Origin of the sequence: Grimontia sp. NTOU-MAR1, assembly GCF_035758505.1 — a bacterium.
Classification (GTDB): domain Bacteria; phylum Pseudomonadota; class Gammaproteobacteria; order Enterobacterales; family Vibrionaceae; genus Enterovibrio; species Enterovibrio marinus.
Genome location: NZ_CP142109.1, coordinates 57,672 through 173,014 on the forward strand (window position 1 = coordinate 57,672; position 115,343 = coordinate 173,014).

113 protein-coding genes and 2 pseudogenes (2 of these 115 cut by a window edge) are annotated in these 115,343 nt (G+C 46.8%); 64 read left to right on the forward strand and 51 right to left on the reverse strand.

Features of this window, described 5'->3' with window-relative positions:
- The 7 genes in view from VP504_RS18195 to VP504_RS18225 are tightly spaced (at most 9 nt apart) and all read left to right on the forward strand, a layout consistent with a single transcriptional unit that may run on beyond the window.
- Nucleotides 1-791 carry the 3' portion of a carbohydrate ABC transporter permease gene (locus VP504_RS18195; protein ID WP_325894845.1) on the forward strand. Its footprint begins 10 nt before the window's first position, so the window shows 791 of its 801 coding nt (coding positions 11-801); its start codon lies beyond the left edge, outside the window; the stop codon is at nt 789-791.
- 9 nt (nt 792-800) lie between these two features.
- On the forward strand, nt 801-1,634 hold the full coding sequence (locus VP504_RS18200) for a carbohydrate ABC transporter permease (RefSeq protein WP_325894846.1): 834 nt from the start codon (nt 801-803) through the stop codon (nt 1,632-1,634).
- Entirely contained in the window at nt 1,631-2,737 is a 1,107-nt protein-coding gene (locus VP504_RS18205) for an ABC transporter ATP-binding protein (protein ID WP_325894847.1), read from the forward strand. The genes VP504_RS18200 and VP504_RS18205 overlap by 4 nt, the downstream gene beginning before the upstream one ends.
- Nucleotides 2,730-4,130, forward strand: a complete 1,401-nt coding sequence (locus tag VP504_RS18210; protein ID WP_325894848.1) for a mannitol dehydrogenase family protein — start codon at nt 2,730-2,732, stop codon at nt 4,128-4,130. Before VP504_RS18205 ends, VP504_RS18210 begins: the two co-directional genes overlap by 8 nt.
- Nucleotides 4,127-4,936 (forward strand): L-iditol 2-dehydrogenase, encoded by an 810-nt coding sequence (locus tag VP504_RS18215; RefSeq protein WP_325894849.1) that lies wholly within the window; start codon nt 4,127-4,129, stop codon nt 4,934-4,936. The genes VP504_RS18210 and VP504_RS18215 overlap by 4 nt, the downstream gene beginning before the upstream one ends.
- Nucleotides 4,937-4,940: 4 nt before the next feature.
- Complete coding sequence (gene xylB, locus VP504_RS18220; RefSeq protein WP_325894850.1) at nt 4,941-6,419, forward strand: xylulokinase; 1,479 nt, start codon at nt 4,941-4,943, stop codon at nt 6,417-6,419.
- An 8-nt stretch (nt 6,420-6,427) separates the two neighbouring features.
- A complete protein-coding gene (locus VP504_RS18225; protein ID WP_325894851.1) occupies nt 6,428-7,306 on the forward strand; it encodes an AraC family transcriptional regulator in 879 nt (292 codons plus the stop codon).
- A gap of 22 nt (nt 7,307-7,328) precedes the next feature.
- Here the strand turns inward: VP504_RS18225 and VP504_RS18230 are convergent, their stop codons facing one another.
- Nucleotides 7,329-7,733 carry a hypothetical protein gene (locus VP504_RS18230; RefSeq protein WP_325894852.1) on the reverse strand — a complete coding sequence of 135 codons (405 nt, stop codon included), beginning with the start codon at nt 7,731-7,733 and terminating at the stop codon, nt 7,329-7,331.
- Nucleotides 7,734-8,205: 472 nt separating this feature from the next.
- Between VP504_RS18230 and VP504_RS18235 the strand changes: the two genes are divergently transcribed.
- Nucleotides 8,206-8,865 carry a hypothetical protein gene (locus VP504_RS18235; protein WP_325894853.1) on the forward strand — a complete coding sequence of 220 codons (660 nt, stop codon included), beginning with the start codon at nt 8,206-8,208 and terminating at the stop codon, nt 8,863-8,865.
- A 372-nt stretch (nt 8,866-9,237) separates the two neighbouring features.
- Here VP504_RS18235 and VP504_RS18240 read toward each other — a convergent pair.
- The 3 genes and pseudogenes from VP504_RS18240 to VP504_RS18250 all read right to left on the reverse strand — a co-directional run bounded on the left by VP504_RS18240 (nt 9,238) and on the right by VP504_RS18250 (nt 12,964).
- Nucleotides 9,238-10,183: pseudogene (locus VP504_RS18240) on the reverse strand (alpha-amylase family glycosyl hydrolase).
- Nucleotides 10,184-10,421: 238 nt separating this feature from the next.
- Nucleotides 10,422-11,012 carry a hypothetical protein gene (locus VP504_RS18245; RefSeq protein ID WP_062714505.1) on the reverse strand — a complete coding sequence of 197 codons (591 nt, stop codon included), beginning with the start codon at nt 11,010-11,012 and terminating at the stop codon, nt 10,422-10,424.
- Between the two features lie 500 nt (nt 11,013-11,512).
- Entirely contained in the window at nt 11,513-12,964 is a 1,452-nt protein-coding gene (locus VP504_RS18250; protein ID WP_325894854.1) for an NCS1 family nucleobase:cation symporter-1, read from the reverse strand.
- 219 nt (nt 12,965-13,183) lie between these two features.
- Between VP504_RS18250 and VP504_RS18255 the strand changes: the two genes are divergently transcribed.
- Nucleotides 13,184-13,780, forward strand: a complete 597-nt coding sequence (locus VP504_RS18255) for a recombinase family protein (protein ID WP_325894855.1) — start codon at nt 13,184-13,186, stop codon at nt 13,778-13,780.
- Nucleotides 13,781-13,977: 197 nt separating this feature from the next.
- Here the strand turns inward: VP504_RS18255 and VP504_RS18260 are convergent, their stop codons facing one another.
- From VP504_RS18260 to VP504_RS18280, 5 genes are all read right to left on the reverse strand, one after another.
- A complete protein-coding gene (locus VP504_RS18260; RefSeq protein ID WP_325894856.1) occupies nt 13,978-14,736 on the reverse strand; it encodes an SDR family oxidoreductase in 759 nt (252 codons plus the stop codon).
- A 136-nt stretch (nt 14,737-14,872) separates the two neighbouring features.
- Nucleotides 14,873-15,364 carry a GNAT family N-acetyltransferase gene (locus VP504_RS18265; RefSeq protein ID WP_325894857.1) on the reverse strand — a complete coding sequence of 164 codons (492 nt, stop codon included), beginning with the start codon at nt 15,362-15,364 and terminating at the stop codon, nt 14,873-14,875.
- Between the two features lie 136 nt (nt 15,365-15,500).
- Nucleotides 15,501-15,980, reverse strand: a complete 480-nt coding sequence (locus tag VP504_RS18270; RefSeq protein ID WP_325894858.1) for a cupin domain-containing protein — start codon at nt 15,978-15,980, stop codon at nt 15,501-15,503.
- Between the two features lie 161 nt (nt 15,981-16,141).
- Complete coding sequence (locus VP504_RS18275) at nt 16,142-16,483, reverse strand: DUF1428 domain-containing protein (protein ID WP_325894859.1); 342 nt, start codon at nt 16,481-16,483, stop codon at nt 16,142-16,144.
- A gap of 628 nt (nt 16,484-17,111) precedes the next feature.
- The gene (locus VP504_RS18280) at nt 17,112-17,594 is read right to left on the reverse strand and encodes a MarR family winged helix-turn-helix transcriptional regulator (protein WP_325895444.1); all 483 of its coding nucleotides are present in this window, start codon (nt 17,592-17,594) and stop codon (nt 17,112-17,114) included.
- Nucleotides 17,595-17,716: 122 nt separating this feature from the next.
- On the opposite strand from VP504_RS18280, the gene VP504_RS18285 reads away from it, so the two are divergent.
- From VP504_RS18285 to VP504_RS18325, 9 genes and pseudogenes are all read left to right on the forward strand, one after another.
- Nucleotides 17,717-18,580 (forward strand): DMT family transporter, encoded by an 864-nt coding sequence (locus tag VP504_RS18285; protein WP_325894860.1) that lies wholly within the window; start codon nt 17,717-17,719, stop codon nt 18,578-18,580.
- A gap of 324 nt (nt 18,581-18,904) precedes the next feature.
- Nucleotides 18,905-19,378, forward strand: a complete 474-nt coding sequence (locus tag VP504_RS18290; protein WP_325894861.1) for a GNAT family N-acetyltransferase — start codon at nt 18,905-18,907, stop codon at nt 19,376-19,378.
- 28 nt (nt 19,379-19,406) lie between these two features.
- Nucleotides 19,407-19,895 (forward strand): GNAT family N-acetyltransferase, encoded by a 489-nt coding sequence (locus VP504_RS18295; protein WP_325894862.1) that lies wholly within the window; start codon nt 19,407-19,409, stop codon nt 19,893-19,895.
- 101 nt (nt 19,896-19,996) lie between these two features.
- Nucleotides 19,997-20,845 (forward strand): hypothetical protein, encoded by an 849-nt coding sequence (locus VP504_RS18300; RefSeq protein ID WP_325894863.1) that lies wholly within the window; start codon nt 19,997-19,999, stop codon nt 20,843-20,845.
- 455 nt (nt 20,846-21,300) lie between these two features.
- A complete protein-coding gene (locus tag VP504_RS18305; RefSeq protein ID WP_325894864.1) occupies nt 21,301-21,792 on the forward strand; it encodes an ATP-dependent zinc protease family protein in 492 nt (163 codons plus the stop codon).
- A 4-nt stretch (nt 21,793-21,796) separates the two neighbouring features.
- Nucleotides 21,797-22,705 carry a 30S ribosomal protein S6--L-glutamate ligase gene (gene rimK, locus VP504_RS18310; protein ID WP_325894865.1) on the forward strand — a complete coding sequence of 303 codons (909 nt, stop codon included), beginning with the start codon at nt 21,797-21,799 and terminating at the stop codon, nt 22,703-22,705.
- A gap of 28 nt (nt 22,706-22,733) precedes the next feature.
- Nucleotides 22,734-23,756, forward strand: coding sequence for a succinylglutamate desuccinylase/aspartoacylase family protein (locus tag VP504_RS18315; protein ID WP_442788939.1), 1,023 nt, complete (start codon nt 22,734-22,736; stop codon nt 23,754-23,756).
- A gap of 239 nt (nt 23,757-23,995) precedes the next feature.
- Nucleotides 23,996-24,163 (forward strand): annotated as a pseudogene (locus VP504_RS18320) (lipase); the annotation flags it as partial.
- 18 nt (nt 24,164-24,181) lie between these two features.
- On the forward strand, nt 24,182-25,066 hold the full coding sequence (locus VP504_RS18325) for a lipase secretion chaperone (RefSeq protein ID WP_325894867.1): 885 nt from the start codon (nt 24,182-24,184) through the stop codon (nt 25,064-25,066).
- Nucleotides 25,067-25,084: 18 nt separating this feature from the next.
- Here the strand turns inward: VP504_RS18325 and VP504_RS18330 are convergent, their stop codons facing one another.
- Both VP504_RS18330 and VP504_RS18335 read right to left on the reverse strand, forming a co-directional pair.
- The gene (locus tag VP504_RS18330; protein ID WP_325894868.1) at nt 25,085-25,756 is read right to left on the reverse strand and encodes an HAD family hydrolase; all 672 of its coding nucleotides are present in this window, start codon (nt 25,754-25,756) and stop codon (nt 25,085-25,087) included.
- Nucleotides 25,757-25,848: 92 nt separating this feature from the next.
- On the reverse strand, nt 25,849-26,493 hold the full coding sequence (locus VP504_RS18335; protein WP_325894869.1) for a hypothetical protein: 645 nt from the start codon (nt 26,491-26,493) through the stop codon (nt 25,849-25,851).
- Nucleotides 26,494-26,633: 140 nt separating this feature from the next.
- On the opposite strand from VP504_RS18335, the gene msrB reads away from it, so the two are divergent.
- Together msrB and VP504_RS18345 are read left to right on the forward strand one after the other, a co-directional pair.
- Entirely contained in the window at nt 26,634-27,080 is a 447-nt protein-coding gene (msrB, locus tag VP504_RS18340) for a peptide-methionine (R)-S-oxide reductase MsrB (protein ID WP_062713882.1), read from the forward strand.
- A 254-nt stretch (nt 27,081-27,334) separates the two neighbouring features.
- Entirely contained in the window at nt 27,335-28,714 is a 1,380-nt protein-coding gene (locus VP504_RS18345) for a GGDEF domain-containing protein (RefSeq protein WP_325894870.1), read from the forward strand.
- Between the two features lie 11 nt (nt 28,715-28,725).
- Here the strand turns inward: VP504_RS18345 and VP504_RS18350 are convergent, their stop codons facing one another.
- A complete protein-coding gene (locus tag VP504_RS18350; protein WP_325894871.1) occupies nt 28,726-30,117 on the reverse strand; it encodes a class II fumarate hydratase in 1,392 nt (463 codons plus the stop codon).
- 160 nt (nt 30,118-30,277) lie between these two features.
- Between VP504_RS18350 and VP504_RS18355 the strand changes: the two genes are divergently transcribed.
- Nucleotides 30,278-30,550 (forward strand): hypothetical protein, encoded by a 273-nt coding sequence (locus VP504_RS18355; protein ID WP_062713853.1) that lies wholly within the window; start codon nt 30,278-30,280, stop codon nt 30,548-30,550.
- A 78-nt stretch (nt 30,551-30,628) separates the two neighbouring features.
- Here VP504_RS18355 and VP504_RS18360 read toward each other — a convergent pair whose 3' ends face one another.
- The gene (locus VP504_RS18360; protein WP_325894872.1) at nt 30,629-31,093 is read right to left on the reverse strand and encodes a DUF3429 domain-containing protein; all 465 of its coding nucleotides are present in this window, start codon (nt 31,091-31,093) and stop codon (nt 30,629-30,631) included.
- Between the two features lie 58 nt (nt 31,094-31,151).
- A complete protein-coding gene (locus tag VP504_RS18365) occupies nt 31,152-31,415 on the reverse strand; it encodes a DUF5062 family protein (RefSeq protein ID WP_062713884.1) in 264 nt (87 codons plus the stop codon).
- Between the two features lie 149 nt (nt 31,416-31,564).
- On the opposite strand from VP504_RS18365, the gene VP504_RS18370 reads away from it, so the two are divergent.
- On the forward strand, nt 31,565-32,092 hold the full coding sequence (locus tag VP504_RS18370) for an ASCH domain-containing protein (RefSeq protein ID WP_325894873.1): 528 nt from the start codon (nt 31,565-31,567) through the stop codon (nt 32,090-32,092).
- On the opposite strand, the gene VP504_RS18375 is transcribed toward VP504_RS18370, so the two are convergent.
- A complete protein-coding gene (locus VP504_RS18375; protein ID WP_325894874.1) occupies nt 32,055-33,272 on the reverse strand; it encodes a diguanylate cyclase in 1,218 nt (405 codons plus the stop codon). The genes VP504_RS18370 and VP504_RS18375 overlap by 38 nt on opposite strands.
- 484 nt (nt 33,273-33,756) lie before the next feature.
- Here VP504_RS18375 and VP504_RS18380 point away from each other — a divergent pair, with 484 nt between their 5' ends.
- The 3 genes from VP504_RS18380 to VP504_RS18390 all read left to right on the forward strand — a co-directional run bounded on the left by VP504_RS18380 (nt 33,757) and on the right by VP504_RS18390 (nt 35,576).
- A complete protein-coding gene (locus tag VP504_RS18380) occupies nt 33,757-33,921 on the forward strand; it encodes a hypothetical protein (protein WP_325894875.1) in 165 nt (54 codons plus the stop codon).
- 216 nt (nt 33,922-34,137) lie between these two features.
- Nucleotides 34,138-34,731 carry a LysE family translocator gene (locus tag VP504_RS18385; RefSeq protein ID WP_325894876.1) on the forward strand — a complete coding sequence of 198 codons (594 nt, stop codon included), beginning with the start codon at nt 34,138-34,140 and terminating at the stop codon, nt 34,729-34,731.
- A gap of 14 nt (nt 34,732-34,745) precedes the next feature.
- Entirely contained in the window at nt 34,746-35,576 is an 831-nt protein-coding gene (locus VP504_RS18390) for an AraC family transcriptional regulator (protein ID WP_325894877.1), read from the forward strand.
- A gap of 125 nt (nt 35,577-35,701) precedes the next feature.
- On the opposite strand, the gene VP504_RS18395 is transcribed toward VP504_RS18390, so the two are convergent.
- Nucleotides 35,702-36,250 carry a YbhB/YbcL family Raf kinase inhibitor-like protein gene (locus VP504_RS18395; RefSeq protein WP_325894878.1) on the reverse strand — a complete coding sequence of 183 codons (549 nt, stop codon included), beginning with the start codon at nt 36,248-36,250 and terminating at the stop codon, nt 35,702-35,704.
- A gap of 129 nt (nt 36,251-36,379) precedes the next feature.
- Here VP504_RS18395 and yqfB point away from each other — a divergent pair, with 129 nt between their 5' ends.
- A complete protein-coding gene (yqfB, locus tag VP504_RS18400; protein ID WP_325894879.1) occupies nt 36,380-36,700 on the forward strand; it encodes a N(4)-acetylcytidine aminohydrolase in 321 nt (106 codons plus the stop codon).
- A 413-nt stretch (nt 36,701-37,113) separates the two neighbouring features.
- On the opposite strand, the gene VP504_RS18405 is transcribed toward yqfB, so the two are convergent.
- Both VP504_RS18405 and VP504_RS18410 read right to left on the reverse strand, forming a co-directional pair.
- Nucleotides 37,114-38,352 carry a cysteine desulfurase-like protein gene (locus VP504_RS18405; RefSeq protein WP_325894880.1) on the reverse strand — a complete coding sequence of 413 codons (1,239 nt, stop codon included), beginning with the start codon at nt 38,350-38,352 and terminating at the stop codon, nt 37,114-37,116.
- Nucleotides 38,330-38,965, reverse strand: coding sequence for a 2OG-Fe dioxygenase family protein (locus tag VP504_RS18410; protein WP_325894881.1), 636 nt, complete (start codon nt 38,963-38,965; stop codon nt 38,330-38,332). The genes VP504_RS18405 and VP504_RS18410 overlap by 23 nt, the downstream gene beginning before the upstream one ends.
- Nucleotides 38,966-39,288: 323 nt before the next feature.
- Between VP504_RS18410 and VP504_RS18415 the strand changes: the two genes are divergently transcribed.
- On the forward strand, nt 39,289-40,443 hold the full coding sequence (locus VP504_RS18415) for a GNAT family N-acetyltransferase (protein ID WP_325894882.1): 1,155 nt from the start codon (nt 39,289-39,291) through the stop codon (nt 40,441-40,443).
- 45 nt (nt 40,444-40,488) lie between these two features.
- On the forward strand, nt 40,489-41,064 hold the full coding sequence (locus tag VP504_RS18420; RefSeq protein WP_325894883.1) for a DUF6151 family protein: 576 nt from the start codon (nt 40,489-40,491) through the stop codon (nt 41,062-41,064).
- Nucleotides 41,065-41,074: 10 nt separating this feature from the next.
- On the opposite strand, the gene VP504_RS18425 is transcribed toward VP504_RS18420, so the two are convergent.
- The 3 genes from VP504_RS18425 to VP504_RS18435 all read right to left on the reverse strand — a co-directional run bounded on the left by VP504_RS18425 (nt 41,075) and on the right by VP504_RS18435 (nt 44,169).
- Nucleotides 41,075-42,742 carry a GGDEF domain-containing protein gene (locus VP504_RS18425; RefSeq protein WP_325894884.1) on the reverse strand — a complete coding sequence of 556 codons (1,668 nt, stop codon included), beginning with the start codon at nt 42,740-42,742 and terminating at the stop codon, nt 41,075-41,077.
- 308 nt (nt 42,743-43,050) lie between these two features.
- A complete protein-coding gene (locus VP504_RS18430; protein ID WP_325894885.1) occupies nt 43,051-43,419 on the reverse strand; it encodes an NADH:ubiquinone oxidoreductase in 369 nt (122 codons plus the stop codon).
- 402 nt (nt 43,420-43,821) lie between these two features.
- Nucleotides 43,822-44,169, reverse strand: a complete 348-nt coding sequence (locus VP504_RS18435) for a hypothetical protein (protein WP_325894886.1) — start codon at nt 44,167-44,169, stop codon at nt 43,822-43,824.
- Between the two features lie 295 nt (nt 44,170-44,464).
- Here VP504_RS18435 and VP504_RS18440 point away from each other — a divergent pair, with 295 nt between their 5' ends.
- From VP504_RS18440 to VP504_RS18455, 4 genes are all read left to right on the forward strand, one after another.
- On the forward strand, nt 44,465-44,629 hold the full coding sequence (locus VP504_RS18440) for a hypothetical protein (protein ID WP_325894887.1): 165 nt from the start codon (nt 44,465-44,467) through the stop codon (nt 44,627-44,629).
- 569 nt (nt 44,630-45,198) lie between these two features.
- Nucleotides 45,199-47,046: a diguanylate cyclase domain-containing protein gene (locus tag VP504_RS18445; RefSeq protein ID WP_325894888.1), complete on the forward strand. Its 1,848-nt coding sequence runs from the start codon at nt 45,199-45,201 to the stop codon at nt 47,044-47,046.
- Nucleotides 47,047-47,222: 176 nt separating this feature from the next.
- Complete coding sequence (locus VP504_RS18450; protein ID WP_325894889.1) at nt 47,223-48,437, forward strand: glycosyltransferase; 1,215 nt, start codon at nt 47,223-47,225, stop codon at nt 48,435-48,437.
- 104 nt (nt 48,438-48,541) lie between these two features.
- Nucleotides 48,542-48,919, forward strand: a complete 378-nt coding sequence (locus tag VP504_RS18455; protein WP_325894890.1) for a response regulator — start codon at nt 48,542-48,544, stop codon at nt 48,917-48,919.
- Between the two features lie 25 nt (nt 48,920-48,944).
- Here the strand turns inward: VP504_RS18455 and VP504_RS18460 are convergent, their stop codons facing one another.
- The 4 genes from VP504_RS18460 to VP504_RS18475 form a co-directional block, all read right to left on the reverse strand.
- Complete coding sequence (locus VP504_RS18460; protein WP_325894891.1) at nt 48,945-49,652, reverse strand: UTRA domain-containing protein; 708 nt, start codon at nt 49,650-49,652, stop codon at nt 48,945-48,947.
- 356 nt (nt 49,653-50,008) lie between these two features.
- The gene (locus tag VP504_RS18465; protein WP_325894892.1) at nt 50,009-50,323 is read right to left on the reverse strand and encodes a hypothetical protein; all 315 of its coding nucleotides are present in this window, start codon (nt 50,321-50,323) and stop codon (nt 50,009-50,011) included.
- Between the two features lie 239 nt (nt 50,324-50,562).
- Nucleotides 50,563-51,915, reverse strand: a complete 1,353-nt coding sequence (locus tag VP504_RS18470; protein WP_325894893.1) for a sigma 54-interacting transcriptional regulator — start codon at nt 51,913-51,915, stop codon at nt 50,563-50,565.
- Nucleotides 51,916-52,488: 573 nt separating this feature from the next.
- A complete protein-coding gene (locus VP504_RS18475) occupies nt 52,489-52,947 on the reverse strand; it encodes an NADAR family protein (RefSeq protein WP_325894894.1) in 459 nt (152 codons plus the stop codon).
- 205 nt (nt 52,948-53,152) lie between these two features.
- Here VP504_RS18475 and VP504_RS18480 point away from each other — a divergent pair, with 205 nt between their 5' ends.
- On the forward strand, nt 53,153-53,671 hold the full coding sequence (locus tag VP504_RS18480; RefSeq protein ID WP_325894895.1) for a M23 family metallopeptidase: 519 nt from the start codon (nt 53,153-53,155) through the stop codon (nt 53,669-53,671).
- Here the strand turns inward: VP504_RS18480 and pdxR are convergent.
- A complete protein-coding gene (gene pdxR / locus VP504_RS18485; protein ID WP_325894896.1) occupies nt 53,661-55,130 on the reverse strand; it encodes a MocR-like pyridoxine biosynthesis transcription factor PdxR in 1,470 nt (489 codons plus the stop codon). The two genes, VP504_RS18480 and pdxR, sit on opposite strands and share 11 nt — an antisense overlap.
- A 106-nt stretch (nt 55,131-55,236) precedes the next feature.
- Between pdxR and VP504_RS18490 the strand changes: the two genes are divergently transcribed.
- Nucleotides 55,237-55,893 carry a pyridoxamine 5'-phosphate oxidase family protein gene (locus VP504_RS18490; protein WP_325894897.1) on the forward strand — a complete coding sequence of 219 codons (657 nt, stop codon included), beginning with the start codon at nt 55,237-55,239 and terminating at the stop codon, nt 55,891-55,893.
- A gap of 144 nt (nt 55,894-56,037) precedes the next feature.
- Nucleotides 56,038-56,928 carry an aspartoacylase gene (locus VP504_RS18495; RefSeq protein WP_325894898.1) on the forward strand — a complete coding sequence of 297 codons (891 nt, stop codon included), beginning with the start codon at nt 56,038-56,040 and terminating at the stop codon, nt 56,926-56,928.
- Between the two features lie 71 nt (nt 56,929-56,999).
- Here VP504_RS18495 and VP504_RS18500 read toward each other — a convergent pair whose 3' ends face one another.
- Nucleotides 57,000-59,177, reverse strand: a complete 2,178-nt coding sequence (locus VP504_RS18500) for a hypothetical protein (RefSeq protein ID WP_325894899.1) — start codon at nt 59,175-59,177, stop codon at nt 57,000-57,002.
- Nucleotides 59,178-59,758: 581 nt separating this feature from the next.
- Between VP504_RS18500 and VP504_RS18505 the strand changes: the two genes are divergently transcribed.
- Complete coding sequence (locus tag VP504_RS18505; RefSeq protein ID WP_325894900.1) at nt 59,759-59,929, forward strand: XapX domain-containing protein; 171 nt, start codon at nt 59,759-59,761, stop codon at nt 59,927-59,929.
- 90 nt (nt 59,930-60,019) lie between these two features.
- Nucleotides 60,020-61,483, forward strand: a complete 1,464-nt coding sequence (locus VP504_RS18510; protein WP_325894901.1) for a lactate dehydrogenase — start codon at nt 60,020-60,022, stop codon at nt 61,481-61,483.
- A 192-nt stretch (nt 61,484-61,675) separates the two neighbouring features.
- Here VP504_RS18510 and maoP read toward each other — a convergent pair whose 3' ends face one another.
- Nucleotides 61,676-62,005: a DUF413 domain-containing protein gene (gene maoP, locus VP504_RS18515; protein WP_325894902.1), complete on the reverse strand. Its 330-nt coding sequence runs from the start codon at nt 62,003-62,005 to the stop codon at nt 61,676-61,678.
- 651 nt (nt 62,006-62,656) lie between these two features.
- Between maoP and VP504_RS18520 the strand changes: the two genes are divergently transcribed.
- Complete coding sequence (locus tag VP504_RS18520; protein ID WP_325894903.1) at nt 62,657-62,818, forward strand: hypothetical protein; 162 nt, start codon at nt 62,657-62,659, stop codon at nt 62,816-62,818.
- Between the two features lie 45 nt (nt 62,819-62,863).
- On the opposite strand, the gene VP504_RS18525 is transcribed toward VP504_RS18520, so the two are convergent.
- On the reverse strand, nt 62,864-63,772 hold the full coding sequence (locus tag VP504_RS18525; RefSeq protein WP_325894904.1) for a permease: 909 nt from the start codon (nt 63,770-63,772) through the stop codon (nt 62,864-62,866).
- A 107-nt stretch (nt 63,773-63,879) separates the two neighbouring features.
- Between VP504_RS18525 and VP504_RS18530 the strand changes: the two genes are divergently transcribed.
- On the forward strand, nt 63,880-64,194 hold the full coding sequence (locus tag VP504_RS18530) for an ArsR/SmtB family transcription factor (protein WP_325894905.1): 315 nt from the start codon (nt 63,880-63,882) through the stop codon (nt 64,192-64,194).
- A 32-nt stretch (nt 64,195-64,226) separates the two neighbouring features.
- Here the strand turns inward: VP504_RS18530 and nagZ are convergent, their stop codons facing one another.
- Nucleotides 64,227-65,231 (reverse strand): beta-N-acetylhexosaminidase, encoded by a 1,005-nt coding sequence (gene nagZ / locus VP504_RS18535; RefSeq protein WP_325894906.1) that lies wholly within the window; start codon nt 65,229-65,231, stop codon nt 64,227-64,229.
- Between the two features lie 121 nt (nt 65,232-65,352).
- On the opposite strand from nagZ, the gene VP504_RS18540 reads away from it, so the two are divergent.
- A complete protein-coding gene (locus tag VP504_RS18540; protein WP_325895445.1) occupies nt 65,353-66,480 on the forward strand; it encodes an anhydro-N-acetylmuramic acid kinase in 1,128 nt (375 codons plus the stop codon).
- On the opposite strand, the gene VP504_RS18545 is transcribed toward VP504_RS18540, so the two are convergent.
- A complete protein-coding gene (locus VP504_RS18545) occupies nt 66,477-69,047 on the reverse strand; it encodes an EAL domain-containing protein (protein ID WP_325894907.1) in 2,571 nt (856 codons plus the stop codon). The genes VP504_RS18540 and VP504_RS18545 overlap by 4 nt on opposite strands.
- A gap of 326 nt (nt 69,048-69,373) precedes the next feature.
- On the opposite strand from VP504_RS18545, the gene VP504_RS18550 reads away from it, so the two are divergent.
- The 3 genes from VP504_RS18550 (at nt 69,374) to tkt (ending at nt 73,679) form a co-directional block, all read left to right on the forward strand.
- A complete protein-coding gene (locus tag VP504_RS18550; protein ID WP_325894908.1) occupies nt 69,374-70,369 on the forward strand; it encodes a sugar-binding transcriptional regulator in 996 nt (331 codons plus the stop codon).
- Nucleotides 70,370-70,624: 255 nt separating this feature from the next.
- Complete coding sequence (gene tal / locus VP504_RS18555; protein WP_325894909.1) at nt 70,625-71,575, forward strand: transaldolase; 951 nt, start codon at nt 70,625-70,627, stop codon at nt 71,573-71,575.
- Between the two features lie 109 nt (nt 71,576-71,684).
- Nucleotides 71,685-73,679, forward strand: coding sequence for a transketolase (gene tkt / locus VP504_RS18560; protein ID WP_325894910.1), 1,995 nt, complete (start codon nt 71,685-71,687; stop codon nt 73,677-73,679).
- Nucleotides 73,680-73,727: 48 nt separating this feature from the next.
- Here tkt and VP504_RS18565 read toward each other — a convergent pair whose 3' ends face one another.
- Nucleotides 73,728-75,050: an IS4 family transposase gene (locus tag VP504_RS18565; protein ID WP_325894911.1), complete on the reverse strand. Its 1,323-nt coding sequence runs from the start codon at nt 75,048-75,050 to the stop codon at nt 73,728-73,730.
- 292 nt (nt 75,051-75,342) lie between these two features.
- Between VP504_RS18565 and VP504_RS18570 the strand changes: the two genes are divergently transcribed.
- From VP504_RS18570 to VP504_RS18580, 3 genes are read left to right on the forward strand one after another with little or no spacing between them, the layout of a single operon-like run.
- Entirely contained in the window at nt 75,343-76,041 is a 699-nt protein-coding gene (locus tag VP504_RS18570) for a cupin domain-containing protein (protein WP_325894912.1), read from the forward strand.
- Between the two features lie 60 nt (nt 76,042-76,101).
- Complete coding sequence (locus VP504_RS18575; RefSeq protein ID WP_325894913.1) at nt 76,102-76,743, forward strand: glutathione S-transferase family protein; 642 nt, start codon at nt 76,102-76,104, stop codon at nt 76,741-76,743.
- A gap of 12 nt (nt 76,744-76,755) precedes the next feature.
- Entirely contained in the window at nt 76,756-77,535 is a 780-nt protein-coding gene (locus tag VP504_RS18580) for an MBL fold metallo-hydrolase (RefSeq protein ID WP_325894914.1), read from the forward strand.
- A gap of 37 nt (nt 77,536-77,572) precedes the next feature.
- Here VP504_RS18580 and VP504_RS18585 read toward each other — a convergent pair whose 3' ends face one another.
- Nucleotides 77,573-78,538: a LysR substrate-binding domain-containing protein gene (locus VP504_RS18585; RefSeq protein WP_325894915.1), complete on the reverse strand. Its 966-nt coding sequence runs from the start codon at nt 78,536-78,538 to the stop codon at nt 77,573-77,575.
- Nucleotides 78,539-80,647: 2,109 nt separating this feature from the next.
- Here VP504_RS18585 and VP504_RS18590 point away from each other — a divergent pair.
- The 4 genes from VP504_RS18590 (at nt 80,648) to VP504_RS18605 (ending at nt 85,803) form a co-directional block, all read left to right on the forward strand.
- The gene (locus tag VP504_RS18590) at nt 80,648-81,817 is read left to right on the forward strand and encodes a hypothetical protein (RefSeq protein ID WP_325894916.1); all 1,170 of its coding nucleotides are present in this window, start codon (nt 80,648-80,650) and stop codon (nt 81,815-81,817) included.
- 54 nt (nt 81,818-81,871) lie between these two features.
- Nucleotides 81,872-83,752 (forward strand): hypothetical protein, encoded by a 1,881-nt coding sequence (locus VP504_RS18595; RefSeq protein WP_325894917.1) that lies wholly within the window; start codon nt 81,872-81,874, stop codon nt 83,750-83,752.
- Nucleotides 83,753-84,006: 254 nt separating this feature from the next.
- Nucleotides 84,007-84,681 carry an SDR family NAD(P)-dependent oxidoreductase gene (locus VP504_RS18600; RefSeq protein ID WP_325894918.1) on the forward strand — a complete coding sequence of 225 codons (675 nt, stop codon included), beginning with the start codon at nt 84,007-84,009 and terminating at the stop codon, nt 84,679-84,681.
- Nucleotides 84,682-84,696: 15 nt separating this feature from the next.
- Nucleotides 84,697-85,803 (forward strand): flavin monoamine oxidase family protein, encoded by a 1,107-nt coding sequence (locus tag VP504_RS18605; protein WP_325894919.1) that lies wholly within the window; start codon nt 84,697-84,699, stop codon nt 85,801-85,803.
- Nucleotides 85,804-85,813: 10 nt separating this feature from the next.
- On the opposite strand, the gene VP504_RS18610 is transcribed toward VP504_RS18605, so the two are convergent.
- Nucleotides 85,814-86,197: a DUF805 domain-containing protein gene (locus VP504_RS18610; protein ID WP_062707695.1), complete on the reverse strand. Its 384-nt coding sequence runs from the start codon at nt 86,195-86,197 to the stop codon at nt 85,814-85,816.
- A gap of 465 nt (nt 86,198-86,662) precedes the next feature.
- Here VP504_RS18610 and VP504_RS18615 point away from each other — a divergent pair, with 465 nt between their 5' ends.
- The 4 genes from VP504_RS18615 to vctC are packed head-to-tail and all read left to right on the forward strand — an operon-like array spanning nt 86,663 to nt 90,239.
- Complete coding sequence (locus VP504_RS18615) at nt 86,663-87,574, forward strand: siderophore ABC transporter substrate-binding protein (protein ID WP_062707692.1); 912 nt, start codon at nt 86,663-86,665, stop codon at nt 87,572-87,574.
- Between the two features lie 29 nt (nt 87,575-87,603).
- Nucleotides 87,604-88,539 (forward strand): ABC transporter permease, encoded by a 936-nt coding sequence (locus VP504_RS18620; RefSeq protein ID WP_325894920.1) that lies wholly within the window; start codon nt 87,604-87,606, stop codon nt 88,537-88,539.
- Nucleotides 88,532-89,482 (forward strand): iron chelate uptake ABC transporter family permease subunit, encoded by a 951-nt coding sequence (locus tag VP504_RS18625; RefSeq protein WP_325894921.1) that lies wholly within the window; start codon nt 88,532-88,534, stop codon nt 89,480-89,482. The genes VP504_RS18620 and VP504_RS18625 overlap by 8 nt, the downstream gene beginning before the upstream one ends.
- A gap of 1 nt (nt 89,483) precedes the next feature.
- Nucleotides 89,484-90,239 (forward strand): iron chelate ABC transporter ATP-binding protein VctC, encoded by a 756-nt coding sequence (gene vctC / locus VP504_RS18630; RefSeq protein ID WP_325894922.1) that lies wholly within the window; start codon nt 89,484-89,486, stop codon nt 90,237-90,239.
- Between the two features lie 189 nt (nt 90,240-90,428).
- On the opposite strand, the gene VP504_RS18635 is transcribed toward vctC, so the two are convergent.
- Nucleotides 90,429-90,968, reverse strand: coding sequence for an NAD(P)-binding domain-containing protein (locus tag VP504_RS18635; protein WP_325894923.1), 540 nt, complete (start codon nt 90,966-90,968; stop codon nt 90,429-90,431).
- 177 nt (nt 90,969-91,145) lie between these two features.
- Nucleotides 91,146-91,559, reverse strand: coding sequence for a DUF805 domain-containing protein (locus tag VP504_RS18640; protein ID WP_325894924.1), 414 nt, complete (start codon nt 91,557-91,559; stop codon nt 91,146-91,148).
- Between the two features lie 240 nt (nt 91,560-91,799).
- Between VP504_RS18640 and VP504_RS18645 the strand changes: the two genes are divergently transcribed.
- From VP504_RS18645 to VP504_RS18665, 5 genes are all read left to right on the forward strand, one after another.
- Nucleotides 91,800-92,732 carry a DMT family transporter gene (locus tag VP504_RS18645; RefSeq protein ID WP_325894925.1) on the forward strand — a complete coding sequence of 311 codons (933 nt, stop codon included), beginning with the start codon at nt 91,800-91,802 and terminating at the stop codon, nt 92,730-92,732.
- A gap of 105 nt (nt 92,733-92,837) precedes the next feature.
- Nucleotides 92,838-93,251 carry an alternative ribosome rescue aminoacyl-tRNA hydrolase ArfB gene (gene arfB, locus VP504_RS18650; RefSeq protein WP_325894926.1) on the forward strand — a complete coding sequence of 138 codons (414 nt, stop codon included), beginning with the start codon at nt 92,838-92,840 and terminating at the stop codon, nt 93,249-93,251.
- A gap of 125 nt (nt 93,252-93,376) precedes the next feature.
- Nucleotides 93,377-93,811 carry an acyl-CoA thioesterase gene (locus tag VP504_RS18655; RefSeq protein ID WP_325894927.1) on the forward strand — a complete coding sequence of 145 codons (435 nt, stop codon included), beginning with the start codon at nt 93,377-93,379 and terminating at the stop codon, nt 93,809-93,811.
- Nucleotides 93,808-94,437: an ABC transporter ATP-binding protein gene (locus VP504_RS18660; protein ID WP_325894928.1), complete on the forward strand. Its 630-nt coding sequence runs from the start codon at nt 93,808-93,810 to the stop codon at nt 94,435-94,437. The genes VP504_RS18655 and VP504_RS18660 overlap by 4 nt, the downstream gene beginning before the upstream one ends.
- Nucleotides 94,434-95,201, forward strand: coding sequence for an ABC transporter permease (locus VP504_RS18665; RefSeq protein WP_325894929.1), 768 nt, complete (start codon nt 94,434-94,436; stop codon nt 95,199-95,201). Before VP504_RS18660 ends, VP504_RS18665 begins: the two co-directional genes overlap by 4 nt.
- Nucleotides 95,202-95,255: 54 nt before the next feature.
- Here the strand turns inward: VP504_RS18665 and VP504_RS18670 are convergent, their stop codons facing one another.
- The 5 genes from VP504_RS18670 to VP504_RS18690 form a co-directional block, all read right to left on the reverse strand.
- Nucleotides 95,256-96,404: a Na/Pi symporter gene (locus VP504_RS18670; protein WP_062707662.1), complete on the reverse strand. Its 1,149-nt coding sequence runs from the start codon at nt 96,402-96,404 to the stop codon at nt 95,256-95,258.
- Nucleotides 96,405-96,716: 312 nt separating this feature from the next.
- Entirely contained in the window at nt 96,717-97,265 is a 549-nt protein-coding gene (locus VP504_RS18675) for a glutathione peroxidase (RefSeq protein ID WP_325894930.1), read from the reverse strand.
- Between the two features lie 504 nt (nt 97,266-97,769).
- Nucleotides 97,770-98,501 carry an amino acid ABC transporter ATP-binding protein gene (locus VP504_RS18680; RefSeq protein WP_325894931.1) on the reverse strand — a complete coding sequence of 244 codons (732 nt, stop codon included), beginning with the start codon at nt 98,499-98,501 and terminating at the stop codon, nt 97,770-97,772.
- Nucleotides 98,498-99,172: an amino acid ABC transporter permease gene (locus VP504_RS18685; protein ID WP_046303657.1), complete on the reverse strand. Its 675-nt coding sequence runs from the start codon at nt 99,170-99,172 to the stop codon at nt 98,498-98,500. The genes VP504_RS18680 and VP504_RS18685 overlap by 4 nt, the downstream gene beginning before the upstream one ends.
- Nucleotides 99,172-99,930 carry an amino acid ABC transporter substrate-binding protein gene (locus VP504_RS18690; protein ID WP_325894932.1) on the reverse strand — a complete coding sequence of 253 codons (759 nt, stop codon included), beginning with the start codon at nt 99,928-99,930 and terminating at the stop codon, nt 99,172-99,174. Before VP504_RS18690 ends, VP504_RS18685 begins: the two co-directional genes overlap by 1 nt.
- Nucleotides 99,931-100,241: 311 nt before the next feature.
- Between VP504_RS18690 and VP504_RS18695 the strand changes: the two genes are divergently transcribed.
- The 3 genes from VP504_RS18695 to VP504_RS18705 are packed head-to-tail and all read left to right on the forward strand — an operon-like array spanning nt 100,242 to nt 103,040.
- Nucleotides 100,242-101,900 (forward strand): vWA domain-containing protein, encoded by a 1,659-nt coding sequence (locus tag VP504_RS18695; protein ID WP_325894933.1) that lies wholly within the window; start codon nt 100,242-100,244, stop codon nt 101,898-101,900.
- A gap of 22 nt (nt 101,901-101,922) precedes the next feature.
- Nucleotides 101,923-102,468 (forward strand): sigma-70 family RNA polymerase sigma factor, encoded by a 546-nt coding sequence (locus tag VP504_RS18700; protein WP_325894934.1) that lies wholly within the window; start codon nt 101,923-101,925, stop codon nt 102,466-102,468.
- On the forward strand, nt 102,465-103,040 hold the full coding sequence (locus tag VP504_RS18705) for a hypothetical protein (protein WP_325894935.1): 576 nt from the start codon (nt 102,465-102,467) through the stop codon (nt 103,038-103,040). The genes VP504_RS18700 and VP504_RS18705 overlap by 4 nt, the downstream gene beginning before the upstream one ends.
- A gap of 257 nt (nt 103,041-103,297) precedes the next feature.
- Here VP504_RS18705 and VP504_RS18710 read toward each other — a convergent pair whose 3' ends face one another.
- The 7 genes from VP504_RS18710 to VP504_RS18740 all read right to left on the reverse strand — a co-directional run bounded on the left by VP504_RS18710 (nt 103,298) and on the right by VP504_RS18740 (nt 110,385).
- Nucleotides 103,298-105,685, reverse strand: coding sequence for an FG-GAP repeat protein (locus VP504_RS18710; RefSeq protein WP_325894936.1), 2,388 nt, complete (start codon nt 105,683-105,685; stop codon nt 103,298-103,300).
- Between the two features lie 425 nt (nt 105,686-106,110).
- The gene (gene rodA, locus VP504_RS18715; RefSeq protein WP_325894937.1) at nt 106,111-107,223 is read right to left on the reverse strand and encodes a rod shape-determining protein RodA; all 1,113 of its coding nucleotides are present in this window, start codon (nt 107,221-107,223) and stop codon (nt 106,111-106,113) included.
- Nucleotides 107,224-107,299: 76 nt separating this feature from the next.
- The gene (locus VP504_RS18720) at nt 107,300-107,977 is read right to left on the reverse strand and encodes a DedA family protein (protein ID WP_325894938.1); all 678 of its coding nucleotides are present in this window, start codon (nt 107,975-107,977) and stop codon (nt 107,300-107,302) included.
- Between the two features lie 29 nt (nt 107,978-108,006).
- Nucleotides 108,007-108,402: a hypothetical protein gene (locus tag VP504_RS18725; protein WP_325894939.1), complete on the reverse strand. Its 396-nt coding sequence runs from the start codon at nt 108,400-108,402 to the stop codon at nt 108,007-108,009.
- A gap of 130 nt (nt 108,403-108,532) precedes the next feature.
- Nucleotides 108,533-109,543: a 23S rRNA (adenine(1618)-N(6))-methyltransferase RlmF gene (gene rlmF / locus VP504_RS18730; protein WP_325894940.1), complete on the reverse strand. Its 1,011-nt coding sequence runs from the start codon at nt 109,541-109,543 to the stop codon at nt 108,533-108,535.
- Nucleotides 109,544-109,624: 81 nt separating this feature from the next.
- The gene (locus VP504_RS18735; RefSeq protein ID WP_325894941.1) at nt 109,625-110,014 is read right to left on the reverse strand and encodes a cupin domain-containing protein; all 390 of its coding nucleotides are present in this window, start codon (nt 110,012-110,014) and stop codon (nt 109,625-109,627) included.
- A 23-nt stretch (nt 110,015-110,037) separates the two neighbouring features.
- The gene (locus tag VP504_RS18740; RefSeq protein WP_325894942.1) at nt 110,038-110,385 is read right to left on the reverse strand and encodes a YkvA family protein; all 348 of its coding nucleotides are present in this window, start codon (nt 110,383-110,385) and stop codon (nt 110,038-110,040) included.
- 174 nt (nt 110,386-110,559) lie between these two features.
- Here VP504_RS18740 and VP504_RS18745 point away from each other — a divergent pair, with 174 nt between their 5' ends.
- Nucleotides 110,560-111,585 carry an ion channel gene (locus VP504_RS18745; protein ID WP_325894943.1) on the forward strand — a complete coding sequence of 342 codons (1,026 nt, stop codon included), beginning with the start codon at nt 110,560-110,562 and terminating at the stop codon, nt 111,583-111,585.
- A gap of 84 nt (nt 111,586-111,669) precedes the next feature.
- On the opposite strand, the gene VP504_RS18750 is transcribed toward VP504_RS18745, so the two are convergent.
- The 3 genes from VP504_RS18750 to VP504_RS18760 all read right to left on the reverse strand — a co-directional run bounded on the left by VP504_RS18750 (nt 111,670) and on the right by VP504_RS18760 (nt 114,595).
- Nucleotides 111,670-112,635, reverse strand: coding sequence for a hypothetical protein (locus VP504_RS18750; RefSeq protein WP_325894944.1), 966 nt, complete (start codon nt 112,633-112,635; stop codon nt 111,670-111,672).
- A 282-nt stretch (nt 112,636-112,917) separates the two neighbouring features.
- On the reverse strand, nt 112,918-113,946 hold the full coding sequence (locus tag VP504_RS18755) for a hypothetical protein (protein WP_325894945.1): 1,029 nt from the start codon (nt 113,944-113,946) through the stop codon (nt 112,918-112,920).
- A gap of 181 nt (nt 113,947-114,127) precedes the next feature.
- Complete coding sequence (locus tag VP504_RS18760) at nt 114,128-114,595, reverse strand: Sbal_3080 family lipoprotein (RefSeq protein ID WP_325894946.1); 468 nt, start codon at nt 114,593-114,595, stop codon at nt 114,128-114,130.
- Nucleotides 114,596-114,746: 151 nt separating this feature from the next.
- Between VP504_RS18760 and VP504_RS18765 the strand changes: the two genes are divergently transcribed.
- Nucleotides 114,747-115,343: the 5' portion of a site-2 protease family protein gene (locus tag VP504_RS18765; protein ID WP_325894947.1), read on the forward strand. Its footprint extends 486 nt past the window's final position; only the first 597 of its 1,083 coding nucleotides appear in the window; its start codon is at nt 114,747-114,749; its stop codon lies off the right edge, out of view.

The window sequence follows — 115,343 nt, forward strand, 5'->3', positions numbered from 1 at the left end:
CTCTGTCCATGACGATCTATTTCTCAACCATCAGATATAACTTACTTTACCCGGGAGACAACGAATACATTGGTTCGTTGAACTTCGAATTTTTTTACACGGACGAAGCTTTCTGGCCTGCGATCATCAACACCCTGACGCTGGTCGGCATGGTGCTGGTTGTCACCGTCGTTGGCGCACTCATTATCGCCATCGCGTTAGACAAACCCTTCTTCGGTCGCGGCGTGGCACGCGTACTCTTGATTTCCCCCTTCTTCATCATGCCAACCGTGAACGCACTCATCTGGAAAAACATGATGATGCACCCGGTGTACGGCGTGCTGGCGGCACTCTGGGAAAGTGTGGGCTTACAGCCAGTTGACTGGCTTGAACAATTTCCGCTCGGCTCAATCATTGCCATGATCAGTTGGCAGTGGATGCCCTTTGCGCTGTTGATCTTTATTACTTCACTTCAATCCATGGACCACGAGCAGAAAGAAGCGGCGCTGCTGGATGGTGCAACCGGCTGGCAGGTATTCCGCTACCTCACGCTGCCCCATCTCGCGCGTCCAATCGCCGTGGTCATGATGATTGAAACCATCTTTATGCTTTCCGTCTTCGCCGAGATTTTCGTCACCACTGGCGGTGGTCCAGGTTATGAATCCACCAACCTCGCTTTCCTGATTTTCGGGCAGGCATTGATGCAATTCGACGTAGGCGTCGCGTCTGCTGGCGGTCTTATCGCCGTGATACTCGCCAATATCGTCGCATTCTTCCTGATCCGCGCGATCGGCAAGAACCTGGTGACCTAAGGGGGCGTTATGGCTAAACATGTTTCATTAATCGATCAAACAGGCTGGCTGCGTCCCATCATTTGCTGGGCATTGGCGCTGCTGGTCTTCTTCCCAATCCTGATGATGCTGATCACCGCGTTCAAAACGGAGCAGCAAGCGATTGAAGTACCACCCTCATTTATCTTCGAACCGACAATAGAGAACTTTGGTTTGGTTCAGGAGCGTAGTGACTACCTGAAATTCGCCATCAACTCCGTTATTACGGCGTTTGGCTCGACCATCCTGGCGTTGGTCATTGCCATTCCAGCGGCCTATTCGATGGCTTTCTACCCCAAAAAACACACCAAGGATATGTTGCTCTGGATGCTATCCACTAAGATGCTTCCAGCCGTTGGTGTACTTGTGCCTATCTACATCCTTTGCCAGAAGATGGGACTACTCGATACCACCTTGGCGCTGACCATTATCTACACATTGATAAACCTACCGATTGTGGTCTGGATGCTCTTCTCTTATTTCAAAGACATTCCGAGAGACATCCTTGAAGCGGTGCGACTGGATGGTGCTGACACACTGGGCGAGATTCGCTACGTGCTGTTGCCGCTTTCATTGGGTGGTATTGCCTCAACCGCGCTGCTTTCTATCGTGTTGAGCTGGAACGAAGCTTTCTGGTCAATCAACCTGACCTCGGCAAACGCAGGCACGCTCGCCACTATGATTTCTACTTACTCCAGTCCGGAGGGACTGTTCTGGGCGAAGCTTTCTGCCGCCTCTACTTTGGCCTGTGCGCCTATTGTCATTCTCGGTTGGTTCTGTCAGAAACAACTGGTTCAGGGATTAACCTTTGGGGCTGTAAAATGAGCTACTTACAAGTCAATCATCTATATAAAAAATACGGCGACACGCTGGCGCTCAAAGACATTGATTTTGAAATTCAGAAAGGCGAATTCGTCGTCTTCGTTGGGCCATCAGGCTGCGGTAAATCCACACTGTTACGCACCATCGCCGGGTTGGAAAACTCTTCTGATGGCGACATTCAACTAGACGGTCAATCGATCATCGAAACCCATCCATCCAAACGTGATGTGGCGATGGTGTTCCAGAGTTACGCGCTCTATCCGCACATGTCAGTGAAAGACAACATGTCCTTCGCGCTGAAACTGGCAAAGCGTCCGGAAACAGAAATTCAGGAGAAAGTGACCAAGGTTTCCAAAGCGCTGAAGCTTGATGCCCTTCTGGACAGAAAACCCAAAGCGCTATCTGGTGGTCAGCGCCAACGTGTGGCGATTGGTCGCGCCATCGTTCGAAACCCAAAAGTGTTTCTGTTCGATGAACCCCTTTCCAATCTGGATGCCGCGCTGCGTGTAGAAATGCGTATTGAGCTTTCACGTCTCCATCAGGAGCTTGGTGCAACCATGATTTATGTTACCCATGATCAAATCGAGGCCATGACCCTCGCTGACAAAGTGGTGATCATGAGTCAGGGTGAAGTGGCACAAATCGGCACGCCGTTGGAGCTCTACCACCAGCCAGCCAACCAGTTTGTCGCCACCTTTATCGGCACACCAAAAATGAACGTGCTGCATGTGGATACGGCGATCAATGGCCACGATTCACTGAACGTTAAATTCAACAGTGATGCCCACATTCAGCTCGATCCTTCACTGTTTGAGGAATCAGCCGTGGACGCCAAGTCCATCGGTTTCCGCCCTGAATCCCTCACCTTCTGTTCATCGGAAGAAGGCGATATGAAAGGCGATGTGGAAGTGATCGAGCAATTAGGCTCTGAAACCCTGACTTACATTCGCACCATGAGCGGCGAAACAGTGGTGGTACGTGCCGACCCGAAATACACACCAAAGCTGCGCGAAGTCATCGGCGTCAAGCTCGATCCATCCCGAGTATATCTGTTCGATGCCAACGAAAATGCCGTGAACATTTATGGAGAAGTCAGCCATGTCTGAGCATAACCGCCTAGTCCACTTTGGGATCGGTGCGTTTCATCGCGGACATCAGGCTTACTACCTGCACTTACTTAACCAACAGCTCCCAGAAGAGGAACGTTGGTACTACACCGATGTGAATCTGCGGGAAGAAACCCGTGCCATTCCAGAGGCGTTAAGTAAGCAAAATGGGCGATTTCACTTCAAACGCATCGCGCCGGATGGCAATGCTGATTTCATTGAAATTACCAGTATTGATAGGGTTGAGGATGCGTCCTCCGACCCTTCAATCATCAATACTATTTTTAACGATGATGCCGTCAAAGCCATCACGATTACGGTGACAGAAGGTGGCTATTACCTGACTGAATCCAATGACCTCAATCTCACCCACCCTGAGATAATCCATGACATTCAAGTGGTGAAGTCGGGCAATGGCAAACCGAAAACCCTGTTTGGCTATTTAACACTGGCGCTAATGGTTCGCCAGAAAATGGCCAATGGCGCGATTACCGTTGCCACTTGCGACAACCTTCGCGATAACGGAAACCGGCTTGAACATGCCTTCGCTCAGTTTGTTGAAGCCGCAGGGTTAGATGATTTAACACAATGGATTGGTGACAGCGTCACTTTTCCTTGTTCAATGGTGGACAGAATTACTCCTGTTCCACCTAAAGACTTGGCCGAGGAAATTGACCGGGTTGTCGGTAAAAAGGACCTTTGCCCTATCATGGGGGAAGACTTTGAGCAGTGGGTGATTGAATCTAAATTCGCCGCTGAATTTCCGCCACTGGAAAAAGTCGGCATCACCTTCACAGATAAAGTACATGCGTTCGAAGAAGCTAAGATCCGTATCCTAAACGGCGGACACTTCGGGCTTTCTTATGTCGGTGCCTTGCGCGGCTACAAAACCTACGACGAAAATGTACGTGACGACGAACTGAATGAACTGCTCAAGCAGTACCATCAACGCGAAGTCATCCCAACTATTTATGAACATCCTTTTGATTTGGAAAATTATCGCCAAGTCATTGTATTGCGGTTCAGTAATACGTATATCGCCGATTCGATTGAACGTATCGCGATGGACAGTATCAGTAAGTTTCCGCAGTTTATTTTGCCCACCATCAAATTAAATCTTGAGCGCGGATATGTTCCAACCGCGGCGATGACATTGGTCAGCTATTGGTACTGTTTTCTCGCTCTGTATCTCAACGGCCGATTCCAATTCAACTATAAAGATCCTTATCTCCACGTCGCCGAGAAGTGGATGCAGGAGTCCGATCCGGTCAAGGCCTTCCTTGCCGATCCCGACATCTGGCAAGGGCTGAACAAACGTTTCCCACTTTTTGGAGAACAGCTCGAAGCACAAATCAAACAAACGCTTGAAGGCTATCAGGAACGTTACCCATGACACTATCACTACAACAAAATGACGCACCATTACTTGAGGGAAAAGTGGCACTGCTAACCGGTGCCAACGGCGGCATCGGACTGGCAGTGGCATACGCCTACCTCGCCAGTGGTGCCAAGTGTGTGATTGCAGATATTCCTTCGGACCCATCGCCGGGCGTGGCGGCTCTGCAAAGCCAGTTTGGTGAAAACGTGGCATACCATCACTGCAATATCACCGACACAGAAGCTCGGCATCATTTGGTGACCTCAACGATTTCGCAGTTTGGTTCCATTGACGTTTTGTTCAACAACGCCGCGATATTCGATATGGGGCCACTGCTTGAAGCCTCAGAAGAACAGTTCGACAGACTGTTCAATGTGAATGTCAAAGGCATGTTTTTTCTAATGCAAGATGTCGCCAAAAACATGATAGACGCAGATAATGGTGGCAAAATTATCAACATGGCCTCACAAGCGGGCCGTCGAGGTGAAGCCCTTGTCGCTCACTACTGTGCGACGAAAGCGGCAGTGATAAGCTACACCCAATCCGCGGCGCTGGCGCTGGCGGAACACGGTATTACCGTCAACGGTATTTCTCCCGGCGTGGTGGATACACCCATGTGGGATCATGTCGACGCCCTGTTTGCCAAATACGAAAACCGAAAACCCGGCGAGAAGAAAAAACAGGTGGGCGAAGAAGTGCCATTAGGGCGTATGGGCGTGCCGAACGACATCGCAGGCACCGCGCTGTTCCTGGCCTCTTCCCTTTCTGATTATATCACCGCCCAGACATACAATGTCGATGGCGGCAACGTGATGAGCTAAGCCTATGGCGACGTATCTTGGTATTGATGTTGGCACCTCTGCCGTCAAAGTCATTCTGATGGGTGAAAGCGGCGAAGTGCTGGATTCACAATCAGAGTCCTATGGCTTTGATGCCCCCCACCCGCTCTGGCGCGAACAGAATCCAGAAATCTGGTGGCAAGGCACACAAACCGCCATAACCAAAATCCGCACCCGTCAATCTTATGCTTGGAGTGCTGTCGCGGCGATTGGGCTTTCCGGCCAAATGCACGGTGCAGTGTGTCTTGATGAACAGAACAAACCTGTCCGACCTGCGATTTTGTGGAATGACGGACGCGCATTCAAAGAGTGTGAACGCCTTAACCAGCAGCTTCCACACTTAGGCGAAAGTGCCGGTGTGCCCGCCATGCCGGGATTTACCGCACCGAAGCTGCTCTGGTTAAAACAGTTCGAGCCAGATGTTTTTAGCCAGATCCACACAGCTATTTTGCCGAAAGACTATGTGCGCCTGAAACTGACGGGCGAGCTTTGCACCGACGTCAGCGATGCTGCTGGCACACTGTGGCTCAACGAACAGCTCAGAAATTGGGATGAAAGCGTCCTCGCCGCCAGTGGTATCACTTTAGCCCAAATGCCAAAACTGATTGAAGGCAACGAAATCAGCGGCACACTCACGACTGAAACCGCATTGGCGTTTGGGCTCTCTGTCGACACACCTGTTTGTGGCGGTGGCGGGGATGCAGCAGCGGGAGGCGTCGGTATTGGTGCCATTAACGAAGGTGATGCGTTTGTCTCTCTGGGCACCTCAGGCCAGCTCTTCGTGGCGAAAGAGCGCTATACGGCCAACCCGAAAAAGCTGGTACATGCCTTTGCTCACGCGATTCCAGACCGCTGGTATCAAATGGCTTGTTTGCTGAATGGGGCAAGCCCTTTGGCCTGGTTTGCATCTATTTGTGGTCAGTCGGTCTCAGACCTATTGGAAGAAGCCGAGCAACACAGTACCGAAAGCAGTGCCGAAATGTTCCTGCCTTATCTCAGTGGCGAGCGCACGCCACACAACAATCCTTTTGCGACAGGTAGCTTTCAGGGCATGACTTCCACCACTGAACGCCACCATATGACGCAAGCTATTCTCGAAGGCATCGCTTACAGCTTGCGCGACTGCTTAAACGCCCTATCAGAAAAGGGGTTGCCGTTTCATGAGTTGGGCGCGATAGGTGGCGGCGCGCGCAGCCGATATTGGCTTCAAATGATTGCCGATGTGTTGGAAGTACCAATCAATCAATATATCGGCAGCGAGAGCGGGCCTGCATTAGGTGCCGCCCGCTTGGCAAAGCTCTCCATTAAAGATGGCACGCCGGAAAGTACCTGTATTCAACCCACAGTCTCACAGGTATTTGAGCCGCGAAGAGAAAAAAGCCAGTATCATTTAGAAAAGTATCAACGGTTCGCCGAGTATTATTGTCAGCTATATGGTGCGAAAAATCGACACTCAGAGGATTGAATACGCTTATGTCAGTAGCCAAAGATCCCGTTTGGGAGTTTATCCAGATAGAAGATGAGTCCGTCTGCTATCTAGAACATGGCGTGCCACATCACCGCATCCACTGGCATGTTCATGAGCAGTACGAACTGCATTTTATTGTAAAGACCAACGGTAAAGTGATGATTGGGAATCATCTAGGCCCCTTTTCGCCTGGGCACCTGACATTGGTGGGCCCGTGGCTTCCGCACAATTGGGAGAGCCAGCTAGAACCGGGGGAAACTCACACGCTGAGGGATATGGTGATTCAGTTTAAGCCCGAGCTCTTTCGTACCGCTGCTCACGCCTTTCCTGAACTGGTTCAATTTGCACCTATGCTGGAACAAGCAAAAATGGGGGTGGAGTTTTTAGGTGTACCTTTTGAAGTAGCAGAAAGCGCGTTTAAAAAGGTAAGGGAAAACTCCGGCGTCACCAGGCTTATTCATTTCCTCTCCTTTATTGATTACCTGAGTAAGAAGAACACCCGGTTGCTTTCAAACATGCCAGCCTCTGAGGTCAAAGACGCCGGCACGGTTCAAAACAGAATCAGTGAAGTCATCGACTATGTCATGAATAACTACCAACAACCCATCCGGTTGAAAACCGTGGCAGACAAGCTGGGAATGACAGAGTCCTACTTCTCACGCTTTTTTCATCAATCATCAGGACACCGCTTCACCGACTTCGTAAACCGTGTACGTATTCAGCGCGCGTGTGTGTTACTGAGCGATTCTGAAGATACGATTGCCGATATCAGCCAAATGGTGGGCTTCCACAATCTGGCGAATTTCAGCCGTCAGTTCAGGCGTATTAAAGGGTTGAGCCCACTGGCTTACCGTAAGAAACACTCTTCGCCGAGTGTCATGTAGAAGCCCCTCTCCACGTTTAAACTTAAGGGTCGAAGCTCTGGACCTGTCCAGACTTTGGCACCTGCGCTTTTTCCAGCAAGTCCCTATCTAGAAACTCTGTGAGTGCGAAGCTCGCCTCGCAGTAGCTTTGGCTTTTCTCAAAAACACCGCGGGCATAATCAATGCTCTCTTCCGCCAAACGGCGCTGTTCCGGGGAGTTTTCACTATCGCTGAATGCGATTTGCTGGGCGAGCAATTGGGCACGCAGGTTGTTGCGACAAATAGGTTCACTGACGTTCGCTTGTTGGTAGTCAAAGGTGCTTCGTTCACTGTGGACGTCAGCAACATCAACTGGCTCTTCAGAATAGGCTGTTGGTACAAGTGGTAAGAGCAAAAAAGCGGCAATTGTGCGGGAGAAAAAACGCATAAACAGCAACATCTTTTCCATTAGTCCATTAACGTATGGCGAGATTATTCCATAGATGGGGGTGATTGTTGAGGTAAGGCTCCATTTTTTGAACCGGGTTAGTGTAACGAAATGCTGTCGACATTCCTCTCAATAAGCAACCTTCTGAATTCTCGTAACAATATCTCACCAATCACGCTATAACTGCGAGTTTAGTTGTGCGTTTTATTATGCACTTTATGGTACATTTCGCCGGATAAATCAGACAGAGATGGCGTGTTGTTTGGGTGAAACCTCTGTTGGAAGCAGATAGTGAGATTTGAGTGGTTTTGGTACAGGACGCTCGGTTTTGGCCGGAGACAAGAAGCTTAAGATCTTAAAACGATGATTTATATGAAATTTATGGCGGATATATCTGAAAATTTTTGAACTAATCGGGTGTCATGGTTTTGGACTAAATGGGATTTATGGCCACTAATAAGTTGTTATGGCGCTTTAGTAATTTGGAGTTTAAATGAAAGAATTATTCAAACTATTTGACCCGAATGTTGCTGTAGCAAGTGAGATTTCAGTGGCAATTAGTGATGCCTTTAAACAAGGTCAGTTTTATAGGACGAGAGTCTTCTTCCAAACCGTAGAAACCAGATATGAAGTCATGACTCCTACTGAAAAAGAGAAGTTCAAAGTACATATCAGCAGTGAATGTGGTCAAAAAATAATTTCGGATTTTGCTATAGCGGTATCTTCAACTCCTAGCATTATCGTTAATGCTTCACTTGCTCTCTTGTATTCGCAGGATCCTGAGTTCAGTTTTTCTCAAAGCGAATTGGAGCGTTTTGTTGCCGCCGTTAGTGGTCTTACAGATCGTAAAGTTGATTTCTTATTACAAGTTCAACTCCTCAGTCCATCCCCAAAGAAGTCTTTGTATCCAGTCTACGTTGTTGATCAAGACAACTTTGATGCATTAAAAAGCTTTATAGATGTAGATGAACTCTTCATCTACATATCAGATTTCCAGTCTAGGGGACTAGTCTTGACGGACGTAGATCAGCAAAAGAATTTTGGTTTCGCTAGCAAGTTTGAGGGAGTAAAGTGGTCCACAAATTTCTGCCTGAGTGATACACAAATGCGTTATATAGCTTTGTTAAGAAAAGCTAAGGAACTTGCAGCCTAATCGCCATAACAATAAATTTAAGGAGGTTCGCAACGCTTGACACTGTTGGTTTGAATCAGCTTTAGTGTTTACGGCACAATGCTTTAGGCTGGTGGCAGTGTTGCTCACTACTTATTTTGGCGTTAGGCAAATAAGGTTCAGTGGAGAGTATTTTAATGAACATCGATGCTTTGAAATCGGAAAAAAAACACAATGAGGACACCTTAATAAAGACTCTGTCCCCTATCGGCTTATGCCTCTCTCCTGATAAGTCCGGAAATCAGCCCTAATTTTCAGTGTTTTTGCCACTTTCAGGAGGATTAGTTCAATTTGCGGATAACAAAAACATCAGGCATTGGCCTGATGTTCAAGGTGCGGGTAGAAACAGGTAATTCAACTATCGGGCAAACGTGTTCCCGATGCTCTTTGACGGTGAAGAAGTGGCAGAGCCGTTTTGACTGATGCCTCACTACCCACCATATTTCCAACTTCAATATATGATGCTGTTTTTAGCCAAAGCTTAGGCTCAATCCCAAGCCGATCCAGTAATGGCGGTAGGGTGGAATCGATTTGTCCCCGCTTATCATCACGAACTTGTCGGCCAGTCCAGTCGACTAACTCCAGATAATCCAATAGACGAAAAGGAATGCCTTCTGGCTGATCTTTGCGGGGATATCCTGCGAAAACATGCAGACCTTTGGGGGTAATTTGGTCATGTCTTAACGCTTCAATTCGAGCTTTAACCGACGTGTACTCAGAGGTTTCTGGAGCATCAGCAATTGCTGCTCGTATGGGGTTGAGGTCTACATACGCCATTGCTGCCGCAAGAGCCTTTTCATCAAGCAGTGCCTGGCTTTTAAAGCGACCTTCCCAGAAGTGTCCTGTGCATTGATCTTCTCGATTCGCTTCCGCCGCAATGTGTTGATTCAATAGCCGCATAAACCAACTGATGCTCGTCAACCGCTCTCGCCAAATTTCAATGATTTCCATGCAACGTTCTTTTTCGGCTTCTGATAAAACCTCACCACGCATAAAACGTTGAATCAAAAGAGGACCTTGATGGAACGTCAGCCAGCGTTCGATAACCTCAACCGGTGATAATGCTTTCGCGCAACCAATGTTAATATGCAAAACAACATGATAGTGATTGCTCAACATCGATGCAGAATACATTAGCTAGCTTCATCAGACGTTGTTCTATCCAACCCCGCCTGTGCTCAAAACACTTTCCCTGTTCATCGTTATAACCGCAAAGAACGGAGCGCCGGACACAACGTGAAACGCAGTGATAATAGGGAGTAGCATCGACGTTAATCAGTGAAGCACGCGCTTTGGTCATCGTGGGTCAGAAAAATATGGCTGAAGAATAGGTTTAACCTACCTCAGCAAATGTATCATTGCATATTGATTGGTTGGGAACGGGGAGGTAAGCACGGATGTATGAAACTGATAAATCGGTCTTTTTCTTAAAGTGTCTGTCCCCCTTTCCCTTTCCCCATTTTTCCATTTTTCCATTTTTCCATTTTTCCATTTTCACAGGACTGCCGTACTGGCAGCCCTTTTTCCTAGAGGTATATTCAAGCGCATCGGGTTCTGGACATATACTTACGCATTACTTTTCCGGATACCATCAATGAAGCAACAAGAAACAGGAGATAGAATAGGATTATTGACGTGGCAGGTGTAGAGAAATTCAAAGATTTACTTACTCCTATCACCAGAGGGAAAAGCCAGGACACGAAGGATACTGTGCCAACGATCAGGAATTTCTTGGATTGCTCACAGTCAAAAAGTTCTGCAAACTCCTTTCCTTTCATCTCATGAATTCCCTTCATAACCTGAGAATGAATAAGAAATCCATTAATAGTAAGCACCATAACGATGAAAGCCTTTCCAATAACCTTCTCGTTGCCCAGAAACTCTGGTGTATAGAAATAATAAAAAGCCACGAAAGATAGACCGGAGATCCAAAGCAGCGATACGCCAAGTACAACGAATTTCGACATACCTTCGATGAGCTTCAGGTTTTCCTCATTCATCAAGGACTTTCTATTTAAAATAATATAGCCATCAATAAACCAGGCACCTCCTAGTCCGAATATCAACCCAATGATATGCATAAGCGTGATTGTGGATTTAATATTTGACGCACTAAACAACTCTTCCATTTACTTACACTCCAAATATGATGTCCATTTTTCATCTTTTACTATATGTTCATATGCACTCAGATTTTCTAAACTCATAATCTTTCCCCTTTAGGAAATACTTCATTATTACCAACATGCTATAACCACATAAAAGACATATGCTTTATATGTAATAATTCGCGAAGGAAAAAATGGTGCATGCTTTACGATTCGTCAAGGAAACGAATCAAATTAAAATTATTACTGTTTCAAATACGAGAATGATGAGTGTTGATTTGCATATCGATAGCGGGAGAATCAATTTTCTGAGTAGCTACAAAGAGATATACCCAAACAAATTGAAGAGGTAGCATTCAGCAAGCTTTACTGGCGTTGTGATCGCGGCGTTCCTTTGTAGGTGTAGACATCTCCATCGAAAAGGGAAAAAGGGGCAACATAACCAAAGAGAACATATGTGCCCCCTTTGGTTACGTTGAAGGTGTTCAACTCAATCAAGACTGATTGGTTTGTCCGGTTAACTATTGGACGACCTGCTCTTCAGGGGCTTTTTTAGAAATCAAATAATACAATACAGCCCCAAGCGCAGCTCCAATAACCCAGGAAAAACCTTCCAAGCTTGCAAACGTCGGAATCCATACTGTCATCACTGAAAAGATAGCTGGCAACACAAATGCAATTAGCGCCTTACGATTCCAGCCATTATCATAGAAATACTCAGTACCTTCTTCCGCTGTAAAAAGATGCTCAACATCCAACTTACGGTTTCTTATCATGTAATAGTCAGCAATCATAATGCCGTAAAATGGTGCTAGGATAGCGCCTAGCGTATTTACAAAATTGAAAATACCAATTTGGCTGATTGTCGAAACCCAAAGACCGCCAATGACGAGTGCAAATAGTGAGGTGATGATTCCTCCAACTCGAAAATTGATTTTACTAGGCATAAGGTTGGCGAGATCGTAAGCAGGAGGAATAAAGTTAGCAACTAAGTTGATGCCGACTGTTGCCGCAAAGAATAGTAACGCAGAGATGATGGTCAGCGGCAAGGAATCAACTTTCTCAATGATTTCAGTTGGGCTGGTCAGTGCCTCTCCCCATATAGCAACAGTCCCCGCGGTCACAATCAATGCGATGAGAGAGAAAAAAGCAATATTGAGCGGCAATCCGATAAAGTTGCCTTTTTTCATTTCCTTTTGTGACTTAACAAAGCGCGAAAAGTCGCCATAGTTTATTACAACAGCGGCAAAATACGCCACCATCGTGCCAATTACTGCCATAAAAGCTGAAAAGCTACTGCCCTCGTAATTACCAATACCTGAGAAAATTGTATCCATTTCAGACATCAAGTTAGGGCCTGATTTCACCCAGATAACCACAGCAAGCACAATCATAATGGCGTAGACAAAAGGGCCTGCAAAATTAAGGAATTTGGTTATCCAATCAATACCATTCCAAAATAGCCAAATTTGGAAGAACCAAACAATGAGAAACGAGCACCAATCGATTGTGCTCAAGCCTAAGAATACAGAATCGCCGTTACCACCAACTAAGGAACCAATGAGAAGCGCAACGGCAGTGGATGCAAAATAGGTCTGAGCGCCATACCAGAAAATCGCCACTATAGCTCTTATTAGTGCCGGGAGGTTTGCCCCCCTGACCCCCATACTTGCTCTCGCCATAACAGGAAAGGGAATACCATATTTCACGCTTGGCTCACCAATTAGGTTGCACAACCAGTTTACGAATAGCCCTGCAATCAGAATAGCAGCAAACACCGTCCAACCATTCAAACCATAAGATAGAAACAACGAGGCCGCGAGGGTATAGCCAAAGAGGCTTTGCACATCATTAGCCCAAACGTTAAAAATCTCAAAAGCCCCCCAGCTCCTTTTTTCGATTGGGATCGGAGCAAGATCCTCGTTGTACAATGAGGGGTCTCTATTTTTTACCAATAAATTGTCGTCCTTCATTATTTTGTCCATCCTTCAGTATTAACTTCACCGCTTCTGCTAGTGCCGATACTCTCAAATGAGTGCAATCCTACAGAGTTGAAACCCGTGCAAAACTGCGTTCATAAATTGTATACAATCAACTTTAATAAATGTCCACATGTGATATCTTATGATTGGTCGGGTTTTTAACGTGAAGTAACATGATTGACTCGCAATCCACTGTTGAGAAGACAACGGGTGATTAACCAGTATGAGGAGAAAAATTTGAAGATTGGATACGCGAGAGTTTCATCGAAGTGGTATCAGACAGAGCTGCAGCTTGCGAAGCTGGAAAGGCAGGGCTGCGATAAAATCTGGAGAACAAATTGTGATGATAAAACCAAGTTTAAACAAGATGTTGATGACTTTATCGAGCAACTGAATAAAGGTGATACGGTCGTGGCAACCTCTCTGATTGCAATTGCGGAGTCCAAGGCTGATATTCTGAATTTGCTAAGTAGGCTCGAATCTAAAGGTGCCTATTTTCGATCATTGAAAGAGCCTTGGTGTGATACCACACCAGAGTGCAAAACGCCGTTGTTGGAAGTAATTAGAGGGGTAATAAATTTCGATCTAGAAATCTCACTTATGAAGCAGAATGATACGGTGTCACCAAAAGACCGTTCGATAACATTGGCCGTTGGCCGTCCCTCAAAACTGAGCGAAAACAAGAAATATGAAGCCATTTGTTTATTAAAAGAAGGGAAAAGCGCAGCCGCTATTGGGCGTCTCCTAGGGGTTAGCCGGAGTACTATATCTCGGCTAAAAAGAGATTTCATCCCACAAAAATCATGAATGCTTAAACAGCAATTAAGCACTTAAATGTTAGTAAGTTGACAGTAAGCAACAAAAGACACTCACTGCAAATAAAAACGTGACTTAAGAATAGGTTTAACCCATCTCAGTAAATGAATCGTTGCATATTAGATGGCTAGGTATATGGATGTATGAAATTGATGATTTGGATATTTCTAACAAAAGACAATTCAACATCAAACCACTCCACCCGTGGCGTCCAAAATACTGCCCGTTGTGTAAGATGCATCCTCTGAAAGTAAAAAGCATATTGCTCTCGCGACTTCTTCAGGTTCCCCGCCACGTTGCATAGGGATGCGCGGCGAAAGTCTCGCGACGCGGTCTGGCTCTCCGCCATCGGCATGAATATCGGTGTGAATAAAACCCGGTCTGATGCCGTTTACGCGAATACCTTCCGCGGCAACTTCTTTGGCAAGTCCAATGGTTAAGGTATCTACCGCACCTTTGCTGGCGGCGTAATCGACATATTCGCCTGGTGAGCCAGAACGCGATGCACCAGAAGAAACATTCACAATCGCTCCGCCCTTTCCGCCGCGTTCGGTGCTCATGCGTTTTACCGCTTCGCGGGCGCAAAGAAAACTGCCGGTGACGTTGGCCATCAATACCTTATTAATGCGCTCTGCAGTTAAATCCACCAGCTTGATTTGGGTGAAAAGGATACCTGCGTTATTGACCAATCTAGTTAGTGGCAGCACCTTGGTATCAATCGCGGCAAAGAGTATGGCAACGCCCTCTTCCGTCGAAATGTCTGCTTTTACTGCAAAGGCGCTGCCGCCGTTTTCTTCAATCTCTTTGACCACCTCGTCTGCGGCATCAGCGTGGGATTGATAATTCACACACACGGTATAACCCTGCTCAGCCAGCAATTTTGCAGTTGCGGCTCCAATGCCGCGGCTTGCGCCTGTCACCAGCGCGATTTCCTGTTTGTTCGTCACGGTGTATTTCTTCTCTGTGGTGGGCCTACCATATCTTAGACAGGCGGTTAGAGTGTTTCTGCGTAGCTTGGGTCAGTCAATGTTCGCAACGCACAAACCTTCGAAGATCGTGACTCTTCTAACGAGTCATCGCTATTCATTGTTCGTGCTGTATACCGATTGTTTTTCTCATGTTTTGACTTACCACGTGATAACCAGCATGTTCGTACAAGGCTTGTGCAGCCGAATTGAAACCAAAGACGTGAAGATCTACACACTTTGCTCCCAGTTCCAGAGCGGTTTCTTCAAGGCAGTACAGTGCTGATTTTGCATACCCTTTTCGCCTAAAACGTTCATTGATACCAATGCTATATACAAAGGCTGACTTCGAATGGTTTTCGCCTCTTAATTCAATCCAAAGATGTCCAACGCACTCCCCGTTTTCGTTTTCGAATATGTCGAACAAGTGATGATTTTCAGTTTCCAGGCCATCTGGCAACAGAAGGGAATGCGCTTCTTTAGACTTTTCCATTGCCTCTGATTCGCTCCAACGACCGGACTTGATGTTTGCCAATGCATAGTCAGAAATAGCGGAACTTAGATACTCGGTAAATGACCCTTCACTCATGGCTTTAAGTGATACTTGCATATCAGCATGACCTCCTTTTGAACACTGGATTAGGCGTTAAAGTTCATCAACAACGTCCTTAATCTACATTTACATCAACTTCTAACCGTCGTACAACATTTCGTTGCTTCATCTACCCCTGTTTCTTCATCACGGCTTACTTCTTCCCTGCATTTGGAAAATCTATGTTGTCGATATCTACGACCTGCCAAGGACGGTTCTTGTTTCTGAAGATGCCTTTATTCTGCTTGGGGTAATCCGCTTCATCATGGTCGAGACGCTGACCAACCATAATGCAGCGAAGGGTTTCGTTACCTGTGTTAGTCATAATGTGTGGCAGTCCGCCAGCAGGATAGCCAATGAAATCTCCCTCGCCCACTTCGAAGTCTTCATCATCAATAGTGACAGCTGCCGTGCCGGAAAGAATGTAGACACACTCATCTTCAAAGTAATGGACATGATATTCGGTCGATTCGAACCCTAGCTCAATCTCGACTGCATGAAAACCCAGTCCAGTCAGGCCAACTGCATCGCCAAGTGCTTTTCCGGTTCGCACCGCTTTTGGGTTCAGGAAATGGGTTTTGGTTACCCCTTCCATAGATTCGATATCGTGTTTTTTAACGATGTATAGGCTCATTGCTTCTCCCCTTTTTTCTCCAACAAGGCACAGCGTTTAAGGAGAGAATCAATGTGAGAAAATAGTGATGAAATAGAAATGAGATCACTGTCTCGCAAAGAACAAAAAGAAAACCGCTGACTTCACAGCGGTTTCTCTAATTTAAGCCTAATTTTGTTCGTTTAGTGAAAGCGGGGAAACAGTGTGTCATCCAATTCCAACCTCTCACCTTGTAGAGAGACCGGATTCATTACATCATCGATGCGCGGGTCAGACAGCATCCGCTCCATTCCTGCATCTCTAGCCTCTCTCGAAGGCCAGATAATCCAAGAGAAAAGGACAACAGATGGACTATCTTCAACATCGGATACGGCAAGTTTCCGCGAAGATTCCTGTTCATTACAGTGAACCACATTGATTGCCCCATAGGTGCGCATCAAGGGTACGGCGTCCTGAACCAGACGCTTGTAGGCTTCTTTGTTTGCGACAGGTAAGGCCGTCACCAATCCATCAACATATAGCATGATCTACAACCTCCGCCGATTCAGTTCCACTCCAATAGCACCCCTGAAAACGGCTTTATGATCAAGCCACTGACTTCCTATTTAGTTTTATCTTATTGAATTTATTTGACTATACCCAAATAACCTGAAGATGCAGGATTCAGCGAGTTTGACTGGCGTTGTGATCGGGCGTTCCTTTGTAGGTGTAGTCACCTCCATCAAAAAGGAACAACAAAGAGCACGACGTCAGTCAACTCGCCCGAAGGGAGGCCCTCAATACGCCCACTGCATCGTTAAATTCCGCGGAAATAGAACGAAACTATTCCTCGTGAAATTTGCCTCGAATTGAACGCATTGATGACCCCTGAATGCGAGCATCTTCAGGTTGTTTGGGTATAAAGGTAAGCACATCACCAATCGTTTTATGCATTTACCTTTTTCGTCTTTGCTTTAGAAATAATAACCTTCTGAACTTGCCAGTCATCGACTCATAAGTGAGACATGCAAAAAGTTTCTTATTTGTATTTGATATTGGAAGGAAAAATTATTTTCTTTGGAGACGTAGATTTTAGGCTTTGAAACTTTAAAGTTAGGTAACCGCAAGAGGTGTAAAGTACTCACTTGATTGCCTCAGCTTCAGTCTAAATAGCTATTCGTTGGCTGCCAGCCATTTTCTCAGCAGACCCGCTAATTGTACCTGTTCTTCTTCGGACAGCACGGTAAGGATCTGGCGTTCATTCTCAACATGCTGCTCGATGGCTTTGTCGATCAGAGATTTACCTTCTTCCGTCAAGGTGACTAAACAACTTCTTCTGTCGGTTTCGCTTGCTTGTCTAATCACCAAACCCTGTTTTACTAAGCCATCTACCCGTGTGCTCATCGCGCCGGAAGAGAGCATCAAGGTTTGATAAAGATCTGTCGGTGTAACAGGTTTCCCCGCGCGGCGCAGGGAAGCCAGAATGTCGAACTCGATATTACTGAGTCCGTTTTGCTTAAATACTTCATCCAACTTCGGGGTAATGATTTGTTTCGCCCTCCCGAGGCGACCAATCACCCCCATCGGCGAGCAGTCTAATTCCGGTCTTTGTACCGCCCACTGGGCGATAATGGTATCGACATGATCGTCTTTCATTGCGTCTTTCACTTCAGCAGTCCATTTCTCTTTTTCAAAAGATACTTGATCAAAAGAGGTAAAGTGAATAATTTGTCTTTTATAAAAGATACTTTTTGAAAAAACTTTGACTGGAGACACACGTGGCAAACTACCTGTTAGCTGCACTTGTTCCCATTTTGTGGGGAAGCACATACTCAGCCGTCAGCCTTTTCTTGCATGACCTCTCCCCTTTCTGGGTGGCAGTATGGCGTGCTTTGCCTGCAGGTTTATTGCTTCTTTTGTTGAAACCGGGCCGCCCGCCGCTCGCTTGGTCAAAAATGACTTTGCTCAGCGTATTCAATATCGCCGCTTTCTTCCCACTGCTGTTTATCGCCGCTTACCGCCTCCCCGGCTCTGTCGCAGGAACCTTGGGGGCAACACTGCCGCTTCAACTGATGTTGATGCAATGGCTAGTGGAAGGAAAACGCCCTCAGCTAAAGATGCTTGTTCTCGCAATGCTAGGTTTTGCAGGTATTGTGATGATCCTAAACCCGAGTGCTGAAATCGACCCAATTGGCGCAGCGGCAGCACTGACAGCAACGGCATTGGTCGCCAGAGCATCTCTGTGGCTGAAAGACTGGCCTGTTACAGATATTTTCCGCCTGACTGCCTGGCAATTAACGTTAGGCGGTTTGTTATTGATACCTTTGGCATTCATTGTGGAAGGAGCTCCAAAGCCCATTACCACCCACGAACTGCCAGGTCTGGTTTGGGTTAGCCTGCTTAACAGTTCGTTCGCTTACTGGGCTTTCTCGCGTTCTATTAAGAAAATTGGCGCAGACAGTATGGCAATGATCAGCATGCTTAATCCCGTGGCTGCCGTCACACTGGGGATCTTTTTAGTGGGTGAGGTATTGGGGTCATACCAATGGCTTGGTATTGCCATGGTCATGATGAGCCTGATGCTGATGATTTACAGCAAACAAAGGGCGCAACGAACACTAACGTTAAAGCCCTCCCTGTAATCAAGTTATCAAAGCCCCTAGAGAAAAGGGGCTTTGTTGTTTTCACTTATTTTTAAGACAAAACTCCGGCAGACATGCAGAAAAAGTTGAAGCAAATCTAATATTTACTCTCAAGGAGATGCATATCTCCTGGTTAATTCTTTGGATGAAAACACCAAAAAAAATATATAATTTAAAATAATCAATACAATTCACATACCGATTCAGACTTAAATACCAAATACCTCCTTAAAAATCACACCTTTTCGCTATTTAGCACAACTTGAACAGCACCTAAAGCCAATGCTAAATGTTCTTTCACTCGAAGGAATGGAGGAAGACATCATGGAAATTCGTATCGACGATCTGAGCGGCTCGGAAATCAATGGACTCCTCCAGGAACACCTCAATAACATGCACGAAATCAGCCCACCGGAAAGCGTTCACGCGCTCGACCTCAGCGCGCTGAAATCACCAGATGTCACGCTGTGGAGCGTGTGGATTGAAGACGAACTTGCTGGTTGTGGTGCGCTGAAGAAAATCGGCCCGTCGCACGGTGAAATCAAATCCATGCGCACATCACAAAATCACCTGAGAAAAGGTGTCGCTGCGAACTTGCTCGCACATATTCTCCAAGAATCACGTAGGCGTCAGTATACGCGTCTAAGTTTAGAGACAGGTACTGAACCAGAATTTCAGCCAGCGCATCGTCTTTACGAGCGTTTCGGCTTCGAAGCTTGCTCGCCTTTCGGAGAGTATATTGAAGATCCAAACAGCGTCTTCTATACCCGAACACTGCAACAGTTCAGTCCTGCCTAACGTTAAGGACAACGTAGATTCAGGGTTTATGGACAAAAGAATAGAACTTATTGATTACCACCCACGCTACACAGAACAAACTATTTCTATGTGGCGTTCCAGCAAAGAGAGAGCCTTGGGAATTCCCGAGGCTCATGATCTTGAAGCACACCGCTATTATCTCAACCGCATCCTTACTGCGAGTAACCGTGTTTATCTCGCCTTAGAAAAACGCTCCGAGCGCGTACTGGGCATGATTGCCTTTGACCAGAATTTCATTACCCAGCTTTATGTTGATTGTGATTACCAGAATCAGGGGATTGGCAGTGTCCTTGTGGACTTAGCAAAAGAGACCACCAGCCAGAACCTTCAACTGTATACCTTTGAAATGAATGCCCCGGCCCGTCGGTTCTGGAAGAAGCACGGTTTTGAAGAAAAGCAGGTTGGTCAACATAACAATGAAGAAGGCTTGGTCGATGTGCTTTGTGAATGGCAGCGCGAGGACGAGTATCCGGAACTCAGGTACGCCTTTAGCTAATCTGTCGCGATCTGCTTGCCAGTTGACGATATCCACCTACTGAAAAACATCAAACTCATCTAACCTGAGTGGACAATACATCAATTAGGTGAGTTTTCTTTATGGATATGTCTCTCCTCTTGGGTACGCTCGACGAAACCCAACGGAGCGAAAGATTGTTTCAGGGAGAGTTACTACTTTTCCAGAAACAAGAAGCTATCTCCCCCCTACTTAGTCAAGCCCGCGATATCATTAACCATCATTTTGCCGTCTCTGACCCTGAGTTGGCATATCTCACCCTAACTCCTGAGCAATACCTCGAACGCGCTAACGCTGCGCAGGAAGCGTTTAAACAGAGTCAGGCTGTTAAAGACAGCATTAGCGCTTTATTGCAAGCTTGTGGCGTCAACTTGGATGATAACTACATTGACCAGCGAGTGCTTCGTATTGTGCCTTGTCTTGAATCGTTCGATAAAGGTAACAACGCCAGTCTCCGTCACCACCGAGACACATGGGGCGCAAACATCTATTGTCAGCAAAACTGGTGGTTGCCGGTTTTCCAACTCGAGACAGCAAGGGGAATCGCTTTTTATCCAGAGTACTGGGATAAGCCCGTTGCCAATACCACAGACACCTGGTCATTTTCTGCCTTCTTACAGGCAAGAAAAGCCAACCCTACAAACATAAAAGTCCCTTATCCCAGCTCCCCTCAAGCTACCGAAATGGTGGACGAAAGTATGCGATTCTGTCCTGTGATTCAGCCCGGAGAGATACTTTGTTTCTCATCGGCGCATCTCCACGCCAGCCGAATTAACCGGACGAACAAAATCCGCTTCAGTGTCGAATGGAGAACAATCAACAAAAAAGACATTCTTGCACACCGTAGTGCTCCAAACGTCGACAACGCAGGAGTAGTACCAATGTATCAATGGTTTAAGCGAATAAGTAATGGAGAGACGTTGCGAGTTTAACGCACTTCTAATTTGAGAAACGGAGGGTGTGATGCAACATAGGCTCCTACGCGCAGATCTTACTCTCAGGACACAAAACTCCAACAAAGCGGGCAATAAACCAATAAGGCAACCACATGATATTTCATGAAATTGACGCACATCATTCATCAATATCTTTTATCGTCACGAACGACAAATTGACTTGTCGCTTGCTTCGCAAAGCTGTAACTTTCGCGCTCTTTGACGCGGTGCTTAGCAAGTGGATGATTAAAGTGCGCCGCTGGAGTCCAGTACGTTGAACAGTCTCCCTATCCGGGCCTTCAACGATGACGATAGTCTTGATTATTCAATCAGTTCTTACAAATGTGAGCGGCACGTTCCCGCAGAGCAACTATCGTTTACTTGAGTTAGTGTCAACGACTGATGCGCTCACTCCATTCGTACGAAAATCACTACCTGGGGCATTGACAGCAATGACTGACAAAAACACCGCTCGACCAGCAGTCGAGGGCGATAACCAAGCTATTTCTAATGACCGATTGCTTGTTGGCTGGCGTGAATGGGTTGCCTTACCAGATCTAGGTATCTCTGCGATTAAAGCGAAAGTAGACACTGGTGCACGTACTTCGTGCCTGCACACTTTCGGTATCGAAGAATATGAAAAAGACAACGAGAAGTGGGTGAAGTTTATGATCCACCCAATTCAAGACGACAGCGCGACCGAGAAAGAGTGTCACGCAAAAGTTAAAGACATGCGTTCTGTACGTGACTCTGGTGGTCACGAAACGCTGCGATACGTAATTGAAACTACCCTGCTTGTTGGCAATCTGTCATACCCGATTGAGATGACACTGACTGCTCGTGACAACATGGTGTTTAGAATGCTGCTGGGTCGCACGGCGATGGAAAACCGACTGATTGTCGACCCGGTTAAATCTTTCCTCGTTCAGGCGCCACAAGGTTAAAAATATGAAAATTGGAATTCTATCTAGAAACGAAAACCTCTATTCCACTCGCCGCCTGATCGAGGCGTGTGAGCAACGCGGCCACGAATACAAAATTATTGATGCGCTGCGTTGTTACATGAACATCAACTCGACCCAGCCTTCTATTCACCTTAAGGGTGAAGATCTGATTGGCTTCGATGCGGTTATTCCTCGTATCGGTGCGTCGGTGACTTTCTACGGCTGCGCGGTTCTGCGTCAGTTCGAGATGATGGGTGTTTACACGTTGAACGATTCCGTGGCGATTTCACGCTCACGTGACAAACTTCGTTCACTGCAACTGCTGTCTCGTAAAAATATTGGTATGCCAATCACAGGTTTCGCGAGCAAACCGGGCGATATTAAAGACCTTCTGGGCATGGTTGGTGGCACCCCTGTGGTGATCAAACTGCTGGAAGGTACTCAGGGTATCGGTGTAGTACTGGCAGAAACCCGTAAAGCGGCAGAGAGTGTTATCGAAGCCTTTATGGGCCTGAAAGCCAACATCATGGTTCAGGAATACATCAAAGAAGCGGGCGGCGCAGATATTCGCTGTTTCGTTATCGGCGACAAAGTGATCGCAGCGATGAAACGTCAGGCTTTGCCAGGCGAGTTCCGCTCGAACCTTCACCGTGGTGGCAGCGCGTCACTGGTACGTATTACTCCTGATGAACGTAAGACGGCGGTTGCTGCTGCGAAGGCAATGGGTCTTCATGTAGCAGGCGTTGATTTGCTGCGCTCTGAGCGCGGACCATTGGTGATGGAGGTGAACTCTTCACCGGGTCTTGAAGGGATCGAGACTGCTACAGGTAAAGACGTGGCAGGCCTGATCATTGAACATATAGAGAAAATAGTCTCTTCTCCGAGGACAAGGACACGTGCCAAAAGCAAATAACAAAAATAATGCATTCGAAATCGGCGGGATGACCATCCCGCCTGGTCAACGCGCAAGTGTTGAGTTTGAAGTTGCTAAGCTTTACACACACTCTCCACTGTCTGTGACAGCGGAAGTTATTCATGGTAAGAAGCCCGGCCCTGTTTTGATGATAAACGCGGCCATCCATGGTGATGAGCTAAATGGCGTTGAAGTCGTCCGCCAAATCCTGGATCGTTTGAACCCTGCCACCCTGAAGGGCACGGTGATCGCGATCCCTGTGGTTAACGTGTTCGGCTTCATTCATAAATCACGTTACCTTCCAGACCGTCGTGACCTGAACCGCTGCTTCCCTGGCTCTGAGCGAGGCTCGATTGCAGGTCGTATGGCGTATCAGATTTTCGAACAAATCGTTCGTCGCTGTACCCATATTCTTGATCTGCACACAGCAGCTATCTACCGCACTAACTTACCTCAGATCCGTGCGAATCTGTCGAACGAAGAAACCTACGACATGGCGCTGGCTTTCGGTACCCCAGTGGTTATCGATGCTGCCCTTCGCGAAGGCTCTCTGCGTTCTGAAGCTGAAAAGATTGGGATTCCAGTACTGACTTATGAAGCGGGTGAAGCGCTGCGGTTTGAGCCATATGCGATCACTGCGGGCGTGAAAGGCGTTAAGCGTGTCATGCAGCACCTTGGCATGATCCGCAGGAGCAGCAAACGTAAAACCCAGGTTGAGCCGGTCATTGCCCGAGCAACCCGTTGGGTTCGTGCAGAAGCTGACGGCATCCTGCGTTCTCACGTTCAACTTGGTCAACGTGTTAGCAAAGGCCAGTCTCTGGCTTCAATCAGTGCTCCAACCGGTAGCGAAGAGATCCAAATCTACGCGCCAGCCGGCGGTATTATCATCGGCCAACAAACGCTGCCGCTGGTGAACGAAGGAGATGCGATCTATCACATCGCTTACTTCGAAGAGCCGGACAAACTGGTTGAGCAGCAAGTTGAAAACTACCTTGATGAGGTGGTGGACGACTCAAGTAACGAAATCAAATGGGGGATTGGCGTGCAATAAGCCCGTTAACTCCCTGTAAGAAAGGAGCGCTAGTCGCTCCTTTCTTATAATTTTATCAAAAAGTTAGAATCAGATTTTTATTACTAAATCAGTACCCCTACCCATTACTGATGAAACGAATGCCATTCATTACACCCCCCAAATGAGAAACTAAACACATTATTAGCATGTTGCCTCTGTTACCAGCGTAGGTGGCGTAAACAAAGGGTCGGAATTTGCTGATGTCGTTCGCGGTGCATTTAGTCGGCCGCTGCGCGACTCACCTTGGCATAGTCATTCGCAGCAACTACCGCATGAACCATTTAGACGAGGTGAATCAGTTGTTTGGCCTTCACAGTTAGTTTGAAACTGATCCCGTTACTGTCTATCGCCAACATGCCAACCGCTTAAAGCGGCAAGGGTTGTAATAGATAAGGGGAGTCATTGTGAGTATCCGGTTCACGACTTATAACATCGCTATCGTTATCATTGTGGGTTTGCTGTTTTTGGCTATGTTCTATTTTTATCCGGGCAACAGTGAAGAAACCGCTAATCGCCAAGCCCCCTCTCATGAAGGGACGGAAGTTGATCTATCGTCTGACCGCGACACGTTTGAGTACTTTCTTTCCACACTGGGCGAGCACGATTTCGCCCAAGTCACCCAAGACTATGAAAACTTCGCTAACACCCTGAGCTTCGGCGAAAAGCAAAAAGTCCTGTTTGAGCAATATCAGGCTTATCGTCAATCTCTGACTCATGTATCACTACCACACGGCATGGCTGGGCTAGACTATCTCAACTTTATCAACGAAAAAATGCAAAAACTGCAATCAGAACACTTCTCCGATTCAGAGCGAAAACGCTTTTTCTATGTGGAAAACCTTGCCCGTGAAATGACCATTAAACGCATGCAGTTGGAAGCATTGGGTTTTGACAGAAATGCAATGAATACCCAATGGCAGGCAGAATTGGATCTGTTGCCACCTGACATGAAAGAGAGTTATCAAAACGCGGCGTTACTGGGTGAAATCAATACACTTTCATCTCTGGAAGAAAGTGATAAATACCAACGGCTTAATGAGTTGGTTGGAGAGGAAGCGACATCACGTCTGCAAGCATTTGAACAGGAAGAAGCCAAATTCGATAACCAGTTTCAAAAGTACCTGGCCGAAAGGCAAAACCTGATACAAGAAAGCCACCTGTCAGATACCGAACGTCAGGAAGCGTTAGGTGCGTTGAGAGAGTCTTACTTTACCAACGCAGAACGCCGCCGCGCCGAAGCTCTCGAGCGCATCCACGACGACGAATCACCGGGTGCCAATGCGATTTAATGGGCTTGCCTCAAGTCATTATCTGGCCTGCGAACCCCACTTCAATACAGGCCACTGATACTCACCGGCTTTTTTGAATAGCTGACTACAAGGATTTACCACGTAAACTTCATCGGCAAACAGGCACATAGGTAAGTCATTGATCGAGTCAGAATAGAAACTGACATGGTCAAAGTCATTGTCAAGGGTCGCAATCCATTGAGTCAATCGGTGAACCTTGCCTTCCCTGAAGGAAGGAATGCCCTCGGTGATTGGCCGGTAACGCCCTTCCTCGACTAACAAATCCAAGCCCATTGACACTTCAACACCCATCTCCTTTGCAATGGGACGAACCAGAAAAGCCAACGATGCAGAAATAATGATGATGGTTGTCCCTTCAGCGCGAAGCTCCTCAAACCTCTCCTTGGCTTCGGGGAAAATATATTCGAGCATTCTTTCCTGTACAAAGCGTTTTGCAAGCGCGTCCACATCGGCTTTAGAAGATAGCAGGAGGGGGGAAAGGCTGTACTTTAGATAATCATCCAATGCCAAAGTACCGACACAATAGGCATCCATATACTCTTGGTCTTTTTGCAGAAAATCAGGATCAGACACCATGCCCAAGTCGATAAGGTATTGGTGCCATCGAGACATTGAATCGCCTTCTACCAAGGTTTCATCCAAATCGAACACCGCAAGATGTGAAGCCATAGTTATCTCCCTGAAATTCTGACTGATATCACCTGAACTACTATACCCAAACAACCTAAAACAGGGGAAGTAAGTACTAAGGTCTGTTGACCCTAATGAAAGTAAAACTCCGGCGCCAATAGGGAAACTCGGGGCCGAATTGTGGTACCAAACCTTCGTTGGAAGGCTTTTTGGGCTGCTTCGTATTCATCCACCACTTCCAGGGCGACAATCTGGTCAAACTCATCGATATAAAGTCTCAGATTGCCAATGTAGATGGCTTTGTCATCCGCACGTATCAGAAACTTCATTATTTCCGGTAGCAGCAAAGGAATGTAAACAAGCTCGTCATCTTCTTCAAAGGCACGCTCTAAACCTAACAAGCGCATAGTTTGACGCGGCACAGCAAAATAGAAGGCATCATCCCAGTCTGCCAGCAGACCTAAACGCTCGCCTGTTTCTCCCGCTTCCGCAGAAAGCCACAAAAGAGCTCGCTCATCGGCGAAAGGCTCAAAAGTATCAGTCTCTTGCTTAAGATCCTGCCCAATCACGGTGGGGATAATAGATATTTTCCCCAACACCATGACCTCATCATCTTTGATCTGAGAAAAATCTATCCACGTATCTGACCTAGTGTTATCGGACGCGCAACCAGAGAGCAGAAATAGCGGCAACACCAGCCATGCCATGCCTCGAAGCCGCATGGTACAAGCCAGCATCGGTGATAGCAGCGTTAAAGTGCGTTGTTCTAAAGCCATGGTTCAACATTAGTACACACACCAAAACGCCGCCTAATCGGTGAGATGAAATTAATTTCTTGAACTTGCGGTCAATGACTCCATCAACACGGACTTTCTCTATGTTGGTGACTGTATTAACCAAGATTAAGGTAAAGAGTATGCTTAACTGGGATTCTTTGATTACCACAGCCAAAAATGGCAACCCTGTTCCACCCCGCCGGGTTGAAAAATCGGAGGTAGAGTGGCAGGCCGAGCTAAGCCAAGAGCAGTTTTACGTGACCCGTAAACACGGCACCGAACGCCCTTTCAGCTCGGAAATGTGTGGGCTGTTTGAACCTGGCGTTTATGCTTGCGTCTGCTGCGGCGAACGCTTGTTCAATGCAAACGAAAAGTTCGACTCCGGCACTGGCTGGCCTTCCTTTACCGCACCACTGGAAGAAAACGTTGTCGCTTACAACATGGATATTTCCCATGGAATGACACGTGTCGAAGTAACCTGTAATGTGTGCGATGCACACCTTGGACATGTGTTCCCCGATGGTCCGTTACCTACCCGTCTCCGCTACTGTATAAACGCCATGGCACTAGCTAAAGAAAAGATGTAACAGAGTAGCAACAGTCGATTCAGGGCGCCCCTCCTGGACGCCCTTTTGACATGTCAACCATACTGGGAGTCTATGTATAACTTCCACGACAATAGAAGTTCCAAGTCAAAAAAATCCTCACGAATCAAAGTGTTTTTCTGTAAATCACACAACAACAGTCCAATAATTCCTATACTTAGTCGAATTTATTGCACTGCCCATTCAATTGGCGAATGCGGTATTGCGGGCCAACTCGACACCGGAGTAGTCACTTCATGGCACGAGGTTCCACGGCGTGGTCAGCAGTCGTAACACTGATTTTCTTTCTGGCATCTTTTGCTGGGACGACGCCGTTTAATCTTCACAACGCCAATATCGCTCAGGTCAGCATTGCCTCTGGTGTCGGAATGATAGGTTGCCTTTACGGGGGCATTCGCACCCTCTTTTCTCTCATCTTTGCTTCCACAATGGCCTTCGGGTTAGCAATTTACAACTGGGACCCAACCGCATCGCTTGTTCCTGCTCTTATCACCGGCGCAGTCATGCCTCTTGCTTGCTACCTCTCTGCACAGGTTTGGAAAAACCTTTTTAGTCACAGTGGGGTAAGGTTCGAAACCCTCAAACACTATGTGTTACAGATCTGTATACTGCCTGGCTTCCTTTTATCCTTGGTGACGGCTTCAGACTCACTTTATGGCGGCTATACCGGAGAGGGTGGGTACTTTTACGACCTCTATGAACTCACGTCCACGTATGCCTTGGGCATTCTGCTGGTCGCACCTTTTTATCAACTATGGAGACTGGAAGAGGATCCCTTTCGTCAATTCTCCCGCAACGCCATTTTGAGCATTATCCTCTACCTTACGCTAACTATTCTCGCCTTTGTTGGCGGTGCACCGGGGTTGATTTTCGTCGCGCCTGTTATCCCTGTCATCCTTGCATTCAAAGGCGAGGAGCTTGCCTCTCTTGCCGCCTTATTTGGTATGGGTATCATTGTAACCATGATTGCTCCATACAATTTAGGCCCCTTTAATTTACCCAACAAAGTGGAGGGCCACGCATCTCTCCTCACCTATGTTTTGATGAGTGTGATTACCCCGCTCGCCATTGGGCTCCATGTCCGACGCTTGAATGTGGTTTCACGCTCGAGGGACAAATGGCAATCTAAAGCGCGAACAGACCAGCTGACAGGATTGCCAAACCGCTATGCCTTTTTCCCGGAGCTCACCAAGCAATTTGAGCATGCATCCAAGGGAGGCAAGAAACTGGTGGTGGCCATGATTGATGTTGACCATTTCAAGATGGTCAACGATACCTACGGCCATGCAGCTGGTGATGTAGTATTGATGGATATCGCCTTGATGATGCAGGAAGAAATGAGGGATTCAGATTTATTGGCTCGGGTTGGTGGCGAGGAGTTTGCCATTCTGTTTCCCGGCGCGAATGAAGCACAAGCCTTAAAAGCACTAGAACGCCTACGGATACGCTGCGAATCCCACATATCGCGATATCAGGAGGTTGAGCTCAGCGTTACCATCAGTATCGGCGCTGCTGTGTTTAAGGCATCCGAGACAAAAGACGCCTTACTCGGCCGGGCAGACAGCCTACTCTATCAAGCTAAAGAAGACGGCAGAAACCGCACCATCATTTCCTAATAAATACTTCCTTAGCGGTCAGCAATACCCCCACACGTTAACAGGGCTGGATTCATCAATGCTTCCAGCTTTGCCCGCGATAAATCGGTTTCTTCCTCAGCAACATCTATGATGGGGCGATTTTCCACATACGCTTTCTTCGCAATCTCCGCCGCTTTGGCATAACCAATCACGGGGTTTAATGCGGTGACCAGAATCGGGTTTTTCGCCAGTGCTGCTTCGACGACCTTTTCTCGCACTTTAAAGCTGGAAATCGCATTTACCGCCAGCATAGTCAAGCCGTTTGAAAGCAAATTAATGCTCTCCAACAATTTGTCGGCCACCAACGGCAACATGACATTGAGCTCAAAATTACCAGACTGTCCAGCAAGGCCAAGCGTGGCATCATTACCCATCACCTGTGCAGCTACCATGGCGGTTGACTCTGGGACTACCGGGTTCACTTTCCCCGGCATAATTGACGAGCCAGGTTGCAACCCTTCAAGCTCAATCTCCCCTAACCCTGCCAAGGGACCTGAGTTCATCCAGCGTAAGTCATTACTCACTTTCATCAGTGCAACAGCGAGATTCCGAAGCTGACCGGAAAGCGCGACCACAGCATCCAGACTGCCCATCGCATTGAAAGGATGAGGGTTGGCTTCAAAGCTCACACCTGTGAGTGCTGACACTTCTGTGGCAAACAAAGCGGCAAATTGTGGATGGGCGTTTACCCCTGTCCCTACGGCTGTCCCACCCTGCGCCAATTTCTTCATCCCTTTCAGGCTAAAAACAATGCCTTCGTAGCAACTTTCGAATTGACGATGCCAAGCCTCCAGTTCTTGTCCAAATGTCACGGGCATCGCATCCATTAAGTGTGTCCGCCCGGTTTTCACAATGTGACCAATCTCCTCTTCTTTGGTATTGATAGCCTCTAACAACACTGTGATGGCAGGCAGTAACCGGCTTTCTATTTCTACAACAGAGCTGATCTGAATCGCGGAGGGAATGGAATCGTTGCTACTCTGGCTCATATTGACATGATCGTGCGCCCCAACGGCAACGCCGCACTTTATAGCCGCCAACGTCGCAATTACCTCATTCATATTCATGTTGGAGCTGGTGCCAGAGCCTGTCTGATAAATATCGACTGGGAAGTGATGGAGATGATCGCCTGCGATCACTTCGTCACAGCTTTCGGTAATGGCTTGAGCGATCTGCGGATCGAGTAAACCCAGACTACTGTTAACGCTTGCCGCACAGTACTTCACCATCGCCAACGCGCGGATGAATGGCACAGGCATAGTGCGTCCACTCACGGAGAAATTGTTTACGGCACGTTGAGTCTGAGCCTGATAAAGTGCGTGTTGCGGCACTTCCACCACACCCATACTATCCCGCTCTGTGCGGGTATCATTTTTCTTCATTGCGGTATCCCTGCAGGCAGCCTCTCCCACTTCCAGTATGACTGCTAAATGGAAATCTACTGTCTCACTGATTCTTACTGACGAGGGAAACTCCTGTGAAAGACACATTATTTCGCTTAACATACGCCGTAATTTCGACTCCGATGCAAGGCGTATAACCATGAATGATGACGATATACTGACCAGTGAAAACCTGATTGAGATCGTTGAAAACCAGTTAACAGACAACAACCCAAAAAAAGTGAAGGAAACGCTGATGCGCCTTCGCATGACGGGTTCGACTCAGGAAGAGGCGCTGGAGTACATTGCCTGTGCACTGATGGTTGAGATTTATGATGTCGCAAAAGGTGAAGGCGAGTTTAATCTCAAGCGCTACGAGGAACATCTGGATATGTTGCCAGAAATGCCTTGGCAGGATGATCTGGAAGACTAATTTCTTTTCGCAGAGCACATCGCACGAAAAAAGCGCCCTCTGGCGCTTTTATCTTTTGGGGCGTTACAAAAATAATTGTTATACCTGCTCCATGGGCGCCGAAATCGCAATGAAGTCATTCAGCCAGTACAACAAGAATAGGTGGCAGACTATAACCACTGCGGTTAACATCGCACGCATCATGGTATACCAGAAGGGATAAATACCCTTGAACATCAGCACCACTTCAAGAATGAACAATACCGCAAAGGAAACAATCAACAGGTAGAAGGAATATGGCATTGGCATGAGCAATGCTGCGACCGCTACCAGAGAAAATACAATTCCTACTGTTAAACCATTATTAGGTTTGTCTGACCTTGCCCCACTGATCGTCATGCCCCACACCGCACCCGAGAGAAACGCCAGAATCATCGCACTGTAGCTGTTGAAGGCATACACCAAACCTTGCTGCCAGGCGTCTGGCCAGAGTGGAAGTAGAATACCGAAAGCGATAAACGGGATCAGTCCCAATGCACCGTATATCAACGCTGTTTTCTTCATAATTGGCTCACTATTTCTATCTCATGCTTCCCGCTCCACATCATGAGGGGTAAACCGATCAGTCTTGAAGCAAAGGATGGTTGTCAGGAAGCTGTTTATGAATCCAGAGCACTAGCTTGTGCTTCATGTTAGGACCATCCTCTTTGTCTGTTGCCAGAGGGGTCAAGACTTTGTCTTCTACTAACAACCTGTAGATACACTCTATTTTCACTTTATTGGATGTCCCTTCATCGAAGGTCGCAAAACCACGTTTTGCTGCATATTGCTCACCAATCTGAAGCGCCTTTTTTAGCAATTGTGCCTCATGCTTTATTTTTTTCATGGTGTTACCCCAGTTGTTGTTTTCGCCAGCATAGCAGAGCAGAAAGAAACTCGATGTGACCATATCCAAGAGAAAGCCAATAAAGTCATGACTATTCAAAGCACTGATGTCAAAATATAGGCCCCTCCGATAAGCATAATAGACATACCATGGATGCACGATCTCAAGACTATCTCAACACATTTCTAGCCACTCTTTCCCCAGAAAAACGGGCCAGCTACACCAGCTTTACTGCGGACTATTTCTGCGCTGACGAATATAACGCCAATGTCTGTGCGCAACTGATTAAAAAAGGCGAAAAAAGAGCAAGTTGCAGTATGGAGCTTTGGTACAGTCAAGAAGGAGAAGAGCATCCTCAGGTTGGACATTTGCATGTGGTCACCGACTGGCATGGCGACCCTCACTGCATTATCGAAATCACCGATGTATCACATTGCCCGTTTAACAAAGTGACTCCTGAGTTCGCGGCATCAGAAGGTGAAGGGGACAAAAGCTATGAATGGTGGCGCAAAGCCCACTGGAACTTTTTCAGCAAAGAATGCGAAGAACTGGGCGTAGAAATGAAAGAGGATATGCTTTTGGTACTTGAGAGGTTTGAGGTGGTTTATGACGCTGAGCAAAACTGTCCGGTACAACCCACTATTGGTAAACCGTCTGGTTGCGGCCATTCCCTTTAGCTTCATACAAGCGATCGTCTGCGATTTTGATTTGCTGATCCAGATTACCTTCAATATTTGATACACCGATACTAATGGTCACTTGTATGGTCTGTTCTTGGTGCGGAATTGGCGTTCTTTCCACGCGCTGGCGCATCTTTTCAAGGCAAGTAACAAAGTCTTCATAACTTCCATCAGCTTTGATACAAAACTCTTCTCCTCCAAAGCGTGCAACAACATCATTCGGGAAGTAGATTTTAAGGATGTTCGCCACCATCACAATGGTCGCATCGCCCACATCATGCCCGTAGTTGTCATTTACCTTTTTAAAGAAGTCGATATCCAACATAGCAATGTTCCGCTTTCTCTCGGCACCGCCACAGGCATCGCCGAACAAAAAGCGACGGTTCCACAGGCCGGTAAGCGCATCCTGGTTCGCCATACGAAACAATTCAGTGCTGGCCTCTTTCATCTCCAGAATTTGGTGAACCCGGCAATAGAACTCTTCCTGATTAAAGGGCTTATTCAGAAAATCATTAGCACCGGCTTTCAAGAAACGGGCAGATATCGTATTGGCATCACTGCCGGAGATACCAAGAATCGCTAGTTGGTTCTTATCTATCTTCTGGCGCAATTCATGAATCATGGTAATACCGTCTTTCACCGGCATATCGTGATCTGTCAGCACAAGCGTGATGTCAGGATTTTTTTCAATTATCTCTATGGCTTCCTGACCGTTTTCTGCCTGTAATGTTCGGATATATTGATGTTCTAGCAGTTGTACAACGTGGCGACGAACTGTCTTAGAGTCGTCCACCACCAAGCATTTATGGTATTGGTTGTTGGTTAGGCGTTTAATAAGCGGTAGAAGATAAGAAACTGATACCATGCTGTCTTTCAGGATATAATCAAGTACCCCTTTAGCTAACATTTTCTCGCGTATATCTTCTTGGAACATCGCCGTCAGAACGATCACTTTTTCTTTTTGACGCAACAATAAATCGATGATTTCACCGTCCTGCGCATCCGGCAGACAGAAGTCTAATACTGCACACAGCAACTCCGGCTTTGAAGATAAAATGTGCTCAGCCTCTTCATAGCTAGCCGCCAGAAGTACTTCATAGTCCGCTTGCGTTAAAATTTGGTTCAAGTAATTTCGGAAAGCGCGGCTGTCTTCCACCACCAAGATTTTCTTGCTCAAGGGTTAACCCTTAATTTCCTCATGTTAACTTATTTATACAATAGCTAACTATTTATACATTGTTATCAAATTTTGTTACTACGTTGATATAGATCTCTTATCTAAACCTCTCTTCATCATCGTTAAAAATATAATCAATTAATTGCACTTCGTTTTATTTTATATCACATAAATAGATGATAAGGTTACATAAAACAATAATTTAACACCAATTCTAGATTGGATTAGTGATTTAGGTGACAGATTCAGCTCTCCAAACCTACAATTTGAAGAGCACTTTAATACCGTAAAAAAATCTGATTTAGCAGTATTAAATACGAGACTTTTTGTATTGATTTCTTACATCGAAAAGCGGAGGAACATCCAATATTTATGTTTATATGAATGGACAATTCATTTATTCAAAAGTGATAATAACTGGCTAATAACAAAATCGTTGAAAGCCCCTGATAAGTATACCCATTTAAAGTTAGAGGATGTTGGTATGACACTCGGTCTTACCATGATTATATTTCTGGCGTGTATCGTGTTACTGGCGATAGGTGTAGTTTTTTCCCGTAAGCCTATCAAGAGTAGCTGTTGCAATTCTTCTGAGCTTGATAAAGACAAATCTTTCTGTGCCGCCACTTCATCTGAGACCAAAGACTAAAATCAGCAAAAAGGTGAATAACCTGACAACCCTTGTTCCGTTAGAAGCACGCTAATAAACCTATCGCGCTCAGCAGTAATTTTGATATCTCCACTTTCAGGAACTTCACTGACAAGTATTCGCAGACCATTCACACTTAATGCTATTACCGCAATATCGTTCAATAACTTACTCTGATGCTTTGCTAACTTATTCTTTATTGGAAAGGAGAAAGTAATGAACAGTCTAATTCTGGCAATGACCACCTTTGCCTTTGTAGGCGCAGTAACGCCCGGCCCGGTTAACATTCTCGCCACCAGCACCGCTATAACCCAAGGACTTAAAGAAGCCATTAAGCAAGTTATAGCCGCTTCATTAGCGTATGCCTTAGTGGTGATTCTATGTGGTGGTGTGATGCAAAGTTTGCTCGCGTTAATACCTTCGTTGGAAACCACCATGCAGATCCTAGGCAGCGCATTTCTTTTGTATCTTGCCTACAAAATTTTCACTGCACCTATTTCTTCCATCGAGAGAAACGGCCAGACACAATCAGGTTGGTGGACGGGTTCCATCGCCCAGCTCCTCAATCCAAAAGCGTGGTTATATGCCCTGTCCGGCGTTAGCATTTATGTGGTGGGTCGTGAGAACGAAGTGTATTGGCTGAGCATGTTTACCTTCGTTTCGTTGCTGGCATGCTTGATTAGCATCGGCCTCTGGGCGGTACTTGGACATATTTTATCCAATAACCTTGAAAACCCTGATCACCAACGCAAGTTTAATAGAGTGATGGCGATTGTCTTAGCATTGTCTGTCGCTGCTATATGGACTTAGTTAGGGAACGAGCAATGAAAAGAGACTCCACCACGCAGTTCAAACAAAGCACGCTGTTGCCTTGGGTGGAAATGCGCGTCGCCAATCAAAGCCGTGCATGTTATGAAGCCCACTCCCACGATGAGTTTTCATTCGGCATTATTGAGCAAGGCCATTCTGATTATAAAAACCGGCATCGCGTGAACGATGTTCGCGTCGGCGATATCGTCACCATTAATCCCGCTGATGTACATTCCTGCAATCCAAAGGGCAACACCTGGTCTTACAGCATGTTGTTTGTCGATACTTTAAAAATGGGCGAAATCCAACGGGACATCCTTCAACATACACACCGTGGTTACAGTCAGGACTACACACCTTTCAAGAACGATTTGGAGCACAATCCGCTCATTCAAACCCGTTTTCTGGCTTTGTTAAAAGCATTGATAGATGACAACAGTCCACTAAAGGCGCAGGTGGCGTTTTACGACTTTATTGAATCCAGTTTTTGGCAGCACGAGTTGAGCACAGAGAAAACTCAACGTGAGGGGGATGTCCTGCGAGTCAGGGAAAAAATGCTGGATGAGCTCACCGAGATCCATCAGCTCGACAACTTGGCAGAAGAAGCTGGAATGAGCCGCTATCAATTAATTCGTGCATTCAGACAGCGTTTTGGCCTACCACCTCACGCTTACATGATGGATGAGAAAATCAAACGTGCGAAAATACTGCTTCGTGAAGGCAAAGAAATTTCAGCAGTGGCTTTCGAACTCGGCTTTTCCGATCAGGCGCATTTTCAGCGCCACTTCAAAAAGAAACTGGCAGTGACGCCGAAATACTACCAGTCCCATTTTATCAGCAACTGATCAGTCGAATCCGTAAGCATGCATCGCAAACCGTTTTTCAACTGAGCTCTGGCGAATGTGCACATCGTCATCTTCTAACTTGTTGTTAACCCTGACAGGTGTTGCACCCAAACCTTGGGGAGATTTCAATCTCTGACATTCGTTGGCGCGATCAATTGTGCTTCTCCTATGCGGTGTTGAAGAATGTTATATCCTGCCAGCGCAGGGGAGCCATCTGCAGAAACACCCAGAGTTTCTACATCCAATGCATAGACCGTAATTTGGTAATTATGCTTTGACGCGTTTGGCGGAGGGCATGCACCGCCGAAGCCAACAAAACCAAAATCATTTCGCTGCATTTGAGCCCCTTTAGGCATTTGCCCACCGCCTTTTTCCCCAGCATTCAATTTTAAGTACTGCACATCATTGGGGATGTTTATCATGACCCAATGCCACCAACCACTACCTGTCGGTGCGTCTGGATCATACATAGTGACAGCATAGCTTTTGGTACCTTCTGGTGGGTCCATCCATTTAAGCTCAGGTGAATGGTTGTTACCTTTGCACCCCCAGCCATCGAAGATTTGCCCTTTTTTAAGGGTTTCTCCTTCCGTGACTTGAGGGCTGGTTAACGTCATAGCTGACCCATTCACTGCAGTGATCAGCGAGAAAAGCGCAATAATCTTGGGATCCATTGTCTTGTCCTTTCTAGCATGATGGAATCAAAGTATTGCTGGATATGGCGTCTGCCAATGTTTTCTTTGTGAGAAGCGAAAACACGAATATACTCCGCGTTCAGTTGTCCCCAAAACACAGGTATCACCGTGAAACAGGCTCAAACAAAAATCACTTTCTTTGAGTGGCTGACGCCTTTAGTCGCATCAGGCAAGAAAACCATCACCATTCGCGATGAATCAGAAAGTCACTATGTTCCAGGCACGCGTGTTGATGTTCATACGTTGGAGAAGGACGAGTATGTTTGCCAGATCGATATTGTGTCAGTGGAAAAGATTAGCTTCGACGATATCAATGAAATGCATGCCGCACAGGAATTTATTCCACTGGAAGAACTAAAACCGCTAATCCGCGAAATCTACCCTAACGATGAAGATTTCTTTGTTATCACTTACACGCTAGTCGCATAGGCCCCAGGGACTGTTGACCCTTGGTAGTTGAATTTTGTTCAAGCCATAAGCGTTGTAGGCGCGGCGAGGTGTATTTGCCTTGTCATTCTAGGCAAATACCCCTCAACAAAGCATAAAACGCTTAGGGTTCATTTTGGGGTGTATACCCAAACAACCTGAAGATGCAGGATTCAGCGAGATTGACTGGCGTTGTGATCGCGGCGTTCCTTTGCAGGTGTCGTCATCTCCATCAAAAATGAACCACAAAGAGCACGGCGTCTGTCAACTCGCCCGAAGGGAGGCCTTCAATGTGCCCACTTCTTCGTTAAATCCCACGGAAATAGAACGACTATTCCTCGTGAAATTTGCCTCGAATTGAACGCATTGATGACCTCTGAATGCGAGTATCTTCAGGTCGTTTGGGTATATATCTGTTACAGGAAGGCATTTAATGCATCAAAGAATCGGTCGATTTCCTCGAAGGTGTTGTAGTGCATCAAGCCAACGCGCAGAATACCGCCTTTCTCTGTGACACCAAAAGCATCAGTCAGTTTGTCTGCGTATAGATGACCGCTCCAGACATAAATCTGCTGCTGACCCAAGGCTTCTGCAATCACCGTAGGATCGCGGCTTCCAAAACGCAAGGCAAAGGTGGCGGTACGACCTTCTATACCATCCACACCATAAAGCTCTGCTGCCCTCACTTCTTTGAGTTTTTCCAGAAAGTAACCAGAGAGCGACGCCTCATAGTGGTGAAGGTTTACATAACCACTTGCCAACCTTTCACGAAGGCTCTCACCTTCTCCCAACGATGCGAGATATTCCACAGCAGCTACAAAAGCGCTTAACGCTTCAAAATTCAACGTTCCCGTTTCAAAGCAACTGGGTGCGAAGCTAGGAGCGGGCTCTACTTTGTATGGCGTGACTGCCGAAAGTAGGTCGAATTTTCCATAAAGGAACCCAAGGTGAGGGCCATAAAACTTGTATGCTGAACCTACCAGGAAATCAACATCCAGTGCTCTTACGTCCACCAATTGGTGAGGCAACAAATGCACTGCGTCTATAAACACTTTTGCACCGACGGCGTGGCTTTTTGCAATGACCGCTTCAAGATCAGTGATTGTTCCAGTGATATTGCTTGCAGCAGTCACAGCCACCAGCCTGGTTTTCTTGCTAAGCAGGGTGTCCAGTACATCCAAATCCAAGGTGCCAGAAGAATCTTTGATTGGCAGGTAGTGAACAGTGACACCACGATCTTTGGCTGCCATGATCCAGCTTGATCGGTTGGCTCCATGATCCGCGACAGACACGATCACTTCATCGCCTTCCTCCCATTGCTGGCTCAATGCGCGGCTAAAACTGAACGTCACTGACGTCATGTTCGCCCCGAAGAAGACTTCATTTGGTGCTGACCCCAGCAAAGCCGCGGCGCTTTCCCTGGCTTGTGTGACCAAATCCACCGTTTCCTGACTAACCGGGAATTTTCCGCCCAGATTTGAGTTGCCGCCTTTCAGGTATGCACTGAACGCATCGATGACTGAATCGGGCATCTGAGTACCGCCGGGGCCATCCAGGTAAACTGGGGTGATCCCTTTGACTTCTCGCTGCAACGCTGGAAATTGCGCCCTTAGCTCGATGACATTGCCACGGTTAAGCGGTGAATACGAAGACATCGCGTACTCCCTCCTCGCCTTGATTGCTCGATAGCGTTTCAGATATGTGGTGATAGTAGCGCTGGTCATCGAGAATGATGAATTGGTTTGCTTCCAATACCGTATTCAGATGTGGATGCTGATCCACAGGTGATGAGAAAATCTGGGTGAAACCGCCCGCGATATTTCGGCGTTGCACACAGAAAATTCCGACGAAACGGAAACCGTCCTGATGGATCCCTTCCGGAGCTGGTGCACTGGTGTCATTGGCTGAACAGGTCACACGGATCTGGTGTACATCGATATTTGCGCCTGTATGCTCAAGTCCTGTCGCACTGGCAAAAGATTTCAACAAGTGCTGGAACTCGGGCTGGTCAATCATGTCATCAGACATGGGTTCAAAATGACGCTCAATATCACCCACCACACGGTTAACTTCAGAAGATTGCATAAATGATGTGTGGGGTAGCCGAATAATATTGCCTTTTTCTGAAAGCGAAAATCGGGCGTAGCTTCGGAAACGGATATCGCTATCGACATAAGGGTCTTTGCGTAGCTTACCGAAGTAAGGGAGCAAGGTCGAAGCGACATTTTCGGGTGTTTGGAAGGCTTCAATCAGAAACTTGTTTTGCATATCTCATTCCTTGTGGATTGGTCTGACAAAACCCAATCTGTTACTAGATTGTTAAAAGAATCTTATGCCAATTTTTTCATTTTCATCAATAGCAAAAACCAAATAAAGTTTGATATTTCAGTATTAAATCTCGCCACTTTTAGAATTTAGAATATCTGATTGCATTTAATGAACAGCGTAGAATTAATCTCCGTGATCTAGATCGTCCATAGTGAATAAAGACTGTGTCTGTGTGTGTCATAATCACCTAATGTGTGTGGGTTGATCTTTCATTGGTGTCAGTCACTATTGATCCCCAAACAAAAAGGGAAGTAAGAGAATCCATGACATTGGAATGCCGGGTTGTAGCCCACATTGAAGAGTTTGGTGAAAAAGCCTGGGATGCGCTGCTCGCTGACGATTACCCTTTTCTTCGCTATGCCTTTCTGAATACGTTTGAAACCAGTAAAACCATTAGTGGAAAAAGCGGCTGGTACGCCCAATATATTGGTGTTTTCCGCGGCGATGAACTGATTGGTGCGGCACCTTGTTACCTCAAAACTCACCCTTATGGTGAATATGTCTTCGACTGGTCGTGGGCCGAAGCTTATGAAGATGCCGGCTTGGAATACTACCCTAAGGTTATCTGTGCCGTGCCGTTTACTCCGGCATCAGGCCCACGCCTTTTAGTTTCACAGGGTGAAGATGACGTGGAAATTCGTCGATACCTAATGGGAGCTATGCATTCACTCGCCGAAAAACTCGAATGTTCGGGTATTCACATTCTTTTCCCGCCAAAAACCTTGATTGAAGAACGCCACGCGGGCAGCTTTCTCGAACGGCGCGCTGTCCAATTCCACTGGTTCAACCGCGACTACAGAACGTTTGATGACTTTCTGAATGTCCTCACTTCCCGAAAACGCAAGAACATCCGCAAAGAGCGAAAAAGTATTGTCGATCAAGGCGTCTCAGTGGAAGTTGTTGAGGGACATGAGGTAACAGCAGAACAGCTAAGTAGATTCTATCAATTCTACGAACGTACTTATCTCAAGCGCTCAGGCCACACAGGCTACCTGAACCAGGACTTCTTTGAGCAATTGATGATGGCAATACCCGACGCATTAATATTGGTGTTTGCTTTGGTCGATGGCGAACGTGTTGGTGGCTCATTGTATTTTCGCTCTCAAGACACACTTTATGGGCGTTATTGGGGATGTCTATCGGAGTTTGAAAACCTTCACTTTGAGCTTTGCTATTACCAAGGCATCGAATATTGCATTGCCAATCAGATAGCCCGTTTCGATGCAGGCGCACAGGGAGAACACAAGCTGTTGCGTGGGTTTGAGCCTGCCATTACCTATTCTCTTCATCACTTGCGCCATCAGGGCTTTCATCAAGCAATCGGAGATTATCTGCAACGAGAACACGGATTGATTCAGGGTTACTACGAAGATGCGCTGGCCCATCTGCCTTTCAAACAAATCTCAGACTCACAGTGAGCTAGATGATGCTTAAATAAAAGAGTAACGACATGAGGGATTCTTATGACCCAACTGACTTTGCGCTGTGAATGTGGTGCCCTTGAAGGCAGGTTAAAGCACGTATCACCTCAATCTGGTAATCACATGGTCTGCTACTGCGATGACTGCCAAGGCTTTGCAAAGCATGTCGGCAATGAAGAGAAATGGCTAGATAAATGGGGCGGGACCGATATATTTCAGCTCGCTCCAGCCGATATCGAGATCCATAAAGGCGCTGACCAACTCCGTTGCGTGCGAATGAAATCTGGTGGTATCTACCGATTCTATACAGCATGTTGCCGCTCACCTATCGCTAATACCATTAGCCGGAAATATCCTTTTGTCGGTATTCCTACTGCTGTCATTCATGGCATTGATAAAGAGCAGGCATTAGGACCGGTGAAGTGCTACGTCATGGGAACTTTCGCAAAAGGTACACCGCCAACTAAACCACATCCGAAATTCTCAATGAAATCTTTGTTCGCTGTGATGAGGTTTATGTTGAAAAACAAGATTAGGGGTACCAACGTACCTACGCCGTTTTTCAGAGAAGACGGGAAATCTGTCGTTGCCCCCGATGAATCCGTGAACAGGGATTAAAACCAGACTTCTATTTGATGCGTTTCGGACGTTGTAGCTCAGCAAAATGTTCCACACGGTTTCGCCCACGTTCTTTAGCGACATATAACGCCTGATCCGCCTCATCGAAAAGGTTTTGGGTTGTCATTGCAGCCGAGTTTGGCCCTAGTGTGGCGATACCAATACTCATGGTAAATTTGCTACTCCAAGGGAATTGAATATCTTCAAAGCGGCGACGAATTCGATCAGCAATTTCTGACGCATCAAGCTGACCGAGTTCCGGACAAACAACGAGAAACTCATCGCCTCCCCAACGTCCTACATGGTCGTGTTTTCTTAATTGAATACGGAGATGTTCGGAAGCTGCAGCCAATCCCCTATCACCTGCACTGTGCCCCTCAGAATCATTGAGTCCTTTAACGTTATCCAAATCCACCAGCAGGATTGAAAGCACACGACCATAGCGTTTCGCTCGTTTTAACTCGTCATCCAATTTCGCTTCAATGTTCCGGTGGTTAAATACTCCAGTCAAAGCATCATAAGTAGAATCTATTTCCATTCTTTTAAACGTGGTCATGTCTCTAGCAATGGCAATGATGCCTTTATGGCGACCGAATACGAAAGCGGAGATAGCTACGTTTAACGGCACTTGCTGACCTGACTTTGTCATCCCTCTTATTTCCGCGTTCCCCTCTCCCAATACGCCAGTGCTTTTATCACTAATGAGCCTCTCCCTGATCTTTCTATGGTTTTCAAGGATTGATGAGTCTACTAGCTCCTCGATTTTCATCTTTCTCAACTCTTCTTCACTGTAACCAAAAATCTTCGTCGCCATTTTGTTGGCTCTGAGGATTTTTCCTTTCGCGTTTGAGTAGATAAAAGCATCTGGTGACGAATCAAAAATGGTGTCTATCTCTTTCGCACGCATCAGAACCTTTCGGCTAATCAATGAAATAGTAAAGGCAAACACCAGGATAACAATCAAGGGGTAGCTGCTGCTCAGTAGGGCCCAGAACTCATTAGTCTGATTATTCGCAGCGGTTGTGTCGTATTGATTCTGTAGATTCGGGATAAGGTCAGCACGCAATCTTACTAGGGCTTCACGCGCTGGAGTATCATCAACTGCCAAAAAATTATCAGCAACCTCGACCGTGAGGTCTGCACGGTTTAGGTAGAGCTCGTTGAGTTTATGAAAGTATGCGTTCAGCGTTTTCTGAACAACCAGTAAGTCAACCCGATCTCGTTCGGGCAAATCAGACATCATCAAACGGCGTAGCGCATCCACCGTCTTCCAATAGCTTTCTGTGGCATCGTGATAATACGTTTCGTCGCGACGTAAAACATAATTCTTGAAGTGGTGGATAAACCCAACGTAACCGAAAGATCGTTCCAGAGCAGCCAGATCAAGCGCAACCTGCATCGTTTGAACAGAAGCCTGATTCCATGATTCGTTCATCTGGCGGACATATTCTGCCTGACGAACGTTGTGGAATACTAAAATCGCGCCGACAGAGAGCGTCAACGCGGCCAAAACAATGTTTAACTTCCGGAAAGTCATGAGGCAAGGTGCCCGAAATGAAAACCACCTGTCTTCTAGCTTAGACAATGTAGCGGTATATACCCAAACGCCCTGAAGATGAAGGATTCTGCGAGATTGACTGGCGTTGTGATCGCGGCGTTTCTTTGCTGGTGTACTCATTTCTATCAAAAAGGAACAACAAAGAGCACGACGTCAGCCCGAAGGGAGGCTCTCAATGTGCCCACTGCTTCGTTAAATTCCACGGAAATAGAGCGACTTTTCCTCGCGAAATTTGCCTCGAATTGAACGCCTTGATGACCTCTGAATGCGAGCATCTTCAGGATGTTTGGGTATACAGATCATTGCATCACTGAATTGTGAATCTGGCGTGCTGTTTAACCTACATCTGTATCAAAAGTACTTCTACGGTTCTAGTCCACAAAAAGAAAAAGGCAGTCTAAGCTGCCTTTTTAACAATTTTCCGTAAATCAGACGGTTTGCAGTTTCGCTTTAACCGCTTCTATCCGGCTGTTCCAAAATTCTCTGTACTTGAAGTAGCCGTACGTCGCCACAAGCGAAAAGAAAAGGTATGACATTGCAAAAACGAATGGTGAAGTAATGAGTTCACGCTCTAAACTCCACACAACACCAAACACTGTGATACCAAGCTTAACCGCAAATCCTGAGATAAGTAGCAGAAGAGCAAATTGAGGGTATTTTGTATGGCGAAAGCTCAGCCAATAACAACATCCAACAGCAATCGTTGCCAACGAGAAACCTACCATGAATGAATGGAAGTGATCGCCCGCCAGAATACCACCAACAACTGAAAGAAAAATAACCGCGGAAAAGCCCATTTCTACTCCAATAAGCAAGGTTAATAAAAGATTGAGCACATTTTGCTCGGATGTGGCCATTTTTACATATTTTTTTATAAAGTGCGAAACCCAAAAATATTACATTCTCGTAACACAAAGCGATTAATCAGTTAGTTATGAATAGTAATGTGGCTATATTTCCATCACTTAGAGATGAGAAGTCAGGTAAAAAATTTGTTATTTTGTTACCCTTAGAAACAATTGGTTACGAAATAGGTATTAAAATATGCGACCTATGTAAATCACGACTGTACTGTCAGGCTTTTTAATACCAAATTTTGGGATGGAAAGTACTATACCCAAAACAACCTTACTTAGGGCGGGGCACTGTGCACAAAAAAGCCGGGATTGAGCACCCGGCTTTTCGTATCTAAGAGCGAGTTAAGCGACCGATGAAAAATTCTCTCCAAGCAGTTTCTTGTCTAGGTAGGCTTGGTTCAGTGCACTGACTTCTACCACGGGTCCCAACATTTTTACGCGCATTAACGCACCATGAGATCCAGCCACCTCAGCAATACGGCCTTCAGAGTAGTCACTTACATATTGGAAGGTTTCAATGGCAAGATGCAGCAAATTGAAGTCCTGTCTGCGAACAGAAAGGTAGGATCGCCACATTAGCGCATCGAAAACTTCAGCGGCATCATATGCTCTGATAACAAACCGCCAACCTCTATCTTCACCATAGAAGTCCAAAGGGAAAAACTTGCGGATTCGTTTTGTCGTTTTCAATGTGATTTCTCTTATTCCATGTGAAAACCCGTTGCACCTGAATGACAAAGCAACATCGGGTACATACAGTTTGAGTATAGAAGCTGATTTCATTGTCGCCACAGCGGAAAGCGAAATAAATTGCTGTTTTTATTTTACTTTTTTTGAATATGGGTCTAAGCAAAAACTTGCTAACACTGTCCCCTCGTCATTATTCAGAATATTGTTCTGGTAATAACACCACATAAGCTTGTAACCTAAACTACGCTTTCTAGTCTGCGCTATTCATTGTTTATTCAAGGGGCGGGCAGTTTACATGAAATTAAAGATTTTCCGATGGATAATCGTGGTTGTGATGGTGATTGGTGCTTTTATATTCGGCGTGGAGTATCAGAATTTTACCTATCTCGATGCCTGTTTGGATATGGGCCAGCAAACCAATATTGGTAGCCACCGCGTTTGCGTCACCAAACAAGAATAAACAATGCTGGAGCCTCACCTCCTAAAACCTGCTACTCATGGCTGAAAGCAACCCCCTCATAACCTCCGTGCTTCATACTCCTTTCATTTGGCGGATTTATATCCAAACAGCTTCCAATTACACCAACCACTCTATCATTGTGCTATTTTTGAGTCAGATTTCCTGTAAAATACACAATAACTGACAGATTTATTGATAACAAAAATCGACGTCAGCGTGGGGGAATAAAAAGAACATATACCCGAAGGTGATTGAGCTTAAGGCGTTATCTGAATCAAATTTTCAATAATACACCTTTACGAACAGACTAAAATAACGTCACTGGTAGATCTCTTCTCAATCAATAATATTAACTTAGTTTCATATTGATATTCTCTCTCTACCCGCACTGTTTCGGCCTCAGTCACGAGACCACTATCGCGGTTTACTTTTATTTAACAAAATCATGACATGTCCAACCACTATTCTTGAACATACCGTCATATTTTGTGTCATAAATGCTAGGGCGCTTCCAAATAGAGAATATCGTCTTATATGTTAAGAGCCGTTGAAACCGATAAGAGTGTTGAATGCTAAAGAGTCTTTACAAATCACGTCAGAGCATCCAAACCAAGCTTTCCGCCATCGTCCTAGGCGTCAGCCTTGTGTTTGTATTAGTCTCAGTGACTGTTCAGCTCGGTATTAACTACAGCCAGACGGTTGAGCGGACCAATAACTCTATTGAAAAGCGTATCAGGAATACAATCAGCACTATTGGTTACTCTCTTAAGCAAGACGACCTAACTCTGCTTGTGCGCCAGTTACAGCAATTAGCAGACATGCCTTATGTCAGTAATGTGTATTTGCTCGGAGACGACGGGCAACAATATTGGGCCGACAACACATCCCGCAGCAACTCTGATGAACACTTCATACGGCACGATTTGCTCTATCAGGGTAAAGGCATTGGCTATATGGAAATCTACCTGGATTATAACGCCATCAAACAAGATGCTTTGGAGAATGCTACTCCTTCCGCCGTTATCTATATTTTTGAAGCTATGTTGGTCGCATTCCTGTTGATTATGATGGTTCGCAGAACTTTTATCCGCCGTATCCGCGAGTTAGTTGACAGCGTTGACCGTATCGATCTAAACAAGGTAAACAAATTCGCTGTTCCTGAAAAACTGGCCAAAAGTGAGGATGAAATTGGTCAGTTAGCGCGATCTATCCAAGAGCTATATATGCGTATCCGTGGCGACTTCGTCCAGAACAAGCTTAAAGAGCGTACTCTCAAGCAGCACAAAACCCTTTTGGTCGAAGAGGTTACGGTACGTGCTCAGGAACTGGAATGGCAAAGCTTGGCGAACAAACTGCTCGCAGACCTTTCTCTTCGCTTGCTCAAAGGTCACAAAACCAATGTCGAACGTGACGTCCGTATTTGTATGCCAACGCTTGCTAAGCTGTTTGAATCTGATCATGTGTTCTGGCTTTCTATCGAACAAGAGAAAGTCTCCTATCGCGCCTCCTATCCTATCGACAGTGACGAACCGCCGATCGACTTCAGCGACAACTACAAAGTGAAACGCTGGCTCATGGAAGCCCATGAAGTTGCGGTAGTAGATATTAACAATCTCGACGAAAATGCCATCATGGGCCGTGAATTCCTCGAACATTTGGGTATCCGATGCCTGTCAATGTTTCCGTTGACGGATAGTCGTAAAAGTTTTGGTCTTGTCGCAGCTACCACCAATCGTCGTCCAATGCATTGGAACGAAAACAAGAGCCTACTGCTAAAACGGTTCGCTACCATGTTAAGTGAACTGACAATTCGAGAGCGCGACCATTTGGCGATGACAGAACTTCAAGAAGAGCTCATCATGGCAAACGAAAGGTTGCGGCTTGAAGCAGAAACCGATGAGTTGACCAGACTGTTAAACCGTCGCCCGTTCAGTCGCCTGTTCAGTACCGCGCTTTATGATGCTGTCGATGATAATACCGCTGTCACCATCATGATGATCGATATTGACCATTTCAAAGCCTACAACGATATTTACGGCCATCTGCAGGGTGATAAAGTGTTGAGTTATGTCGCACTTGGCATGAATAAGGTGGCGGAAAAATATCATGCGCCTTTAGCACGATTTGGTGGAGAAGAGTTTGCTTTATTGCTGCCAAAGAGCGATGAGAGATCTGCCCAGCAGGTGGCATGGGAGCTTTGCCAGACCATCCGCGATTTGTGTATTCCCCATCAGGGCAGCGCAAACAGTGGCATTATTACCATCAGTATTGGTGGCATCATCAGTAAACCGACGCCTGACACCAAGCCAAATCAGCTACTTGAGGCTGCCGATCAGTGCCTTTACAAGGCCAAACGGGCTGGCCGAAACCGCGCAGAACTTAAACGCTATAGCACCTCGACGGAAGAAGTGGTGTAACGAAGCACACCAATTAAACTAAAATCCCCATGTTAATCATTTATATCAATAACTTAATTAATTCACTCTCTTGATATCCACGCATTTTCATCGATTGTCTCTTAAATCAGAAACTTTGGATTTCCCAACTATGCAAACATGAGTGCTCGATAAAATGCATGTGCATGGGGTTCCTTATGGTGTATGCCAAATCGCCGAGACAAATCTGCCATATCGTTAATTCACTGAACGATACCGCGCAGAATGATCTGGTTTTTGCCAACATTCGCCAGTTTCCCCAACCACATTATGAGCACACTCTGGTTGTACTAAATAAATCCAAAGTACAGCCAATGAAACTGCCCCGACAAGTGAGTTGCCTTGAGCTTACACTGAAAGGTTCTTTCTATCGCCGCCTGCGCGAGTGCAACACAGCACTTTCTGCACTCAAGCCACATGTCTGTCAAACCTATGGCGATAACACCTTTCCCGTTCAGTGGCTGGCACATCGTTTAGGTATACCAGTCAAGCTTCATATCGATACTAAGAGCGCGCATTGTGACGGGGCTATTGGTCGCACCATTCGCCGATGGAAATATCGTTTGCTATCCCATTCCGCAGACTTCGTCATCACTCCTGAGGACGAAGGGCTTGTTTGGCTTAAAGAAAAAGTCGGTCTTGAATCGGGCAAAGCCCACCTTATCCGCACAGGCATTGATAACCGCCAGCACTGCCCTCCACTTCGCGAAGTGGATCCTAATATCACCAACCATTTTGTAGGCACAGTGCCCATCCCAACACAGCGGTTTGTGGTAGGCGTCCCTGTTTCCGGCGTCAGTAAGTCAACAGTACTGGCGTTCTTTGATGAGTATATGGCAGCCAGGAAGCTGTCCCCCTCCTTCGCATGCGATTGCTTACTCCTAATTCTGGGTAACAGCCCTCACCTACGTACATATAGAGTTATGCTAGACAGCTTAAACGTCACGGAAGAGTGCGTGCGTTTTTATAGCCACCTTACAGATAACCACCGATTTTTCAGTCATATAGATGCTATAGTCAGCTTTAGTGATGATAACCAAACCCCGGTCGCTCTTTTACAAGCTATGTCTATGGGTTTACCCGTTATCACTAACCGTTCTGAGTCCAACGAAAGTAATGGCGTTCATCCGTTACGCTGGCAAGTTCCTAACACCGATCCTCTGATGCAGCACCAACTTTTGACACTGTTCTTAGACGACCACCTTCGCCTAAGACTCGGTCAGGCTTCACGCGCTTATGTGATGAAAAGGCATAACCTTCACGAGCACCGTATTCGTTATCGTGCGCTCTATGAACTCGCGCAGCATGAGCCAGCCTTACATGAAGAGGAAGCACTAGCCACACGGATTTCTCCATCCCAACTAAATCGCTGAACCATTTTGTGGCGTGTAAAATATAGCGATATAAAATTGTCTCAAAATGGAGACATCATGAGCTATCATTTAGTCAGGCACCGTGAATAAGGCAGCGACTGACAATGAAAATTCTGGTTGTCGATGACATGACTTCCATGCGGCATGTAATGCTGAACCTGCTCCGAAGCATCGGTTATCTGGATTTGGAAGAAGCAACCAATGGCTGGCAGGCATTTCAGATGATGCAGAAAACAGCTTATGATTTGTTGATCACCGATCTAAATATGCCAAAAATGGATGGTCGTGAACTTCTACAAGAAGTGCGCGGCAACGAGACTTTATCCCATACGCCAGTGCTCATTGTTTCCTGCGAGCAGGACAAAGATAAAGTGAAGGAGTTGATCCAGAATGGCGTTAACGGTTTTGTAGTCAAGCCTTTTAATGGCATTACTCTTCAGAAACAGCTTAAACGTATCGAGCGCCAACAAGCCATGGAATAAAAGAAAGCCGACAAAGAGGGCAGGATCAACGGGAGGTGAATGCCGCTTCCATTTCAAACTCTATCGCACTGCAACGCCAGTATTCAAACACCACTTCCTGAGCAACGCCCGATTCATCAACGTTTATCTTGGTAATCTTCATTGCTGGGGATCCTAGGGTCGAACGAGTCACCAGCGCCACGTCTTTGTCAAATGTGGTCGACACCAATCGATACAGCGACTTAGTAAAATGGAGTTGCCACTGCGCTTGATAAAGCTCGGCAAGGTCTCCCTCGAGCGTGTGTTGTAGTAGGTTTGGTACTCGCTCCGCACGGACGTAATGCTCTGCATACATGACTGGCTTTCCATCAACACTGTGAACCCGTTCGAAACGGTAAACATCTGAGAAAGGCGGGAGTGACAGAGCGACACTGCTCTCTTTGTTCGCCATCATGCTGTCACCGGAAAGCACTTCCGTCGTAGGTTTTCTGCCTTGGGAAAGGGCAATATCAGTGAAGTCATAGGGCTTTGATAAATTCACAATCAACGGGCGCTGAGAGATGAACCAGCCGCGGCGATCTTCTCTGAAAATCAAGCCATCGGCTTCCAGTAAAGACAAAGCTTCCCGCAATGTCACTCGGGTTGTTTTGAATGTTTCTGCCAGTTTTCTTTCGGACGGGAGCTTAACACCAGCAGCAAGCTGGCCACTTTGGATTTGTTCGCGGATGGCGTCGGTAATTTTAATGTATTGCAAGCGCAGCCGTTCAAATGCAGTTAATCTATATGCTCAGCATACCTTACTCTTTGTGGGAATACAGCCAGTTATCTAGGGTCTGTTGACCTTTGGTGGTTAAATTTTGTTCTCGCTATAAGCGTTTTAGGCGCGGCGAGGTGTGTGCCGCCTAGTCATTCTAAGCAAATACACCTCAACAAAGCATAAAACGCTTAGAGTACGGGACGCGCAGTCGAACCCTTCGGGCAGCGTTTGTGGGGAATTTCTGCTGCGTTATCAGCTTTTCATGTAGGCTAGCTACACATCGAAGCCTCTGCCTTGCATAAAATCCCCACAAACTGCTGCAAAAATCATCACCAAAGGTCAACAGACCTAGACTAACTCCAGCTAACGCCTGCCAGAGAAATGATTTCCATACGCTCAAGCTCGCGCAGCAGATTCCGGGCATACTCGGGTTCACAGACAGAAAGTGCTGACAGCGCCGCTCCCAATGGTAGGTTTTTCTCTAGCAAAGAGAGGAACACACTGGTTGCACTATCACACACCATCACGTCACCATTGGTTGGGCTGAAAAGCACCATTTGATCGCCAGACTCGTAGCTGCAGATATCCAACGAGAACCCGTCTGCAAGGCAGACTTCGACATCTGCTTTCAGAACAAGATTATTATCTATTAGTTCGGTCATTCTCATCGTTACTACTCCACTACGTATACCCAAGTCATCTATAGCCGCAGTTAAAATGACTTGGGTATATTCACTTGGTGACATCGAATTCAACAGAACACATCAGTGACAATTTAACTGTATATGCTGATGCTTGTTTCCCCACATCCTAATAATGGGTAATTATCAAAAGGTCGCAACATTGAGACGAAGCATGTCCCCTGTACCAGACTGCACAAGGGACAATAAATCGCCTCAACACCGCATTAACGCTGAAGTGAGTACTTATCGATGAGTGTGTAGAGTGTGGGGCGTGACACGCCAAGAAGATTAGCAGTTTGAGACATGTTACCCTCTGCACGGGCAAGTGCACGAGTAACGGCATGACGTTCAGCTTCCTCACGAACCTGACGCAGATTCAATGGCAGCCCGCTGTCTTTACGGTGCTCTTTAGTCAATGCCAAGTCCACCGCTGTAATTTGGGTTCCATCTGCCATGATAACAGCCGATTGAACCTTGTTTTGGAGCTCACGGACATTACCGGGCCAAGAGTAAGACATTAACGCTTCAACAGCGTCTTCGTTATAACCCACTAGCTTGCGGTTCATGCTTTGGTTGAACTGCAAAAGGAAAGTCTTCGCCAACAAAAGCGTGTCATCCTCACGCTCGCGAAGGGGCGGGACAGTAATGGTGACTTCCCCCAACTGATGAATGAGGTCTTCGCGGAATTTACGGTCACCGGAGCGGTGATTCAGATCTTGATGCGTTGCTGCAACCACTTTTACATCAACCGCGATAGCACGCTGGCCAGCGATACGATCGACCATTCTTTCCTGTAAGAATCGTAGCACTTTGGCTTGAATCGAAGGAGGCATGTCTCCAATCTCATCAAGGAACAAGGTCCCACCATGTGCTGCTTCAATCTTACCAATCTTTACCTGACGGGAATCAAAATTCCCCTTTTCAACACCAAAGAGCTCACTGTCAAGTAAGTCTTCAGGTATCGATGCACAGTTAACCGTGATAAAAGGGCCATCGTTACGAGGGCTGCGATCATGAATGGCTCTCGCCAGTAACGCTTTACCTGTCCCGCTTTCACCATGAATAAGGGTATTTACTTCTGTATTGGCTACGCGATCTACCATCCGCAAGGTTTTCACCATCGGTGCACTGCCGCCGAGAATAGACTGTTGCTGGCGCTCGTAAGCGCGCAACCGTTCTACTTCATGCTCAAGCTTAGCAGTGTGCCTCGCTCGCTTAACCATCATGCAGAGCAACTCATCACTAAAAGGACGTTTTATCACATCGGTTGCACCCGCTTGTAGCGCCAGCACCGCATCGCCATCTTTTTCGCTGTCTACGACCACAAGAATCTTTGTCCGGGGCGCAAACGAATGAATGTCTCTAACAAGATTAAGCGAAATAGCATTGCTGCTGCCCATCACAACCACGGATGTCAGCATTTGGTTCAGAGCTACTGCCACGCTTTGCGTGGTAGCGGAAACGACGGAGGTAATACCCTCCAGAATTTGGCTAAGTTGCCGTTGTGACGCAGGATCGTCATCAACAATTAGCAGTGCGTCCTGACGTTTAGTCAGGCTCGGCTCGGTATCAACCATGAATCTCCCCTTTGGGTATTAACACCGTGTTTTGAATATGCCTCAGGCCACTAACGAACGGTTACCCGGACGTCTCGGAAACAACACGGAAATCCGTGTTTTTGCCTTTTTGGCGTTACAGATCCAACGGACACCAGTAAGAATGCTATCAACTTGGGCATAAAGTTACTTCGCTGACAACAGTCCTTTACCAACCGGAATCTTTAAAAGTCACGGTGCTTTCTAACGTTCTTACGCAACATTCACTAACCCAAAGGCGCGAGGCCCTAACTCGCTATCAATCTGCTGCGCGTCTTAAAAACACGGGAATTCTGGAAAGCACACGGTGACGACACGTTTTGAGAAAAGAGGCAGGCCGGTATGGTAAAGCTTTTCTTTATTGTTGTTGACTTGTCGGTCTGGCAGCGCTGGTTGAACTACACACTGATTGCCGCAAAGCTTCTCCGAGCTGTTTCTTTTCGCTAGTGGGATACTCTAGCAGCATGATTTGAAAACGTTTCCGATAAACGTAGGAATTAAGCTCAATTCTTATTTTGTAGTCACATTCTCTGAATTTAACAGGTCGAATGATGTCTAGTCGTGTCGATAAATCACCGAAAATTGCGCTCTTACTGACATAAGTATGATTCCAAGCTTGTTAGCTCCATCTTTCCTTTCTCCAATACCCCAATAACTGTCACAGGGAGAGTTTTCAATCAGAGTGGCAGGCGCTGTCTCAACCAACAACTGGCATAAATTTTGGTTTTGGAGAAATTTTTCCATCACCGCAAAATGCATGATGTCGTATCGAACCTCCATCCAGTCATCGCGCACAAACTGCTCGAGTTCACGACTGAGTTTAAAGGCTTCGCATGGCGTTTTCACAGCCTGCATTTGACGTTGTAATTGGCGATCAGTGAACTTTTGAGCATGATAGAAGTGCTCAGTGGTCAGCCATCGCTCGCCATCGACTTCTATAGGGGCAAGATAAAAGTTAGACAGAAAACCATAAGGCTCGTCAGGTTCATAAAAGCGGATTTCCTTAACTGACATGGTGTTTATCCGATGATGGCATATAATTGTTATCGTAGTCAGCAGTCTGATTTTACGTCTAAAATGTCTAAGAAATGTGAGCCCAATTAAAGGTATGGATAAGCACTTAGTTTCGCCTAAGTACAAATCCTTTCAAAGAGCTGACGCTACAACATCATAGTTTTGTTTCAGTGGTTTGACGGTTTTTGGCCTTCAAAGGAGCGAAATGATGAAACTGGCTGTGATAGTTGCTACCACCGTGATGTTTGCAGTGTTGCTTTTTCCTGTTCAAGCGATTATTCCCGTCAAAGGTGCTGATTGCAATGATTGGAACGCGAAAACCTTTTGGTTCGAACCATGGGGAATCTCAGCTGTGCATAAGGGCATCGATATTTTCGCCCAATCAGGCACTCGAGTGATGTCTGCCACTGGCGGGTTAGTGCTTTACACCGGCGAAATCGCCAGAGGCGGAAAAGTGGTTGCCATTTTGGGGCCTAAGTGGCGTTTACACTATTATGCCCACTTGGATGAAATCTCGCCGGATACTTCAGGATGGCTTACACAAGGTGAATCGATTGGCACGGTCGGCAGCACAGGTAACGCCATTAACAAACCTGCCCACCTACACTATTCCGTCATGTCACTGATCCCTTATCCTTGGCTGTTCAGCAAAGAAACTCAAGGTTGGAAGAAGATGTTTTATCTCGACCCAGCTGCCCAGTTCGCCCAATGTGTTAACCGTTAATCAGCGCGGCAAGCAGTGCGACGCCTTCTTGGATATCACTTAAAGAACTGTTTCCAAATCCGGCCACCATAGTGCGCTCTGTTTCCACAGGGCAAACTCTGTCTTGATGGCTGTCGCAGTAGTAGTCCAGCGTTCTTATGGTATATCCCAACGCATCAAACCGCGTCTTCACCTCTGTCGCAGTCGGCCCTTCTTTCCAACGAAAAGTGACATGTAGCCCTGCTGCCTGACTCAGTATCTCCACTTGATCCCCACAAGCTTTGGTTAGTAATTCGACAAAAAGCCGCTGTTTTTCCTGATAGAGGCTGCGCATTTTACGGATATGTCTTAGGTAATCGCCTTCGGAGATAAACGTCGCCAACGCTTCTTCTATATGAATTGGGGTATCGCCACCGATAGCATCCTTAATTTGTAAGCATGGTTCCACCAAGGCTTCAGGCACGACAAGATAACCAACTCGCACAGAGGGTAAAAATGCCTTGCTGAAGGTGCCAATGTAAATGACCCGCGCATCTTCGCCATGCAATTGCGTCGCGAGTCCCTGAAGCGAAGGATAAGGGCGGTTAGCGAACTGAAATTCACTGTCGTAATCATCTTCGATGATCCAACGGGCTTGCTGACTTGCCCACTCAATACAGCGCATTCTCTGCGAGGTATTCAGACTGGTACCCATGGGATATTGGTTGCTCGGCGTCAGATAAACTGCATGGCCTTCGAACTGCTCAATCTTGTCAACATCCGCGCCGGTTTTCGGCATTACTGGAAGCTCTTCGATCTTCATGTCACTTCGCTTGAGTACCTTGCGCATTTGCACATAGCCAGGATTTTCCATCATCACGCTATCACCTGCCTTCAAAATGGCATTCGACGCGATATAAAGCGCTTGCTGCGCACCAAAGGTGACAATAATCCGATGCGCGGGCGCGGAAACAGACCGGCTGACAGATAGGTATTCACTGAGTGCTTTTCTGAAAGTCAGACTGCCCTGAATGTCATTTTGACCTGCAATGAAACTTCGCTGAAACTGCAGCTGCATCGCTCTCGCCCATTTCTTGTAGGGAAAGTGGACAAGGTCAGGCACACCGGGCGCGAAGGCGCGATTTCTTTTTTGGGTGTCGAAATTTTCTGGCGCTGCTGCAGTGTCATCGGAATGCGATCTCGTGACTGACGATCGGCCGTTTTCTGCCTGAAGGAATTGCTCGGGTGTCGACACATTCACGAAGTAACCCGCACCACGTCGGCTTTCCAAGTACCCTTCTGCTTTCAACTGCTCATAAACCGCTGTCACTGTATTTCGGCTCAACCCCAATTCCTGCGCCATAAAACGGGTGGCGGGAAGCCTGCCATGATGAGGCCAGCGCTGGTTCAGAATCTTCTCCTGAATCGCGGCATAGAGTGCGCTTTGTTTTGAGCTCTTTTCACTGGCGAGTTGCAAATCACCAATGTCGATCGGCTGCATATTGGACCCATCCACTTATTTAAACTGGCTCTATTTGTGGAGCCATTTATCACTACACTACAGGAATGAACGACGAAGAAGCAATGAACAAACAAGGAAGACGTTTATGACGCTAGGCAACACCCAACGGACAACAGTAAAAAAAGCCGCTCACAAAGCAGTTAAAGACAAAGAAGCGCTTTACAGAATTATTGATGAATCCAAACTTGCGCATGTTGCTTTCACTGATGAGCGCGGCCCAACGGTGATTCCTATGCTGGCATGGCGTGAAGGTGACAATATTTACATTCACGGTGCCAGAAACAGCAAGATGCTCAAACACTTGAAAAACGGCGCGGATTGCTGTGTAACCTTTACTATTCTGGATGCTTGGGTGTTGGCGCGTTCCGCTTTTCACCACAGTGCACATTACCGTTGTGCAATGGCATTCGGACGCTTTGAGGTGGTTGAAGACAACACAAAAAAAGCCGCTGCTTTTGATGAGTTCCTGGAGCAAATCGCACCGGGAAGAAGCAAAGAGGCTCGCCCCGGTAATGAAAAAGAACTGACAGCAACAGAGCTTTTAGTAATGACGCTCGCTGAAGCTTCAGTCAAGATTGGCCGTCATGGTGTAAATGATGATTTGGCCGATATGGATTTACCCGTTTGGGCGGGAGTACTTCCTTTCCGCACAGTGGCAGGGCCTTTGGAGCCAACCACTGATAATAGTGTCGATGAAACACCGGACTATTCGTCTGCCTACCCGGGCCGGTGGTGCGAATAAAAATTCACTCTCTAAGAGGTTTTACCTTTTGGGGAGTGGATGACCAAACAATCTGAAGAAGCTCGCCGAATCAGGCATCTTCAGGTTGTTTGGGTATATAGCTCCCTGATATATTGAGTTTTCGTCTATCAGGAGAGGACAAGGATGAGCACATTCAATCGGGTAGCCATTGTCGGCGGTACCCACGGGAACGAATTCAGCGGTATTTATCTTCTTAAAAAGTGGCAGGAAAGCCCTGCACTTATCAGCCGCCCCACCTTTGAAACAGAAACCCTTTTCGGCAACCCAAATGCATTCCGCGATAACAAACGTTATCTGGATTGTGATTTGAACCGCCAGTTCATCCCCGCCGATCTTGCAAACCCTGAACTGGGTAATTACGAGCAAAGCCGAGCTAAAGCCATCAACCTTCAATTAGGGCCAAAAGGCAACGCACGCACCGATCTCATCATCGATCTGCACAACACTACCAGCAATATGGGACCAACCCTGATCCTGCTGAAAAGTGATATCTTCAATACCCAGCTCGCCGCCTATGTCGCAGAGCGCATGGACAACGCAGTGATCCTTTTTGAAGACCACTGCTCAATGGAAGAGCATTACTTCCTTTGTTCTATCGCTGACCAAGGCATCATTGTTGAGGTTGGCCCTCAGCCACAATCAGTTATTCGTCAAGATGTGCTGGAATGGATGGACGATATGACACGCCACATTCTCGACTTTGTAGAGCTATTTAATAGAGGCGAAGTCCCGACGCTACCAGACACTGTTTCGGCATACCGCTATGTCGAAACCTTGAAGTTGCCTGAAAACGAACAGGGTGAACGTATCGGCATGGTGCATAAAAATGTGCAGGACGCTGACTTCACACCACTTCGAAACGGCGACCCTATCTTCACCAAGTTCGATGGCACAGAAGTGTATTGGGATGGCGACTACGAGGCTTACCCGCACTTTATCAATGAAGCCGCTTACTACGATAACAATCTTGCCATGTCATTGGGTGAGAAAGTTGATATCCCTGTGATTAAATAATTCGCAATACATATACGATCAAAAACGCCCTCACATTGAGGGCGTTTTTACACTCAATTCAACCCTGCTTGTCAGGATTGTGTTTCCCCTGCAATCACAGAAGGATCACCTTCGACCACCGGCATATCGCCGATATCAGCCGAGCCTGAAACCTGAGTAGGCACTGGGACGCTGGGGTCTGCCAAGGTCAAGCTACTACACTGCCCTGTCGCGGATTGCATGGTCTGTTCAATCTCTCGCGCTTTGATCACATACTGGTTGGAACTTCCCATGGCAACGCCATCGTTGAGAGAAAATGCTGGCGTGTACTTGCCGCTATCCTGCTCATAAGGAATACCCCAAAAGTCACCGTTTCCGCCATAGTTGAACAGGAACGTTTGTCCCGCGTATGTGCCCGCGGAGCCAGAGCGATCATTGGCATTGCTGTGGGTGTAAGTGAACTGCAAAGGACGATCGAAACTCACCACATCTCCATTGCCATCTTGTACTGCCGAAAGCTGGTTCCATGACTGGATACCCGTTTCCCAGACATAAAATTCAGTCACAATGGATGAGTCATAAACGTCATAAGGATTGGTTACCACCGATGTCACCATAGGCCCACTTCGTACACCCCAACTGTGTGGCGTCGCATCTATATCGTTCTGTGTGAGTGAAGCATCGTAGCGAACTGGCTCGGAGCTGTTCACACTCACCAGTGTCAACGCATTACCTCCGGAAGTACTAAAAGTAAACTGTCTCTGAACGCCATTGGTTTCAAATGGCCCATCCCAAGTGCCTAAATCTCCGATAGCCAATGTACCAATCGGACAGTTGTCATAGCAGTACAGCGTCACCGAACCACCATTCAGCAGCTCACCTGAACCCGTTTCGCTTCCGTTAATAAAGCTTTGCTCGTAGTAGGTCAGCGACGTTTTCCCTTCCAGATATTTTACTTCGCCCCCCAATTGCTCGGAGTACATATAGAGTGATCCATTTGTACTCAGGGTAATTTGCACCGGGCTGATCGTCGCCACAGAAGGACCGTTCTCACCCCAGCTCAACTTACCGGTTTTATAAAAACCGTCTGAACCAACACTGTCCTGTGCAGCCGTGAGGTAATTCACCACCCATTGGTCGAAAGAACCATCGCTAAAGACGGTGCTATCCCAATAGCCAAACTGAATACCTCTTGCTTGAAAAAGGCTGAGCGTTTTCACTTCATTTTTAATCAAACGCCCTGGCGCAGTCACATAGGTATAAGGGGTTTGCGCACCGCCATCATTCCTAACAACGGTTTTACCATTGGTAACAGCGCCCTCAACTTCCGTCCAAAGTCCCCAATAACCCACATATCCGTAGCTATCGTAATTGCTATTGTTCGCACTTGAATAAAGAATTGGGAAGCCAGAATTGACATTGACTTTAGCACCAGACGAAGCGCTATAAAGATCATAACGATGGACAAAACTGTCAAATTCTGTCCGACTCAAACAGGTGCCTGCATTACTTCCAGATTTGTATGGCAAACTACTAAAGTCGGACGCATTCTGTAGCAAGACATTATTGCTATTAAATGCCAATGCATAGGCCCCGGATTGGTCGGAGGATGTCAATGCTACCCCGTTCGAACGGTCACTGTTCATTACGACACTGGCACTTTGTGTGTAACTGCCCGGCCCTTGTTGGCTGGATTCGTATAACGTAAAACCAATTGAACCCGGCTCACTGTCTAAGGTAATGACTTCTCCACCCCCCAATTGATTCAGGTTGGTAAAGTTGTCATAGAAATCAAAATTAAATGTGAACTGCCCAAATGGGTTCGAGTCACTTGCCCCTTCTGTAATCACAGCCTTAAATTTTATCGCCTGACTACCACCTCCACCTTCCATTTCAGGAATCCAAACGTTAACAATCAAGGGATCAAAGTCTGACGCGCGGGTGACATTTGCAACCGCTTTCAAATAAGAAGGCGTATTGGCGGCACCGGAAGACTGTCCTGTTGAACCGTCGTCCTCAGTGTCAAAACATGCAGCCTCGTCCGCAAGAACCAAGTAGGGTCCTAAATTCGCAAACTCAGTCACATTGAATTGGGCAGTGAAGCAAAGAATACTGTTAACCAGCTCTATCGGCTCCAGCGCTTCATTCCAAACGTAAGATTTCGTTTGGGCTGCAGTGTAGTCCGTACCTGCATCATTGAAAGCAGCGTGAGCAATACCTGTTGACACAATCAAAGACGATGCCAGATAAGCAGTGTTAGTCATTTTCATTGGTCACGACCTCCAGCTGTTGTGGCAATTGGAGACTGCTGGTCGATGTGGCCGAGCCAGCACCATCACTGTCGCTGCATGCTGACAGCCCTAAAATGAAAAAAAAGACACACCCTAGTTTTGTTAACACTTTCATCACATCCTCACCTAATCATCCGTTATCACAGAGACAATGTCTTATTTAAGAGACATCGGTAGATTTATTAATAGTGTGGAGTAAAAGAATTGTCAGAGTCTCTGGCATACAAAAGTAGAAAACCTATCACACTGAAATAATTAAAATTATATTTAAATGGCATTCTGTAAGAGGACAAAAAATATTCATGAAAATAGGGACTTAGTATAATGTCCGACCAAATACCGCCTTAAATGACCTTAATTCCACTATGTGATTAAAATCACTATTTCAACAAATATTGTAATCAATGAGTAAAAACTGAAATAGAAACGTGGTGAATGTGATCTCGATCTGCTGAAGGGAGTTGATGGTTCCCTAGACTGGAGCCACAAACATTAACAGTAATGACACATAATTTAACAAATATTACTGTTTTTATTTGAAAATACAGAGGGATACATTGATGAATGAAGTTTTATTAGCAGTTTTTGCTGGTGCAATTGTTGGTTTTTTCTTTAGTGCCGTGAAATTACCTCTCCCTGCACCTCCAGTGATCTCCGGAATCATGGGTATCGTTGGAATTTATATTGGCGGTATGGCCCATCAGACGATGGTCACGAGATTCTTTTCATAGCCTCGCCCACACTCTTTACCCCGAGCGCAGATATTTAAAGCGCTGGAAACTCATATTTTATTCACGACGTAGAAAATTCGAGGAGGATTGGTGTCTACAGGTAAGCTACCGCCGGCGGCAGATGGGTTACAACTCAACTTCTGCAAAACATTGGCGTGTCGAAACTTTGGATTGAGTGATGAGAAGTATTATTTGCTTCAAGATTCGGATCCGTCTCGTCCCGGCTTAGTGTGCCGAGAGTGTGGTGCCTTTCCTCCTCTCCTTAACAACAGGGGCGTTATAGAAGAACTGAGCCGACAGAAGCAACAGGATTCTGGCAATCTCGCCGCATGCAACACCAAAGGCTGTGAGGCTTTTGGTAAGCCTGTGCTCACCCATCGTGAACACTATCACGCATTTGGCTACAGTGGAGAGCGCCAGCGCTACCGTTGTAAGCATTGCCAGGCGACATTCGTAGATAAGTGGTCCAACGCCAACCCAAAACTGGATATTCAACAACGTCTGCTGGGTTTGCTCTTTACTGGCCATCCTGTTCGTGAGATTTGCAGAAGGTTGCATATCAACCCAAAGACCTTTTACGATCACCTTGAGCAAATTGCTGCGCGCTGTCGAAACAAACTGGCAAGCGTCGATGCACGATTTTTACAATTGGCCAAAGAAAACCCTCTGGCTTCATCGCTAACTACTCTGCAACCACGTAGCGATAATGGCGTTATGTGGTTAACAACGGGTGATGCAAAGTATGGCTATGTCTTGCTACAAAACATCAACTATTCCTCCGATGAAGAGAAGCCGGAGCAAATTGAAGATGTGTATGCAGAGAATGCCAGATTGATGCCGGATGTCTTCGTTCATTTCACTGACTCATTTGAACCAGATCCAGACAGTTTGCTCAGTCAGGTCAATGAAAAATACAACGAAGTTCTGTCCCGCAGTAATGTGGAAGATCTCTATACGCGCCCAATTCACGTCGATTACCCGTCAAAGGGATGCCTGATCCGTCCACAATACGCTGCGTATGCTCAGTATCTACGACTGAAAGAACTGACTGAAGGCTGGAGTGAACTAAAGGTTTATTTGCCGCAAGAGCCTTTACTACGCTCTGCCATTGTCAGCGTGTTCAAAGATCGATTGCAGGACAAACAATGCCACCCAATTTACGTAGTGCAAAATGCACATTGGCTGGAGCACGATACCGCTAACAACATCGATATCATGCTGTTGAGTTGGTGGCGTGATCGTTGGGCCTTCACACAAAAAGGTGAAGCAGCCAAAGCGATATGTCACTTAGGGAAAGAAAACGGCTGCGAAGCGGAGTGGTTGCAAGAGGCAACAACAGCAGCACTGGAAGATTATCAAAATCGCTTCCATCTGCATTTTCGTTCCCTGATCGATGAACCAAGACGCCGTTTGCGACCAGGTGGCTTGCTGCCATTGCTCGACATTTTCCGTGCATGGAACAATCTTTGCCACCAAAACAGTGAAGGTGTCACCCCTGCGCAAGCTCTTGGGCTGGCGCGCCACCCTTACACATTGGCGAATCTATTGGCTTAATCATTAGATGTCATTCTATTTTTCTGGCCATTTCTCACCTATAAAGTGGGCGCATTGAGGGCCTCCCTTCGGGCGAGTTGACTGACGCCATGCTCTTTGTTGTTCCTTTTTGATGGAGATGATTAAATACCAGACTTTAGATAATAAAAAAGCGAGCTTGCGGCTCGCTTGTCTATTGAATGCAAAACCAGATTACTCGTCAGCTTCCGCTTCTGAATAGTCTTCCACTGCGCCACCACGAGATGTAGAGCACAGGTTATAAACGACATGCTTGTGATTGATTTCTTTCAGGTATTTCAACCAGCAGAGAGCATATGATGATTCAGCTGCACGACGACCATTCACTTCATCAACAAATTTTTGCTGCTCTTCGTCTTGAGGAACCATTGCACCTTCGAACAGTGCTTTCATGGTACGCCCACTGGTTTCCAAAAGTTGTGCTTCTTTGATGGTGAAATAGCCTGATCGAGCAAAACCTTTTGGAAAATGCCTGTCATCAAAAAACTTTTGACCACTAAACATTATTTAGCTCCTTAACAAATTTGCGCAATATTCTTCATTAAACCAATAAGGTGTAAAGCAAAATATTGTTGATCCGACGATTAAGAAAATTAATTCTTAATCCGGTTTATAGCGATGATTTTGAATTCTGTCGAGCGATTAACGACAAATTCATGATGAAATTTTCAGGAAACTTATCTGAGAAGTTTCCTCAGGTCGAAACCATAGAAAGTAAACCTTTGTAACAATGAGAAAAACGTCAAAAAATGGCAAAGACCGTCCTTAGACTACCCAGAAACGTTCATCCAGCCAACCCCTTTCTATGACATCAGCGTTTAGCTAAACCTCACAACTCTACTGACTTATAGCGATTTTCGTTCACAATGTGAGAAGTAAGCTTCTCTGTCTATTCAATCTTTACTTGCTGATAAGATTCTTTTCGTAACAATCGAAAATATTAATCAAAAACAGTGATTTTTTTCGTTTTATTTAATCGACTCGCCGGATTTATGCTTAGGCGGAATTGGTGTCATTGTTATGCCAAGGAACTTTCATCAATAGGTCACATAACTTTGGCTATATTGGTGAGATAAAGGGTTAGCAATAAATGCAGCCTCTCTCATTCAATAAATAACTATTCCGAAATATAGTTAATCGAACAGGGTAAATATAATGGCCAAGTGGGAACAGTGGCTGAAAAACGACACAAACCGTAAAGAGAAGTTTAATTCCAAATTCAATGAGGAATTTGATGATCGACCTCAACGCGACAAAAAGGTACGCCGCAAGGCAAAACCAAGCCGCTCATCTCAAGAGGATTACCCGTTCGATTGATGGAAAACAGCCAGCGTCTCAGCGCTGGCTTTCTTAGTCAATACCTTAGAAAAACATTTGGTAGGTGTAACCCGTCAGTATCGCCATCCCCAATACCACCGCCAAAAAGGTCAGAATCATCTGGTTGCGGAACATGGACTTGAGCAAGATAACTTCTGTAAGGCTCGCTCCTGCACTACCAATAACCAGCGCCATTACCGTACCCACACCCATGCCTTTTGCCATTAAGGGCGCACTCAGCAGAATCACTGCCTCTGCACGGATGTAAAGCGGAATGCCAACCACAGCCGCCAAAGGTATTGCAAACGGGTTATCTTCGCCGGCGATGGAAGCAATCCATTCCGCAGGCATTGCACCATAAATCAATGAGCCGACACCGACACCGATGAAGATGTATGGCATCGCCGTTTTAAAGTCTTTCCAAACGCCACGCCAAATCTTCAACCACTTATTCTCTTCTACTTGTTTCGTTCCACACGTTGTGCCACAGCAATTCTTTGCAGGTTCTTCATAGATAGATGGTTTAAGGTACTTTTCGAAACCCAACCTTTCCAGCAGGTAACCCGCCACCACCGAAATAACAAGTGCGGAAGCAAAGTAGTAAACCGTCACTTCCAGGCCGAAGGTCACCGCGAACAAACCAATGATCATTGGATTCAGTAGTGGGCTCGCAAACAGAAACACCATCATGGTGCCAAAACCCGCCTGAGCACGAATCAAACCTTTGAGGAATGGAATCGTCGAGCAAGAGCAAAACGGCGTAATTGCCCCTAAAAACGCAGCCATCACATAACCTTTACCGTTTTGGCTACTCAGGATGCTACGGATCTTTTCCGGAGGAATGTATTGCTGCAATACGCCAACCAGATAACTGATCATCAGGAACAGCACTGTGATTTCGGCGGCAAGGAAAGCAAACATGCCCAGCGTTGATTGAAGGGTCTCCACTGTCATAACTAATTTCTTTATATTTCTAGAATATTCGAAATATAGAGTTTTGATTTCTCCCCTGCAAGATATTTCTGTTAATATCGAAATGTTATTTTTATTCAGGAAACGCAATGGAACTCGAAGCAGTTGCTAAGGCATTGAAAGAACTGGGACACCCGACCCGGTTGGCGATATTCAAAAGGTTGGTGAAGAGCGGACACGCTGGGATAGCAGTGGGTGTGGTACAGGAAGAGTTGAGTATTCCTGGTTCAACCCTTTCTCATCATCTGTCGAGCTTGATGTCAGCACAGCTGATTGAACAGCGTCGTGAAGGCAGGACTCTCTATTGTGTGCCTAAGTACGAGCAATTGGAGGGTGTACTGGCATTCTTGCAGGAAGAATGCTGTGCTGACGAATCCCTTGAGGATACCAGTGCCAAGGAATAGAAAAAGCAGGGCGTGCCCTGCTTCAATTTGAATTAGCTTTGCTTTTCCAACCACTCAGCATATCGTTTTTCTACAAGCTTTTTCACGTCTCGCCACTTTTCAGCACTTTGTAGGTCGCGCACTGAGAACCGATGCTTCTTCATCAGTGATGCAGCCTGCGGTACATCAATGATTGGCAGGTTGTCTAACGCCTCAATTGAAGACTGGCGGTTATTGCATAGCAGCAGCATATCGCAGCCAGCAGCCAGAGCTTGCTGACAACGCTCTGCTGGCCCACCCATCACTGTCGCTCCTTCCATGTTCAGGTCGTCAGAGAACACAATGCCTTGGAAACCAAGCTGCTCTCGCAAGACTTTTTTGAGCCAGAACGGTGAACCACTGGCTGGCAGTTCATCATAGTGTGGATAAATAACATGTGCTGGCATCATGGCGTCCAACACACCCGCTTCGATTTGCGCGGTAAATATTGCCATATCCTGTTCGAAAAGATTGTTACGCTCATCCTTCGGGCTTTCGAAATGCGAATCGGCAATCACGGCACCATGACCCGGGAAGTGCTTGCCCGTTGTCGCCATACCGGCGTCTTTCATACCAGCCATAAATGCGGTTGAGAAGCGGATAACAGTGTCATTGTCGTCACCGAATGCACGGCTACCAATTGCTTTACTGTCAAAACCACGGTCCAGTACCGGCGCAAAGCTCAGGTCAATATCATGGGCCATTAGTTCGGCGGCCATTAACCAGCCTGCTTCCTGTGCCAAGGTCAGGCCATCTTCCATCTGAGCGTAAGATTGCGCGGGTGGAATGATAGTGAACTGCTCTCGGAAGCGCTGAACACGACCACCTTCTTGGTCAACACCAATCAAAATTGGGCGTTTAGCCGCTTTACGAACCGACTCTGTAAGCGCTGCCAACTGGCGGCTGTCATGGTAATTACGAGCGAAAAGGATCAAGCCACCAACGCTTGGGTGTTGTAATAACTCTCGCTCTTCCGTGTCCAGCTCACACCCTTCAAGATCAAGCCACAATGGGCCCATGAGTCACTCCTGTTTTATTTTCGTTTTAAGCTGGCAACATATTACGCTGACACGCACACTCTAGAAAGTCTGATACCAAAATTTGGTGCTGGGAATTGCAATCCTATGAGAAACTTAGCAACTGAAAACTAAAAAGAAGAGAGGCGAACAAATCATGTATATTGGTATAATGTCTGGCACCAGTCTGGACGGAATTGATATGGTCGCCGCCTCGTTTTCTGACCAGAGCGCCACCCTTCACCATCAAGCTGAATATCCGTTTCCGGAAAAGCTAAAAGACAAGCTCATTGCCCTAAGCCAAGGGGCATCCGTTACATTGGAAGAAATTGGCACCATCGATCATTTCCTTGGGAAAACATACGCAGAAGCAGTGAATCGCTTTCTGGCCGAAAGTACGTTGAAAGCAGAGGAGATCGCAGCGATTGGCTGTCATGGTCAGACCGTATTTCATAAACCCACAGGGCCAATGCCATTCACCATGCAGCTTGGCGATGCCAATATTATTGCAGCACTAACAGGTATCACGACTGTTGCCGATTTCCGACGCAAAGATATGGCGCTCGGTGGCCAAGGCGCACCTCTTGTTCCTGCCTTTCACCAGTTTCTGTTTAGCACAGACTCCACCACAAAAGTGGTGCTGAACATTGGCGGCATAGCCAATATATCGGTACTTGCGCCTGATCAACCCGTCATCGGTTATGACACAGGCCCGGGTAACATGCTAATGGACAGTTGGGTAAGCAAGCACCATGGCAAACCATACGACAAAGACGGAGTCTGGGCTGCTAGCGGTGTGGTCAATCAGGCTCTCTTGACCCAAATGCTCAGTGATGGATATTTCGCGCAGTCCACTCCAAAAAGTACAGGTCGTGAGCTGTTCAACCAGAGATGGCTCGAAACGCATCTCAACACTTTCAGCCAACCAGTGAACGCAGAAGACATACAAGCCACTCTGCTTGCTTTTACTGCTCAATCAATTGCAAACGACGTGACTCTCTATGGTTCTGGCGAGCTGTTGGTATGCGGGGGCGGGGCGAGAAATAAAACGTTAATGACTGCACTTCAGTTGGCATTACCTTGCTGGCAGGTCATGCCGACTGACGATATAGGTATCAATGGCGACTCACTGGAAGCACTTGCCTTTGCCTGGCTAGCCTATCAAGCGTTAAAGGGAAAACCGGGAAATCTAACCGATGTCACTGGCGCCAGCCGCCCATGCCGACTCGGCGCCATTTACTACCCTGATTAGCCCGACTGGGTACCGAACCTGTTTGGGCGATTAAGCGCGACTGGAATTTGGTTGCTGGTACGCTTTAAGTAGAGAAGGTATTGGCTAAAACTTAGTGGACGCGAATAGTAGTAGCCTTGGGCAATGTCCACACCGTATCGTTTCAGTACAGAGGCCGTTTCCAAATCCTCTACCCCTTCCGCCACTACCATAAGGCCAAGCGACTTCGCCATCTCCGTCGTTGCCCTCACAATGTTTTGCTTACGTGGGCTGTTTGTGAGCGAGTTGATAAAGCTTCGGTCAATCTTAAGCTCAGTAAACGGTAGCTGTGAGAGATAGGTCAGCGAAGAATAGCCTGTCCCGTAGTCATCAATGGATACTTCAATATCATACTGTGACAAGCGGTCAATCACCTGGTGCAGCCTTTCATAGTCTGACACCATAGTCGACTCAGTCAGTTCCAAAGACAGCGTGCCTGTTGGAACCCGGTACTGTTCTGCTATATCTGCAATCTTGTCCACGAGATTTGGAATAGCAATGTCTGACGCGCTCACATTTATCGATAAACGACGGCTAAAGCCGAGCTCGATAAGCTTACTTTGCTGATAGAAGGCGCGTTTAATCACCCACAGTGTCAAGTCGTTGATTAGGCCAACTTCTTCTGCCAATTTCACAAATAATTCTGGTGAAACTTGGCCAAACTTGGGATGCTCCCAGCGCAATAACACTTCTGAACCATGGATCGAGCCAGTGCGGAGGTCAATCTGGGGCTGGTGGTACAAATCCAGTTCGTTGTTTTCAATTGCCCTTTTCAGGTCAGAAACCAGCGACATGTTCATTGTGCGGTTGAAACTGTTCAGCGAATCGTAGGCATTGAAGCGTTTTTCAATTGGAGAGGTTTCAGCCACTGCTTGCATCGCCTTGCGCAGCAGAATATCTGTTGCACTGCCATCTTTCGGAAATTCACTTGTTCCAGCAGTCCCCTGCGTACGAATACTTAAATCACTGAGCTCGACATAGTGGTCCACTTCATCAAGAGCACTGGCAAGCAGCAACTTAATTTTTTCATGGTTTGTTGACAACACAACAAACCCGAATAAGCCTTCCTTTATGCAGGCAATACGATGTTTGCGATGGTAGCTCCCTTCTAGCACCTTCACAGCATCACTATCTAGCGCTACATGCAGACGCTCACACACTTCACTAACAAAGTACTGCTTCTGCTTTACGGACATATAAGGCGCAAGTGAATTAAAACGATCGATCTGGAAGCAGCAAAGCGTAAATTCTCGGTTTCTCTCTACAAGTTGATCAATAACAAGGGTTAACACATTCACATTGGGTGAAGATGAAAGCATGTCGTGCGTCAGTTGATAAACAGAATCTTCACGTTGCTGACGGAATCGCTCAGCAAGCGCCAGTGCCATTAGCATGACAGTCAAGACATTTCCCATCATAAAGGCATAACGGAATGCCAAAGTGTATTCAATCGTCCCCGTCACCAAAAGTGGGGGGAAAACCCCTGCAACGACTAATGGCACCCAAGAAAATGTAAACAGCGGACTCCATTTTTGTGCAACAGTCCAGCGGCGCCAGACCAGCACACCGATCAAAGAGTAGAAAACAGGCTGAATCGCGATGAGGAAGGTTGCCGATATATGTTCAGGAATAACCAAAGAAATGATCATCAATCCCAACAAAACCATCAGCGCATAGTTAACAACTTGTCGCAATAAACTTTGAATCTTGTGAACAAGGAGATAGAGATGAGCAAACGACAATGAAAGGAAAAACAGCCCAAAAGTCAGACCTACCGTATTATTGCTGAAGAAAATCTGCACTGATGTCGGGAAAAGGTATATACCGAAGCCATGCACTGCGCCGAGCAACACCACACTGGTCACCACATACCCTGTGTAAACGATATATACACGTTCTCGCAAAGAGACGTAAACCGCGAACGTGTATACAGCTACCGCTAGCATAATCGCGGTGAAACCTCCCCAAATGGCGTGAAGAAGTTGTGTCAGTGTATGGTAATCATGTTGATCCAATAGCCAGATAGGCATGGTTGGAAAACCTTCAGAGTAGACGTGAAGGTAAAGCTGAGATCTTTCAAACCCATCAATCATAAAGTGGACGGCCGGCGGCATATCACCAACCTTGTATCCACGTTCTGCACTGTCACCTAGACGCCATCTTTTAACTTCACGCCCTTCATCGTCGAACTGGTAAATGTTCAAACGGTCGGTCATCGGCGTATCGAAATAAAGAGAAAGGTGGCGATGATCAGACTCTAGATTCTGTACGTCTACTTTTACCCAGTAGGATTTATTTCCCAGCTCCCAGGGAATTTCGGCTGGGCTGCTGATACTCCTAAAAATGGCGGAGTCGCGGACATAACTGAGAATATGGCTGTTTGTACTATCGACAAAGTAACCATAATTGGCCTCGATATTTTCGGGTGAAGATGACACCGTCGGAAACAGCCCAGCAAATCGGGAACCTACAAGCGTACCGATAAAGACGATAAACAACGTCGCCGCAATCCATAATATGCGGTTTGGGATCACAGGCTGTAGTTTCATTTATTCTCCCGACTTGTATAAAACTTGACCAGCAAAGCGAACTTCGGGAAAACAAAAGAGTTTGGATAACTAGCCATACGCCAACCTTAACGCAGCTCTTCTCATCATCCGGAGCTACTGAAAATTCCCACAATGACATGTTTCAATCTAGATACGTATGACTACTTTTTCAAACAAATCTTGATTGAAAACAGTAAATAGTACTGACATTTCGGTTAGGTCACATCCAAATGTGACTTCGAGCATATGATTGACACATGAACATTTGTTCACTCACTGAAAACTTCGTAGACTCTCAGGCTGATTACCCAGTGCAGGAATAAATTATGACCACGACACGCACATTAAGCAGTAACTTCGAAAGCCTGCTTGATGACACAAATCTCCTCACTGAGATTGCCATTCTTTATTACCAGCAAAACACAACTCAGGAAGAAATTTCCAAGAAGTTCGGGATCAGTCGCGCCAAGGTAAGTCGCCTGCTGCGCCGTGCTCGTGAAGAGGGGATTGTAGAAATTACCGTTAAGTTTCATCCGGTACACAGTGCCCAACTGGAACAAAGGCTGATGGAGAAGTTCAGCCTCAAGAGAGCCCTCATTGCACTTGACCAGCCTAGTGTTCAAGAACAGCGTATTCAGGTGGCCACTCTCGTTTCATCTTTTATTGATGGAAACCTACAGGAAGGTATGGTCGTTGCTGTCGGACAGGGACAAAACGTTGCAGCGGTAGCGGATCACCCTGGCATTGTATCCCATCGTAACGCACGTTTTGTGTGTGCGATTGGTGGCACTCATCGCAGCGGCGACATTATCAATGCAGACCATATCTGTCGCCGCCTCGCCAAGAAATTTGGTGGTAGTAGTGAAACGCTCTATGCACCGGCCTACGTTGATACACCGCAGATTCGGGATGTATTCCTGAGCCATCCGAACATTAATGAAACACTTAATCAGGCGCGTAAGGCAGAGTTCGCCCTAGTGGGTGTCGGTGACATGGACGAGAACAGCCATATGGTGAAACTGGGCTGTTTCTCGGCACGCGAGTTCGTTGAAGCACGTGTGAATGATGGTATTGTTGGTGATATTGGCGGTTTTGATTTCTTCAAACTGGATGGTAGTCGAGCAAATACCCTGATGCGCGATCGAGTTGTAGGACTTGAAATGCGAGACTTGAGACTGATCCCAAATGTCATCGCTATGGCTAGTGAAAGCCGTAAAGCTTTGTCTATTCTCGGTGCATTGAAAACAGGTACCATTGATGTCTTAGCAACCAGTGCCAGTTGCGCGATGGCACTGCTTAACATGGTCGATAATGAAGGTTGAACAAAGCATACCAAAACTCCTGCAGGTAAAGGATTCAGCAGCACTTCAACAGATATCGTTATAAGTAAACGTTTCTATGAGATCCCTGTGAGGTTTATCAGATCTGAGCGTTGACTTTATTACACAAAAACAGAAATATGACGCAATCATTTGCTCAGACGTGTTGCATTTGTTCATTCAACGTTTACACCGATATTTTGGATGATTAATCTAGCAATTCTGAGCCCCCTACTTGATACAAAAAAGGTTTAAAAGATGAGCACTAAATTGGAACAATTACGCAAGCTCACAACCGTGGTTGCTGACACGGGTGATATCGATGCGATCGCCAAATACCAGCCACAAGACGCGACAACCAACCCTTCCCTGATCCTGAAAGCTGCTGAAATTCCACAATATGCACCGCTAATTGAAGAAGCGATCGGCTACGCAAAAGCAAAGAGCCAGAGCGTTGAACAACAACTGGCTGATGCGGGCGACCGTCTGGCAGTAAATATTGGTAAAGAAATCCTTAAAGTCATCCCTGGCCGCATCTCTACAGAAGTAGATGCCCGTCTTTCTTACGATTTCGAAGGCAGCGTAGCGAAAGCACGTAAGCTTATCAGCATGTACAACGAAGCGGGCATCAGCAATGATCGTATTCTGATCAAACTGGCCTCTACTTGGGAAGGTATTCGCGCTGCAGAAGTGCTAGAAAAAGAAGGTATCAACTGTAACCTGACTCTGCTGTTCTCATTTGCTCAGGCACGCGCTTGTGCTGAAGCGAGTGTTTATCTGATTTCTCCTTTTGTTGGCCGCATCATGGACTGGTACAAAGCGAAAGAAGGCCGCGACTTCGAAGCAGCTGAAGACCCAGGTGTCCTGTCGGTTTCTGGCATTTACAACTATTACAAAGAGCACGGTTACGAGACTGTTGTTATGGGCGCAAGCTTCCGTAACACTGGCGAAATTCTAGAACTGGCAGGCTGTGATCGTCTGACCATCAGCCCACAGCTGCTGCAAGAATTATCTGACGCAGAAGGCGAAGTGGTTCAGAAGCTAAGCGACGATGTGGAAGTGAAAGAGCGCCCAGCTGCAATGACACATGCCGAGTTCCTTTGGGAGCACAACATGGACGCGATGGCTGTCGAAAAGCTGGCCGAAGGTATCCGCAACTTCGCGGTTGACCAAGGTAAGCTGGAAGACATGATCCGCAACATGCTGTAATCCAGAAAAACAGAATTACTCAGAGCGGCTATTGCCGCTCTCTTATTTCATATATGATCCGGTTCTGAAACCCGGTCAGATAAATCTAATTCAACAAGGTAAGCCCAAGATGGAACGTAAAACCCTTGCCAATGCGATCCGTGCCCTCAGCATGGACGGTGTACAACAAGCTAACTCTGGTCACCCAGGTGCCCCAATGGGCATGGCAGACATCGCCGAAGTCCTGTGGCGTGTCCACATGAACCACAATCCACAAAACCCTGAGTGGGCAGACCGCGACCGCTTCGTGCTGTCAAACGGTCACGGCTCTATGCTGATTTACTCTCTGCTGCACCTGACCGGTTACGATCTGTCTATCGACGATCTGAAAAACTTCCGTCAACTGCACTCGAAAACCCCAGGCCACCCTGAGTATGGCTATGCGCCAGGTGTAGAAACGACGACTGGTCCTCTGGGTCAAGGCATCACCAACGCGGTGGGTATGGCCATTGCAGAAAGAGCACTGGCTGCTCAGTTCAACCGTGAAGGGCACGACATCGTTGACCACAATACTTACGTGTTCCTGGGTGACGGCTGTCTGATGGAAGGCATCTCTCACGAAGCGTGTTCACTGGCAGGCACCCTGGGTCTGGGCAAACTGGTCGCGTTCTGGGATGACAATGGCATCTCCATTGACGGTCACGTTGAAGGTTGGTTCACCGACGACACGCCTAAGCGTTTCGAGTCTTACGGCTGGCACGTTATCCCAGCAGTTGATGGTCACGATGCAGACGCCATCAACGCAGCCATTGAAGCGGCGAAAGCAGAAACCGGTCGTCCTACCCTGATTTGTACCAAAACCATCATCGGTTTCGGCTCACCAAACAAAGCTGGCTCTCACGACTGTCACGGCGCACCACTGGGCGCAGATGAAATCAAAGCTGCACGTGAGTTCCTGGGTTGGGAGCACCCTGCGTTTGAGATCCCTTCTGACGTATACGGTCAGTGGGACGCGAAAGAAGCAGGCGCTGCAAAAGAAGCAGCATGGAACGAGAAACTGGCTGCGTACGAAGCTGCACACCCAGAGCTGGCGGCAGAGTTCAAACGCCGCGTGAATGGCGAACTGCCAGCTGAGTGGGAAGAAAAAGCCAACCAAATCATTGCCGACCTACAAGCTAACCCAGCAAACATTGCGTCACGTAAAGCATCGCAAAACGCGCTGGAAGCGTTCGGTGCGATGCTGCCTGAATTCATGGGAGGCTCTGCCGACCTGGCGCCATCAAACCTGACCATGTGGTCTGGCTCAAAAGCGCTGACCGGTGAAGACGCGTCAGGCAACTATATCCACTACGGCGTGCGTGAGTTCGGTATGACTGCGATCATCAACGGTATCGCGCTGCACGGTGGTTTCGTACCTTATGGCGCTACCTTCCTGATGTTCATGGAGTACGCCCGTAACGCGATGCGCATGGCGGCACTGATGAAAGTGCAGAACATCCAGGTTTACACCCACGATTCAATCGGTCTGGGTGAAGACGGCCCTACACACCAGCCGGTTGAGCAAATCGCTTCCCTGCGCCTGACCCCAAACATGAGCACATGGCGTCCGTGTGATCAGGTGGAATCGGCAGTGGCGTGGAAACTGGCGATTGAGCGTAAAGATGGTCCAACGTCGCTCATCTTCTCGCGTCAGAATCTGGCGCAACAAGAGCGTTCTGCTGAGCAAGTGGCAAACATCGCGAAGGGTGGCTATGTCCTGAAAGATTGCATTGGCAAGCCTGACCTTATCCTTATTGCCACTGGTTCAGAAGTTGAGTTGGCTGTAGAAGCAGCTGGGCAACTGTCTGCAGAAGGCAAAGCGGTTCGCGTAGTGTCCATCCCATCAACTGACGTGTTCGATAAACAAGATGCTCCTTACCGTGAAGCGGTACTGCCATCAGACGTGACGGCACGTGTGGCAATCGAAGCGGGCATTGCGGACTTCTGGTACAAGTACGTGGGCTTTGACGGTCGCATCATTGGCATGCACACCTTCGGTGAATCTGCACCAGCAGGCGAGCTGTTCAAGATGTTCGGCTTCACCACAGAAAACGTGGTTGAGACAGCAAAAGAACTGCTGGCTTAAGTACTGAACTCATATAGAAAACCCGCCAATTGGCGTAATGCATGTGAATTAAGCTGAATGACGCTTTCTAGAAGGCCTAGTCGCATAGCGACTGGGCCTTTTCTTTACTGCTCTGGGATATGTCCTCTCCCGCCTCTCTGGAAGCACAAAGCTCTCTGCCATATCGAGGATATATCTGAGTACTTCTGGGTATCTGCCCGGCGCGACAGCCGGAAGCATCTGCAACTGACTCACCAAAAATATCGATGCCTGCTTAAAGCCTATTTGGTATGGCATCACCGTATTCAAGGAATACGCCATCTGGCACATCATAAAACGCAACAGGTTATAGGCGAGCAGCATTCCCCAAAGCTCCTGTTTCACTAACGCCGGCGTTTTACTTCTTAGCGTCAGGCTATTTTGAAGCATGTACTGTTTCATCTCTCGGTAGCCTAATTCGATTTCCCAGCGATGACTGTAGAGCTCTGCGATATCTGCACCTATATAACGCTTAGGGTCGGTCATGGAAGTCAGCAGTTTGACTTCTTTCCCTTTTATCTTGGTGGTAATGAGTCTGGCTTCCAGTGTATCCGGCGCATCTACCCACTTCTTTTTCGCTTGGGCAGTCAGGGAGAGTTCAACCAGCGCCTGACCGCGTCCCAGTTTTCTTAACGTCTTATATTGCGCCCCTTTACGCAGGGGAATTAGCCAGTGTCTTTCCTCTCCTTGGCTTTGCCAACGATGGAGAAGTCCCAATGCATAGAAGCCTTTGTCAAACAGGGTAAGGCTATTGTCTTGGGCTTTGTCGATAAGCTGAGCGGTGAGGTCAATCTCACTGACCGAGACGGAGTCAAAGGCGGCACTGTTGAGCAGATGGCTCGTCAATTCCATGTGGCAGACCATGCGAACTTGAGGATAGTCTGACGTCGTTGTTTTATTACCTGTTCGACTAAACGCCTTATCATTGTCAGTCGTATCAGGTGTTCGCCAAACCACACCATCGACGGCATGCAAAGTGAGTCCGTACCAATCGGGATGCGGGGTTTTCTCATGCCACAATTGCTGAGTTTGGTTGAACACTGCTTCTACGGGTTCATGTCCTAGTTTCTTACGGGCATGAATCACCGCGCTCGGCGCAACAAAAGGCTTCTTACCCGGAAGTAATATATCGAGCTGAGAGACCACCTTGCTCATCGATAGATGCCGATAAAGAGACATTCCCACCACGCTCCACACCATCAGTTCCATGGGGAGTCGACGCTTACGAATCGTGGCGACGCCCGTGTCTTCAAGACATTGATTAATCAGTGTGGGGCAAAGGAGATCTGATAGCCCATTGAGTTGGTCAGCAGAGAATTGGTGTATTCGGTCGAGCGCTTGCCTTAAGAACATAAAGAAATCCGAGTGCAGAGAAACACTCGGATTTTGACAGCCTATAAGGATCGTTCAACCGATCATTTATTGCTTAACTGATCGGCATTACGCCAATTGGCGGGTTTATTTATCATCTATTCCTTATTTTACTGCTCAATTTCTTAATAAATTATCTTTTATTTTCATAGCCATATATTGCTCTTGGCTCCACTGAACAAACAAAACTTTCCCACCCTACAAATTTTTGTGCCTCGTCTCTTTAGCAACGCCTCCTTAGACTGAATAAAAATCACGAACAAGGAGTGACAGCATGTCAACGGATACCAAAACAGCCAGTCAGGAATACATCGAATGGAATGTGGACCTTTCTGCTCCAATCTCAATCAAAGGTGGTTCACTACCTTTTTCAGACACCCCAATGGTCGGAGTAAAACGGATGATGTTTGAACGCCGCGGTGATGAAATCGCCCGTCGCGCAACGTCTTGTGTTCGCTATGCACCGGGAAGTTCGTTCAAGCCACACAGCCACCCAGGCGGTGAAGAGTACATTGTATTGGAAGGCACTTTCTCTGACCAAAATGGTGACTTTACTAAAGGCTGGTACGTGCGTAATCCGGTTGGCTCAACTCACGCTCCTTTTACAAAAGAAGGTTGTGAGATCTTCGTGAAGCTTTCTCAAGTGCCTTCATCCGAATCAGATTACTTCTATCTCAATACCAATGAAGCTGATTGGACATCAGTGTCCGAGTTCCATAAAACACTGCCACTCTGGAGTTCAGACCTCGAAGAAACATCCTTAAATCAGCTAAAAGCAGGTTATCAATCCGCTGAAGAAACATTCAGCAATGTCGTTGAGTACTTCGTTCTCTCTGGCAGTGCAACCATCAATGGTACTCAGTATGAGCACCACTCTTGGATGCGTTTCCCAGCGAACACGCCTATCACGATCGCTACCGATAGCGGAGCAGTGATTTACAGAAAAATCGGTGCAGGCGAAGTACGCGTTTAAACCGTCTGCTCAACATATTCATAAAAAACAACAGCCGGAAAAACCGGATAAGGAAAAGTCATGTCTTCGGAAAACAAAATCGCATTATATGAAACTACTGGTTTCCCTAACCCTGCTCGTATCCGCGCAGCATTGGCTGAAAAAGGCGCTTTGAATCAGGTCGAGTTTATCGAGGTTGATGTCATGAACCTTGAGCATCGAACCGAAGCGTTTTACGCCATAAACCCATTGGGAACTGTACCGGTACTGCGTACGCTGGAAGGCGAACATCTTTCTGAGTCTACCGCTATTACCGAATACATTGATGCTCTGTTTGATGGGCCATCCCTCACAGGTTCTACCCCACTTGATCGTGGCATGATTCATATGATGCAACGCCGAGCCGAATCCATGGTAATGGATGCTGTTGGTACCTACTTCCACCATGCTACAGCGGGACTGGGCCCTGCGCTCGAAACTTATCAGTGCGGTGAGTGGGGCAACCATCAGAAGCAACGTGCGCTGGCGGGTTTGTCTTACTTCAATCAACATCTGGCGGATCGTCTATACGTAGCTGCGGATACCTTCTCAATGGCTGATATCACACTGTTTTACGGTCTGGCATTCGCGGAATTTGCAGGCATAGAAATCCCTGCAGAGCTAACCAACCTGATCGGATGGCGACAAACCATGTCAGAGCGGGCTTGTTTTTCTGCAAGTTAATGGAGGTGCATCATGAAAGTACAACCATTCTTTCATGCTGAGACCGGCTCTCTGACGTATGTGGTCTCTGACAGTGGCCTAGCCCTGATCATTGACCCAGTTCTTGACTATGACAATGGCGATATATCTCACTCACATATCGACACTATACTTGAATACATCAAGAGAAAAGGCTTGGAACTGCGTTACGTGCTAGACACACATATTCATGCTGACCATCTTTCGGCATCGCAATATGTGAAGACGGTCACGGGAGCAAAAACCGTCATTAGCCACCGCATAAAGGAAGTTTTCGCTCAATGGAAAAGCAAGTTCGGCTTGGAAAACTTGGCAAACTTTGACTTTCTGGTCAATGGAAACTCAAAAATTCACTTTGGTTCCACAGTTATCGAAGTGATTGAAACGCCGGGTCACACGCCAGCTTGTGTCACCTACAAAATCGACGACAACGTGTTTGTCGGTGACACACTTTTCGCGCCGGACAAAGGGACATCAAGAGTGGATTTCCCGGGAGGTAGCGCAGAGGATTTGTACAACTCCATTCGAAAGCTTTATGAGCTGCCAAGTGGAACTAACGTTTACCTCTGCCATGATTATCCCCCCCTTGGATCATCACCTACTATGTGCGTGAAGATGGACTGGCAAAAACGCAGGAATATCATGCTCAATCAAAATACCTCCATGAGAGAGTATGTTTTTGTAAGAAGCAAAAGGGATGAGTCGCTAAAGGAACCAAAACTATTGAATGTTGCGGTACCGTTTAACCTGACGTTTAAGCTACCAGAGACGTAACCACAAAAAAGGACCGTTTAAACGGTCCTTTTTTTGTTCACGTATCACTCACAGTGGACATTAACCAGTCTCTGAAGGGTCTAAATTTTCGATCGCTATCGCCCTCTTCATTTTTCCATACCAGATAATAGCAAAAACGAGAACGAAACTGGTATGAGTCACGGTCAAAAGGGATAATCAACTCGCCTGACTCCAATTCATTTTCGATCAGCCTACTACGCCCTAGAGCAAGGCCATTTCCACGACGAACTAACTCCATCACACTTGAGAAGTCATTGATTTTGAGGCCGTGCAATTTCGCCGGTAGTGGCGCTCCAACATTGTCTGACCACTCCTGCCAAGAAGGGTATCCACTGTTTGCAGGCACTGAATAATCATGTAAAAGTGGGATCCCTTCCAGTCCCTCTGGTGGTGACCGTTCCAGTCCATACTTTTTGGCAAATTCTGGTGAGCATACCGGAAAGATATCTTCAAACATTAAGTGCTGGGCGCATAATCCCTCCCATTGTCCTAAGCCGTATCTAACACCGATATCAATTCCCCTCTCTGAGTAGTCAACCAGAGCCACATCAGTTTCCACCTGAATGTCGCAATCTTCATTGTCTAACTGAAACGCATTGATGCGGGCGAGCAACCATTTCGAGGCAATGGAAGGACTCGCCGAAATCGTGATGGTGTTTTGTTCTGGCTCGTCAAAGAGATTACTTAGACCACGTGTAATCAAATCAAACCCGCGGTGAATATCAGGAAACGCACGTACTGCTTCTTCTGTCAGTGTCAGCCTTGTTGAACCCGACGTTGCACGGTTAAACAATCTAATATCAAGCCAGTCTTCAAGTTGCCTGACTTGCTGGCCAACTGCCGCAGGTGTCACATTCAATTCCTGTGCAGCACCCGCAAAGCTTTGATGTCTCGCGGCAGCTTCAAACGCTCTTATACCATTAAGATATGCAATTCTATTGACTTTTCCTTTAAAAAACCTCTTTTTCGATGTATCCATCATCTAAACCTCAATTGTTCCCACAGCATTCCGCTTCTCAATAATTTAACACAAAAACGCACTCCATCCCTCTACATCAAGAGTCTCAACCAGGAAATACTATTTTTTCGAACACAATATACATACAGTTTAGTAACAAATGACTTGCTTTTTAAAAGCATCACTGCAAATCACTTATCCACAACTCAAATCAAAGATGAAGAAAAAGCACTGGTACTATCTTTTTTCCACAAGGATATATTTATTCACACTTTTCAATGTTTCATTCACGAAAAAAGTTTCGGTCACAATACGCTTACCACTGTGACAAACATGCTTAGCACTCAAAACAAATCATAATATCGCCAATTCTTAGAAGTGAAGAATATAAGACTAAAATTTTAATATATTGAGCATTTTCTCTCGACATCTTGATATGAGCTAAATGCAGACTATAAAGCCATTTTAACGAAACACAATCTTATATTTTTCACACTTAATTAATCAAAGTAGACAAAAATACACATACAAGCTTTAACTAAAGTAGCTTATTCGACCACTACTTTTGTTTTTCTGCATACAAGAAAATCACTTTAATGCTTTTAAATCAGCGACCTAAATATATTCTATTTGTAGTGGGTAATATTGATAACACTCTTTGCGATACAAAAGTACAAATCTATTCATTTAAACAAAACTAGTCCTTTTATAGTCCTAATTTAAAATTCAATTCATCATCACCAAAGTGCCGTCTCACACCAGATACATCATTGTTTCACTCTCAACCCCTTCACTTGTCATCAAATTTTGTTTATCTGCTGCATAAAGTAAGCCTTAACACCGACAGTTTTTTGAAACATAAATTATACAAGCACACCCATCACCATCGGACATCGAAATGACAAAGATCATCAAAAGGTCTGGGGAAAACAACACAATGATTTTACCCAAACGACCTGGAGATGGCCTCTTCAGCGAGATTGACTGGTATTGTGATCGCGGCGTTCCTGTGCAGAAGTTCACCTCCATCAAAAAGGAACAACAAAGAGCACAGCGTCAGTCGACTCGCCCAGATAGGCCCTCATGTACCCACTTCTTCGTTAAATCCCACGGAAATAGAGAGACTATTCCTCATAAAATTTGCTTATAATTTGATACATTTATGACCTCTGAATACAAGAATTTTTAGATTGTTTGGGGATAGAACAGATGAAGTGCATGTCGCGCATGGTGGCAACCAAATCTAAGAGGTAACGGTACAGCGGTTTAGGCAAAGATACTCTCTAACAACGCACTGAAGAGCTTTTTTGTATATGGTGTAAGTTCTGATAGGTTTTAGTTCGTCAGACTCAGCGGTTCTTATTAAAAACTAGGCTATTTCCAATGTCTGGATTTCTCTCGATCAAGGTAGCCTAAAAGCAGTTCAATCAATGATGACTATTCATCGAATTGAACGCATTGATAACCTCTTAATTTCACTTACCTAACCACATACCTCGAATTCAAAAAGTCACCACAAAACAAAACCCATACTATTTCAATACTAAAAACTAGCACTTTAACCATTCTCATATTTATTTAACTATATAGATCACACTCAGAGTTTACATTCCTCACTTGAGAAATAACCATACTATTAATAATGGTTAACCTCAGAAGGTAACTTTATACCAGAGAAATAGCCCTACTATTTATATTGTCTAACACCATAAGATAATCTTATACCAGATATAACATATGTTTAACAAGCAAACATTGAGAAAGTCAGAATTATCTAATTTTAGGGATCAATACATTAGTGATACCTTATTCAATAAATACTAATGAATTTATTTTTTAATTAGAAGTACCACTTTTGGGTGAGAGTCTATTTCGGCATAGTTTTTCTTTATCATGGGGAAAATTTTATTAATTACACTGAAAAACCAATGAACAGGTGAGCGTTGAAACATAACGTCACATCCGGTTTATATAGAGACCGAACTTTCAATAGCAATTCGTGGAGTAGGCTAAAAAGAAAGAGCCAAAAAGAGAGATAATAATTAGAACGCCAAATATTCATTATCACTGTTAGTGGAACTATATATTTTTAATCTTTTTAAACATGTAGATTGTAAATGGAGTGAACAAACAATGTACTCACCATCTTTTAAAAGACTTAAATCAGGGAAGATTTTCGTAGGAGCTTTACTCGCCTGCTTTTCAACTCTCTCTTATTCCGGCAGCCACAGTATTACTTGGGACGATATTGGTGATCCTCTTTGGGCTCAAAATCCACATCTAATTGGTGTAGGCGACCTTAGCCCTCGGAAACGTATCTGGGTAGCATCTGATATTGCTTCAAGATCTGACAAAAGTGCCTCGCTAAGTCAACGCATTTCAACTCAAGACGGCACTTGGCTTAATGGTAATCGTCACCGCGCCTTTGATCTCTACCTAGAAAGCGATATTACCCCAACCGATTCCAACGCAAAGGGTGATTTGATACAAGCGCTTATGGGAAACGAAAGTACTGACGGTAAAAATTACTGTAAAGCATTTCTTGATGTTCCAGGCGGTCTAGATGGAGTATGGAATGGCGGTTGGGCAGGACACTCAGCTGCCATTTCTATTGGTGGAGGTTCTTCCCCTTCAACGTCAATTAGCTTAACCTTGGCTACAGAGTGTGATCCTGTTCATAATGGCTATGGGTTCAACGTTGCATTGGGTGCCTCTCTATCAAATCCCTTCTTCGATGCAATTGAATTAATGCAATACGCACTTCCCATCAAATTCACTTTTAATGCTGGCGTAGGTGCTAATGTTAAATCCTCAATGGGTGGCGGTTATACGGGTTGGTTTAACTCCGTTCCTCATCCTATTTATATCAACAACACATGGCGTACTCCGGAATATGTTTACAACACCGTCTCATTAAACGGATGGCAAAATTTTTCGGTTGGTGTGGCAGTCGGTATGGGAGTAACAGCTAACTTAACGGGAACAGTAAACACTATTTCAGCAACAACACCATTACGGATTGAAGGTGGCCTAACCAGAGATAACAATCCTAAAAACTGGAAGTTTTACGTTCATGCCAATGGGAAAGCATCTGCTAAAGCATTTGGTGGCAACATAACAGGTGCAATTAAGGCGGGTTTCCCACCTTGGACTATCACATTATACGCCGCGACTTTAATGAGCTGGAGTGGGTATAAACTCGGAGAAATAGTTTTCTTAGATGATTTCATCAAAGGAAAAATTGTCATAGATAAGAATGACCCGCGTATTTCAAGCCTAGGTAGTGTTCGAAGCGTAATATAAGGTCTGATATACGATAAGGTGCCGTTTATTCGGCGCCTTTCTTGAGGTATAAACATGAAAAAAAAAGTTATTCTCCCAGTTATCGTTCTATTCCTTATCGCCGTAAACTTCACCTACTTAAGTCTGGAAGGCGAGAAAAACGAGGAACTAATAGACATATCTGAAACTTCAGACGTTAAAATGAATGATAACTTTGTATCATCATCTAATGAAAACCAGAGAAGTACGCTGCAGCCTGAACTTCCTAAAACAAATTCACTTCCAAAGTTTGTTGGATATATCGTTAATTTAAAAAATACAGCAAAGCTCGATTTTGGTAAGGAAAGTGACTCACCACCTACTGAGGCAATACTCTCTTTTGAGGTTATTTTCGAAAACCAAGACATTGGAAAGCAAAAAAGACGGGGGATATTAAGGAATTTTAAGGTCACCACTCCCGACAAGGGAGCCCTACCAACTGACGAAAATGAAATAGGGTTTCTATACGCGTACAAAGCTCCACAACTTTACACATCCATAGATATGCTTGGGCTTTCAAGAGAACATCCCTTAGGTTCTGCGGCCTTTTACATATCAAACCTCTCTTACAGCACAAGCGATGAGCCAGTAACCATCAAAGAGGCATCACGTTCAGTTGTTTATCAATATCAAATTGAAGGCGCGTCAAACACAGTCAAACGACGATTATTAGATATCCTGTACACCGATCAGTTCGAATTGGGTTCAATTGTAGACGACATCAAAGACTCATGGTCAGGTCAAATAGGTGACGATAGCTTTCTAACTGAAGCTAACGTGAATTTGTCCATGCGGGGGGACGTTTCTCTAGACATGTCGCATAATTCATCTTCTATCGCGGAAAACAATAAAATAAAGATCGACATGACTATCGTAGGCAGCTACCAAAGATTCGACCCTGGACATGTCGAATTTAAAAATGAGCTGTTTACATTTAATGCTAACGCACGATTCAATTCAGATTTAGAATCCTATGCCGCCAAAGACGATATTTCTAACGATGAGCAATACTACGAGGCGCTCAATGGGTTATCAAACTCACTTTCCTATACAGAGTCTGTCCGTGTAGGTCAGTACCTTCTTAACTTCAAAACATTGTCAGAAATAAAGTCAATGTTAAGTGATGAAGCACTTTCTCCATTGGAACGACAAGCCATATTAATGGCAATACAAGATGCTAACCAACCCGAGTCTGAGCAATACCTTGGGAATATCATCAACGATCCAGATGTTCCATACAGATACAGAGCTGCGGGTATGGTTAACCTAGCACATCTCGAGGGAGCGACAGATATCGCGATGGAAGCATTCAAAGAAGTCATCAAACGAAATGATTCTCCAATGCTTAGCGAGACTGCTATGTTCAACATTGGTAATCTCGCTAATAAGCAAACGACTTTGCGTCAAAGTGGTATTGATATGGTTTCGGCGGTATTACAAAGCAATACCTCGTCGAATAGAGAGCGGCTTATAGCACTCAAATCCGCCGCCAATATTGATGATGATGTTTTCACGCCCACATTCATTAAGTCGATGAATTCAGATCATCCTTTCGAGCGCAATGCCGCCGTAGAGGGTGCGCTTTATCGTCCTGATGGAAGAGCTGATGCTGTTGAGCATCTCCTGAACGAGGAAAAAACGGTCGTTCTGACAACAGCATCTCGTTTTTTCAGTACCAATGAAATGACGTTTATTGAGCAAGGCCAGTTTTACAACCGTCTGGTCAAAGAAGAATCAGACAATAAGCAGTCAGCATTGGCAACTATTCTGCTTGCAAATGAAAAGCAGAGGCCTCAAATGATATCAAAATTAGAGGAGCTTTCTCTAAATACAAATAAACCAGGTCTTACCAAAATTTTAGACATCTACCAGCAACAGACTTTAAGCGAATCAACGTTTCCTAATGTTGGAGGATAGACAAGCTTTCACAATATAGTCTGATAGACACATAAACTCAGTTATCCCCCAAACAACCAAAAGCGATGGATTTCATCACCGAAAGAGGATTGGGGGATATTCTAAAAGCCGTTCGTATTTCTCCTCACCAATAAAATGCCTATTTTCTCACTCACACAAGAAATACTACGCCACTGACTTACCAATACTGCCTCGCTCAACGCCAGCATTACGTTAGCATTTAATACATTAAAGCTGTATTGATGGAGAACGCAATGACAACATCAAAAGGAAAACCGATAGCAGTGATCGCTGGTTATGGTGACGGGCTGGGTGAAGCGATTAAACACACTTTCGAAAACGATGGTTTCCAAGTTGTCACCATCAGTCGTTCAGAAGGCATGATCATCGCAGATACAACAGATGCAAATGAAATCAACCGTGCATTTGCACAGATCGATGCACTCTATGGCACCCCGGAAGTTGTGATTTGCAATACTGCCATGTTGACTATCGAGCGCTTCTTCTCAACAACGGCGACGCGTTTTGAGGAAACTTGGCGAACCTCGGTGATGAGCCTTTTCAACATCGCTCAGGCGGCTATTCCGATGATGATTAAACAAGGTGGTGGGACGCTATTGGTCACGGGAGCAACAGCTGGAATCCGCGGAAGTAAGAACTTCAGCGCATTTTCATCTGCAAAATTTGCACTGCGAGGGCTGACCCAATCCCTCGCCAGAGAATTCCAAGCACAACGCATTCATGTTTCACATGTTGTTATTGATGGTATTTTGTGGTCTCCCAAAAGTCGTGAGCGCTTCCCTGCTCTTAGACGCGAGACCGCTATCGAGCCTAACGATGCGGCAGGTGTCTATCTTAACCTGGCCAAGCAACCTGCTAGCGCTTGGACGCAGGAAATAGATATTCGCCCTTATAGCGAAACATTTTAATCAGGGAGGCAGATCATGAATAGACATCCCCAAACTGTGATTATCGGTGGCGGATTAAGCGGACTTTACGCGGCCTACTTACTCGAGCAGCAGCATCAGGACTACTTAGTGCTGGAAGCACGGGATCGTTTTGGTGGGCGTATTGTTTCAGCCTCACCAGATACACAAGCTGCCAGAGTTGATCTAGGCCCATCGTGGTTTTGGCCTAACATCAATCCCAAAATTTCTGCGTTAGCTAAAGAGCTGGAGATTTCGAGCTATAAGCAACACGGCGATGGGCATTATCTCGTCGAAAAAGCCCGCGGCGCGCCGCCGCAAGCGATCAATGTCGGCTATGACATTATGCCGGATACATACCGCCTCGAAGGCGGCATGCAAGCGATGATTGATGGCCTATTAGAAAAAATCCCTAGTGACAAACGCATCACTGGTAGCAAACTAAGTCAGATCTCGCTAGACAATGGCGATTACACCCTGCGTTATGAGCAAGGGGGTGAGGCCAAGACAATACAGGCGCAAAATATCATTTTTGCGATGCCACTGAGACTGATTACACGCACGGTGAGCATTAACCCACCATTGAGCCCAGCCCTGAGCAATACTTTTGATGGCACGGAGACTTGGATGGCTGCGCATGCCAAAGCAGTGTTTATTTATGATAAACCTTTTTGGCGCGATAACGGCTTTTCAGGGTCGGCATCTAGCAACGTAGGGCCACTGGTGGAAATTCACGACGCCTCACCAGAAATGAATGGTGAAGCCACCTATGGTGCCATCATGGGATTTATGGGTATTAACGGAGCAGCAAGAAAAACGGCGGGCGACGAAACGTTGAAAAAACTCGTTCAACAGCAACTCGTCAGGTTGTTTGGACCTGAAGCTGAAAAACCGATTTCGGTTCAGTACGTCGATTGGTTTCAAGAGCCTTATACAGCAACGAATGATGACATGGCAGTGATGCATGGATTGTATGGCTTTACCCAACAAGATGAGAATCACCCAAACATTTTCTTTGCTGGGACAGAGGCCTCCCGCGCGTATGGCGGGTATCTGGAAGGCGCGCTAGACGCTGCCAACAAGGCGGTTGAAGCACTAATGACAAAATCCCTCCAGTTTTCCTGAAGGGATTCCATTAGATTCCGCTGCTAAAAATGCCGATAGGGTCGCAACCATAGCGGTTGCTTCCTTTGGTGCCACGTAACAAAGTAAACACTAGAAACACCAGTGGCCCTACAACGGGTACAACGATGACTAACCACCACCAGCCTGACTTATTGATGTCGTGAAGGCGTCTAACCGTCACAGTAATCAATGGGATCAAGGTAATAGCAAACCAGAGTGGAGCAGCGTAAAAGTCGGTTATCTGGAACTCATGCACTCCAACCTCAGCAACATCAATCCCAACGCAGAGAGCCAATACTATATTTTGAATGAGGAAAAATCCCCAAAACTCCCGTCGTCTAGCCCTGCCTGAAAACTTCGCGTAATTCCAAAACGCGGCAAACAGCCATTTCATTCGAGTATATCCTTACTTCTTATAGGCTTATTCGAATTTTTGTTGTACAGCCATGACTATACCTAAACAACCTGAAACTCAGAGATATTGAGGCCAACTGCAGGTGGCTTGGGTATTGCTTTTTAAACGCTGGTTTAACCTATCAAAACCTTTTCCTTGGTAGATGAACTCACTACACAAAAATATTGTTCCAGACCTTATTTACGTAAAGATTGTCACTTTTGAGGCGTATTTCTCAGGCCTAAAAAGTCACAAATTTTACTGAGACCATGCTGACCGAGGCTAATGCCAAGGCCGCCATACACGCATAACCGTACTTCTAAATACCCATCACCATCGCAACTTTTCCCTATCAGGATCCTCAATAACATGCCTTTTAGCGATATCCAGTTGAATAAGTAGAAGCTCAAATGTATATTGCGAACGATTTTGATAACCATTTTCATTTATGAAAAGGAGAAGTAAATGAAAACTTTCATCCAGATAGCACTGCTTTCATTAGCCACCACCTCCGCCGTGGCTGCAGACTCAGTTGTTATAGAACATCGCATGGGAAAAACCGAGGTTCGCGGTGTACCTGAGCGTGTTGTCGTGATTGGTCTCGGGTCTCTAGACGCAGTGAATGCGCTGGGTATCGACCCTGTCGCCGTTTCAAAGACATTGCCACAGGTTCCTACATATCTGGAAAAGTTCAAAGACGATAAGTATGCCAACGTCGGTAGCCTGTTCGAGCCAAACTTCGAAGAAATCTACAACCAGAACCCAGACATCATCATTGTCGGCCCACGCAGTTCACCAAGCTTCGACGAGCTATCAAAAATTGCGCCCACCGTTGTATTTGCCGCAGATACTTCGAGAGGCTATTGGGACGCGACTCAAGAGCAATGGCGAAACTTGGGTAAAGTGTTTGGCAAAGAAGAGTTGGTTGAACAAAAAATCGCAGCCATGGACAAAGAATTCAAAGCCATCAGTGATTACAACCAAACCAACGGCGTAGATGCGCTGACTATCATGAGCGCAGGCGGGAAACTGTCTTCTTTCGGCGCAGACTCCCGCTTCTCTGCAATTTATACGGACTTTGGTTTTAATGAGTCTGTGAAAGGCATCAAAGCCTCCAACCACGGCGATATGATTTCGTTTGAGTTCATCCGTAAATCTGATCCAAAGACCCTGTTGGTGATTGATCGCGATACCCTGATAAATCCTGCAGAAAGCGAAACCCGCGAACAGTTTGATAACGATCTCATCAAAGCAACCCAAGCTTACAAGAACAACAAGATGACCTATCTCGATTTGAATGCTTGGTACCTGTCTATGTCTGGCATCACTGCGACCGAACAAATGATTTCAGACATCAAAAACAGCGTTGATCTATAAGCGACAGCCCTAAGAAACTGAGGTATACCTTGTTAAAGTTGTTGTTTCTTTTGGGCTTGCTGAGTCTGGCATCCCTATTTGTCGGTGTCAGCGAGTTGTCTCCTGCCCTTTTGTTGGCAGGAGACAGCCAAGCGCTCGAACTTCTCTTCACCAGTCGCCTTCCCCGTCTGCTGTCCATCGTGCTCGCCGGTGCAGGCTTGAGCATTGCAGGGTTGGTGATGCAGCAGATCAGCCAAAACCGGTTTGCTGCGCCTTCCACTACAGGCACCATTGAATGTGCCATGCTCGGCTATATGCTGAGCCTTGTGTTTTTCGGCAACGGTAATCAACTCTGGCTGATCTTTTCTATATCCATTTTCGGCACCCTGCTGTTTGTTACCCTAATCCAACGCATCCAATTCCGGAATGCTGTATTTGTACCGCTGATTGGCATTATCTACGGCAGTATTATCAGCTCCTGCGCCACGTTCCTCGCGTACAAATATGATGCCTTGCAAATGCTAAGCAGCTGGACAGTCGCCAACTTTGCCAGCATTTTGAAAGGTGATTACGAGCTTCTCTATATCGCCCTGCCGATTGCAGCCTTCACCTATGCCTACGCCGCCCGGATTTCTGCTGTCGGCATGGGACGTGATTTTGCGGTGGGTCTTGGACTGAGTTACAGACAGGTGTTAGTGATTGGCGTAATGCTGGTTTCGATTCTTTCGGCGAGTGTCGTGATGATTGTGGGTGCCCTACCCTTTATCGGTTTGCTTGTGCCTAACCTTGTCAGCATTTTCTATGGCGACAACCTTCGCAAGAACATTTCCCGCGTGGCGATTGTCGGAGCGCTTTTGGTGCTTGCCTGCGACATTGTCAGTCGCTTAATCATCTTCCCGTACGAAATACCGGTTTCAATGCTGGTGAGTATTTTGGGTGGATTGGCCTTTATTTATCTCATCACCAAAGGGCCAAAAAATGTCTGATACAAAGAAAATGTGGGCAATGGCTATGACAGCCCTTTTCTTTGCCGCCCTGTTTATCTGCATTGGACTCACGGCCACGAACTATGGGTATTTCCTGTCTCGTCGTGTCCCGAAAGTGCTCGCAATGGTGCTGGCCGGCATTGCGGTTGCCCAGTCGTCGTTGGTATTCCAGACCATCACCCATAACCGCATTCTCACACCAAGCATCATGGGGTTTGATTCCCTGTATGTGCTGACACAGACACTGCTGGTTGCTGTGTTTGGTGGCTTCAGCTTTTTCCTGATCAACACCTACATTAACTTCGCGATTGCCGTGACCGTGATGGTGGGGTTCTCGTTGCTGTTGTTTGGCTTCTACTTTGGCAAGGAAGGCCGCAACCTGATTGTGTTGCTCTTGATTGGCCTGATCCTCGGGCAGGTATTTTCAAGCACCGCCTCGTTTTTCACCATGCTGATGGACCCGAACGAGTTTCTGGTGGTGCAAAGCAAGATGTTTGCAAGCTTTAACAACATCAAGATTGAGTTGGTGTATTTGTGCTTGCCACTTTTGCTGATAGCCAGCTTCCTGCTCTACCGCATGCACAGGACATTAGATGTATTCTGGCTGGATAAGGACAACGCCATCAGTCTGGGTGTTGATGTGCAGAAAACCACACGTAAAGCGCTGATTCTCTCCGCTGTCCTCATCGCCATGTCGACCGCATTGATTGGTCCTGTTATGTTCTTTGGCCTTTTGGTCACGAACCTGACCCGAGAACTGTTCCGCTCCTATGAGCACCGCGTTTTACTGGTGGGATGTTCGTTGATGTCCATTTGCACCTTGTTGGTCGGCCAATGGGTGGTAGAAAACCTGTTTAAGTTTGATACCACGCTAAGTGTTGTCGTGAATTTCGCTGGAGGACTCTACTTCCTCTGGATGCTGCTGAAGAACCGAGTTGTTTAACATGATCACCTTAAAAAACCTGACCAAAGCTTTTGGTAAACAACGCGTCGTAGATGAAGCCTGCGGCGAATTTGAGAAGGGTAAAGTGACCGCCATCATAGGTCCAAATGGCGCGGGAAAAAGCACCCTGCTTTCTATGGCAAGCCGCCTCGTTACGCCAGATGGTGGCCATGTAGTGATAGATGGCAAAGCCATCGCCGAATGGGATACAGGTGAACTGGCAAAGCGTCTTGCCGTGCTTCGTCAGGCGAACTCAATCACTATGCGCTTTACCGTGCGCGAACTAGTCTCGTTCGGTCGCTTTCCCTACTCAAAGGGAAACCTGACCAGCGAAGACAATAAAGTCATCGATAAAGCCATTGATTATCTGGATTTGAAGTCATTGGAAAACCGTTATCTTGATGAGCTAAGCGGAGGTCAAAGGCAGTTGGCGTTTATTGCCATGGTCATCGCGCAAGACACAGACTATGTGTTCCTTGACGAACCTTTAAATAACCTGGATATCCGCCACTCTTTAAGCATTATGCGTACTACCCAGCGTTTGGCGCACGAAATGGGAAAGGCTTTAGTCATTGTGATTCATGATATCAATTTCGCAGCCTGTTACGCTGACCACATCATCGCCATGAAGCAAGGAAAAATTGCTACTAACGCGACAGTGAATGAAGTCATTCAGGAATCCGTGCTCGAAAATATCTACGACACGCCTTTCACCATTGTCGAGGCCAACGGCAAGCGGATGTGTTTGTACTATTGATATTCCCAAGCAACTTGAAGATGCGGGATTCGGCGAGCTTGACTGGCGTTGTGATCGAGACGTTCCTTTGTAGGTGTAGTCATCTCCATCAAAAAGGAACAACATAGTGCACGGCGTCAGTCAACTCGCTCGGAGGGGGCCCTCAATGCGCCAATTTCTTCGTTAAATTCCACGGAAATAGAGCAAGATTCAACCATCTGCTAATCGAAAAAATGAAGGAGGAGCTTCTGTCAACTCTGTCACTTTGCAGTTCGCTACAAAGGTACTGAGCAAATCCTGATAACGCTGAAGGATTGGCTGAGCACCTTCCAATGCCATACTGAGGTTTCCTGCTTGTGCCAAAGAAACACCCCCGCTGATCGGCGCGTCCACCAAAACCAAATCCGGTGGCGCCTGCTCTCGAAGTGAGTCCCACCGCATATTCTGGAAGGGACTCAGCTCAAACCAGATATCCAATCCTTCAGCATTACGGAGAATCCCATTTTCTCCCATCCCTAAAGCGATCACGTCTTCTGGTCCCGGAAGCAGGCTAAACAGAATGGTACATCGCTCAGCAATTGCAGCAGCACTAACTCCTTCCCGCGCACCCAAGACTTTTAGTCGTTCCATCGCCTCCCTCTTAGTTGCATCAAACACATACAAGCGGCAGCCGTGTGTTTGACACCAGGTCAAAACTCGCCGGGCAATGGGCTCCCCCAATTTGCCCAACCCGATAAAGCCAATGTCCATGAATGGCTCCTTCATATCGGTGATTGGTAATCAATAGCAGAAACCAGAATAGACTGGGTGATTTGCGGCATCACGTACATGAGCTGTGCCGTTTGCGACATGATATAAATGTTGCGAGAGAGCTGAGAAGAGAGAGAAAAGCAAAACGCCTACTAAATGCAGGCGTTTTAAACGGGATTAACCGCTAAAAGTACCTGTCTTTGTCGTGTCAGTGCGCTCGTCCGATTGCTCGTCCGATTTCGGGTCAGGGCCGAAGCGATTACTGCCTTTAGTGCCGTCAAATGCGTTGAGCACCAATAAGGCAATCACACCAAATGGTAAAATGCCGATCAACGCCCACCAACCGACACGATCTGTGTCATGCAGTCGGCGAACAGTTACTGCCAATGTCGGGATGAATACGGCAGCCGCATAAACCATTCCCACAGTACCAAGACCTAAATCAGGATTAAATGTGCCCATTGTCTGATCCACAAGTGCCAGAGCAAAAGTAAACAGCATATTGAACGCCAAAAACATCCAGTATTCCTTGCGGCGCGCGCGGCCTTTAAAGTTCGCGTACTGTTTTAAAACGCCGATATACCAATTCATGGTTCTCTCCGAATAACATGTGAGCTGGAACAAAATTCCGCTGGCAAAAGTCAGTATTTATATACCCAAATAACCTGAAAATGCAGGATTCAGGACGTTTTGATATATTTTATCAAAAATCACAACCTATTGAACAATCAGGCACAGTGAGTGAAGACACATTGCTGACCTTGCGTTATTGCATAATGGTTAACAAACTGACTAACTGAAAAGCTTAGATGCATTTTTCTCCGCAAGAACATGGCAAAACATTATCGACGTTCTTCAATAGCCTGGTTCCCCATCTTGCTCTCTGTTATCGCCACCATGAGTTGGGCGGGCAACATTACGCTGGCAAAATTAGTCAATGAATCCATTCCACCAATAGGTCTTGCCTTCTGGCGCTGGACTGTCGCCTCGCTGATTCTGGCTCCTTTTGTACTGCGTCCAATGCGGGAACAATGGCCATTGCTTAAATCTAACATTCAGTTGGTGCTGCTCTTGGCGCTTTTTGGTGTAGCTGGTTATAACACGCTGGTATATATCGCGCTGGAAAACACGCTGTCCACGAATGTGGTGATCCTCCAATCCTCATCACCTTTGTGGATCCTTCTGGTGCAGTTTCTATTGTTTGGCCAGCTCACCACGTTAAAACAAGCCTTTGCCATTTCTGTATCAGCTATTGGCGTGCTGCTCATTATCACTAAAGGTCAGTTAATAAGCGACTTTGCAATTGGAAGCAGCGAACTTATCGCCCTATTCGCCATTCTGGTTTGGGCGACCTATTCCGTATTGGTTCAGAAGCTTCCTGAAGCACTCAAGGGCTTACCTATGTTAGGTTACACTGTCTTTCTGGGTAACCTGATACTACTTCCTTTTTATGTTGGTGAATCGCTGTGGTTTGAAACCATGCCTGCCACCAAAGAAAGCCTCGCTATTTCGCTATATACCGGCATTTTTGCATCTGGCATTGCCTTCTTTTGTTGGAATGCAGCGCTAGAAAGAATGGGCGCAGCAACCACAGGGCAGTTTATGCATTTGATCCCGGTTTTCGGACTGATTTTTTCTATGCTACTGCTTGGAGAACGCTTGGAGAGTTATCACTGGCTAGGAATAGGTTTTATCGTCTGCGGGCTTTTGATTGCGAATATCTCTGCAAAGCGAAAGCCAGTGGCGCCGAACAATACTACATAACCAAGCCCCCTCTTTTCTAACATGAGACTCCTATTACGCCAGTTTGCACAGCATTCCAGTTTGGTTATAGTTGCGCCTCATGTTAAACAAGGAGCAACAAAACCCATGTTGGTTATATCCCAGAGCGTATCAATCCCGGACGACGAGATTGATATTTCATACATCAGAGCCCAAGGCGCCGGTGGACAAAACGTGAACAAGGTATCTTCTGCCGTTCATTTACGGTTTGATATCCACGGCTCTTCGCTTCCTGAGTTCTACAAAGAACGTCTGTTGGCACTGAAAGACAACCGCCTAACCAAAGAAGGCGTTATCGTGATCAAAGCACAACAATTCAGAACACAAGAAAAGAATCGTGAAGACGCACTACAGCGCCTTCAAGAGCTGGTTAAAAGCGTGGCTGTTGTACAGAAAGCGCGCCGTGTCACTAAGCCAACTAAATCTTCGCAAAGAAAGCGCATGGATAGTAAAACCCAACGCGGTAAGACCAAATCACTTCGCGGTAAAGTGCAATTCTGATCCTTTCGGTTGATCCTAGCTCATTGGCCTAATGTCACATTACTCAGCCCTTTCAGAACGCTGCCCTTGTTTGATCTGGCGTCTTGTTGTGCAATCAAAGCACAACAAAAAAGGAGGATCACACAGTGGCCAATGTAGACTTTAATGAATACCCGCTCTCACAAACGCAGGCGATTGTTTGGAACGACATGGATGCCCTGCAACACATCAATAACACCGTTTATTTTCGCTACTTTGAAGATGTTCGCGTCGTCATGCTTGAAGAGCTAAAGGTATTCGACTTCGTCAAAAGCCACAATATCGGCCCTGTCGTCGCGTCAACGCGCTGCGACTTCCGCGCACCGCTGGTTTACCCAGACACTATCACCACGGTTTCATGGGTCGAAAACATTCAGGAAAAACGCTACACCATGAAGTACGAAATCCACAGCCATAGTCAACAGCGCTGCGTAGCTGAAGGAGAGGCCCTCGTCGTATACTGCGATTTCAGCACGGGTAAAAGCTGCCCTATTCCAGCTGACGCTCTGGAAGGCCTGCAAGCGTTTGTGGGGGGGCAATGACCGCAGACTCTCTCACTATTACTACTCTTCGCTCTGGCTATGAAAGCCAGAGCAGGACAGCGCTGGATGCTTCACTCGCGCGCGGGGAGCATCTGGTGATTCACGGGCCTTCGGGTTGTGGTAAAAGTAGCCTATTAAAAGTCATATGTGGATTACTGCCTCCTTCAAAGGGAAGCATTGAGTGGGAAACAGGGAAAGTCACCGTTGAATCACTTCTCTGGTGGCGCAACCAGATTAACTACCTGCCACAAGAAGCGGTGATGGGCGGTGAAACTATTGAAGAAGTACTCATGCTGCCTTGGTCGATGCAAGCAACCAGCCTCGCCAAGCCTGAAACGGTAACATGCCAGAACGTACTCCAAGCTCTCTCTCTCGAACACTCGCTCAATACCGAGATAACTTCACTCTCCGGTGGCGAGAAACAACGCCTCGCATTTGCTCGCGCCCTTCTTCTAGATAGGCCAATTTGGTTGATGGATGAACCCACGTCAGCGCTTGACGGCAACAGCAGAGATTGTTTGATATCGCTTTTGAACACCAAGGACATCATTACGGTGTCAGTCTCCCACGATCCGATTTGGATTGCAGCGGCAGATATCGAGTTTGATATGGGGGCATCATTATGAGTGAGGCACTTGAAATCAGTCCTTGGGCGCTCTCTGGCCTTTACTGTGTTTTTATCATCCCGCTGCTGCTCTTCCAACGCTGGCAGTTGGGACTCAGCAAAAGCCTGATTACCTCTGTGATCAGAATGACCTTGCAACTCGCGTTGGTGGGTCTTTATCTTCAAACTCTGTTTAATTTCGCCAGTTTTTGGCTTAACACAGCATGGCTACTGGTGATGATACTGGTCGCAAGCTGGACTATCTGCAAACAGGCTGACACACCCTGGCGAAAGATGCTCCCCGCCGTTTTATGCGGACAACTTGTTTCACTGGGCTTGGTTCTGCCGCTTCTGATGGTGGGTGTGATTCAAACATCACCTTGGTGGCAGGCACAGTATCTGATCCCCGTAGCAGGTATGTTGCTCGGCAATATGCTATCTGCCAATGTATTAGCCATTGAACGCTTACACTCAAGCATGAAGCGACGACATGCAGAGTATCAATACTATGTTGCCCTTGGAGCGAAATCACCGTGTCAGCCTTTCCTGAGAGAGGCATTCTCTGCAGCACTAAGGCCACCGCTCGCAGCAATGAGTACACTTGGCATTGTAAGCCTACCGGGGATGATGACGGGACAAATTCTGGGTGGTACGGAGCCATTGCTGGCAGTGAAGTATCAACTGGTGATCATGGTAGCTATTTTCATCACAGTGACACTGTCCGTCGCCACCACGCTAAAACTGAGCAGCCTCCGGCTGGCTGATAACTATGGAAGGCTAAGCTAAAAAGCAAAAAGCCCGACTAAATGGTCGGGCTTTCGTTATTCAATTGGCTGTCGATTATGACACTGCCAGTACCAAGCCTGGTAGCACAACAAACACTGCACCCAAGTAGGCAACAACAGCCAGTTTGGTCTTCGCAGCATAGTCAGCCAGCAGCTCAGCGGCTTTTAATGGCAACTCACGCAGGAATGGAAGACCGAAGATAACCAGAATACCCAGCACGTTGAATGACAGGTGAACCAGTGCAATCTGCAGTGCAAATACCGCGTTACCACCTGTTACAGCAGTTGCTGCCAGCAGTGCGGTGATACAGGTACCGATGTTCGCGCCCAGCGTGAATGGATAAACCTGACGCACGCTCAGTACGTTGGTGCCCACCAGCGGAACGACAAGGCTTGTGGTTGTAGAAGAAGACTGAACCAGAATGGTCACCAGCGTACCAGACGCGATGCTGTGAATTGGACCACGGCCAATTGCGCCGTTCAGCACTTCACGCGCTTTACCTACCATCAGTTTCTTCATCAGTTTGCCCATCACAGTGATAGACACAACAACCAGAAGAATACCGAACAGTACCAGCGCTACACCGCCGAACGAGCCTGGGAAGATTTCGAAGACTGACTTAGCACCGCTCACAACCGGCTTAGTCAAAGGCTTGATGAAGTTCAGGCCTTTCAGGCTAAGGTTATCAGCTTGCATCAGAGGGGATACCAGCCAAGCGGAGATTTTCGCTAGGAAGCCCGTCATCATTTCCAGAGGAAGGAAAATCGCTACCGCAAACAGGTTGAAAAAGTCGTGTACGGTGGCGCACGCAAATGCGCGACGGAATTCATCTTTACACCGAGCGTGACCCAAACTCACCAAGGTATTTGTTACCGTGGTACCGATGTTTGCGCCCATTACCATCGGAATTGCCATAGCAACAGGCAATCCGCCTGCAACCAGGCCAACGATAATCGCGGTGACTGTGCTTGAAGATTGAATGAGAGCGGTACCAACGATACCAATCATCAATCCTGCAACAGGGTTAGAGGCAAACTCGAAAAGCTCTTTTGCCTGCTCACCTACAGCCCATTTGAAGCCACTGCCAATCATAGAGACAGAAACCAACAGAAGGTACAACATACCGATTAGCGTTGCCCACTGAATGGCGCGTTTTGGATTCGCGGACTGAGGTCCTTGTAGCGCATCAGACTGGATGCTCATAACTCACTTCCTGATAGTAATGATTTCAGTTCGAAGTGGATGCTATGAATTAAATATTACAGAAATATGAATTCCATATTTCTAAGGCACTTTTTTACGCTTTTTATGTTCAAAACATGACCGAGCAGAAACTTCCTTCATGGGTAGCAGAAAAATCGTTTATGGCAAGACACGAAGATGTTTCGAACTGTTACTATTTTCTATGCCAATACAATCGTCAGGAGTACCTTTAAAAGCCGTTCTTTTGACTTAAACAAAATATCGTAGAGATTTATTGCCCATCACACCCATTATGCGGGATTTCCTACCGGTCTATTTTGGGTTGATTTGAGACTCCACCAGTGCGGTGAGCTTCGATGAAACTGGCGCCACAGAACTCGGGAATGTGGCCACCACTTCACCCTTTGCATTGATCAGGTACTTGTAAAAGTTCCATCTAGGTTCCACACCCGCCTGCTTGCTAATTTCCGCAAACACAGGATTCGCCCCGCTCCCTTTTACTGCACTTCTCGCCATCATTGGGAAGGTCACGCCGTAATCGAGATAACAAACTTTCGCAGAGCGCTCCTCGTTGCCCCTGTCCTGATTGAAGTCATTGGAAGGAAAACCAATGACACTAAAGCCGTCATCTTTGTATTTCTGATGTAGTGCCTCCAATTGCTCGAATTGTGGCGTATACCCGCATTGGCTTGCCGTATTAACCACCAGCAGGGTTTTGCCTTTAAACGCCTCACAAAGGTTCACCGTTTCAGTAGAGTTGAGCTTGCGCTGAAAGCCATTGAGGATATCCGGGCAAGTCTCTGCTAAAGAAGTGCCCGTGAGACTGAGAAAACCAAGTAACACTTGTATTGATAGTTTCATAAACCCTCCAGCTAATCAGACTAACAACGTCACCAAACTCGCCGCGTTTTATGTGGCGGATAACGGCGGACATGATTGGTTATATCCCGAAAAGCCGCAAACCGATCAATACGACAGGCTTTCGTTTTCACAAGGATAACTATATCCAAGCAACCTGAAGGTACTCGCATTCAGAGGTCAACTTTGCTTCCAACATCACCGTGGAAAACTACGAGATGATGCAAAATGCAGTAAGGCAAAAGTTAGGGATATCTATCGCCCTTAAACAGTCTCTTTCACTAATGGCTGATGTGGCGTCGGTCGTTATCGATGAATTCAAAGAACAACACCCTCTATGCATAGTCACAACAAAACAGCGCTCAGGCTCAGCGTCGATCAGCTGCTTTATGGACAGTGTTACCTCCCCTTTGACTGACAGCATCAGATAAAAAGCCCCTTAATCGGCCAGATTAAGGGGCTTTACTTTAATGGAACATCATCAACCAGGGGGAACAGTTGAATTCGTTACGCCGCACGCGCCACGAAGGCCTTCGTGCGTTCGTTTTGAGGGTGGCCAAAAATCTGGGATGGCGGACCTTGTTCAACAATCACGCCACCCTCCATGAAAATCACCTTGTCAGCAATCTCACGGGCAAACTGCATTTCGTGTGTCACCACAATCATGGTTTGCTTTTGCTTGGCCAGTGCTTTCATCACTGACAACACTTCTTCTACCCATTCAGGGTCGAGTGCTGACGTCGGTTCATCAAACAGGATCACTTCGCCTTTACACGCCATAGCACGGGCAATACCGACACGTTGCTGCTGGCCACCGGAAAGCTGTGCAGGGTATTTTTCCAAATGCGCTTCCATTCCGACGCTGACCAACAATTTACGTGCAGTTCCCAGCGCTTTATCTTTTGGCTCTTTCCACACGGTGATTAGCGATTCCGCTACGTTTTCCAGTGCGGTTTTGTTGGCGAATAAGGCATAGCTCTGGAACACAAAACTGCTTTGTTTACGAAGCTGGTGAATCTCGTTCTTCGATACCTTCCCAGCGTTAACGCGCACATCACCTATTTGGATTTCACCACCACTTGGCGTTTCCAAATAGTTCAGACAACGCAGCAAGGTTGATTTACCCGTGCCAGACGGGCCGATGATCACCACAATCTCACCTTGTTTGACGTCGAGGTCGATTTGCTTCAGTACCTCGACATCACCAAAGCGCTTGCTCAAATTTTTCACTTCAATCATCGTGCATACGCCTTGTTCAATCGGACTTCCATCACCGTTTGAATACGGGTGAAGAAAATCACCACCAGCCAGTAAATCAATGCCACCGCCATGAAAGCTTCAAAGAACTTAAAGCTCGAAGAGGCTTCCATTTGTGCCTTCGCCATGATTTCCGCAACACCCAGCGTGAACGCCAGAGAAGTACTTTTAATCATGTCGATGAAGTAGTTCATCAATGAAGGGGTTGCAACGCGCGCTGCCTGCGGCAGGATAATGCGTTTCATCGCCTGAAGTTCAGTCATGCCGACACTCAGGCTGGCTTCCATTTGATTCTTATCAATCCCCAAAATCGCACCGCGAATACTCTCGGCCATGTAGGCGGAAAAGTGGAGTGACAAACCAATCACCGCAGCAGTGAAAGCATCCATCCCTACGAAAATCGGGAAGACCTGAGGCAATCCGTAATACAGTAGAAAGAGCTGAACCAGCAGCGGTGTGCCGCGGAAGAACGAAATGTACACCGCGACGACAGAGTCGAGCACTTTAACTTTAAATACTCTTACCAGTGCCAACAGCACCGACAGCACCAGAGCAACCGCAAAGCCTATCAGTGACATTTCCAGAGTGATTCCCAGATACTTCACCAGTATCGGGAACAACTCCAGCATGTAGTTAAAATCGAAGCTCTGCATTATTGAGTGATGTCAGAGTCAAACCACTTCTCTGAAATCTCGCTGAGGGTGCCGTCAGCTTTCATTTCAGTCAGTGCCTGATCCACTTTAGCTTTGATGACGAGCTTCTCAGGAGTTTTCAGGAATGGCATCGCATTCTGGATAGTTTCGAACGGTTCACCTGCCAGTTGCAGCGGTAGACCAGATTTTTTGATCAGCTGTGCTGAAGAAACACGATCCATCACAAACGCATCGGTGCGGCCCAAAGCAACGTCTTGTTCGAAACCAGAATCGTAAGTGATGATGTTGATCTCATTAGCCTTGTCATAGTTGCGCAGCAGTTGTTCGAAGTTACTACCGAGGTTAACCGCCACTTTCTTGCCTTTCAGGTCATCAATACCAACGATGTCTTCGCGGCCTTTACGCACAACAACCTGTGCACCGTCAACCACGTAAGGCACAGAGAAAGCGTATTTCGCTTTACGCGTGTCGGTCATGGTGATTTGGTTACTGATGGTATCGATGTGACCCGCTTCCAGCATGCCGAAAAGGCCTGAGAAGTTTGCAGTCACGAATTCAACGTCATAATCCGCACGCTTGCCGATCTCATTCCATACATCGATTTCGAAGCCTTGCAGCTTGTCCATTTTCACGAAGGTGAATGGGAAGTAGCGGCCAGACATACCCACTTTAATTTCTTCTTGGGCAAGCGAAGCGGTAGAAGTGAAGCTTGCTGCAAGTGCGAAGGTAGCAAGCAAAATGTTTGTCATAGAAGGCATGGTTACAACTCCAATGGTTATTTTTCCTTGAACACCTTCCGGAGAGTTCACGTATTATTCGTAAGGTGTTTCGTTTCATCGAGCCAAATGTAACTCATACATTTTTTTGTGATAAATAACGAAATGTTCTATGTAATAATCTGCAAATAAGAGCATTTGTAGATACATCCGCCACACTGGTTACTTTTTGAGCAAACTATACTCCGAGTATTCTTCACATTGTCGAATTTTTAAAAGACGAAAAATATTTCACCCCTCTTGCCCACTCGCCCGTTTATACCGACAAACCAGCAAGAAAAAGGAATCGGTATATGACATTCAATCAAATCACCATCGCTATTTTTGCGGCTCTGACGTTGGTTGTCGGCTGTTCAGAGTCCATCCACGACACCACTAACGCTGAACCTCAGAAACAATCCCCAGCTCTTCAGAAAGAAGTGGTAGAGATGGATCACGCGCGACGTGCTGCGCCAACAACTAAAGTGGCTCATAGCCAGGTTGCTACCGATCATCAATTTGTGGTGATGCCGATGCATGAGGTCGATCCCTACGTACAACCTGAAAACCGCGATAACTACCTGGATACCCCAAGTAATACCACTCAATTAGTGACAATGTCACCTTTATCGACATTTTCCATTGATGTCGACACAGGCAGTTACGCCAATGTGCGTAGTTATCTGAAGATGGGAAACAAGCCGCCAGCAGACGCGATTCGCGAGGAAGCCTTTATCAACTACTTTGATTACACCTACCCCACACCTATCAAAAAAGCACGGCCTTTCTCTGTCAGCACTGAACTCGCCCCTGCGCCATGGAATGCAGAGCACAAGCTGATGCGCATTGCACTCAAGGGTTACGATATTCCTGCCAGCGAACGCAAAGCGTCGAATCTGGTATTTCTGGTTGATGTATCAGGCTCCATGAATGAGCCCAATAAACTGCCGCTGCTGATACAAAGCCTTTCTCTGCTCGCGAAGAACCTTGGTGAGAAAGACAAGGTTAGTCTGGTGACCTATGCGGGGAACGCTTCTGTCGTGCTCGAACCCACCAGCGGAGACAATCAGCAAGCGATCGTCGATGCACTCAAAGGCCTGCAAGCAGGCGGCGGCACCTATGGTGAAAGTGGGATCAAACTGGCGTACCAGCAAGCTAAAAAAGGCTTTATCAAAGACGGCGTAAACCGAGTCATTCTGGCAACAGACGGTGATTTCAACGTTGGTGTAACCAGCTTGGATGCGCTGAAAGATCTGGTGGAAGATGAGCGCGAGAACGGCATTTCACTCACCACATTGGGCTTTGGACGTGGCAACTACAACGATGCCATGATGGAGCAACTCGCCAACATCGGCGATGGTAACCATGCTTATATTGATACGCTTCATGAAGCACAGAAAGTCCTTTTACGCCAGATGAGCGGCACGCTGCAAAGTATCGCGGAAGATGTGAAAATTCAGGTCGAGTTCAACCCGGACACCGTTAAGGAATACCGCCTGATTGGCTATCAAAACCGTAAGCTGCGTGATGAAGATTTCAACAACGATAAAGTCGACGCGGGTGAAATAGGCGTAGGACACACAGTCACTGCCCTTTATGAACTGACACTGGTTGGCGATCAAGGACGCATTGACAATCTGCGTTATCAGCAAAAACAGGTAGATAAATCCACGCACAGTGACGAACTCGCTCAAGTCAAAGTCCGATATAAACTGCCGGGCAATGATAAAAGCCAGCTCACCACTCAGGTGATTAATGGCAGTAAAGGCAAGCCAACATTCGCTCAGGCCAGTGAGGATTTCCAGTTTGCCACTGCGGTTGCCGCCTTTGCGCAGAAGCTCAAAGACAACCACTATGTGAATGGTTTAGCCTACAGTCAAATTGCTGATATCGCGCGTGAAAACCGGGGTAATGACCCATACAACTACCGCGGCGAATTTATCAGTCTGGTGGAGATTGCACAGAACCTTTAGGGGCATTCGTTAACAGGCATCCATGGATACACAAACCGACGAAACATTGATGGTGAACTTCAGCAAAGGCGATCAGCGCGCCTTTGCTGAGCTCTATCAGCGCTATAAAAATCCGCTGTATCGCTACTTCGTCCATCAATTGGGTACAGCGCAGCATGCCCGTGCCGAAGAGTTATATCAGGATGTTTGGTACCGCGTGATTGATAAGCGCGAAAGCTATGCGCCGACCGCCAAGTTCACCACCTGGCTGTATCACATTGCCCACAATTTGGTGATTGATGAACACCGCAAGATGATGTCATCCAGCGCTTATACCCAATCTCTGAAAGATGAGCAGGCCGAAACACCGGATTGGGATGGCGACAAACAAACCGCCATTAAAGCCTGCATGGCACTCCTCGCCCCTTTGCAGAGGGAAGCGTTTTTACTTCGCCATGAAGCAGGCTTTGAGTCAGCGCAGATTTGCGAGATCGTTGGTGCGAAAGCCGAGGCTGTAAAAACCCGCCTTCGCTATGCCATGGATCAGCTTCGCCAATGCCTGACCAAAAAACTCGGAGACAGACAATGACAGCGCCAATCAAAGACGAAGACATCGTCGCGCTGTACAAGGAAAGTGCGACAGAAACACCAAGCAAAGCCCTAGATAATTGCATCCTTGCCTATGCAGGCAGCCAGCACAAAAAACACATACCTTGGCGGACCTATGCTGGTGCCGCCGCAACAGTCGCTTTTGTCGCCTTGCTGGCACCTTGGAAGTGGGTCGATGACACTCTAGAAACACCTCAAGGTATCGAGCCTATTCGCGAAACTGTTATCAAACCAAAGAGCTCCCCTATACGCATCAGCCCTGAAACCTTGTCTGACGATGAAACCAATGCGTTGCAATCAATGGATGCGTTGCCAACAAAAACAGAGGAACAGCGTTTCTTCCGCAACGCGCCTTCGACCACCGGGTCCCTACCGCAAATAGAGTCGGAAGAAGCCGCAGTCGCAGAGTTCACAGATGTAGAAAGGCTACTAGATGCAGATCAGGAGCAACAAGCCCGTGAGTTTTTGGAGCAGATGCTCGCGGACAATCCTGAGTTGGTTGAGAGACTGCCCGAAAGGTTGAAAACTTTGCTCAATAAATCAGGCGAATAGGTAATATCACGAGGTAAAAGAGCTTTTGGACAAAAAAGCTGGCGATGCTGTTAACAAACAACCACTCCGGATAAGCGATATTTACGCAAAGTGACACACTCGCTTGTCACTTTGTTGTTTTAGCGCATTGTTGGCTAAGCCCACAAAAAGAAACCGAGCCATTGGGATAGATATGTACGCGCCCGATTCACGGATTTCACCTCTCGGTCTGGTGCAACACCGTGTCTGGGCGCGTCCATTGTGACTACTGGTATGGGCTAGTAGATGTACACCGCGCCGGCATCATCTGCATTGTCATTGTCTCCGTCACCGTTAATGCTGGTAGCATCGGATCCTTCCCCACGAGCCCCCACCGCGAGGGCGTTGCCATCCCCTGACACTGATAACGAGAAGCCAAAATAGTCATATGTGCCGGTATTCGAGGCCTTGATGTAGGCCTGCTGCGACCATTCGTCATTTTCATTTTCAAGGCGATATACATATACCGCGCCGGAATTAATTAGGCTAGTACCGCTCCCGTCAGTGTTAAACCCCTGGGAACCGGAATCTTCAAAATAAGCCGCCACCGCGAGGGTGTTGCCATCCTCTGACACTGATACCGAGTGGCCAAAATTGTCTTCTGACTCGGCATTCGAGGCCTTGATGTAGGCCTGCTGCGACCATTTGTCATTCTCAAAGCGGTATACATATGCCGCGCCGGCAGATTCTGCATCATTATTGCTCTCACCACCGTCAATGGTCTGAGAATTGGAATCTTCGTATGGCACCCCCACCGCGAGGGTGTTGCCATCCCCTGACACTGATAACGATTTGCCAAATTCGTCATTTACATCCGCATTCGAGGCCTTGATGATGGCCTGCTGCGTCCAATTGCTACCGTCAGAGCGGTATACATACACCGCGCCGGAATCATTTACCCCGGTAGCGTTAGTGAGATCGGCATTGGAATCTTCTTCTTTAGCCCCCACCGCGAGGGTGTTGCCATCCCCTGACACTGATAACGCGTAGCCAAAAAAGTCTCTGTACCCGGCATTCGAGGCCTTGATGTAGTCCTGCTGCGTCCATTTGTCATTCTCAAAGCGGTACACATACGCAGCGCCAACACTATCTGAATCATTATTGCTCTCGTCAGTATTAATGGATTTTTCAAAGGGAGCCCCTACCGCGAGGGTGTTGCCATCCCCTGACACCGATACCGCGAGGCCAAAACTGTCACCTGGATCCGCATTCGAGGCCTTGATGATGGCCTGCTGCGTCCAACTGCTACCGTCAAACCGGTATACATATGCCGCGCCGGAATAACTTGCTTCATTATTATTCCCGTCACCGTTAATGGTGGTAGCTTTGGAAGATTCCCCATAAGCCCCCACCACGAGGGTGTTGCCATCCCCTGACACTGATACCGAGTGGCCAAATCTGTCTCCTGCATCCGCATTCAAGGCCTTGATGTAGGCCTGCTGCGTCCAACTGCCATTGGCAAAGCGGTACACATACACCGCGCCGGCAGAACTTGCACTATTATTGCTCTCGCCACTGTTAATTGCCTGGGAATTGGAATCTTCCTGATAAGCCCCCACCGCGACGGTGTTGCCATCCGATGACATTGATAACGAGTAGGCAAAATAGTCATCTTCCTCGCTATTCGAGGCCTTGATGTAGGTTATCAATGTTGTCAGGTCTGGTGATGTTAAGGATTCGTCACCAGACTTTGTTTTGTCCGTGCTGTTTTCGGCTAGCACAAAAAATTCAGCCAAATGATTTTTCAGTGGGCCCAAACTCAGAGTAAGCGATGTTGTGTCGATCGTTTCGCCCAGCTTTTCACAGTCATCATCGAGTGCATCATTTTTTCTGCACAAGGTATATGCCGTCGCATGCTCGGCGCTATCCCAGGTAAAGGTGACAGGATGATAGCCATTTGAGAGCGCACCCACCTCTAGCGATAAATTCGTTGCACCAGGTGCGGGAGAGAGGGCTTGCTTACCAGACGCTGTTTTGCCCGTACCGTTAGAGGCCAATACAAAATAATTAGCCAGTTCGTCCAAATTTAGATTGGCAGTAAGCGAGGTATTGTTAGCTTCGGTTTGTTGTAGAAATTGACAGTCATCGTCTTCTGATCCGTCTTCTCTGCACAAGGTATAGTGCGTCGCATACTCGGCGCTATCCCAGCTAAAGGTGACAGGGTAAAAACGAGAACTATCGTTGAACGCACCCACCAGTGGCGTCGCTAAAACCGGCATCTCTGGTTTGGGAATAGATACGGCTATCTCAGTAGACGCCGTTGAGCCCGAACTGTTTTTGGCCAATACAAAATAGTCAGCCGGCGTGTCCAAACTCAGAGGCAGAGTCAGCGATGTAAGGGCCGTCGTTTCGCCCACCATTGCACAGTTATCGTCTTGTGATGCATCTTTTCTACACAGGAAATAGCCCGCCGCATTCGTGGCGCTACTCCAACTGAAGGTGACAGGATAAGCATCACCTGTGAGCGCCCCCACCGTCGGTTGTGCTAAAACCGGTGCGCCCGGTAAAGGGAGACTATTCGTGTTCCCCGGTACGGAGGCTGTCGTATTTGCGTCATCCCCCCCACAAGCGGTGAGTCCGAGCGAGAATACCGGCACCACCCATATCGCTTTCTTAGAGAAATACATCCTATGTCCTCGATAAATTACGTCTAATGGTTGTGAAGCGTGTTAAGCCCATCAGCACACCCACAAATCGGGCACGCGTAAAATTTCGTATCGAAAAATAAGCTAGAAGAGATTGAGGGGAATTCAACGATGAGAATATTGATTCACAAATAAGACTGAGACACTGTGGAAATCAGATTAATTGTTAAAGCAGACAGTTACTGAGAGAAATCTGGTGAAATACAGAAAGAAAGTTTCACAGTTGAGACACACCACTCCTTTAAAGAATGCGGCGCACTTCAACATAATTGGTTTTGTTTTGTTTTGTTTTGTTTTGTTTTGTTTTTCTTTTTTCCGCGCCATGACGGACTCAGTGAAACTGGCTGGCTGTTTGGCAGAAGCCATTGAAAACAGGTAATGCCCAATATTTCTTGAGGCATCCCTATTTACACCTTCGAAAACGTTCTCGCACTCCACGTCGCTTCTACTGGTTGCTTTCCGCAACAGAGCGCCATGATGATGCCGAAGCATGCGCCTTGGGTGATCATTGCCGTGCCACCGTAGCTGATAAATGGCAGTGGACTTCCCATTACGGGTAGCAGACCACTGACCATACCCAAGTTGATAAAGGCATAGAGGAAGAAGCTCATCGCCAGTGCGCCGCTGACTAGGCGGGAAAACGGTGAGGCGGTGTTGACTGCCAGCCATAAAGCACGGCCTGAGATAAAAAGATACAGCGCAATCATGACCGCACTTCCCAGAAAGCCCCACTCTTCGGCAAAGGTTGAGAAGATAAAGTCGGTGTGGCTTTCAGGGATAAACCCCAACTGCCCTTGTGTGGCATGCATAAAGCCTTTACCGCGCACTCCTCCAGATCCAATGGCAATTAAAGATTGGATGATCTGATATCCCGCGCCGAGTGGGTCTGATTCGGGGTTCAAAAACTGGGTGACGCGAAGTTTCTGGTAGTCGGCCATAAAGAAGAACCACATGACTGGCAATGTCGCGGCAACCGCCGCTAACACTGAGCCAATGATCTTCCAGCTCATACCCGCAAGGTACAACACGAACAGTGCGTACATCACGGTAAAAATCGCGCCGTCCAAGTCTGGCTGAATCACAATCAGCCCTGCCGGTAATGCTGTGACTAATGCGCAAAGTCCAATCTTTTGCAGACCCGGTCTGCCGGGGTCTCGCACTATCAGCCAGGCGATAATCATAGGCACCGCCACTTTCACAATTTCTGAAGGCTGAAAGCGAATTGGGCCAAGCGCCAGCCAGCGTTTAGCGCCGTTCACCGTGTCTCCCACCACAATCACGCCAAGCAGAAGCACAACAGCTAAACCAAAAAGGTGCGGTGTGAGTGCCCGGTAGGTTTTGGCAGGGATCAAGGAGAAAAACAGTAAGGCCAGAAGCGCAATCATGGCACGGGCGACGTGCCTCTCAAGAGTCGGAACACTGTAGCCGCTCGCGCTCCATACGCTCATTGAGCCAAGAGTGATCAGCGAGACAATCGCGATCAGCAACGGAATATCCAGTCGTGGGCGCAGTATATTCATGGGTTAAAACGTCTTCGTTAAGATCAGAAAAACCACGCCGGTTTTTCAAACGACGTGGCGATAAAACAGATCGGGGTTAAGCTTGTGCTGATGGTGGTTTATTGCCTTTCAGCAATTTGCGGACTCGCCAGGTAATGGCAGTTAGAATCGCCGCACAAAGCGTGATAACAGGAGCAGCCATCAGCGCCATGGTTACCGTCCGTCCAAGCGCATCCGGCAGCGATGGCAGCAGAAATCCGATACCCGCCAGCAGAAACACCCAAAGGGTGGCACTTAACCAAGCGAAGTAGTGGAAACGTGGTGCTTCTTTCACGCGGATGCCCATCATCATTGGCACAATCGAGCGAACACCCGGAATAAAGCGCGCTGCAAAAAGCGCCACCAAACCATGCTGACGCAATAAAGCATCCACGGTTTTCATGTTCTTTTCCGGGACTTTCCTCAGCCAGGATTGCACCATCGGCAATTTGTTCAGCCAGCGACCTTGCATGAAGGCCATCCAGCTTCCCATTGAAGCTGCCACGATCAGTAGTGGGAATGCGATAGCTGGCGTTAACACACCCACTGCCGCCAAAGTACCGACCAGCACAACCACGCTGTCGCAAGGTAATGGCGCAGCCGGTAAAAAGCCGCTTTCAAGGCAAATCAACATAGCCACAATGATGTAGATTAGGGTTGCACTGCCAGGAGCCAGCAGTGCATCGAAATCCTGGTTCCACAAGGCCACCAGCACTTCCTGAATTGCTTCAAACATATTCTCTCCAAGAATCAAAATAAATAGGGTTAGGTGATGCTAGAGAAGGCTTCCCTAGAGTGGATAAAGCGGAACTGGAGATGGCAAGGTGCGAAGAAGCCTGTGATGTTCTGTCGGCTCTGGCGAGTACAGAAGTAGCCTGACGACAAAAGGCCCAAGAGAAGCAGAGAAATGCCTGAAACCGGAAAGGCTGGCAGTGATGAAGGTTCGTCATCGATAAACTCGACGTCATCGGGCAGAATGCGTGATGTCATGGTGCGAAGCAGCGAATACTCTTCGTTCGCCAGCGGCACACCTTCTCTATCCTGCAAAGCTGCGTGGTGCCCCTGCGCCAAGTCGACCCCAATAACCCCCACAGCGCCGCTTAACAGCAGCACCATCATCAGGGCAACATAGAGGGGAAGTCGCGTGGTCGGCGTTTTCACAGCGTATTCTCAAAGGTCAATTCAGGCAGAATTTACTGCTAAAACCACAAAAAGAACAACACTTTTTATCGCTTATGACGACCTTGCATAAGGCGGCGATTTTCCAACCAAAAACCGGCTGAAAAGCGCGCTATTTTTCGCCGTTTTTCGACCAGTTTTGGCGTGCGGATTCACTGAGGAAAGTCCATGCCACAATACGCGTTACTTTCTGCCCTTGCGCCATTTCGATGGTGCGGACATCTTCGACTTTTAACGCTTTCAATTGCTTGTAGATACCCGGTAGGTTTTCTTTCTTGGAAACCATGGTGGTGAACCAAAGGCATTGGGTCTTAAAGTCGGCACTTTGTTCTATCATTCGCTTGATAAAAACCGCTTCGCCGCCCGGACACCAAAGCTCTGCGTTCTGTCCACCAAAGTTCAGCACAGGTTTGCCCTTGCCTTTCATTGGCTGCGCTTTGAAGGGTTCTGAGCCTTTCTTGCGGGCATTGGCGGCAAGGTTCTTCACTTTGCGCTCAGAGCCTTTTGTTGCCTCTGCCATCGAAGCATGGAAGGGCGGGTTGCACATGGTGAAATCAAAGCGCTCTTTGGCGTTAATCATGCCTGCGAAAATCTGGTCTGGGTTCTTTTGAAGGCGGCATTGAATGCCCCCTTTGAGGCTTGGGTTCATCTCCACCATCAGCTTCGCGCTTTTTACGGATACTGGGTCAATATCCGCACCCACGAACTGCCAGCCATAAACGCGGTGGCCGACCATCGGGTACACGCAGTTTGCGCCCATGCCGATATCCAGCCCCTTCACGGCTTTGCCTTTGGGAATTTCTCCGCTGTTGGATTCAGCCAGCAGATCTGCCAAGTAATGCAGGTAGTCCGCACGGCCGGGGATTGGCGGGCAAAGATACCCTTCTGGAATATCCCAGAAACTGATTTGGTAGAAGTGTTGCAACAGAGCCTTGTTAAGGGTTTTGACTGCTTGCGGGTTGGAAAAGTCGACGGACAAATCACCGAACGGGTTCTTCTTCACAAAGGCTTTGAGCTCTGGCGTGCCTTTCATCAGCGCCGGGAAATCGTATCGCGCACGATGGGGATTTCTTGGGTGCAGACCTTTCTTTGGTTGTGAAGTGGTTTTGTTCGGTTTTGTCATGATGACGCCTAGTCGACTTTGTCGGGAATTTGCAGGGCAGCGATTCTAGCACGACAGCCAGAAATTCCGAGCCGATTTCCGCTAGTTGTCAGGTCTTTCGATACTGTGTTCAGTCGGCTGCGGTGTCACTGTCATCACCTTCACGCCGCTTGGCGTATCAAAGCGGTGCCAGACATTTTCCGGCACCACGACCAACTCTCCAGCCGATAAGGAAATGGGGGTTTCTTCTTCGCCATTGAGCAAGAAAATGGTGGTTTGCCCTTCCAGCACATGCACCAGTTCGTCGCCCGGATGACGCTCCCACTCACTCTTTCCTTCATAGTGGGCAATGAATACGCGACCATCTCGATAATCTGTCAGTGTTGCAAAGGCATCTTCCCCTTCACCGCTAAGCGAGTGTTCCGGCGTGCGATCTTCCAGAAACGTGACTTGCTCAAACGCATCCTTGAGGTTGACTCTGCTTCCTTTCATGCCCTTTCCCCTCTTTGGGTAAATTAACTGAGCTTCTTAAACCACTGATCCAGCTTCTCGCCTGCTTTCTGGCCGTGTTCTGCTTTCACATGCATCACTACCGCTGCAGCGGCTGCCGCCAGTACACCGAGGTCATCAGAGAAGCCAACGGCAGGCGTGAGGTCAGGAATGGCATCAATAGGCGCAATAAAGTAGCCAAGCGCAGCGAAAATAGTGGTTTTCGCCCATTTAGGTGTGTCGTCATCGGTTGCGGAATAGTAGAGCTTGAGGGCATTTTCCAATACGTCGTAACCCGCTTTTTGTGCAAAGTTACGGGCTTTGGTCCAAAAGCCATCGTCGGAAAATTCATCGAGATATTTGTTGTCACTCATGGCGCGGTCCTTTTCGTAAATCACTGATTTCAATCTACACGCTAATCAATGCGGCTGCCTAACCCGAATCTGAGAACTTTTTCACAGTCGGCATAATTGAGAAATTTGCTGATGGATTAGGCTGTTATAGTGTCACACTGGTTTGAACTCTAAGAAGGTTAAGGAAAACGGCTGATGAACAAGTGGTACATGGTTCGCCGATGGATCACCTCTCAATTTCAGCGTTTAAGCGGGAAGCACGTTATTACTGCAGTGTTGGCTTACGCAGTCATAAGCTGGTTGCTGCTTCGCTTAGCGGGAGAGCATGCACTGACTTCTCCCTTCGTTGATTATATCTATTATCTGTTAGTGACCGCGTCTACAGTGGGTTACGGCGACATGTCCCCCACCACAACGGCGGGTAAATGGATTGTCGCGCTGTTTGTGATCCCTTGTGGACTAAGTATTTTTGCCATCGGTGTTGGTCGGTTGGCGGGTATTACCATTGATTATTGGCGGAAAGGACTGTTAGGAAGAAGGAGCATTGACGTGTCTGGACACATTTTGATTTTGGGTTGGAATGAGAACCGAACCCTTCACCTCATCGATATGCTTCTCCATGAAGAAAAGGACAAGCGCCCTATCGTGTTGTGCGTGCGTGCTGACATTGAAAACCCTCTGCCGAAGGAAATCGATTTTGTCCGCACCGCCAGCTTTACTGACGAAACGGCGATGAGCCGCGCAGGTGTGAGTGATGCGGACTGCATCATCATCGACAACCCGGAAGACGACATCACGTTCGCTGCTGCCCTATTCTGCGCCAGCAAGAATCCGGATGTTCACATTCTTGCCTACTTCCAGGAAGAAGTGCTGGCCAGCCTGTTGAAAACGCACTGCCCGAACGCGGAGTGTATCCCTTCTGTGTCAGTGGAAATGATGGCTAAATCTGCTGTGGATCCGGGCTCTTCTGAGCTTCACCATGAGCTTTTGAACACACGAAAAGGCATGACGCAATACGCGGTCGCCTACCCTGGCGATGCACAATACACCACGGTTGAAGCGCTCTTCATGCGCATGAAGAAAGACTATGATGCAACCTTGATTGGCTTCCGACGCGACAATCATGTCAGGCTGAATCCGCCGCTTGATCAGGAAATCAAACCTAACGATTTGTTGTTCTATATTGCCGATGAAAGGGTGTTGGACTTCAAGTGGGACTGAGTCAAACTCACTCATAGCCAGCGCTGAATAGGAGACAAAAGAAAGGCGCTAAGTTAGCGCCTTTCTTTTTTGAAACGCAGAAGGTCAGGCGAGGTTCAAACGGTTATGCAGATTACGGCGAATCAGGTAACCAATTTCACGCCCTTGCTTACCCATGTATGCGCCGAGTAGTCCACCAAATCGTGAACCACCTCGTGAACCCTGATAAATAGAGTCAAACAGCGAATTTTCCACTTCCACCACGTAATTCATACGGTCATCACTATCAAACCAAGCCTGTGATTGCTGATTCAGCGGTGTATCTATCAGAGTGATCTGTTTTGCTGCTGGCAGTTTCGCCACAATTTGGTTGAGCAGCTTGATGGTGTTGAATGGACGACGACCTTCACCATTGGTACGCTCGAAGTCGGCGGCATAGCAAACTGGCGCAATCTCAAGGCCCGACTCATCCAACATGCAATGTCGAATCAAAGCGGCTGTGCTTTCCGGCCAAATCTCCACTTCATTGGACGGTGAGTCGTTAAGAAAATCCCACTCGTAGCTAAAGCTTGCAATATCCACTTTGTTCAACCCCACCACAAGGCGGTTATCAAAATTGCTGCCTAACGCCGGTGCAATCACATCACAAATCAGCCGATAGCCTTGGTTCAGGTTTTGCTCTGCTGGATCCAGCACCACAACCGCCATATCGATGAGTGGATTACCATCGCTATCACTTTCGCTCAGGGTCGCACCAATCTGCATGTCCAGCATTTTGTCATGCTGCTCATCACCATTGTGGCCGGGGTAATCCCAGACAACCAAATTACCGTTCTGGAAACGGGTAATACCAGACACAGCATTAAACTCTTCGTTCAGGCGGTTCCCAAACACAGCCTTTATAGTAGAGGTTTTACCCACACCTTTCGGACCAACGACCATGATGTTCAGCGCTTGATCTTCAAGCTCATGCAGACGCAGTTGCAATGTGGACTTTTTAAACTCGTCCACCAGCGATGAGTGGCTGATATCCCAGGCCAATTGTTGAGAAAATGACTTGCTGTTTTCCATGGGCATGTCCTCGGTAAATACTTCCTATACCCAAGTGCTTTTCACGCCAACAACTTCCTGTCAGCTTGGGTATATAACCAACTTTTCATCTGCAACTATACGCAATGCACAATTAGCAATTTGTCTCGCTCTTGATAGCAATTAACAATTTGTTTACTTAAAGAATGATGTGCGGTTTAAAGCTGATGAAACTTGGGAAGTTAAGGGGTCACCGAGTTTTGAGCCCTTTTATGTCTACCCAAGCAACCTGAAGATGTTTGTATTCAGGTTGTTTGGGTATATTTAGATAGAAATACCCAGTTGGCTGCGGATTTCGTCTGAAACCATGTTTCCGAGCGCGCGTCCATGACGCCCTAAAAACGCGCCTAACTGACCACCAAAGCGATCACCCTCATGTGCGCCAACATGAATGGCGTCAAAACACGCATTTTCTATCAGTTGCAGGTAAATCAAGTTGTTATCATGCTCACGCCAATGATCATCATCTCGGCTTAAAACATGATTAAACAATATAAGAGACTTATCTTCCGGAAGAGTTTCCATGGTACGAGCCAATAGTTTAAGCAGGTTGTATGGACGAGCAGTTGGAGATTCACCCGCTTCCGCGCTGAAGGCTAATGGCCGGATCTGAACACTGGCATTATCAATCAACCGATACCGGAGCGCTGCTGCTGTGCAATCTAACCAGATTTCAGCATCCATTGGCATCACATCTTTTACGTATTCCCCTCTAATAGCATGGGCAACTTTGTCGCACTTGTTGAAAACTACCATCAGACGCCCATCAGCGTTTCTGCCCATCATAGGCATGATCGTACGGCAGATATCGAGGTAGCAATCGTCGATGTTGTTTGAGGAAGCATCAAGCACCACCATGACCAGGTCGACCAGTGGGGTGTTGTTTTCATCGGTTTCAGACAAAAGTGCAGATAACTCCTGAATCAAAGGGTTAGATTCTGGGCTATAGTCTGGAAGGTTGGCCTCCCAAAGCGTCACTCGATTGAGTTCTGTGCGCTGAATGTTGTAGGTTGAACGCGACCAATCTTTCTCCCCAAACAGCGCTGACAGCAAGGCAGATTTGCCAGCACCCGGCGAACCCAGCACTAGAACGTTTAATGATTCATTAGAAAGTACTTGAAGGCGGCGCTTTAATCTCGCTTTGTAGCCAAACTCCATATCAGCGCTGTCTTCAATCTGACTGCGTAGGCGGTCAAAGAAAGTATATTGGGGAGTCGATGAAGCCTTTCTTTCATCTTGTAAAGCAGTGAGCTTTTTGAATAGCTGCGTATCAACGAAATGATTTCCCTGCATGATAGTGGTTCTCCTCTTCAATCAGATTCACAACGGAACCAATCATCACTATATGCATGAAATATCTTAACCAAGTGTCTCGCTGTTGATAGCACGTAATGATTTTCTACTAGAAGAGTGCGGTAAGCATCAGTCGCCAAAAGTCTGCAGGCGAGAAAAAAACCGCAACAGCGGGCTGTTTTTAGTACTCTCCAGCGCTCAATTTCTGTTGTGCCTCAGAAACGGTTATTCGCCCGAATAATATATCCATCATGGCCCGAATACGCTTATTGTCATCACCATATTTCGACAATTTGAGATGGTTTGGCGCTTTAAATTCTACTTCTCCCACTTGGGTATCATTCCTGTAAGCTTTGATTTTCGCATCAGCAACAAAGGTTCGAATATCCCAACTCCAGCGGGAGATATAAGTCAGAGTCAGTTCACTTGGGTCAGGCGTCGTATTGGGCTTCATCACTTTGCATTTTTTGCCTTCATCCATACACCACCTAAGCATGTTGTCGAGAAACACACTGCGTGTAGGTGGATGTTCTACGATCGTAACTTCCGCGCTTTGATTGGATTCACTGATAGGCGTTGCAGTGTACTTAGGGCCTGAGCAACCAACAAGTATGGTTCCCAGGAACAACCCAAAGGTAATTTTCTTCATCGTCGTACATCCTTGTTGTTTATTTTCTTTTGTAGAAATGAATATAGTCAAACAACCTGAAGATACCGGATTCAAGGAGTTTGGGTATAGAGAAATCCTACGCTAATGCTGGTACATTAGCGCCAACGTTTTCTGATGAAGCACTAACACTTTGGAACTATTCAACATCACCTGTCTCGGTAAGCCTCTGCGTCTTGAAGGATCGCTGGCGGGCTGGCAAGCACTTTACTGGGACAACCAACTCGTTTCTCAACTCGCCGCAAGCGCTGATAACGACGGCGAGAAAATCCACACTTTCCAACTGACGGCCAACGACCAAATCATTACCGTCGATGTCTCCTCAAGCCTCAGTTGGCAGCCGTTCAACATCGACTACAAAGTCGCGGTAGACGGAGAAGTGGTGGAGTCTGGATCGCGCAACGAAAAAGACATCGAGCGCCAGCAGCCAGAAGTTAAACCTCAAGCCAAACAGAAATTCAGCCTGATCGGTCTGGGATCACTGGGCTTGAAACTCTTCAAAAGTGCCAAGGTCATCAAAGTGGTACTCGCGGGTGCGAGTGTCGCAGCGTATTCCTGGTTGTTCTCCTGGCAATTCGCCTTGGCGTTGATTGCTTGCCTAGTGGTGCATGAATACGGCCACATCCGCGCCATGAAATACTTTGGCATGAAAACCAAAGGCATTTACCTCATCCCGTTTATGGGAGGATTGGCGCTTTCGGATGAGAAGATAAATACGCGCTGGCAGGAT

What these genes read in the sequence shown, in the direction of transcription:
- VP504_RS18200 (WP_325894846.1), top strand. Translation starts at nt 801, where the DNA reads ATGGCTAAACATGTTTCATTAATCGATCAAACAGGCTGGCTGCGTCCC.
- VP504_RS18205 (WP_325894847.1), top strand. Translation starts at nt 1,631, where the DNA reads ATGAGCTACTTACAAGTCAATCATCTATATAAAAAATACGGCGACACG.
- VP504_RS18210 (WP_325894848.1), top strand. Translation starts at nt 2,730, where the DNA reads ATGTCTGAGCATAACCGCCTAGTCCACTTTGGGATCGGTGCGTTTCAT.
- VP504_RS18215 (WP_325894849.1), top strand. Translation starts at nt 4,127, where the DNA reads ATGACACTATCACTACAACAAAATGACGCACCATTACTTGAGGGAAAA.
- xylB (WP_325894850.1), top strand. Translation starts at nt 4,941, where the DNA reads ATGGCGACGTATCTTGGTATTGATGTTGGCACCTCTGCCGTCAAAGTC.
- VP504_RS18225 (WP_325894851.1), top strand. Translation starts at nt 6,428, where the DNA reads ATGTCAGTAGCCAAAGATCCCGTTTGGGAGTTTATCCAGATAGAAGAT.
- VP504_RS18230 (WP_325894852.1), bottom strand. Translation starts at nt 7,733, where the DNA reads ATGGAAAAGATGTTGCTGTTTATGCGTTTTTTCTCCCGCACAATTGCC.
- VP504_RS18235 (WP_325894853.1), top strand. Translation starts at nt 8,206, where the DNA reads ATGAAAGAATTATTCAAACTATTTGACCCGAATGTTGCTGTAGCAAGT.
- VP504_RS18245 (WP_062714505.1), bottom strand. Translation starts at nt 11,012, where the DNA reads ATGGAAGAGTTGTTTAGTGCGTCAAATATTAAATCCACAATCACGCTT.
- VP504_RS18250 (WP_325894854.1), bottom strand. Translation starts at nt 12,964, where the DNA reads ATGAAGGACGACAATTTATTGGTAAAAAATAGAGACCCCTCATTGTAC.
- VP504_RS18265 (WP_325894857.1), bottom strand. Translation starts at nt 15,364, where the DNA reads ATGCAAGTATCACTTAAAGCCATGAGTGAAGGGTCATTTACCGAGTAT.
- VP504_RS18270 (WP_325894858.1), bottom strand. Translation starts at nt 15,980, where the DNA reads ATGAGCCTATACATCGTTAAAAAACACGATATCGAATCTATGGAAGGG.
- VP504_RS18275 (WP_325894859.1), bottom strand. Translation starts at nt 16,483, where the DNA reads ATGCTATATGTTGATGGATTGGTGACGGCCTTACCTGTCGCAAACAAA.
- VP504_RS18280 (WP_325895444.1), bottom strand. Translation starts at nt 17,594, where the DNA reads ATGAAAGACGATCATGTCGATACCATTATCGCCCAGTGGGCGGTACAA.
- VP504_RS18290 (WP_325894861.1), top strand. Translation starts at nt 18,905, where the DNA reads ATGGAAATTCGTATCGACGATCTGAGCGGCTCGGAAATCAATGGACTC.
- VP504_RS18295 (WP_325894862.1), top strand. Translation starts at nt 19,407, where the DNA reads ATGGACAAAAGAATAGAACTTATTGATTACCACCCACGCTACACAGAA.
- VP504_RS18300 (WP_325894863.1), top strand. Translation starts at nt 19,997, where the DNA reads ATGGATATGTCTCTCCTCTTGGGTACGCTCGACGAAACCCAACGGAGC.
- VP504_RS18305 (WP_325894864.1), top strand. Translation starts at nt 21,301, where the DNA reads ATGACTGACAAAAACACCGCTCGACCAGCAGTCGAGGGCGATAACCAA.
- rimK (WP_325894865.1), top strand. Translation starts at nt 21,797, where the DNA reads ATGAAAATTGGAATTCTATCTAGAAACGAAAACCTCTATTCCACTCGC.
- VP504_RS18315 (WP_442788939.1), top strand. Translation starts at nt 22,734, where the DNA reads ATGACCATCCCGCCTGGTCAACGCGCAAGTGTTGAGTTTGAAGTTGCT.
- VP504_RS18330 (WP_325894868.1), bottom strand. Translation starts at nt 25,756, where the DNA reads ATGGCTTCACATCTTGCGGTGTTCGATTTGGATGAAACCTTGGTAGAA.
- VP504_RS18335 (WP_325894869.1), bottom strand. Translation starts at nt 26,493, where the DNA reads ATGGCTTTAGAACAACGCACTTTAACGCTGCTATCACCGATGCTGGCT.
- msrB (WP_062713882.1), top strand. Translation starts at nt 26,634, where the DNA reads ATGCTTAACTGGGATTCTTTGATTACCACAGCCAAAAATGGCAACCCT.
- VP504_RS18345 (WP_325894870.1), top strand. Translation starts at nt 27,335, where the DNA reads ATGGCACGAGGTTCCACGGCGTGGTCAGCAGTCGTAACACTGATTTTC.
- VP504_RS18350 (WP_325894871.1), bottom strand. Translation starts at nt 30,117, where the DNA reads ATGAAGAAAAATGATACCCGCACAGAGCGGGATAGTATGGGTGTGGTG.
- VP504_RS18355 (WP_062713853.1), top strand. Translation starts at nt 30,278, where the DNA reads ATGAATGATGACGATATACTGACCAGTGAAAACCTGATTGAGATCGTT.
- VP504_RS18360 (WP_325894872.1), bottom strand. Translation starts at nt 31,093, where the DNA reads ATGAAGAAAACAGCGTTGATATACGGTGCATTGGGACTGATCCCGTTT.
- VP504_RS18365 (WP_062713884.1), bottom strand. Translation starts at nt 31,415, where the DNA reads ATGAAAAAAATAAAGCATGAGGCACAATTGCTAAAAAAGGCGCTTCAG.
- VP504_RS18370 (WP_325894873.1), top strand. Translation starts at nt 31,565, where the DNA reads ATGGATGCACGATCTCAAGACTATCTCAACACATTTCTAGCCACTCTT.
- VP504_RS18380 (WP_325894875.1), top strand. Translation starts at nt 33,757, where the DNA reads ATGACACTCGGTCTTACCATGATTATATTTCTGGCGTGTATCGTGTTA.
- VP504_RS18385 (WP_325894876.1), top strand. Translation starts at nt 34,138, where the DNA reads ATGAACAGTCTAATTCTGGCAATGACCACCTTTGCCTTTGTAGGCGCA.
- VP504_RS18390 (WP_325894877.1), top strand. Translation starts at nt 34,746, where the DNA reads ATGAAAAGAGACTCCACCACGCAGTTCAAACAAAGCACGCTGTTGCCT.
- VP504_RS18395 (WP_325894878.1), bottom strand. Translation starts at nt 36,250, where the DNA reads ATGGATCCCAAGATTATTGCGCTTTTCTCGCTGATCACTGCAGTGAAT.
- VP504_RS18405 (WP_325894880.1), bottom strand. Translation starts at nt 38,352, where the DNA reads ATGTCTTCGTATTCACCGCTTAACCGTGGCAATGTCATCGAGCTAAGG.
- VP504_RS18410 (WP_325894881.1), bottom strand. Translation starts at nt 38,965, where the DNA reads ATGCAAAACAAGTTTCTGATTGAAGCCTTCCAAACACCCGAAAATGTC.
- VP504_RS18415 (WP_325894882.1), top strand. Translation starts at nt 39,289, where the DNA reads ATGACATTGGAATGCCGGGTTGTAGCCCACATTGAAGAGTTTGGTGAA.
- VP504_RS18420 (WP_325894883.1), top strand. Translation starts at nt 40,489, where the DNA reads ATGACCCAACTGACTTTGCGCTGTGAATGTGGTGCCCTTGAAGGCAGG.
- VP504_RS18425 (WP_325894884.1), bottom strand. Translation starts at nt 42,742, where the DNA reads ATGAGTACACCAGCAAAGAAACGCCGCGATCACAACGCCAGTCAATCT.
- VP504_RS18430 (WP_325894885.1), bottom strand. Translation starts at nt 43,419, where the DNA reads ATGGGCTTTTCCGCGGTTATTTTTCTTTCAGTTGTTGGTGGTATTCTG.
- VP504_RS18440 (WP_325894887.1), top strand. Translation starts at nt 44,465, where the DNA reads ATGAAATTAAAGATTTTCCGATGGATAATCGTGGTTGTGATGGTGATT.
- VP504_RS18445 (WP_325894888.1), top strand. Translation starts at nt 45,199, where the DNA reads ATGCTAAAGAGTCTTTACAAATCACGTCAGAGCATCCAAACCAAGCTT.
- VP504_RS18450 (WP_325894889.1), top strand. Translation starts at nt 47,223, where the DNA reads ATGGTGTATGCCAAATCGCCGAGACAAATCTGCCATATCGTTAATTCA.
- VP504_RS18455 (WP_325894890.1), top strand. Translation starts at nt 48,542, where the DNA reads ATGAAAATTCTGGTTGTCGATGACATGACTTCCATGCGGCATGTAATG.
- VP504_RS18465 (WP_325894892.1), bottom strand. Translation starts at nt 50,323, where the DNA reads ATGAGAATGACCGAACTAATAGATAATAATCTTGTTCTGAAAGCAGAT.
- VP504_RS18470 (WP_325894893.1), bottom strand. Translation starts at nt 51,915, where the DNA reads ATGGTTGATACCGAGCCGAGCCTGACTAAACGTCAGGACGCACTGCTA.
- VP504_RS18475 (WP_325894894.1), bottom strand. Translation starts at nt 52,947, where the DNA reads ATGTCAGTTAAGGAAATCCGCTTTTATGAACCTGACGAGCCTTATGGT.
- VP504_RS18480 (WP_325894895.1), top strand. Translation starts at nt 53,153, where the DNA reads ATGATGAAACTGGCTGTGATAGTTGCTACCACCGTGATGTTTGCAGTG.
- pdxR (WP_325894896.1), bottom strand. Translation starts at nt 55,130, where the DNA reads ATGCAGCCGATCGACATTGGTGATTTGCAACTCGCCAGTGAAAAGAGC.
- VP504_RS18490 (WP_325894897.1), top strand. Translation starts at nt 55,237, where the DNA reads ATGACGCTAGGCAACACCCAACGGACAACAGTAAAAAAAGCCGCTCAC.
- VP504_RS18495 (WP_325894898.1), top strand. Translation starts at nt 56,038, where the DNA reads ATGAGCACATTCAATCGGGTAGCCATTGTCGGCGGTACCCACGGGAAC.
- VP504_RS18500 (WP_325894899.1), bottom strand. Translation starts at nt 59,177, where the DNA reads ATGAAAATGACTAACACTGCTTATCTGGCATCGTCTTTGATTGTGTCA.
- VP504_RS18505 (WP_325894900.1), top strand. Translation starts at nt 59,759, where the DNA reads ATGAATGAAGTTTTATTAGCAGTTTTTGCTGGTGCAATTGTTGGTTTT.
- maoP (WP_325894902.1), bottom strand. Translation starts at nt 62,005, where the DNA reads ATGTTTAGTGGTCAAAAGTTTTTTGATGACAGGCATTTTCCAAAAGGT.
- VP504_RS18520 (WP_325894903.1), top strand. Translation starts at nt 62,657, where the DNA reads ATGGCCAAGTGGGAACAGTGGCTGAAAAACGACACAAACCGTAAAGAG.
- VP504_RS18525 (WP_325894904.1), bottom strand. Translation starts at nt 63,772, where the DNA reads ATGACAGTGGAGACCCTTCAATCAACGCTGGGCATGTTTGCTTTCCTT.
- VP504_RS18530 (WP_325894905.1), top strand. Translation starts at nt 63,880, where the DNA reads ATGGAACTCGAAGCAGTTGCTAAGGCATTGAAAGAACTGGGACACCCG.
- nagZ (WP_325894906.1), bottom strand. Translation starts at nt 65,231, where the DNA reads ATGGGCCCATTGTGGCTTGATCTTGAAGGGTGTGAGCTGGACACGGAA.
- VP504_RS18545 (WP_325894907.1), bottom strand. Translation starts at nt 69,047, where the DNA reads ATGAAACTACAGCCTGTGATCCCAAACCGCATATTATGGATTGCGGCG.
- VP504_RS18550 (WP_325894908.1), top strand. Translation starts at nt 69,374, where the DNA reads ATGACCACGACACGCACATTAAGCAGTAACTTCGAAAGCCTGCTTGAT.
- tal (WP_325894909.1), top strand. Translation starts at nt 70,625, where the DNA reads ATGAGCACTAAATTGGAACAATTACGCAAGCTCACAACCGTGGTTGCT.
- tkt (WP_325894910.1), top strand. Translation starts at nt 71,685, where the DNA reads ATGGAACGTAAAACCCTTGCCAATGCGATCCGTGCCCTCAGCATGGAC.
- VP504_RS18565 (WP_325894911.1), bottom strand. Translation starts at nt 75,050, where the DNA reads ATGTTCTTAAGGCAAGCGCTCGACCGAATACACCAATTCTCTGCTGAC.
- VP504_RS18570 (WP_325894912.1), top strand. Translation starts at nt 75,343, where the DNA reads ATGTCAACGGATACCAAAACAGCCAGTCAGGAATACATCGAATGGAAT.
- VP504_RS18575 (WP_325894913.1), top strand. Translation starts at nt 76,102, where the DNA reads ATGTCTTCGGAAAACAAAATCGCATTATATGAAACTACTGGTTTCCCT.
- VP504_RS18580 (WP_325894914.1), top strand. Translation starts at nt 76,756, where the DNA reads ATGAAAGTACAACCATTCTTTCATGCTGAGACCGGCTCTCTGACGTAT.
- VP504_RS18585 (WP_325894915.1), bottom strand. Translation starts at nt 78,538, where the DNA reads ATGATGGATACATCGAAAAAGAGGTTTTTTAAAGGAAAAGTCAATAGA.
- VP504_RS18590 (WP_325894916.1), top strand. Translation starts at nt 80,648, where the DNA reads ATGTACTCACCATCTTTTAAAAGACTTAAATCAGGGAAGATTTTCGTA.
- VP504_RS18595 (WP_325894917.1), top strand. Translation starts at nt 81,872, where the DNA reads ATGAAAAAAAAAGTTATTCTCCCAGTTATCGTTCTATTCCTTATCGCC.
- VP504_RS18600 (WP_325894918.1), top strand. Translation starts at nt 84,007, where the DNA reads ATGACAACATCAAAAGGAAAACCGATAGCAGTGATCGCTGGTTATGGT.
- VP504_RS18605 (WP_325894919.1), top strand. Translation starts at nt 84,697, where the DNA reads ATGAATAGACATCCCCAAACTGTGATTATCGGTGGCGGATTAAGCGGA.
- VP504_RS18610 (WP_062707695.1), bottom strand. Translation starts at nt 86,197, where the DNA reads ATGAAATGGCTGTTTGCCGCGTTTTGGAATTACGCGAAGTTTTCAGGC.
- VP504_RS18615 (WP_062707692.1), top strand. Translation starts at nt 86,663, where the DNA reads ATGAAAACTTTCATCCAGATAGCACTGCTTTCATTAGCCACCACCTCC.
- VP504_RS18625 (WP_325894921.1), top strand. Translation starts at nt 88,532, where the DNA reads ATGTCTGATACAAAGAAAATGTGGGCAATGGCTATGACAGCCCTTTTC.
- vctC (WP_325894922.1), top strand. Translation starts at nt 89,484, where the DNA reads ATGATCACCTTAAAAAACCTGACCAAAGCTTTTGGTAAACAACGCGTC.
- VP504_RS18635 (WP_325894923.1), bottom strand. Translation starts at nt 90,968, where the DNA reads ATGGACATTGGCTTTATCGGGTTGGGCAAATTGGGGGAGCCCATTGCC.
- VP504_RS18640 (WP_325894924.1), bottom strand. Translation starts at nt 91,559, where the DNA reads ATGAATTGGTATATCGGCGTTTTAAAACAGTACGCGAACTTTAAAGGC.
- VP504_RS18645 (WP_325894925.1), top strand. Translation starts at nt 91,800, where the DNA reads ATGGCAAAACATTATCGACGTTCTTCAATAGCCTGGTTCCCCATCTTG.
- arfB (WP_325894926.1), top strand. Translation starts at nt 92,838, where the DNA reads ATGTTGGTTATATCCCAGAGCGTATCAATCCCGGACGACGAGATTGAT.
- VP504_RS18660 (WP_325894928.1), top strand. Translation starts at nt 93,808, where the DNA reads ATGACCGCAGACTCTCTCACTATTACTACTCTTCGCTCTGGCTATGAA.
- VP504_RS18665 (WP_325894929.1), top strand. Translation starts at nt 94,434, where the DNA reads ATGAGTGAGGCACTTGAAATCAGTCCTTGGGCGCTCTCTGGCCTTTAC.
- VP504_RS18670 (WP_062707662.1), bottom strand. Translation starts at nt 96,404, where the DNA reads ATGAGCATCCAGTCTGATGCGCTACAAGGACCTCAGTCCGCGAATCCA.
- VP504_RS18675 (WP_325894930.1), bottom strand. Translation starts at nt 97,265, where the DNA reads ATGAAACTATCAATACAAGTGTTACTTGGTTTTCTCAGTCTCACGGGC.
- VP504_RS18680 (WP_325894931.1), bottom strand. Translation starts at nt 98,501, where the DNA reads ATGATTGAAGTGAAAAATTTGAGCAAGCGCTTTGGTGATGTCGAGGTA.
- VP504_RS18685 (WP_046303657.1), bottom strand. Translation starts at nt 99,172, where the DNA reads ATGCAGAGCTTCGATTTTAACTACATGCTGGAGTTGTTCCCGATACTG.
- VP504_RS18690 (WP_325894932.1), bottom strand. Translation starts at nt 99,930, where the DNA reads ATGCCTTCTATGACAAACATTTTGCTTGCTACCTTCGCACTTGCAGCA.
- VP504_RS18695 (WP_325894933.1), top strand. Translation starts at nt 100,242, where the DNA reads ATGACATTCAATCAAATCACCATCGCTATTTTTGCGGCTCTGACGTTG.
- VP504_RS18700 (WP_325894934.1), top strand. Translation starts at nt 101,923, where the DNA reads ATGGATACACAAACCGACGAAACATTGATGGTGAACTTCAGCAAAGGC.
- VP504_RS18705 (WP_325894935.1), top strand. Translation starts at nt 102,465, where the DNA reads ATGACAGCGCCAATCAAAGACGAAGACATCGTCGCGCTGTACAAGGAA.
- VP504_RS18710 (WP_325894936.1), bottom strand. Translation starts at nt 105,685, where the DNA reads ATGTATTTCTCTAAGAAAGCGATATGGGTGGTGCCGGTATTCTCGCTC.
- rodA (WP_325894937.1), bottom strand. Translation starts at nt 107,223, where the DNA reads ATGAATATACTGCGCCCACGACTGGATATTCCGTTGCTGATCGCGATT.
- VP504_RS18720 (WP_325894938.1), bottom strand. Translation starts at nt 107,977, where the DNA reads ATGTTTGAAGCAATTCAGGAAGTGCTGGTGGCCTTGTGGAACCAGGAT.
- rlmF (WP_325894940.1), bottom strand. Translation starts at nt 109,543, where the DNA reads ATGACAAAACCGAACAAAACCACTTCACAACCAAAGAAAGGTCTGCAC.
- VP504_RS18735 (WP_325894941.1), bottom strand. Translation starts at nt 110,014, where the DNA reads ATGAAAGGAAGCAGAGTCAACCTCAAGGATGCGTTTGAGCAAGTCACG.
- VP504_RS18740 (WP_325894942.1), bottom strand. Translation starts at nt 110,385, where the DNA reads ATGAGTGACAACAAATATCTCGATGAATTTTCCGACGATGGCTTTTGG.
- VP504_RS18745 (WP_325894943.1), top strand. Translation starts at nt 110,560, where the DNA reads ATGAACAAGTGGTACATGGTTCGCCGATGGATCACCTCTCAATTTCAG.
- VP504_RS18750 (WP_325894944.1), bottom strand. Translation starts at nt 112,635, where the DNA reads ATGGAAAACAGCAAGTCATTTTCTCAACAATTGGCCTGGGATATCAGC.
- VP504_RS18755 (WP_325894945.1), bottom strand. Translation starts at nt 113,946, where the DNA reads ATGCAGGGAAATCATTTCGTTGATACGCAGCTATTCAAAAAGCTCACT.
- VP504_RS18760 (WP_325894946.1), bottom strand. Translation starts at nt 114,595, where the DNA reads ATGAAGAAAATTACCTTTGGGTTGTTCCTGGGAACCATACTTGTTGGT.